Annotated in this window: 96 protein-coding genes, 4 tRNA genes and 1 pseudogene (1 of these 101 running past the window's edge); 47 read left to right on the top strand and 54 right to left on the bottom strand. The window is 42.8% G+C overall.

Annotation, left to right across the window (positions count from 1 at the left end; genetic code table 11):
* Nucleotides 1–205, bottom strand: the 5' portion of a protein-coding gene (locus NG55_RS14600; RefSeq protein WP_023270886.1) for a tRNA-binding protein. The gene continues 134 nt to the left of window position 1, outside the view; the window shows 205 of its 339 coding nt (coding positions 1–205); its start codon is at nucleotides 203–205; the stop codon falls past the left edge of the window.
* 244 nt (nucleotides 206–449) lie between these two features.
* Between NG55_RS14600 and NG55_RS20695 the strand changes: the two genes are divergently transcribed.
* Nucleotides 450–713 carry a DUF2798 domain-containing protein gene (locus tag NG55_RS20695; RefSeq protein WP_016660484.1) on the top strand — a complete coding sequence of 88 codons (264 nt, stop codon included), beginning with the start codon at nucleotides 450–452 and terminating at the stop codon, nucleotides 711–713.
* A gap of 56 nt (nucleotides 714–769) precedes the next feature.
* On the opposite strand, the gene NG55_RS14595 is transcribed toward NG55_RS20695, so the two are convergent.
* The 3 genes from NG55_RS14595 to gspF form a co-directional block, all read right to left on the bottom strand.
* A complete protein-coding gene (locus NG55_RS14595; RefSeq protein ID WP_023270887.1) occupies nucleotides 770–1,114 on the bottom strand; it encodes a hypothetical protein in 345 nt (114 codons plus the stop codon).
* A gap of 261 nt (nucleotides 1,115–1,375) precedes the next feature.
* Entirely contained in the window at nucleotides 1,376–1,918 is a 543-nt protein-coding gene (gene gspG / locus NG55_RS14590; RefSeq protein WP_032865799.1) for a type II secretion system major pseudopilin GspG, read from the bottom strand.
* Nucleotides 1,918–3,123 carry a type II secretion system inner membrane protein GspF gene (gspF, locus tag NG55_RS14585; protein ID WP_016542363.1) on the bottom strand — a complete coding sequence of 402 codons (1,206 nt, stop codon included), beginning with the start codon at nucleotides 3,121–3,123 and terminating at the stop codon, nucleotides 1,918–1,920. The genes gspG and gspF overlap by 1 nt, the downstream gene beginning before the upstream one ends.
* Nucleotides 3,124–3,282: 159 nt before the next feature.
* Here gspF and NG55_RS14580 point away from each other — a divergent pair, with 159 nt between their 5' ends.
* From NG55_RS14580 to NG55_RS14555, 6 genes are all read left to right on the top strand, one after another.
* The gene (locus tag NG55_RS14580; protein WP_407638713.1) at nucleotides 3,283–5,508 is read left to right on the top strand and encodes a primosomal protein N'; all 2,226 of its coding nucleotides are present in this window, start codon (nucleotides 3,283–3,285) and stop codon (nucleotides 5,506–5,508) included.
* 121 nt (nucleotides 5,509–5,629) lie between these two features.
* On the top strand, nucleotides 5,630–7,450 hold the full coding sequence (locus tag NG55_RS14575; protein WP_065343658.1) for a cation:proton antiporter domain-containing protein: 1,821 nt from the start codon (nucleotides 5,630–5,632) through the stop codon (nucleotides 7,448–7,450).
* 117 nt (nucleotides 7,451–7,567) lie between these two features.
* Nucleotides 7,568–8,443 carry an Hsp33 family molecular chaperone HslO gene (hslO, locus tag NG55_RS14570; protein ID WP_016542360.1) on the top strand — a complete coding sequence of 292 codons (876 nt, stop codon included), beginning with the start codon at nucleotides 7,568–7,570 and terminating at the stop codon, nucleotides 8,441–8,443.
* A 119-nt stretch (nucleotides 8,444–8,562) separates the two neighbouring features.
* Nucleotides 8,563–9,174 carry a LysE family translocator gene (locus NG55_RS14565; RefSeq protein WP_016542359.1) on the top strand — a complete coding sequence of 204 codons (612 nt, stop codon included), beginning with the start codon at nucleotides 8,563–8,565 and terminating at the stop codon, nucleotides 9,172–9,174.
* Between the two features lie 141 nt (nucleotides 9,175–9,315).
* Nucleotides 9,316–10,260: a DnaJ C-terminal domain-containing protein gene (locus NG55_RS14560; RefSeq protein ID WP_065343657.1), complete on the top strand. Its 945-nt coding sequence runs from the start codon at nucleotides 9,316–9,318 to the stop codon at nucleotides 10,258–10,260.
* A gap of 11 nt (nucleotides 10,261–10,271) precedes the next feature.
* Entirely contained in the window at nucleotides 10,272–10,598 is a 327-nt protein-coding gene (locus NG55_RS14555; RefSeq protein ID WP_004802375.1) for a chaperone modulator CbpM, read from the top strand.
* Between the two features lie 28 nt (nucleotides 10,599–10,626).
* On the opposite strand, the gene NG55_RS14550 is transcribed toward NG55_RS14555, so the two are convergent.
* The 4 genes from NG55_RS14550 to rpsO form a co-directional block, all read right to left on the bottom strand.
* Entirely contained in the window at nucleotides 10,627–11,850 is a 1,224-nt protein-coding gene (locus NG55_RS14550; RefSeq protein WP_065343656.1) for a magnesium transporter CorA family protein, read from the bottom strand.
* Nucleotides 11,851–11,990: 140 nt separating this feature from the next.
* Nucleotides 11,991–13,313, bottom strand: coding sequence for a dicarboxylate/amino acid:cation symporter (locus tag NG55_RS14545; RefSeq protein WP_004802372.1), 1,323 nt, complete (start codon nucleotides 13,311–13,313; stop codon nucleotides 11,991–11,993).
* Between the two features lie 260 nt (nucleotides 13,314–13,573).
* A complete protein-coding gene (gene pnp, locus NG55_RS14540; RefSeq protein WP_171257986.1) occupies nucleotides 13,574–15,661 on the bottom strand; it encodes a polyribonucleotide nucleotidyltransferase in 2,088 nt (695 codons plus the stop codon).
* A 255-nt stretch (nucleotides 15,662–15,916) separates the two neighbouring features.
* Entirely contained in the window at nucleotides 15,917–16,186 is a 270-nt protein-coding gene (gene rpsO / locus NG55_RS14535; RefSeq protein ID WP_004656162.1) for a 30S ribosomal protein S15, read from the bottom strand.
* Between the two features lie 240 nt (nucleotides 16,187–16,426).
* Here rpsO and NG55_RS14530 point away from each other — a divergent pair, with 240 nt between their 5' ends.
* Nucleotides 16,427–17,725, top strand: a complete 1,299-nt coding sequence (locus NG55_RS14530; protein ID WP_065343654.1) for a serine hydrolase domain-containing protein — start codon at nucleotides 16,427–16,429, stop codon at nucleotides 17,723–17,725.
* Nucleotides 17,726–18,423: 698 nt separating this feature from the next.
* Here the strand turns inward: NG55_RS14530 and recD are convergent.
* The 3 genes from recD to NG55_RS14515 form a co-directional block, all read right to left on the bottom strand.
* Nucleotides 18,424–20,175: an exodeoxyribonuclease V subunit alpha gene (gene recD, locus NG55_RS14525; protein ID WP_213029724.1), complete on the bottom strand. Its 1,752-nt coding sequence runs from the start codon at nucleotides 20,173–20,175 to the stop codon at nucleotides 18,424–18,426.
* A gap of 99 nt (nucleotides 20,176–20,274) precedes the next feature.
* Nucleotides 20,275–23,988, bottom strand: coding sequence for a UvrD-helicase domain-containing protein (locus NG55_RS14520; protein WP_065343652.1), 3,714 nt, complete (start codon nucleotides 23,986–23,988; stop codon nucleotides 20,275–20,277).
* Between the two features lie 3 nt (nucleotides 23,989–23,991).
* Nucleotides 23,992–27,660 carry an exodeoxyribonuclease V subunit gamma gene (locus NG55_RS14515; RefSeq protein WP_065343651.1) on the bottom strand — a complete coding sequence of 1,223 codons (3,669 nt, stop codon included), beginning with the start codon at nucleotides 27,658–27,660 and terminating at the stop codon, nucleotides 23,992–23,994.
* Nucleotides 27,661–27,843: 183 nt separating this feature from the next.
* On the opposite strand from NG55_RS14515, the gene NG55_RS14510 reads away from it, so the two are divergent.
* Both NG55_RS14510 and tcuC read left to right on the top strand, forming a co-directional pair.
* The gene (locus tag NG55_RS14510) at nucleotides 27,844–28,350 is read left to right on the top strand and encodes a hypothetical protein (protein WP_065343650.1); all 507 of its coding nucleotides are present in this window, start codon (nucleotides 27,844–27,846) and stop codon (nucleotides 28,348–28,350) included.
* 175 nt (nucleotides 28,351–28,525) lie between these two features.
* The gene (gene tcuC / locus NG55_RS14505) at nucleotides 28,526–29,818 is read left to right on the top strand and encodes an MFS transporter (RefSeq protein WP_065343649.1); all 1,293 of its coding nucleotides are present in this window, start codon (nucleotides 28,526–28,528) and stop codon (nucleotides 29,816–29,818) included.
* A 27-nt stretch (nucleotides 29,819–29,845) separates the two neighbouring features.
* Here the strand turns inward: tcuC and pap are convergent, their stop codons facing one another.
* Nucleotides 29,846–31,264 (bottom strand): polyphosphate:AMP phosphotransferase, encoded by a 1,419-nt coding sequence (pap, locus tag NG55_RS14500; protein ID WP_065343712.1) that lies wholly within the window; start codon nucleotides 31,262–31,264, stop codon nucleotides 29,846–29,848.
* Between the two features lie 210 nt (nucleotides 31,265–31,474).
* On the opposite strand from pap, the gene NG55_RS14495 reads away from it, so the two are divergent.
* The 17 genes from NG55_RS14495 to NG55_RS14415 all read left to right on the top strand — a co-directional run bounded on the left by NG55_RS14495 (nucleotide 31,475) and on the right by NG55_RS14415 (nucleotide 49,025).
* Nucleotides 31,475–32,182, top strand: a complete 708-nt coding sequence (locus NG55_RS14495) for a DUF8198 family protein (protein ID WP_016542346.1) — start codon at nucleotides 31,475–31,477, stop codon at nucleotides 32,180–32,182.
* A gap of 205 nt (nucleotides 32,183–32,387) precedes the next feature.
* Complete coding sequence (ubiE, locus tag NG55_RS14490; protein WP_065343648.1) at nucleotides 32,388–33,329, top strand: bifunctional demethylmenaquinone methyltransferase/2-methoxy-6-polyprenyl-1,4-benzoquinol methylase UbiE; 942 nt, start codon at nucleotides 32,388–32,390, stop codon at nucleotides 33,327–33,329.
* A gap of 10 nt (nucleotides 33,330–33,339) precedes the next feature.
* Nucleotides 33,340–34,020, top strand: coding sequence for a ubiquinone biosynthesis accessory factor UbiJ (locus tag NG55_RS14485; RefSeq protein ID WP_065343647.1), 681 nt, complete (start codon nucleotides 33,340–33,342; stop codon nucleotides 34,018–34,020).
* A 12-nt stretch (nucleotides 34,021–34,032) separates the two neighbouring features.
* Nucleotides 34,033–35,652 (top strand): ABC1 kinase family protein, encoded by a 1,620-nt coding sequence (locus NG55_RS14480; protein WP_016542343.1) that lies wholly within the window; start codon nucleotides 34,033–34,035, stop codon nucleotides 35,650–35,652.
* 237 nt (nucleotides 35,653–35,889) lie between these two features.
* Nucleotides 35,890–36,489 carry a cytochrome b gene (locus NG55_RS14475; protein ID WP_065343646.1) on the top strand — a complete coding sequence of 200 codons (600 nt, stop codon included), beginning with the start codon at nucleotides 35,890–35,892 and terminating at the stop codon, nucleotides 36,487–36,489.
* A 119-nt stretch (nucleotides 36,490–36,608) separates the two neighbouring features.
* The gene (locus NG55_RS14470; RefSeq protein WP_065343645.1) at nucleotides 36,609–37,925 is read left to right on the top strand and encodes an FAD-dependent oxidoreductase; all 1,317 of its coding nucleotides are present in this window, start codon (nucleotides 36,609–36,611) and stop codon (nucleotides 37,923–37,925) included.
* Between the two features lie 23 nt (nucleotides 37,926–37,948).
* Nucleotides 37,949–38,335, top strand: coding sequence for a VOC family protein (locus NG55_RS14465; protein WP_016542340.1), 387 nt, complete (start codon nucleotides 37,949–37,951; stop codon nucleotides 38,333–38,335).
* Between the two features lie 35 nt (nucleotides 38,336–38,370).
* Nucleotides 38,371–38,793, top strand: coding sequence for a hypothetical protein (locus NG55_RS14460; protein WP_065343644.1), 423 nt, complete (start codon nucleotides 38,371–38,373; stop codon nucleotides 38,791–38,793).
* A gap of 81 nt (nucleotides 38,794–38,874) precedes the next feature.
* Nucleotides 38,875–39,642 (top strand): bifunctional phosphoribosyl-AMP cyclohydrolase/phosphoribosyl-ATP diphosphatase HisIE, encoded by a 768-nt coding sequence (hisIE, locus tag NG55_RS14455; protein WP_065343643.1) that lies wholly within the window; start codon nucleotides 38,875–38,877, stop codon nucleotides 39,640–39,642.
* Between the two features lie 9 nt (nucleotides 39,643–39,651).
* Nucleotides 39,652–41,154 carry a UvrD-helicase domain-containing protein gene (locus NG55_RS14450; protein ID WP_016542337.1) on the top strand — a complete coding sequence of 501 codons (1,503 nt, stop codon included), beginning with the start codon at nucleotides 39,652–39,654 and terminating at the stop codon, nucleotides 41,152–41,154.
* A 24-nt stretch (nucleotides 41,155–41,178) separates the two neighbouring features.
* A complete protein-coding gene (locus NG55_RS14445) occupies nucleotides 41,179–42,561 on the top strand; it encodes an AAA family ATPase (protein WP_065343642.1) in 1,383 nt (460 codons plus the stop codon).
* 254 nt (nucleotides 42,562–42,815) lie between these two features.
* Nucleotides 42,816–45,668, top strand: a complete 2,853-nt coding sequence (locus NG55_RS14440) for a monovalent cation/H+ antiporter subunit A (RefSeq protein ID WP_065343641.1) — start codon at nucleotides 42,816–42,818, stop codon at nucleotides 45,666–45,668.
* On the top strand, nucleotides 45,661–46,029 hold the full coding sequence (locus tag NG55_RS14435; RefSeq protein WP_004656199.1) for a Na+/H+ antiporter subunit C: 369 nt from the start codon (nucleotides 45,661–45,663) through the stop codon (nucleotides 46,027–46,029). The genes NG55_RS14440 and NG55_RS14435 overlap by 8 nt, the downstream gene beginning before the upstream one ends.
* A complete protein-coding gene (locus tag NG55_RS14430) occupies nucleotides 46,029–47,840 on the top strand; it encodes a monovalent cation/H+ antiporter subunit D (RefSeq protein WP_065343640.1) in 1,812 nt (603 codons plus the stop codon). The genes NG55_RS14435 and NG55_RS14430 overlap by 1 nt, the downstream gene beginning before the upstream one ends.
* A complete protein-coding gene (locus NG55_RS14425; RefSeq protein WP_016542333.1) occupies nucleotides 47,840–48,367 on the top strand; it encodes a Na+/H+ antiporter subunit E in 528 nt (175 codons plus the stop codon). The genes NG55_RS14430 and NG55_RS14425 overlap by 1 nt, the downstream gene beginning before the upstream one ends.
* Nucleotides 48,364–48,639 carry a monovalent cation/H+ antiporter subunit F gene (locus NG55_RS14420; RefSeq protein ID WP_004656203.1) on the top strand — a complete coding sequence of 92 codons (276 nt, stop codon included), beginning with the start codon at nucleotides 48,364–48,366 and terminating at the stop codon, nucleotides 48,637–48,639. Before NG55_RS14425 ends, NG55_RS14420 begins: the two co-directional genes overlap by 4 nt.
* A gap of 11 nt (nucleotides 48,640–48,650) precedes the next feature.
* Nucleotides 48,651–49,025, top strand: a complete 375-nt coding sequence (locus NG55_RS14415) for a Na+/H+ antiporter subunit G (protein ID WP_004802326.1) — start codon at nucleotides 48,651–48,653, stop codon at nucleotides 49,023–49,025.
* A gap of 54 nt (nucleotides 49,026–49,079) precedes the next feature.
* Here the strand turns inward: NG55_RS14415 and NG55_RS14410 are convergent, their stop codons facing one another.
* From NG55_RS14410 to tpiA, 9 genes are all read right to left on the bottom strand, one after another.
* The gene (locus NG55_RS14410) at nucleotides 49,080–49,481 is read right to left on the bottom strand and encodes a ribosome-binding factor A (RefSeq protein ID WP_005240073.1); all 402 of its coding nucleotides are present in this window, start codon (nucleotides 49,479–49,481) and stop codon (nucleotides 49,080–49,082) included.
* Nucleotides 49,481–52,195 carry a translation initiation factor IF-2 gene (gene infB / locus NG55_RS14405; RefSeq protein ID WP_016542332.1) on the bottom strand — a complete coding sequence of 905 codons (2,715 nt, stop codon included), beginning with the start codon at nucleotides 52,193–52,195 and terminating at the stop codon, nucleotides 49,481–49,483. Before infB ends, NG55_RS14410 begins: the two co-directional genes overlap by 1 nt.
* Nucleotides 52,196–52,205: 10 nt before the next feature.
* Nucleotides 52,206–53,690, bottom strand: coding sequence for a transcription termination factor NusA (gene nusA, locus NG55_RS14400; RefSeq protein ID WP_065343639.1), 1,485 nt, complete (start codon nucleotides 53,688–53,690; stop codon nucleotides 52,206–52,208).
* A gap of 37 nt (nucleotides 53,691–53,727) precedes the next feature.
* Nucleotides 53,728–54,252 (bottom strand): ribosome maturation factor RimP, encoded by a 525-nt coding sequence (rimP, locus tag NG55_RS14395; RefSeq protein WP_005278551.1) that lies wholly within the window; start codon nucleotides 54,250–54,252, stop codon nucleotides 53,728–53,730.
* 199 nt (nucleotides 54,253–54,451) lie between these two features.
* Nucleotides 54,452–54,528: transfer RNA gene (locus tag NG55_RS14390), tRNA-Met, on the bottom strand.
* Nucleotides 54,529–54,616: 88 nt separating this feature from the next.
* Nucleotides 54,617–54,693, bottom strand: a tRNA-Met gene (locus NG55_RS14385).
* A gap of 45 nt (nucleotides 54,694–54,738) precedes the next feature.
* Nucleotides 54,739–54,823 (bottom strand) — tRNA-Leu (locus NG55_RS14380).
* A gap of 56 nt (nucleotides 54,824–54,879) precedes the next feature.
* Complete coding sequence (gene secG, locus NG55_RS14375) at nucleotides 54,880–55,209, bottom strand: preprotein translocase subunit SecG (RefSeq protein WP_004656213.1); 330 nt, start codon at nucleotides 55,207–55,209, stop codon at nucleotides 54,880–54,882.
* Nucleotides 55,210–55,221: 12 nt separating this feature from the next.
* On the bottom strand, nucleotides 55,222–56,013 hold the full coding sequence (gene tpiA / locus NG55_RS14370) for a triose-phosphate isomerase (protein WP_065343638.1): 792 nt from the start codon (nucleotides 56,011–56,013) through the stop codon (nucleotides 55,222–55,224).
* Between the two features lie 372 nt (nucleotides 56,014–56,385).
* Between tpiA and pilB the strand changes: the two genes are divergently transcribed.
* The 4 genes from pilB to coaE are packed head-to-tail and all read left to right on the top strand — an operon-like array spanning nucleotide 56,386 to nucleotide 60,832.
* Nucleotides 56,386–58,098 (top strand): type IV-A pilus assembly ATPase PilB, encoded by a 1,713-nt coding sequence (gene pilB / locus NG55_RS14365; RefSeq protein ID WP_016660492.1) that lies wholly within the window; start codon nucleotides 56,386–56,388, stop codon nucleotides 58,096–58,098.
* Nucleotides 58,099–58,122: 24 nt separating this feature from the next.
* Nucleotides 58,123–59,352, top strand: coding sequence for a type II secretion system F family protein (locus tag NG55_RS14360; protein ID WP_065343637.1), 1,230 nt, complete (start codon nucleotides 58,123–58,125; stop codon nucleotides 59,350–59,352).
* 12 nt (nucleotides 59,353–59,364) lie between these two features.
* Nucleotides 59,365–60,225, top strand: a complete 861-nt coding sequence (locus tag NG55_RS14355) for a prepilin peptidase (RefSeq protein WP_065343636.1) — start codon at nucleotides 59,365–59,367, stop codon at nucleotides 60,223–60,225.
* 1 nt (nucleotide 60,226) lies between these two features.
* Nucleotides 60,227–60,832 (top strand): dephospho-CoA kinase, encoded by a 606-nt coding sequence (coaE, locus tag NG55_RS14350; RefSeq protein WP_065343635.1) that lies wholly within the window; start codon nucleotides 60,227–60,229, stop codon nucleotides 60,830–60,832.
* Here coaE and NG55_RS14345 read toward each other — a convergent pair.
* The 3 genes from NG55_RS14345 to ppnP form a co-directional block, all read right to left on the bottom strand.
* The gene (locus tag NG55_RS14345) at nucleotides 60,829–61,740 is read right to left on the bottom strand and encodes a DMT family transporter (RefSeq protein ID WP_065343634.1); all 912 of its coding nucleotides are present in this window, start codon (nucleotides 61,738–61,740) and stop codon (nucleotides 60,829–60,831) included. The two genes, coaE and NG55_RS14345, sit on opposite strands and share 4 nt — an antisense overlap.
* 29 nt (nucleotides 61,741–61,769) lie before the next feature.
* Nucleotides 61,770–62,516: a 23S rRNA (guanosine(2251)-2'-O)-methyltransferase RlmB gene (rlmB, locus tag NG55_RS14340; protein WP_065343633.1), complete on the bottom strand. Its 747-nt coding sequence runs from the start codon at nucleotides 62,514–62,516 to the stop codon at nucleotides 61,770–61,772.
* Between the two features lie 196 nt (nucleotides 62,517–62,712).
* Nucleotides 62,713–63,039, bottom strand: coding sequence for a pyrimidine/purine nucleoside phosphorylase (gene ppnP, locus NG55_RS14335; RefSeq protein WP_004656225.1), 327 nt, complete (start codon nucleotides 63,037–63,039; stop codon nucleotides 62,713–62,715).
* Between the two features lie 603 nt (nucleotides 63,040–63,642).
* Between ppnP and recN the strand changes: the two genes are divergently transcribed.
* From recN to ruvX, 3 genes are all read left to right on the top strand, one after another.
* Nucleotides 63,643–65,301: a DNA repair protein RecN gene (gene recN, locus NG55_RS14325; RefSeq protein WP_023270910.1), complete on the top strand. Its 1,659-nt coding sequence runs from the start codon at nucleotides 63,643–63,645 to the stop codon at nucleotides 65,299–65,301.
* Between the two features lie 114 nt (nucleotides 65,302–65,415).
* On the top strand, nucleotides 65,416–65,970 hold the full coding sequence (locus tag NG55_RS14320; RefSeq protein ID WP_004656229.1) for a YqgE/AlgH family protein: 555 nt from the start codon (nucleotides 65,416–65,418) through the stop codon (nucleotides 65,968–65,970).
* The gene (gene ruvX, locus NG55_RS14315) at nucleotides 65,963–66,406 is read left to right on the top strand and encodes a Holliday junction resolvase RuvX (protein WP_023270911.1); all 444 of its coding nucleotides are present in this window, start codon (nucleotides 65,963–65,965) and stop codon (nucleotides 66,404–66,406) included. Before NG55_RS14320 ends, ruvX begins: the two co-directional genes overlap by 8 nt.
* Nucleotides 66,407–66,459: 53 nt before the next feature.
* Here the strand turns inward: ruvX and NG55_RS14310 are convergent, their stop codons facing one another.
* From NG55_RS14310 to NG55_RS14300, 3 genes are all read right to left on the bottom strand, one after another.
* Complete coding sequence (locus NG55_RS14310) at nucleotides 66,460–67,461, bottom strand: HlyD family secretion protein (RefSeq protein ID WP_016542322.1); 1,002 nt, start codon at nucleotides 67,459–67,461, stop codon at nucleotides 66,460–66,462.
* Nucleotides 67,462–67,526: 65 nt separating this feature from the next.
* Complete coding sequence (locus tag NG55_RS14305) at nucleotides 67,527–67,733, bottom strand: DUF1656 domain-containing protein (RefSeq protein ID WP_016542321.1); 207 nt, start codon at nucleotides 67,731–67,733, stop codon at nucleotides 67,527–67,529.
* Nucleotides 67,726–69,819 carry an FUSC family protein gene (locus NG55_RS14300; protein WP_023270912.1) on the bottom strand — a complete coding sequence of 698 codons (2,094 nt, stop codon included), beginning with the start codon at nucleotides 69,817–69,819 and terminating at the stop codon, nucleotides 67,726–67,728. Before NG55_RS14300 ends, NG55_RS14305 begins: the two co-directional genes overlap by 8 nt.
* 430 nt (nucleotides 69,820–70,249) lie before the next feature.
* Between NG55_RS14300 and NG55_RS14295 the strand changes: the two genes are divergently transcribed.
* The gene (locus NG55_RS14295) at nucleotides 70,250–71,029 is read left to right on the top strand and encodes an IclR family transcriptional regulator (RefSeq protein WP_065343631.1); all 780 of its coding nucleotides are present in this window, start codon (nucleotides 70,250–70,252) and stop codon (nucleotides 71,027–71,029) included.
* A gap of 209 nt (nucleotides 71,030–71,238) precedes the next feature.
* Here the strand turns inward: NG55_RS14295 and NG55_RS14290 are convergent, their stop codons facing one another.
* The 7 genes from NG55_RS14290 to NG55_RS14260 all read right to left on the bottom strand — a co-directional run bounded on the left by NG55_RS14290 (nucleotide 71,239) and on the right by NG55_RS14260 (nucleotide 79,341).
* Nucleotides 71,239–72,399 (bottom strand): hypothetical protein, encoded by a 1,161-nt coding sequence (locus tag NG55_RS14290; protein WP_065343630.1) that lies wholly within the window; start codon nucleotides 72,397–72,399, stop codon nucleotides 71,239–71,241.
* A gap of 119 nt (nucleotides 72,400–72,518) precedes the next feature.
* Nucleotides 72,519–73,106, bottom strand: a complete 588-nt coding sequence (gene pgsA, locus NG55_RS14285; RefSeq protein ID WP_010590272.1) for a CDP-diacylglycerol--glycerol-3-phosphate 3-phosphatidyltransferase — start codon at nucleotides 73,104–73,106, stop codon at nucleotides 72,519–72,521.
* Nucleotides 73,107–73,211: 105 nt separating this feature from the next.
* Complete coding sequence (locus tag NG55_RS14280) at nucleotides 73,212–74,009, bottom strand: thioesterase family protein (protein WP_065343629.1); 798 nt, start codon at nucleotides 74,007–74,009, stop codon at nucleotides 73,212–73,214.
* A 104-nt stretch (nucleotides 74,010–74,113) separates the two neighbouring features.
* The gene (gene uvrC, locus NG55_RS14275; RefSeq protein ID WP_081409009.1) at nucleotides 74,114–75,913 is read right to left on the bottom strand and encodes an excinuclease ABC subunit UvrC; all 1,800 of its coding nucleotides are present in this window, start codon (nucleotides 75,911–75,913) and stop codon (nucleotides 74,114–74,116) included.
* 70 nt (nucleotides 75,914–75,983) lie between these two features.
* Complete coding sequence (locus NG55_RS14270) at nucleotides 75,984–77,153, bottom strand: hypothetical protein (protein ID WP_228704189.1); 1,170 nt, start codon at nucleotides 77,151–77,153, stop codon at nucleotides 75,984–75,986.
* Nucleotides 77,154–77,203: 50 nt separating this feature from the next.
* Entirely contained in the window at nucleotides 77,204–78,118 is a 915-nt protein-coding gene (gene lpxO, locus NG55_RS14265; protein ID WP_016542314.1) for a lipid A hydroxylase LpxO, read from the bottom strand.
* 128 nt (nucleotides 78,119–78,246) lie between these two features.
* On the bottom strand, nucleotides 78,247–79,341 hold the full coding sequence (locus NG55_RS14260; RefSeq protein ID WP_065343626.1) for a hypothetical protein: 1,095 nt from the start codon (nucleotides 79,339–79,341) through the stop codon (nucleotides 78,247–78,249).
* 466 nt (nucleotides 79,342–79,807) lie between these two features.
* Here NG55_RS14260 and fadB point away from each other — a divergent pair, with 466 nt between their 5' ends.
* The 3 genes from fadB (at nucleotide 79,808) to NG55_RS14245 (ending at nucleotide 83,938) form a co-directional block, all read left to right on the top strand.
* Nucleotides 79,808–81,961 (top strand): fatty acid oxidation complex subunit alpha FadB, encoded by a 2,154-nt coding sequence (gene fadB, locus NG55_RS14255; protein WP_016542312.1) that lies wholly within the window; start codon nucleotides 79,808–79,810, stop codon nucleotides 81,959–81,961.
* A gap of 12 nt (nucleotides 81,962–81,973) precedes the next feature.
* Nucleotides 81,974–83,146 (top strand): acetyl-CoA C-acyltransferase FadA, encoded by a 1,173-nt coding sequence (gene fadA, locus NG55_RS14250; protein WP_004802276.1) that lies wholly within the window; start codon nucleotides 81,974–81,976, stop codon nucleotides 83,144–83,146.
* A 168-nt stretch (nucleotides 83,147–83,314) separates the two neighbouring features.
* The gene (locus tag NG55_RS14245) at nucleotides 83,315–83,938 is read left to right on the top strand and encodes a PH domain-containing protein (protein ID WP_004656254.1); all 624 of its coding nucleotides are present in this window, start codon (nucleotides 83,315–83,317) and stop codon (nucleotides 83,936–83,938) included.
* Nucleotides 83,939–84,001: 63 nt separating this feature from the next.
* On the opposite strand, the gene NG55_RS14240 is transcribed toward NG55_RS14245, so the two are convergent.
* Entirely contained in the window at nucleotides 84,002–84,496 is a 495-nt protein-coding gene (locus tag NG55_RS14240; RefSeq protein ID WP_016542311.1) for a hypothetical protein, read from the bottom strand.
* 243 nt (nucleotides 84,497–84,739) lie between these two features.
* Between NG55_RS14240 and NG55_RS14235 the strand changes: the two genes are divergently transcribed.
* Nucleotides 84,740–85,456 carry a YidX family protein gene (locus NG55_RS14235; protein ID WP_016542310.1) on the top strand — a complete coding sequence of 239 codons (717 nt, stop codon included), beginning with the start codon at nucleotides 84,740–84,742 and terminating at the stop codon, nucleotides 85,454–85,456.
* 86 nt (nucleotides 85,457–85,542) lie between these two features.
* Nucleotides 85,543–86,241: a YidX family protein gene (locus tag NG55_RS14230; protein WP_065343625.1), complete on the top strand. Its 699-nt coding sequence runs from the start codon at nucleotides 85,543–85,545 to the stop codon at nucleotides 86,239–86,241.
* A 41-nt stretch (nucleotides 86,242–86,282) separates the two neighbouring features.
* Here NG55_RS14230 and NG55_RS14225 read toward each other — a convergent pair whose 3' ends face one another.
* Both NG55_RS14225 and NG55_RS14220 read right to left on the bottom strand, forming a co-directional pair.
* Complete coding sequence (locus NG55_RS14225; protein WP_065343624.1) at nucleotides 86,283–88,088, bottom strand: ABC transporter ATP-binding protein; 1,806 nt, start codon at nucleotides 88,086–88,088, stop codon at nucleotides 86,283–86,285.
* A gap of 56 nt (nucleotides 88,089–88,144) precedes the next feature.
* Nucleotides 88,145–88,894, bottom strand: a complete 750-nt coding sequence (locus NG55_RS14220) for a hypothetical protein (RefSeq protein WP_065343623.1) — start codon at nucleotides 88,892–88,894, stop codon at nucleotides 88,145–88,147.
* 177 nt (nucleotides 88,895–89,071) lie between these two features.
* Between NG55_RS14220 and NG55_RS14215 the strand changes: the two genes are divergently transcribed.
* The 4 genes from NG55_RS14215 to NG55_RS14200 all read left to right on the top strand — a co-directional run bounded on the left by NG55_RS14215 (nucleotide 89,072) and on the right by NG55_RS14200 (nucleotide 94,115).
* A complete protein-coding gene (locus NG55_RS14215) occupies nucleotides 89,072–89,767 on the top strand; it encodes a DsbA family oxidoreductase (RefSeq protein ID WP_065343622.1) in 696 nt (231 codons plus the stop codon).
* Between the two features lie 567 nt (nucleotides 89,768–90,334).
* On the top strand, nucleotides 90,335–91,756 hold the full coding sequence (locus NG55_RS14210) for a hypothetical protein (RefSeq protein ID WP_065343621.1): 1,422 nt from the start codon (nucleotides 90,335–90,337) through the stop codon (nucleotides 91,754–91,756).
* Between the two features lie 208 nt (nucleotides 91,757–91,964).
* On the top strand, nucleotides 91,965–93,098 hold the full coding sequence (locus NG55_RS14205; RefSeq protein WP_065343620.1) for a hypothetical protein: 1,134 nt from the start codon (nucleotides 91,965–91,967) through the stop codon (nucleotides 93,096–93,098).
* A 132-nt stretch (nucleotides 93,099–93,230) separates the two neighbouring features.
* On the top strand, nucleotides 93,231–94,115 hold the full coding sequence (locus NG55_RS14200; RefSeq protein WP_065343619.1) for a selenocysteine synthase: 885 nt from the start codon (nucleotides 93,231–93,233) through the stop codon (nucleotides 94,113–94,115).
* A gap of 84 nt (nucleotides 94,116–94,199) precedes the next feature.
* Here NG55_RS14200 and htpG read toward each other — a convergent pair whose 3' ends face one another.
* From htpG to NG55_RS14175, 5 genes are all read right to left on the bottom strand, one after another.
* Nucleotides 94,200–96,119 (bottom strand): molecular chaperone HtpG, encoded by a 1,920-nt coding sequence (gene htpG / locus NG55_RS14195; protein ID WP_065343618.1) that lies wholly within the window; start codon nucleotides 96,117–96,119, stop codon nucleotides 94,200–94,202.
* Between the two features lie 113 nt (nucleotides 96,120–96,232).
* Nucleotides 96,233–96,583, bottom strand: a complete 351-nt coding sequence (locus NG55_RS14190; RefSeq protein WP_065343617.1) for a lysozyme inhibitor LprI family protein — start codon at nucleotides 96,581–96,583, stop codon at nucleotides 96,233–96,235.
* 136 nt (nucleotides 96,584–96,719) lie between these two features.
* Nucleotides 96,720–97,304, bottom strand: a complete 585-nt coding sequence (locus NG55_RS14185; RefSeq protein WP_016542300.1) for an OmpW/AlkL family protein — start codon at nucleotides 97,302–97,304, stop codon at nucleotides 96,720–96,722.
* Nucleotides 97,305–97,720: 416 nt separating this feature from the next.
* Nucleotides 97,721–99,142 carry a Na+/H+ antiporter family protein gene (locus tag NG55_RS14180; RefSeq protein WP_016542299.1) on the bottom strand — a complete coding sequence of 474 codons (1,422 nt, stop codon included), beginning with the start codon at nucleotides 99,140–99,142 and terminating at the stop codon, nucleotides 97,721–97,723.
* Between the two features lie 121 nt (nucleotides 99,143–99,263).
* Nucleotides 99,264–100,139 (bottom strand): alpha/beta fold hydrolase, encoded by an 876-nt coding sequence (locus NG55_RS14175; RefSeq protein ID WP_065343616.1) that lies wholly within the window; start codon nucleotides 100,137–100,139, stop codon nucleotides 99,264–99,266.
* Between the two features lie 113 nt (nucleotides 100,140–100,252).
* On the opposite strand from NG55_RS14175, the gene NG55_RS14170 reads away from it, so the two are divergent.
* Nucleotides 100,253–100,738 carry a DUF4442 domain-containing protein gene (locus tag NG55_RS14170; RefSeq protein ID WP_065343711.1) on the top strand — a complete coding sequence of 162 codons (486 nt, stop codon included), beginning with the start codon at nucleotides 100,253–100,255 and terminating at the stop codon, nucleotides 100,736–100,738.
* Between the two features lie 64 nt (nucleotides 100,739–100,802).
* Here the strand turns inward: NG55_RS14170 and NG55_RS14165 are convergent, their stop codons facing one another.
* Nucleotides 100,803–101,162, bottom strand: a complete 360-nt coding sequence (locus tag NG55_RS14165) for a hypothetical protein (protein WP_016542296.1) — start codon at nucleotides 101,160–101,162, stop codon at nucleotides 100,803–100,805.
* Between the two features lie 251 nt (nucleotides 101,163–101,413).
* Here NG55_RS14165 and NG55_RS21470 point away from each other — a divergent pair.
* Together NG55_RS21470 and NG55_RS14160 are read left to right on the top strand one after the other, a co-directional pair.
* Nucleotides 101,414–101,467, top strand: a pseudogene (locus NG55_RS21470) (lipoprotein); the annotation flags it as partial.
* A 57-nt stretch (nucleotides 101,468–101,524) separates the two neighbouring features.
* The gene (locus NG55_RS14160; RefSeq protein WP_228704188.1) at nucleotides 101,525–101,818 is read left to right on the top strand and encodes a hypothetical protein; all 294 of its coding nucleotides are present in this window, start codon (nucleotides 101,525–101,527) and stop codon (nucleotides 101,816–101,818) included.
* A 145-nt stretch (nucleotides 101,819–101,963) separates the two neighbouring features.
* On the opposite strand, the gene NG55_RS14155 is transcribed toward NG55_RS14160, so the two are convergent.
* The 11 genes from NG55_RS14155 to NG55_RS14105 all read right to left on the bottom strand — a co-directional run.
* Nucleotides 101,964–102,329, bottom strand: a complete 366-nt coding sequence (locus NG55_RS14155) for a hypothetical protein (RefSeq protein ID WP_016542295.1) — start codon at nucleotides 102,327–102,329, stop codon at nucleotides 101,964–101,966.
* A gap of 164 nt (nucleotides 102,330–102,493) precedes the next feature.
* Complete coding sequence (gene rpoC, locus NG55_RS14150; RefSeq protein WP_023270930.1) at nucleotides 102,494–106,687, bottom strand: DNA-directed RNA polymerase subunit beta'; 4,194 nt, start codon at nucleotides 106,685–106,687, stop codon at nucleotides 102,494–102,496.
* Nucleotides 106,688–106,827: 140 nt separating this feature from the next.
* Nucleotides 106,828–110,916 (bottom strand): DNA-directed RNA polymerase subunit beta, encoded by a 4,089-nt coding sequence (rpoB, locus tag NG55_RS14145; RefSeq protein WP_016660496.1) that lies wholly within the window; start codon nucleotides 110,914–110,916, stop codon nucleotides 106,828–106,830.
* A gap of 309 nt (nucleotides 110,917–111,225) precedes the next feature.
* Nucleotides 111,226–111,594 (bottom strand): 50S ribosomal protein L7/L12, encoded by a 369-nt coding sequence (gene rplL / locus NG55_RS14140; protein WP_004656287.1) that lies wholly within the window; start codon nucleotides 111,592–111,594, stop codon nucleotides 111,226–111,228.
* 42 nt (nucleotides 111,595–111,636) lie between these two features.
* Complete coding sequence (gene rplJ / locus NG55_RS14135; protein WP_016542291.1) at nucleotides 111,637–112,143, bottom strand: 50S ribosomal protein L10; 507 nt, start codon at nucleotides 112,141–112,143, stop codon at nucleotides 111,637–111,639.
* A 312-nt stretch (nucleotides 112,144–112,455) separates the two neighbouring features.
* Nucleotides 112,456–113,151, bottom strand: coding sequence for a 50S ribosomal protein L1 (gene rplA / locus NG55_RS14130; RefSeq protein ID WP_004656290.1), 696 nt, complete (start codon nucleotides 113,149–113,151; stop codon nucleotides 112,456–112,458).
* Between the two features lie 3 nt (nucleotides 113,152–113,154).
* Nucleotides 113,155–113,583: a 50S ribosomal protein L11 gene (gene rplK / locus NG55_RS14125; protein ID WP_004637639.1), complete on the bottom strand. Its 429-nt coding sequence runs from the start codon at nucleotides 113,581–113,583 to the stop codon at nucleotides 113,155–113,157.
* Between the two features lie 112 nt (nucleotides 113,584–113,695).
* Nucleotides 113,696–114,229 (bottom strand): transcription termination/antitermination protein NusG, encoded by a 534-nt coding sequence (nusG, locus tag NG55_RS14120; protein WP_004656291.1) that lies wholly within the window; start codon nucleotides 114,227–114,229, stop codon nucleotides 113,696–113,698.
* A 7-nt stretch (nucleotides 114,230–114,236) separates the two neighbouring features.
* Nucleotides 114,237–114,677 (bottom strand): preprotein translocase subunit SecE, encoded by a 441-nt coding sequence (gene secE, locus NG55_RS14115; protein WP_016542290.1) that lies wholly within the window; start codon nucleotides 114,675–114,677, stop codon nucleotides 114,237–114,239.
* A 76-nt stretch (nucleotides 114,678–114,753) separates the two neighbouring features.
* Nucleotides 114,754–114,829: transfer RNA gene (locus NG55_RS14110), tRNA-Trp, on the bottom strand.
* Nucleotides 114,830–114,883: 54 nt separating this feature from the next.
* Nucleotides 114,884–115,343: EF-Tu C-terminal domain-related protein (locus tag NG55_RS14105; protein ID WP_081408964.1), on the bottom strand; the 460-nt coding region annotated here is incomplete at its 5' end.

The raw sequence follows: 115,343 nt of genomic DNA, 5'->3' as shown, positions 1-115,343 counted from the left end.
CAGCAACCACCAGTTTTCCAAGCAAATCTTCAGGTTGATATAGCTTGGTAATTTGCGCACTGGATTTTCTGATCCCCAGTTCTTCACCAAAATCAACCTGCAAAATATAAGCGGGCTTTCGCGCTTGTTGAAACACTTCCGCTTGAATGATTCTACCCACACGTAATTCAACCTTAGTAAAATCATTCCATTCGATCTGTTGCATGCTTTTTCCTTTTTGCTCTTTTAAGCCCAGTTGCAGCATAGCGAATCTATCCAACTCAATAAATACGCTTATTTTTATTTTCTATTTAGCGACTTCATGCTAAATTAATTGTGCTGATTATAAAGCCGTAAACGTTTACGTCAATCAACGTGCCAACATATCTCCAACAAGGCTTGGAGCTATTTTATCTAGATATTTTCATCTTGGATAAGGCACTGGCGTTTGTTGGTTTACGGAGTCAAAAATGCAGAATTCAAAATCTTCTACTTTTAATTTTCAGAAAATTCCAAATCGTTACGCATCCATTGTTTTACCCTTCTTTTTATCCATTATTATGACTTTCATCGTGTCTTGTATAAGTACACTGAGAAGTATGGGTTTTGAGCAGTTCTCTTTCGCAACGTGGATGTCCGCGTGGGGAATTTCATGGCTAATTGCTTTCCCTGTGCTGCTCTTGGTCTTGCCTGTCGTGCGTAAGTTAACCCTGCTCTTGGTTCGACCAGTTTAACTGCAGACCATAAAAAACGTAGATCTTTGGTCTACGTTTATATTCACAATATAGGCTTAGAAATTAATCGACAATTGCACCGATAAATACGCCACCAGACTGGATAAAAACAGCATCGGGATATAGCGATAGGCTTTAAACACAAGCTGCTCATATTTAGAAATTAGCTCGTGGTTATTCCAGACACTGGTTTTTAAGGCACTAAGAAAACACAATACAAACCATGCACTCAACATACTCAATGCGAAAAAACCAATCATGATTTGGCTGCTTCCTTCCGAAGCTTGCCACAAACTTAATGCACCTTCACTAAAAGGCAATAAACTTAAGATGAGCAATACAGATTTAAGCATTGCCCAATGAAACTGATTCAGTTCATCCAACACAAAAAATGCTTTCATCTGATCTCCACATCTTATTTCAATGGTCTGAATTTATTATGCAAAGCTTTGATCTAAAGAAGAAGTCTATTTTTCTGCATAATTTCTTTTTCTTGTAACTATTAAATATGGGAATAATTCTTATTATAACTCTCACATATTCAATATTTTATTTATTTTATATTTTTCAAAATCTTAGTTCGTTATTTATAATTAAGAAACATTATCACTTCACTCTAGATTTATTTAATTCAAAAAGTGAAGTGATATTTTATTTCATCATTATGGCTGATAATAAATATCGGCATCATTGCCTTCGCCACCTTCTTTACCATCCGCACCAAACGAATATAAATCAAATGCACGACCTTCACGCCCTGGGATCACATACTGTAAATCATTTTCCCAACTGTCTTTTGGATAACCACCTTTGACATAACCACCCGGCAACCAGTTTTTCGCAGAAGCAGGTTGATTCACCAACGCATCCAAACCACCATCCTGCATCGATGGGTAACGACCATTATCTAGCTTATACTGATCCAACGCACCCGCAACACCTTTTAAAGTAATACTGGTGGTATCGACTTTGGCCTTTTCACCACGGCCCATCACATTCGGAACGATCAGTGCTGCCAAAACACCAAGAATTACAATAACAACCATCACCTCAATGAGTGTAAATCCTGAGGCACGATTCATTCGAGCAACGCTCGAACGTGCCGCAAGAGAAGAGGCTATGCTTCGAGTGCAAGGATTCAAGCTTTGTTCAACATTGTGCTTATTCATTGAGTTATTCATATTCATCTCTATCATGTCACTCATCAAATCATATTGTTCATATTAATAATTGGCAACATTACCGCAATCACAATCACCAATACAATTGCTGCCATAAAAATCAGCATCAAAGGTTCAAGTAAAGCCAGTAATGTGGAAATAAAGGTGGTCACCTCACGATCTTGCATGGTGGATGCACGATCCAACATACGATCTAGCTCGCCTGATGCTTCACCGCTTCGAATCATTTGTACCATCATTGGGGGGAAATAACCGCAACGCTCCAACTGTGTTGCCAAATTACCACCTTCTGTTACACGCTCCATCGCCACTTCAATGGCATCACGAATTACCCAGTTATTACTGACTTCCGCCCCAATTCGCAAGGCTTCAACCAAAGGTACGCCAGAACGGGTCAGAATCGACAAGGTGCTGGCAAAACGTGCCGCATTTATACCACGCGAAAGTTTACCAAATAGTGGCAATCTGAGCGTTAATCGGTCAAATGCATAATGTCCTGCCGTGGTTCTTAAAAAACGGGTAAACAAGATCACTGCGATAAAGGCCAGAATAAGCATGCCCAACCACGTATGTCGAATAAAGGCACTGGCTTTCATCAAAGCAACTGTAATCCAAGGCAAGGCTTCTTTGCTTTGTTCAAAGGTTTTGACAATTTCAGGCACGACGTAGGTCATCAGGCCCATCACAATCCCAAAAGACATCAGCATCAGTACAATCGGATAGATCATCGCGCCCTGCACTTTCTTCTGCATAGCAAAACGGTTCTCGGTGTAGTCGGACAGTTGATCTAGAATCAGATCAAGATGGCCTGAACGCTCACCCGCAGCAACAGTTGCAATATACAGTTCGGGAAATCGCCCTGACTGCTGCATACTTTTCGCCAGTGAGTGTCCTTCCAAAACCTTGGATCGTACGGCGATTAATAAGTTTTGGACATGTGATTTTTCACTTTGTTTACTCACTGCACGCAGTGCTTCTTCAAGTGGAATTCCCGCAGCGACCAAAACTGAAAGCTGACGGGTCATCAAAGCCAGATCATAGGCACTAAAGCTTTTTTTAAACCATGAACGCTGTTGTTGTTTGTCTTTTTGCTCAACCGCATCGACCGCAATCGGTGTCCATGCTTTATCACGTAACTGTTGGCGAATTTGGCGTGCGGAATCCCCTTCCAGCACACCTTTATGTTGCTTTCCAGAAGCATCAATAGCTGTAAATTGATAAGCAGGCATGGTTCTGTTCTAATTGTCCCAAAATAGTAGTCGTTAAGTTGCATCCGTGTATGGGATGAGGAACCTTGTTCCGCAAGAAATTCATCGACATATTGCACAGCACTTTAGCATAATTATATGACATACAGTCATGCCATTTTACACATGAATGAAGCCGATATGCCTAGCCAAAATTCTAACGCTATTCTCTACCGTATTCGAGTCGCGATACCCGTCTATGTGTATGACACCTTTGACTATACAGTCAGTGCTGAGCAATATGCACAGGCGCAAATCGGTGCACGCGTTGCGATTTCTTTTGGGCGGCAAAACCTCGTAGGAATCATTACTGAAAAAGTAGATCCTAGCGAAGCATTTACAGGCCAATTCAAACTTAAAGCGATTACTGAACTGCTCGATGAAGAAGCCATTCTAGATCAACAAGTTTTAACTTTGTTGACATGGTCTGCACAATATTACCAATTCCCGATTGGTGAGGTGATGCAAAGTGCCTTGCCCACCTTATTAAGACAAGGGCGTGCCTTGGATATCCTGTTTCATCTATGGAAGATCACTCCGCATGATGACCCCAATGCATTATTAAAACGTTCACAAAAACAATATGATGCTTATCAGGTTTTAAAGCTTCATCCACACGGTGCTACGGAGAATGTGCTCAATCTCAGTGGTGTAGAAACCTCAACTTTAAAGGCATTAGAAAAAAAGGGCTTGGTTGAATGCTGTCTAGAACCGCATGATTTCACCCCAACGCCTGTGCAACTGGCACAAGTCCCTTTGACGCCCAACGAAGATCAAAAGAAAGCAATTCAACAGATCCTCAAAGCACAGTATCACTATCAGGCATTTTTACTCGATGGTTTGACTGGCAGTGGCAAAACTGAAGTTTATTTGCAAGTCATGCATGAGGTGTTAAAACAAGGCAAACAAGTATTGGTACTGGTGCCTGAAATTGGTCTAACCCCGCAAACGGTCGCTCGTTTTAAGTCACGTTTTCATTGTGATGTGGCCTTACTGCACTCAGGCTTAAATGACTCAAAACGTTTACAGGCATGGCAACATGCACAAACGGGCAAAGCATCGATTATTATTGGTACACGCTCTGCAATCTATACCCCACTGCCGCATCTAGGCTTAATCATTCTAGATGAGGAACATGATCTCTCCTTTAAGCAGCAAGAAGGTTTTCGCTACCATACCCGCGATGTGGCTTTATATCGTGGTCATTTACAGAACTGTCCTGTCATTCTCGGCTCCGCCACCCCAAGTATTGACAGTTATCACTTGGTGGAATCGGGCAAATTACATCTGCTTGAGTTGAATCAGCGTGCAGGCGTCGCTGTACTGCCGAAAATGTATGTGGTGGATTTAAAAGTCGCAAAAAAGAAGCATGGTCTCAGCCAAACGCTCATCGAACAGATCAAACATACTTTAGAACGTAAAGAACAGGTGCTGATCTTTTTAAATCGACGCGGTTATGCGCCGATCCTGATGTGTGAAAGCTGTGGTTGGCAAGCCAACTGCCCACATTGCGATGCACATTTTACTTTGCATTCACAGCCCTACCATTATTTGCATTGTCATCATTGCGGCACCATCAATCGCCTGCCTGATCATTGTCCTGCCTGTCAGAAACAAAGCTTAAAAACCCTTGGAGCAGGAACAGCAAAACTTGAAGAACATTTACAAGAACTGTTCCCACATAATGAAGTGATTCGGGTCGATCGTGACAGTACCAGCCGAGTCGGTAGCTGGCAAAAGATCTATGATCGCATTCAGCAAAATAAGCCGAGCATTTTGTTGGGTACCCAAATGCTGGCCAAAGGTCATCATTTCCCGCATGTGACCCTCGTCGCGATTTTAGATATTGATGCTGGCTTACTCAGTGTTGACCCACGTGCGCCTGAGCGAACCGCACAGCTGATTGTGCAGGTCGCTGGCCGTGCTGGTCGTGGTGAGCATAAAGGCAGTGTTTATTTACAAAGTCTGCGCCCGGATCACCCGATGTTGACCACCCTGATTGAGCATGACTACCGCACTGTTGCCAAACAAATGCTGGCTGATCGTAAAGTTGCCCTGCTGCCACCTTATCGTTATGCAGTATTGGTTCGGGTTGAATCTAAAGATCGCGACTATAGCCAACAATTTTTAGCGGATATTGCCCAGCAATTGAGAGTGATGGCGGGCGATACCGTGGATATATGGGGTCCCATTCCTGCACCAATGGAACGTAAAGCAGGACGTTATCGTGCGCATATGGTGATTTTGTCGCCTGATCGCGCCAAACTGCATTTTTATTTACGTCAATGGTGGCAACAAGTGGTACATTTACCACGTCAGCATCTACTCAGACTTTCGATTGATGTTGATCCACAAGAGTTTAGTTAAAAGCTAAGCGTACACTGATTCAAATGACCAGTAGCATTTCCGAATATCATCTTTGCAGATCATATTTTTATAGGTGCTCATTTGAGTTAGTCTAGACAGAATAGAAAAATTGAGGCATTCAATGTCTTTACTGCTCCCGATTATTTTTTTACTGGCTGCGGCTTTAATTTTTGTTCCTTTGACAAAACGCTATGCCTCCACCACTGTTTTGGGTTATCTCATTGCAGGGCTTTTACTTGGTTCCAGTGTTTCTGGTTTGATTGAAGACCCGCACCTGATCCAGCAATTACTGCATGTTGGTATGATTGCGGTGATGTTCTTTATTGGGTTTGCTTTTCGCCCTCTACAACTCTGGGCAGAGCGCAGAGGCATCTTAAAAAATAGTGGTTTACAATACCTGGTCACCACTATCTTGCTGGTTGGAGCATGTTTCATCCTGTTTCATCAGCTGCTGATTAGTCTGATACTTGGATCTGCTTTAGCGCTCTCTGCGGTCATTCTCCCACAACAACTACTCCAACAAAAACAACAGCTCAATCATAAATTAGGGCAAGCATCGCTGGCGACTTTACAGTTTCAGGCTTTTATTGCCGTCATTCTGATTGCACTCTTTCCTTTACTCGAAGACACGGCCTCAACCCGTCATGGGATTGCTTATTTTGCTGCAATCATTGCCACTATTTCAGGCCTGTTCCTCGCCAGCCGTTATTTGGTTCGACCTGCATTCCGTTTTTTAGCGCATAAAAATAGTATTCATCTCATTCCTGCGCTCAGCTTATTGGTACTGCTTGTTGTGATCCTGATCATGGATATTCTCAATATTCATGTCTTGATTGCTGCATTTTTAGCAGGCTTGCTACTCGCAGAAACCGAATTTAAAACTGAAGTTGAACGTATTCTCGACCCTTTTAAAGATGCAGCAACAGGCTTATTTTTTCTGGCGATTGGCTTGGGCCTTTCATTGGCACCTTTAACTCAAACACCACTGCTGATTCTGGCTTCAATCTTTGCTTTGATCTTGATCAAGGCCGCTGTGATTGGCGCGATCAGCTATTACCAACAACGCCATGCCAAACTCAGTACTCGCTTTGCAATCACCTTGGCACAAAGTGGTGAATTTAGTTTTATTCTACTCAAGCTGGCAGAAAGCGAAAATTTAATCGGCAAAGACTTATTAGAACCAGCCTTTCTCATTATATTCGGGTCGATGCTTTTCACTCCGCTCCTATACGAACTATTTGATCGAAAAATTTTGCCCATGCTACAAAAGAGTAAAATCGCGGTGGTTGATGCCGATGTTCCACAACACCCAATTCTCATCATTGGATTTGGTCGTTTTGGACAAGTCATCGCACGCGCTTTACATGCACAGGGTAAACACTTTAATGTGATCGATAGCAACCAACCTGATGCTGATTTTATTGAACAATACGGGCATCGTTTTATTGATGCCGATGTGACTCAAGTCGAAAACCTACGTGCTGCAGGCATCGAATACTGTAAATTACTGATCGTTGCGATTGATGATGTTGAAGACAGTATGAATCTGGCGCGACACCTGCGTTTAAACTACCCAGATTTAGCGCTTTTAGTCCGCGCTCGTGACCGTCACCATGCCCATTTACTGCATGGTTTAGGCATTGCACAGATTTGGCGTGAAACTTATGCTTCATCGTTAAATATGGCACAGCAGGCCTTGATTGAAACGGGTCTTTCCAGCGATGAAGCAAAAATGCAGATAACGCAATTCGAACAGGAAGATCAACGACTGCTGATACAGCAACACTGGACACACGATCAACAAGACATGATTGAAAGCTATCCAAATGCTATAGCCGAACTAGAGTATTTATTTGCACATACAAAAACTTTGCATATAGATCGTGTGAGCAATGATCAAAACACACAAAGTGATGCAAATTCACCCAATGAAGCATCTTGAGTTTTAGCAAACTGACACCATTATTGACTGCATACATGCACCTTTTTATAAAGCCCGAAGTGCTTTTCAAAGCAAGCTATTGCTTTGTTTCCCCCTAGAGGGGTACTGGAGAAAAATATGTCTGATTTACGCCAACGCTTTTTTATCGAAGACTGTCCTGTTCGCGGTGAAGTGGTTCATTTGGAAGAAGCGCTTCAAACCATTTTGGCGCAACGTGAATATATGCCTGCGGTACAAAGCCTCTTGGGTGAAATGCTCAGTGCAACGGCCTTACTTGCCAGCACCCTCAAGATTCATGGCCGTATTAGCTTACAGATTCAAGCGACCGGTACCTTCAAATGGGCCATGGCCGAATGCAACCATTTAGGTGAAGTTCGTGCCTTGGCTGATTACGAAGAAGATCCTCGTTTTGTCGAAGGTACAGACAGCCGTACTGTGCTTGCTGCGCTTAGCAATCCAGTATTGTTCATCAATATTGAGCCTGAACACGGCGAACGCTATCAGGGGATCGTACCGCTTGATCAACCCACCTTGGCCGGTTGCTTGACCCAATACTACGATTTATCGGCACAGATTCCGACACATATCGTTCTGGCAACCAATCAGCAACGTTCAGGTGGTTTATTGATTCAGCTCCTTCCTCGTAACGATGAAGAAGAGCAAAAAATGGTAGACGAAGATCTATGGCCTCGTTTGACCATGTTGACTGAAACCTTAAAACCAGAAGAACTGACAGATCTTTCAGCCAATGAAATTCTTTATCGTTTGTATAACGAAGAAGAAGTGCGTTTACCTGAAGTTGAACAATTAAAGTTTGGCTGTACCTGCTCTAAAGAACGCTGTGCCAATGCCTTGATTCAAATCGGTGTGACTGCAGTTCATGAAACATTGGAAGCTCAAAACCCAATCCAGATGGATTGTCAGTTCTGTAATACCCGTTATGAATTTACCGCAGAAGAAGCCTTAGGTTTGTTCGGTGAACATTTAAGTTAATTGACCAAATGTTAAAAAATAAAAAAAGACGGGCTTCCGTCTTTTTTTATTTTGTATTAAGGTCTATGCGATAAAACAATGCTCAAATCTCCCAATAACATAGACTCTAACTTTGCCTTATGAATTACTTCGAATATTTGCTGTTTATCATCAGTGTGGTTGTGCTGATTGCGACCCCTGGTCCTGTGATGATTTTGGTGGCCAGTGCTGGCCTTAAGGGTGGCTATAAAAAGGCACTAGAGACGATTTTTGGAACCAACTTCGCCTCTTTAATCCTGATTTTTATTTCCGTACTCATTCTCAAAGGTTTTCTTACTATTGATGAGAATTACCTAAAAGCCATTCGGGTATTGGGCTGTCTCTATATTGCCTATCTGGGCTATAGCATCATTAAAGAAGTGCTTCAGGCACCACATCCAACCGCCATTCAAACCGTATCTGCACAAAGCGGTGGCTTTAAAAAAGGCTTTCTGGTGGGAATTTCCAATCCGAAAGATATTATCTTCTTTTCGGCATTTTTCCCGCAGTTTATTCATATCTCACCGAACATCAATTTCAGTTTAAGCCTACTGACAGTGACTTGGATTATTTTGGACTTCCTCACGCTGTCTTTGGTCTATCTATTCTTCCGCAGTCTCTCTCAAAGCAGCATCTATCCGAAGATTCTAGGCCTGTGTGGTGTCCTGCTGGTCTTGATTGCATTCTATGGTCTGGTTGATACTTTTCTCTAGTCAATCACCGCAATACCAGTCTAAATTCTTTATCCACTGTGCTTGAAGCGCAGCGGAACAAGTCTTATACAATCGAATCCATTGAAATCTCTTGGATTCGTTTCATAATGAAAGAAACACATTATTATCTTTATTAAAATCATGGCAAAAAATTATTATGAAGAGCTCGGTGTTTCAAGAGACGCCACAGCAGATGAAATCAAAAAAGCCTATCGGAAACTGGCACGTAAATACCATCCTGACATTAGCAAAGAAACTGATGCTGAAGCTAAAATGCAGGCGATTAACGTCGCCTACGACACTTTGAGTGACAGTACTAAAAAAGCAGAATATGACCAAATGCTGGATCATCCTCAGGGCTTTTCTAATGCGGGCCAAGGCCAGCATAGTGGTTTTGACGGTTCACAGTTCTATCGTCAAAGCTCAGGTGATGGCGCTGACTTTAGTGGCTTTGAAGACTTATTTGGTCGCTTTGGCTCAGGCTTTGGTGGCGGGCAACAACGCTCTCAACGTCAGCAACGCAGTTATCGTGGTGAAGACCAGCACGCCAGTATTCAGGTCGATGTAGACATTGCCTACCATGGCGCAACTCAACAGATCACCTTACAAATTCCGACTTATAACGTCTATGGCGAACCTGAGGTACAACGGAAAACCTTAGAGGTTAAAATTCCCAAAGGCATGAAAGAAGGTCAACAAATCCGCCTCAATGGTCAAGGCCAAAGTGGTGTTAACGGCGGAGAAAATGGTGATCTGTATATTGAGATTCAATATAAAGATACTGACCGTCTTCGAGTCGAAGGTGCTGATGTGTATCAGACTATTGATGTCAGCCCTTGGGAAGCTGGTTTGGGCCAAAGCATCGAACTAAGTACTCCTGCTGGGCAGCTCAAAGTTAACTTACCGAAAAATGCCAAGAATGGGCAACAGTTACGCTTAAAAGACAAAGGCATTCCCAACAAAACTGCCGGGCAGTTATACCTGATTATTAATATTGTTTTACCGCCAGCGCACAGTGAGCAAGAGCAACAGGCCTACCAACAATTTGCCGATGCCTTTGCTGCATTCAAACCCCGTGCCTCATAAGGAGTAAGATCATGACAACCATTCAATACAAAGAAATTCAATATGACGGTCATAGCCAAGTTGAAATCATTGATGAACAATTGGCACTTGATCTTGAGCACTTCGCCGAAGCATGTGGTCAAAGTACCGATTGGGTACTCAAGCTGATTGATTATGATATTTTGCAAATTTCTGTTGAACCACAAAGCTATCAGTTTATTGGTGAAGATGTCAGCCGAGCCAGACGGGCCTATCGTCTGCAACGCGACTTTGATGCCAGTCTGTCTGCCGTCGCAGTGATGTTGGATTTAATCGATGAAGTGCAACAGCTGCGTAAACAGCTCAAACATTTTCATTAATGCCGCCCTGCAAATGACCAAGTCCATCCTATTTTAGCTTGGTCATTTTCTCCACTTCTTTCAACGTTTGCTTAATCGGTTCGTAGTCCAGAAACCACAACAAATTAAAATTACGTTGTCGATGTTGCTGAGCCAGTAAATCAATCACACTACGCTCTCCTCGTCCCACCAAATGTTGACGATAAAAATAATACAGTAGCATGACTGTACTCATCAGCATCACCCCAAGCATGATCCAGAAGCCAACCGGTGATTTCAACCCTGGAATAAACTCAAAGTTCATCCCATAGACCCCAGTCAGCAAGGTCAGTGGTGCAAAGATGGCGGTAATAATTGCCAAGATGCGCATGTTTTCATTGGTTTGGTTGGCAATCGCAGAGAAGTGTAAATCGATGGCCGATTGAATCGCATTTCTTAAACGTAGCGTATGCTTTTGCACCCGTTCTACATGACTCATTAAATCGTTCAGGCGTACCAACAGAATATCTTGTGCTTTATGCTTATGCTCACCCACCACATGATGGTAATTATCGACCAGCTCGTCTCTGAACTCCTGTAAGGTCTCGATTTGCTCCTCGCAAAGATTTTCGATTTGCTGAAAGGCCATATCTTCATGAAACAATTGGTGCCACTGCTTAAAACGACGATTACCCTGTAACAGTTGTTGTTGCCAATACTCGACCCGACGGGTCAAGGGTGTACGTAAATTCAGATAACCATCAATCATGCTATTCAATAGGCGTAAGCATAAATCTGCGGGAGTACTGGCTAATTTACGTGGTTTATTCTGCTCTGCAATTGGTCGCCCCATAATGGTCTGAATGCGTTGAATATAACTCTCTACTGCCTGATTGCCCTGCTCTCTCACACTCACCAAAACCGTAGGCGTTAAGATAAAACTCATGGGTGTGGTCGCTAAACCAAAAACACTTTCATGTGATTCTAAAGTACTCTCATTTGCCAAAATCTGGTCGTCTGGGCTAATCAGTTTGCGGAACACCAACAGGTCATATTCCTCGACGGTATCAAATGCACAAGGATGCTCAATATTCAGTAGATCCCGCAAATGGAATTCATTCAGTACCAATCCCGTATGCTCATAAATATTCTTCTGCCAAGCCTCGGTATGATTCACCAGATCTTGTCTAAGACTATCGACCCATAAAAATTCAAGCGTATGTTCTGGTTGTTGTTCCGCACTGATAAAAATCGTATTTTCACTGTTATGACGATAAAAATAATAAAGTTGCATAGGACAATAGAGATTAGAATGGCGATAGAAATGCTGCCATGAAGCCAGATAAAAAGCTACGGCTATTACAGGACTGAAACGACATCCAATAAAAAAGCCTCACATGCACAGCATGGAGGCTTTTCCGAATATTAGGAAGATTACACTTCTTTCTTCTCAACCACACCATATTTAAGGGCTTGGTCAAGTTGCTCTTTATCCAAGGCATTGTCCCATTTTGCCACCACGATTGTGGCACAAGCATTACCGACTAAGTTGGTTAATGCACGGCATTCTGACATGAAACGGTCAATACCAAGGATCAATGCCATACCCGCCACTGGAATTGCAGGAACAACGGACAGGGTTGCAGCCAAGGTAATAAAGCCTGCACCAGTAATCCCTGCTGCACCCTTAGAGCTCAACATCGCCACCAATAGAATGGTGATTTGTTGAGTGAGGGTTAACTCAATATTACAAGCTTGGGCAATAAACAATGCCGCCAAAGTCATATAAATATTGGTACCATCCAAATTAAATGAATAACCGGTTGGAATCACTAAACCCACCACCGACTTTTCGCAGCCCGCTTTTTCCATCTTCGCCATCAATGACGGTAATGCCGCTTCTGATGAACTTGTTCCGAGGACTAACCAAAGTTCGTCTTTAATATAACGAATCAGGTCAATGATCGAGAAGCCGTTATAACGTGCCACTGCGCCCAGAATAATAATCACGAACAGCAAAGCAGTAATGTAGAAGGTCGCAATCAACAACATCAAATTACCGATTGAGCTAATCCCATAAGCACCAATGGTAAAGGCCATGGCACCAAATGCACCAATCGGCGCAAACTTCATCAACATACCCACCAAGGTGAATACTGGCGTGGTGAGCTGCTGTAGAAAATCAGTGACTGGACGACCTAAATCACCTGATTTTGCCAATGCCAAACCAAACAATACCGCAACAAACAGAACTTGAAGAATTTGGCCGGATACAAATGGACTGACCAAAGTATCTGGAATGATATTCATCAAGAAGCCGGTAATGGTCGACTCATGTGCTTTGGCAGCATATTCATCAACTTTGGTACTGTGCAAGCTACTTGGATCAATATTCAAACCGTGACCTGGCTCAATCACATTTCCGACAATCAAACCCACGATCAAAGCTAGAGTGGAGAAGGTCAAGAAATAGATCATGGCCTTCGCGGTCACCCGACCTACGCTGCCGAGGTTTTTCATTCCCGCAATCCCTGTCACAACGGTCAGGAAAATCACGGGAGCAATAATCATTTTAACTAATTTAATGAAGGCTTCGCCCAGTGGCTTTAAGCTTTCACCCAATTCTGGGAAGAAATGACCTAACAATATCCCCGCGACAATGGCGAAGATCACTTGCACATAAAGAATCTGATAAAACTTTGGTTTCTTGGGAGGCTGTTGGTCATCTTGACCTGTGGCGACATGATCGACAAGCATGTGCGATATTCCTTCATATTGGGATGAACAAATAGACTTCCGACTGTCTATCTAAAACCACATAAACGCAGGCAGGCACGGAAATTTGGGGAATTCTACGTTAATTGTGAGGCGCACAATTAAAGCATTAGACTAATGTCTAATATCAAGAAATTTTATGTTTATAGTTTCAGTTTTTTATGTTCTTAACAATCATTCACTTAATAAAAAAGCGCATTGTTAAAACAATGCGCTTTTTTTAAGCAAAATGCTTGCTAGCATTAAGCTTGTTCAATGTCTTTCATTGTCAACTTGATACGACCACGGTTGTCGACATCAGCAACTTGTACTTTAACGTCCTGACCTTCTTTTAATACGTCAGTCACATTCGCAATACGCTCATTTGAGATTTGTGAAATGTGAAGCAAACCATCAGTACCTGGCATGATATTGACGAATGCACCAAATTCAACGATACGAATAACTTTACCCGCATAGATGGTACCTGGCTCAACTTCTGCAGTAAGCGCTTGGATTTTCGCAATCGCAGCTTTCGCAGCTGCTTTAGTTTCACCAAACACGCGTACAGTACCGTTATCTTCGATATCAATCGCTGCTTTAGTTTCTTCCGTAATCGCACGGATGGTCGCACCACCTTTACCAATCACGTCACGGATCTTGTCAGGGTTGATGTTGATTACTTCGAAGGTTGGCGCATGTGCATTGATTTCTGAACGTGCACGTGAAATGACTTTGTTCATTTCATTCAGGATGTGCATACGACCAGCAAATGCTTGGTTTAATGCAACTTCCATGATCTCTTCAGTGATCCCTTCGATCTTGATGTCCATTTGAAGTGCAGTAATACCGTTGGCAGAACCCGCAACTTTAAAGTCCATATCGCCCAAGTGATCTTCATCACCCAAGATGTCAGAAAGAACTGCGAAACGCTCGCCTTCTTTAACCAAGCCCATTGCGATACCCGCAACTGGTGCTTTCAATGGTACACCAGCATCCATCAGTGACAATGAAGCGCCACATACAGAAGCCATAGAAGATGAACCATTAGATTCAGTGATATCAGATACGATACGGATCACGTACGGGAAGCGGTCAGCTGCAGGAAGAACTGCTTGAACACCACGACGAGCCAAACGACCATGACCGATTTCACGACGTTTAGGACCTGATTCACGACCCGTTTCACCAACAGAGTAAGCTGGGAAGTTGTAGTGCAACATGAAGTTGTCAGTTTTTGTACCCGCTAAAGTATCAACCATTAACGCATCACGGGTATTACCCAAAGTGGTTGTCACTAAGGCTTGAGTTTCACCACGTGTGAATAATGCAGAACCGTGTGCACGATCTAATACACCAACTTGTACGTCGATACCACGTACAGTTTTAGTATCACGGCCATCAATACGTGGCTTACCTGACAAAATGTTGTCACGTACAGTACGGTATTTAAGGTCTTCAAATAATTCGTTGACTTCATCCGCAATACCCGTTTCGTCATTTTCAGGAACGAACTGAGCAACGGCTTCTGCATAAAGTGCATCAAGTGCCGCATAGCGGTCTTGTTTAACTGCAATGGTATATGCTTCAGAAATTTTCGCTTCAAAAGCTGTTTTTAATTGCTCAAGCAATGCTTCGTTTTTGCTTGGTGCAACCCAAGTCGATTCAACCGCACCTGCCGCTGCAGCAAATTCTTTGATCGCTTGAATTGCAATTTGCATTTCGTCATGACCAAAAAGAACCGCGCCCAACATTTGGTCTTCTGAAAGCTCTTTTGCTTCAGATTCAACCATCAATACTGCTGATTCAGTACCTGCAACCACAAGGTCTAGGTCAGACTGAGCCAGTTGTTCAAAATTCGGGTTAAGAACGTATTCGCCGTTGATTAAACCAACACGTGCGCCACCGATTGGACCACGGAAAGGTGTACCCGCAATCGACAATGCTGCTGAAGTACCCAACATTGCAGCGATATCTGCATCCATCGTCTTATCCGAAGAAACAACAGTCGCTGTCACTTGGATTTCGTTGAAATAACCTTCTGGGAACAATGGACGGATTGGACGGTCAATAAGACGTGAAATCAACGTTTCAGCTTCAGACGCACGGCCTTCACGCTTGCCATAACCACCAGGGATACGACCAGCTGCATATTGTTTTTCTTGATAGTTAACAGTTAACGGGAAAAAGTCTTGACCCGCTTTAGCTTTAGGCTGAGCCACAACCGCAACGAGAACAGTCACGCCACCCATGGTAACTAAAACTGTATTTGCTTGACGTGCAACACGACCCGTTTCTAAAACAACTTGGTGTTGACCAAATTGGAATTCTTTACGAACGATATTAAACATTGACATGTATTATATTTTCCTAGTTTTATTCTAGTGAGACCCCTAAGGTTTGGCATTCAGACTACAACTGCTGTGTAGATAAATGACAAAGCTTAGAAGCCATCGCACTAGATCAAAATTTTAAATAAATTTAAACACAAAGAAGGAGCGAACAAGCGCCCCTTCTAAAGTCATCTAAGATAAATTAGATGAAACTCTCTTTTCAGCGATAAAGCATAGCAACATGCGAAATAGCGAAAACAAAGTAAAATCGAATTAACGACGTAAACCTAATGCGCCGATCAAAGCAACATAACGACCGTGATCTTTACCGTTTAAGTAGTCAAGTAATTTACGACGTTGGTTAACCATACGGATCAAACCACGACGGCTGTGATGGTCGTGTTTGTGTTCTTTAAAGTGACCTTGCAAATCATTGATTTGAGCAGTCAATAAAGCAACTTGTACTTCAGGTGAACCAGTGTCGTTTTCAGCACGAGCAAATTTAGCGATGATCTCTGCGCGATCAGTGTTAGTTAAAGCCATTCGATTTCTCCGAGATGCTTACAAAAATAAAATGATAATGATCAGTTGAAACCAACCGACTGCCGTGCATCACTACAGCAAGGCGCTTATTTTAAGTGATCTATCGCTATATTGCAAAATTGTTTTATATCCGCTGGCAATTCGGCAGCTGACAGCGCTGTACAAAATAGGCACACTAGCCTGATTCTGTTTTCAATTTATGACAGAGAAGAAAGAAAACGAAAATATTGCGAGGGAATCGTGAAAATTTTATCAACCAATACCTGTTATGTGCCGCATGACCTCAGTCAAGTCATTCGCAGCAAAGATGAAGTCTCAGCTGAATTTGGGGGCATGACCGAAAGACAGATTCAAAAGATATGGAACAGTGTTGAAAGTCTATATAAAACGGGGAATTATCCACTCATTAGCTTATGCCTACGTCGTCAGGGGCAGATTCTTCTCAACCGCAGTATTGGCTATGCGCAAGGTAACTCCCCAGATGGCCTAGCCACCGATGCCAAGATTGGGACACCAGATACTCCTGTCTGCCTGTTCTCTGCTTCCAAAATGGTCACGGCGATGTTGATTCATCTGCTGGATGAACGTGGTGAGCTCAACTTACTTGATCCGATTAGTTATTACATTCCTGAATACGGCGTGAATGGTAAACGTCGGGCGACCATTTTCCATCTGCTCTCCCATCGTGGTGGTATTCCACGTATCGACACTGAAGTCACACCAGAACTTCTATTTAACCAAGATGATATTTTAAAACTGCTCTGTGCCGCCAAACCAGTTTCTCCTTCAGGGACTCATCTTGCCTATCATGCGGTGACCGCAGGTTATATTCTGGGCGAAATTGTGCAACGGGTAACAGGGCAAAGCGTTCGTGAGTTCTTGGCTGAAAATATTGAAAAACCAATGGGCTTGGATTATTTCAACTATGGTTTAAAACCTGAATATCGTGCCGATGTTGCCTTGAACTATGCGACGGGGATTCATCCAAGTTTAGGCACAGATCATTATCTCAATCATGTACTGGGTGGCGGTCTACAGCTTGCAGTGGATGTCACCAATGATAGCCGCTTTATGGACACCATTTGCCCCGCTGGCAATATCTATACCAGTGCTGAGCAGGCAGGGCGGTTTTTTGAAATGCTGCTCAGTGGTGGTGAGTATCAGGGCAAACAAATTATGAGTCCTCAAACGGTATTCCGCTCCACCCTGCCCACTTCTGGGATTAGCTTAGACCGAACCTTATTGGCACCGATGCGTTATGCATTGGGTCCAATGCTTGGTAGCAACCCTGTGGGTCTATTTGGTCCAATGACCGGACAGGCTTTTGGCCATATTGGCTTCTCTAATATTCTGTGTTGGGCTGATCCAGAGCGGGATATTAGTGTATCGCTATTGACGACTGGAAAATCCGTGGTGGGAACGCACTTGCCTGCACTGGCAAAAACGCTGTACCAGATCTCCACAAATTGTCCGAAAATTGCGAAGAATCAACGCCGTTCGCTGTTTGCAACAGATCGTACTGAAGCTGATCTGGTTTAAGCATCAGCCACTAGAAGTCCGCGCACAAAAAAGCCCAAGTTAAACTTGGGCTTTTGCGCTTAGATTTATCATTGTTCTTTTTTGTTGTTTTTTATTCTTTTTTCTTACACCATTCAAACCCTCTGAATGCTCATCACCCATCCTTTTCTTTATTATTTTTTAACACATATTCGCTTTCTCTATACCGACTATTCTGTCAGAATCAATTGTGGAGAGAAATAGCATTTCTCTTATCTCTATGTAAGAAAAAACGTACAAGTCTGTATAACATTTAACTTAATAATAACAAAAAATTGTCAGACAAGAAGATTTCTATTTCTTCCTTTTATTTGAAGATATAAATGAAGTAAAAGAATGCAGATTTGTTAAAACGTGAATTTTCACCTATTTTCAAAAACCCTAAATATGGTATGGATTATGTTGATTTTATAGTGAATTTTGCGGTAAAAATAAAAAAGCCCTGTAGTCTCTCCCAAAACTACAAGGCTTAGCGGCTGTAAGTTTCCTCTTTTATCACTTACTTCACTGTAAGTTCGCTGTCTTACGACGTTATTATTATATTTTTGCGATTTACCTAGCTTTCCATGCTAGGCTCTTTGTGTGTACATAATCTCAAAAACCTTGCGCTTGCTCTAGCGACAATATCTCGAATCCTTGTAAGCTTTTACTTACAAAATGGTGAATTCTGAAGAATAAGTTCACAATCTGTTCAAATTGATCTTTTGCACTAAACCACTGCGTCGAACAGTCCGTATCGTTAAGGCCTGCTGTAATGCTGGTGCGTCAGCCAAAATACTCACCACTTTTTTAGCACGGGTGACTGCGGTATAAATCAATTCCTGACTCAACAGCTTCTCGGCATGCGCATCTAAAACAATCGCGGTATGGGTAAATTCCGAACCTTGTGATTTATGAATGGTTAAAGCAAAGGCGGTTTGCATACTGCGTGGCAGTCGGTGCGCTGCAATCCATTTATTTAAGCTCGGGAAAAAGACTTCGAATTGCTGTGACTGGGTGCGATGTTTAAAACAGATCCCGATATCACCATTAGAAATCCCAAGCTGATAGTCATTATAGGTCATCATTACAGGACGTCCGATATACCAATCTCCGACAGCGATTTGTTTGAGTTGCTGATTGAGCCAATGCCCCGCATAACGATTCAGTTGCTCGATTCCCAACGGCCCATGTCGAACTGCCGTTAAGATTCGATAATCATCAAAGGCTTGAATCACGTTCTGGATGTGCTCAGTAGGTTCATCTGCCTGTATATAACGTTTTAAAGCCTTGATATAGGCGTGAAATCCTGCCATTAACTGATGTTGATAAGGCTCAATATCAACCTGCTGCTGCTTGGGTAAATATTCCAGCTGAATCAGGTCTGGCATATCCTTGCTCAAGGAAATCGCTTGCAAAGGTGCAGCCTGAACAATTTCCGTCTCTAGTTTTGATAAGACTAAATCGGGATTACTTACGCCTTGCTGTGCCTGAATAAACCGTGCGAATTGACCAATCTTGGCTTCACCAGAGAAACGACGGCTGGTCTGTAGCTGGACTCGATTTTCAGCCAATGCCTGTACTTGCTGTAAATCAGCCAAAACCGAGCCGACATCAACCGAAGCCAACTGATTGGCATCACCGAGCAAAATAAGTCGGCATTGATCTGGGACAGCTTCAAATAACAGGGTTGCCAAATTCAAATCCAGCATTGAGGCTTCATCCACCACAATCACGTCATAGGGTAGAGGCTGTTTGGGATGAAAGCGTGGTATTTGTCGATTGCCCATACCCAGTAGACGATGCAAGGTCTGCGTGGTTTGATTGCGCAACTCATCAGTGACGAGCCCTGATTGTAATAATTTTGGATCATTAAAAGAGTTTTGTAATGCTTCCTGCATACGCTGTGCGGCTTTGCCTGTCGGTGCGGCCATGGCAATACGAATATCGGGAATGGTTTGGTTGAGGGCTGCAATAATACGCGCCAAGGTATAGGTTTTCCCTGTCCCTGGCCCGCCGGTAATAATGCTCAGGCCTTGTTGCAACACCATTTTCAATGCAGTCTGCTGGTGTTCATCACTGAGCAAGTCTTGATAATGTTCGGCATCAACAACCTGAATCGTTTGTCGCTTTAATCGACAAATCTGTTGTGCAAGGCGTTGCTCTAGATGCCAATATCGGTATAATGCCAAGCCCTGCTGATCATAGACACATGGGGCAACCTGCGTGCTCGCGATTTCACTGGAAACAGCCAAATCCGCCAATGCCGCAATCTGACTTGGCTCAACCTCAATACAACTGTCGCCTTGTAAACTGGCTTCAACCAATTGTTGTAATAGTTGTGCAGCGCTAACTGCTTGAGCAGATTGAGAAAATGGTGCTTGTGAGAGATAGTCACTCCACATATTTAACCACGTCATTTGCGTTGACTGATCATCAACTTGTTTGTCCACAGAGTTATCCTCAAACTTACCCACACGCTTGTCCACAAGGTTATAAACAGAGTTATTCACAAGCTAAGCTTTTGTTTAATTTAAAATCACACACTTTATCTACACCATTTTTCCAGCTTTATCCTCAGAAAAATATCCAAGTATTGCATCCAGACGTAAGATAAACTCATCCTCAGGCTTCCAGTAGAAACAGCCTTGCTGCGCCTGCCCATTCATGCCGCGTAAATACAGATAAGATGCACCACCCAAATGCTGCTGCATCTCATAATCCTGCAATTTCACCGACAGATAACGATGTAGCGCCACCAGATATAACGCCGCTTGTAACCAATAACTCGACAACGACATACTTTCTGCAATCTGAGTAGCCTGATAATCCAGTTGCTCTGCCCCTAAATAATTACTCTTATAATCGGCAATATGGTAACGCTGACCATCGAAGTAGACCAAGTCAATGGAGCCATTCAAGTAACGGGCAGATTTCGCTTCAAGTAACTCAGGCATTTCGATACTATATTCCTCAAATAGCTGCTGTACACGCTGCATCGCCAGCACTCGATCCGATAAAGCCAGATAGAATGGACATTCCGACAAGTATTGTCCTGCAGCTAATTGTTTTAATTGAAAGCCCTGATTGAGTGGCGTGTGTAATACTTCATTGAGCCAATCAGCAATCCATTGATACAGTTGCTGCTCGCTATTTTCTTGTTCAGGAAAATGCAGTTGATACTGTTGCAACAGCTCTAACCATAAGCCTTGATAGGTATTTTTAAAACGACGGCGAATGTCTTCTACCCAGGTTTGGGGTTGCTGAAAATCAATCTGCTCAAAAATCTCATGTAGGAAATTACCAGCCAAAGTCCCTTTCGGGAAATATTGTTTAATCCAAGCGATTGGCTGAGCCGTGGCGATTTTTTCCGTTTCAGCAAAATTTAATTCATCTTCTGCTTGCTCAAAATTGGTATCGATATTGGCCAAACGATCCGCCCGAGTGGCCTTATGCTTTAGATGCTGTGCCAAATAACTAAAGCTAGTTTTTCCGCGTGCATAAAAACGTTGTGTCGGCAACGCTTGAGCCGACAGTGCAATTTGTTGTTGGCTTTGCTGCATCTGTAGGGCTTGTGGTCGCTCTAAGATGAGCGCAGCATCGGTACTATAGGGATGTTGAAAGTGATCGCCTTGATTCTTCCAAAAAGCTAAACCTGAAAATTTATTTTTATCGCCTTTTTCTGGTTCAAATACCGCATAGACCCGATGGCTGGCACGTGTCAGCGCCACATACCACAACCGGTTTTGTTCTGCTAAAGCACGTTGCTGATGTTGATCCAGCTCAATCTGCTGTAAAAAGTTTTTATCCGCCACTGCCACGACACGTTGAGTACGCGTCTGACCTGTCTCGGGCAACTGGATTTCAGTGGTAGAAAAATTCAGTGTTTTCTGCACTTCAGCAAAGGCCTTATTCGCCCCCAGTAAAAATACGATTTTAAACTCCAAGCCCTTGGACTGATGAATGGTCATCAGTTGCACGCCCGCTTCACTGGATAGCTTGTGTTCAAGCTCCCAATCGCGATCACTTGGTGAATTTAATTGTTTTAAATACCAGTGATACAGGTTTTGCATCCCTTGTACATGTTCACTGTGCTGGCTCAAGAGATCAGTGAGGTGGCGTAGATTCACCACGGCACGTTCATTATCTTTACTTTGTGTTGCCACCAGTTGTTGCCAAAGACCAAACTGATTTAGGCAACGCTGCCATGCCGATAAAAAGCCCTGATTCAGCCACATTTCGCGTATGTCATCAAACTGCTGAATATAAGCACTCAAACCTTCTGCACTTTGTTCTAAGGCCAATAATCGAGCAAGATCAAAGCCAAATAAACGGCTGAGCAAAGCTCGTTTGAGCTTGGCTTCATCATAAGGATGAAGCAACGCCGTGAGCAGAGCTCCCACATCCTGTGCAATGCTGGAATCAAACACACTGCGTTTCGAAGGTCGGTTGACCCGAATCCCCATACGTTCCAATACATATTGCACTTCATCCAGTTGGCGATGGCTACGTGAAAGAATGGCAATATCATCTTCATCAATCGCAGTCGGAACATCACCCTCTAAGTACAATTGCTTTAAATAGGCTTGGTTGAGTAAGTGCTGAATCTGCCACGCCACCTGTGTGGCCTGTTCATTGCCTTCTTGCAAATGCAACCAACGTAAAGGCATTGGATTGGGTTGGGCATTTTCAATCAATGCGGGGTGTGGACGTGAACCCGCTTGAATCGGGTCATAGCTGACCTGCTCACCAAAATCGATCTGGCGCTGAAACAGCAGATCCACCACTTCCACCAGCTCTTTCACCGAACGGTGGTTATGAATCAACTTATACTCACGCCCCTGTTTGGCCATAATATCCTGATAGGCATTCAGGAAGGTCAGCATATCTCCACCACGGAAACCATAAATCGCCTGCTTACGGTCGCCGACCATGATCATGCAACCTTTTTGATAACGCTGTGGATGACGCCAGATACTGGCCAACATATCATCTTGGTCTTGGTTGGTATCCTGAAACTCATCGACCAGAATCAATGGGTAGCGTGACTGTACAAATACCGCGAAAGATTGTCCTTGCTCGCCTTTTAAAGCTTCAGACAAGGTCTTGATTTGTTGAGCAAAGGTAGTCTCGCCCTTTTGTTGCAACACTTGCGGTAGGCGTTTTTTTACTTCCACACAGAGGTAAGCTTTTAAATAGACCTGTAATTGCTCAAATTCTTGCTGAGTCTGTTGCACAGCTTGAAACAGCTTTTGCAGCTGCAACACACATGGATGTTGATAGAAGCCTTCGGCAATTTCAGCAGGACATTTCTTAAAAATTTTTTGTGCTTCGAGTTTGTCTAAAAACTTAAATACCGCATCTCGTGCATCGGCAAAGTAGCTATCAAAGATCTGTATATTCTCAGGACTGTTGAGTGCAGTTAATAATGGTGGCAAGGATGCTGTAAACAGTTTATGAAAGGCGTTGTTGCGGAAAGAAGCACCATTAATATGCCCATAATAGGCACCCTCTAACTGGAAGTATTCCGCCAAGCTGCTCAAGTCAATCTGCTGTGCTTGCTGTTGCCACTGCTGCAACTGAGCTAAGTCAATCTCTGGCATAGCAGGCAGTTTAAATTGTGCCGAACTAAAATTCAGCGAACTTTCGACCATCCCAACAAAATGATCGACACTTTTTAGCCCGCCCACACTATACAGCGCATTGATCACTTGCTGGGGTTGGGTCTGAATCCATTCCCGCAACACATCATGAATCAATTGACGGGTATAGCTTTTGGCATCTTCAGTGATTTCAGCACGTTCGATTTTGCCACTCTCAAAGGCAAACTCACGCAATAGCTTTTGGCTAAAACTGTCCAAGGTTCCAACAAACAATTCATCCAATTGATCGATGACCAATTTGAGCCGTTCACAGGCATAGGCAATCCGCGGTGCAAAGTTTTGTAAGACCTGTTGTTTTAATGGATCAGACTCTTGTAATGCCTTGGCCTGAATATCTTGTTCCAATACATCACGAAAAGGTTCTAGGTACGCCAGTATTTCAACCAGACGTAGACGGATACGCGTTTTAAGTTCTGCGGCTGCAGCACGGGTAAAGGTGGTGGCAATCACCTGATTAGGCAGGTATTTTTCTAAAAAAATCCGTACCATCAAACTGGATAGCGTATAGGTTTTACCTGTCCCCGCTGAGGCTTCAATCAGATGCAAGCCTTCAAATTGAATATCGCCAATCGGCTGATAAGACACTGGATACTTTGAGTTCATGTCTTACGCCACCCGTAAAAATTCAAAAATCGGTTGATACAACACATAGGAATAATGATCACAGGCATATTGCAATAAAGCGGTTGCATCTTGCTCTTGCAGAATGAACTGCCAATCGCGGTGCAATTTACAGGCTTCATTCTGAGTCATATCAAAACCCGAGAAATCCCCCGTATCATTCCAGTCCTTCAATACTTGCTTTTGACTCTCTTCAGTTAAAACCTGAGTTGAATCCAGCTCAATCCACTCATATTGTTTGCCTTTTTCCAAAGGCTTTAACACTAAGGCAGCAGGCAAGACCACAGGCTGCTGCTGTGCATCGCGCCAAAGCTTTAACCATGCATTTAAATAATGCTGTGCCTGTTGTGAACTTAAGCCTTCACAAATCACCGTCTGATCGCTAAACACCACAATTCGGCGCTTCGCTGTGGCAGTGTCACTCTTGATTAGCGCCAGCCAAAGCAGATATTCCAGCCAGACTTTGGCAAAGCGCTTGGCACGTGCACTGGATGCATCCAAACTGACCCAATCTTGGCTCAGTTGTTTCGGGGTCACACAGGCGATTTGTAATTGTTTCGAGACGCGCCAAACCCGTTGCGTGGTTTCAGTCGGTGCTGGGGCATATTGCTGCAAGCGCTCCAACAAGCGTTGCTGCTCTAAGCGACTTTGCTGCCAAGCACTGTGCTGAACTTTGCCAACGGGCAACTGATCTTGCAACAGACTTGGAGAGAACTGCTCATCCTGCTGCTGTAAAAAATGCCGAATGGCATATTTACCGAGACCATCGAGTAATAATGGTTCAGCTTGATCAAGCAACGTTTGTGCAGTTAAATTTTCCACACCTAAGGTCTTTAAATACAGCCGCGCAGGGAAACTGATATCCTGAATCCATTGCTGACTCTCCAAAATAATCATTTCATTTTGTTCAACGGGATAGGCAGTATTGGCCCACGCCTGCCGCTCACCTTTGACTTGCTGAATCTGTGACGCGACCTTAAACCATTGGTCTTGAAAGCGTACAGGTCGATCCGAAACAAAGCCGAGTGGATCGAACGGTTGTAGACGATGTAAATGATACAATGGATAAAGCTGTACAGGGACTTGTAATGCCTCCAATCCAGCCAAGTCCGCTTCGGATAAAGGAAGACTGTCTTCAAATGAAGTCCCCCCTTCTGGGAGAGATTTAGAGGGCGCTGGTTTGACAATCAAAGCCAAATGATCACGGAAGCCCTGCAACACACTGGATGGCTCTCTGACTTCGCCATCATTGAGATCAAAGCCATTATAAAACAGCCAAACCTGTTCTTGTGCCAACAACACGGCATCTAAAAATGCGCCTTGATCGTCTTCCAAACGAGAACGATCACCCAATTGCTGACGCAGTGCATCCATCAAATCAAACGGAATATGACTGTCCCGATTTGGAAATTTGCCTGTATCCAAGTTCAGCAACACAATCAGCCGATAAGGAATCGGGCGAATCTGTCCAATCTGACTAAAGGTAATTTGCCCAGTCGGCTCCACTTGTGCGGACTGACTTTCTAAAGCACGTTGAATTTCTTCGATGATATAAGGCAATGGCAAAGAAATTTGGCGCAACTGGGTTTCAGCATCTTCGTAGTAGCTGGCCAAAGTCAGCATCCGCTCTTGTTTCTGAATAATTTCACGAATTGCTTTCAAAGCCACCACATCAGCTTGTTCAAACTCCTGTACATCCGCTTTGATTCGCTGTAGCCAAAACTCGACCGGCAAACGTTGGCCTTGTTCATGTGCCAGCAACCAATCACGTCGTAGCGCTAAATCGCGATAGATCTGAATCACAATCCCAATCAGTTCAAAATCACTTGGCTGTACCAAGGCATAACTGAGCATCTCCTGCACCATCACATGGGCGGGTACTGCAATCCCCAAAGCCAAACGATCCAAGGCAAATTTAAAGCTATAACGATAGTCTTGATCATCATCACTGAGCGTTTGTTTTAAATGCTCAGCATCCAAACCACGTTTAAAGCCAGCATCGTCGAGTAAATTCAGAATCCGTTGTGCCTGCGTATAATCCAGCCCATAACGTTGTTGCGTCGCAGACAGATTGAGCCAATCAGCAAAGTCATCCTGCGTAAAACGACCTTGTGTCAATTGCAAGCGTCCAAGTACAGCACGCCATGCATTTAACGCATCTAGCTGCGCCACCCCTGCAATTTTTACAGGCAAGAACACCTCATGCTCATGGGCCAGCGCAGGAAAAACACTACGAATCAACGGCTCAAGTTCAGCTAGGTTCGGAGTCAAAATCAGCACATCACTCGGACGACGTGGACTGCTATCTGCTTGAGACAGCCAATGCAGTAACTGTTCTTTTAAGACTTCGAGTTGCCGCACACTAGAGTGGCAAACATGGATCTGAATGGATTCATCCTCAGGTGCAAGTTCATATTGCTGGGGCTGAGGTTCTGCCAAATAGAAAATGTCCGACTGAATTTTACCGAGTAACGTTTCAGGGAAATAATCCTCAAACGCATCCACCCATTTACCCTCTTCTCCTGTCGCCAGTTGCGACAACAGCGAAAAGTGGTCCCGCGCTTGCTTACCCAAGCGGGTCAGTAAGGGATGTCGAGATTCTCGATTTAAGGCATTAAAACCCAGACTAAAACTGTCAAAGAATGCGGCAATGTCTGCATCACTGGCATGGGGATGTTTGGCGATATAGCGCTCTTTCACGCCGAGGTCATAACGCTTTTTCCAGAGTGGATCGACACTGTCGGCCCAATATTCCTGCGATGGGTTATAGTGCAGAATCACCACATCTAGATACTGTCCCAAACGACGTAAAAATTGCAGTTGGCTCGGTGGTAAATCTAGAATCGTAAATACAATCACCTGATTCGGCAGTAGTGCCAAAGCTCGAGATCGTGTCTGCTGATTATCTAGAAGCTGCCAGAAATCAGCATCAATGCTTTGTATTTCAACAAAATCATCGTGAAAATAGTGTTGCCACAACCAACGCTGCCATGCTTCCAACTGTTCAGTTTGCTGTAAGCTAAAGGCTGAAGTTTGTTGATCCGTATGCGCAATCAGTTGTTCGATATTTAAGGCTTTATTCTGTCCCCAAGTCGATAGCCAATTCCCCGCACAAGTACAATTGCTTTGGCAGCCGCGTTGACAATGACCGCGATAAATCATGTAGTTATTAAACAGTTGTGAAACCTGTTCCGCCACCCAATACAACATACTTTGTTTTTTAAGTTGTTTTTCCGTACCTTGCTGCAACTGATCGGCACTGGCATAAATCCGTTGCACAATCGAATATAAAGGGTGCTCTTGTGCAAGGCTATTCTGTTCAGATTGAATAAAAGGCTGTAAGGCTTGATGAATACGCCACTTTAAAATCAAACGCGGAATATTGGCTTTACGCACTTGTTCTTTATTGTCTAATACTTGTTGGTAGGCATACCACTGAAAACCACGGATGCGCTGATGAAATTGATAGTTGGCGGTCATGCCTTGTTGTTCAGCAATTTTTTGTGTGAGCCATTGTTCTTGGGCAGGACTGGGAACAATAAAATGCTGGGTTTTAAACACCTGAAAGGGTGTCGTACTCGGTTGGGTAATTGATGCCATCACACCTTGTAATAACACTTCAAGGCGTTGACTTTGAATAACATGAATCCCCATGCGTTAATATAACCTCATCACAAAACGATCATTTAGTTGCACAAAATCGTACATATTCATCACTATACAACTTCAAATCACTATGTCACGCTAAACACACAAGGAAATAAAAAAATTGTTTTGAAATTCACCATTGCATGCGATTGAATGTACTATCAAGGAATAGACTTTAGGTATAACTTTATGAAAATTGAAAAAATTCCTGATTCGATTGATCCAAGTTTAAACTTGGATCAGATCCGTGAAGAGTGTCTGGAACTCGCCAAAAAGCGAGCCTATTGGTCAGCGGGTGCAGCGATTGTACCAATTCCATTTTTTGATGTTGTAGTGGACTTGGGTATGCTGACACAAGTGATTCCCTACATTAATGCACGTTTTGGTCTCGCCCCTGAGCATATCAGTGTCTATGATCCTGAAACCAAAAAAATTCATTGGGACGAGTTACGTAAACGTGGCTTTGAGTTCTCGGGTTTTGTGGTGGCACGTACCGCAATGAAAGCCTCTTTTAATGGCTTTTTCACGAAAATTGCCACCAAGCAAGTAACCAAGTTTATCCCCTTGGGCGGACAAATTGTCGCAGCCAGCCTTGGTTATTTCATGATGCGTAAAATCACTGAAGCACATGTGCAAGATTGCTATAACCTTGCCAAACGTATTCAGCAAAAAAGTCGCAGTACCATTGTGGCTTGATACAATTTAGACCGCCTCTGCACATCACTGTAAGATGTTGGTGTTTACAGTGATGTAACAGATCAATAAAAAAACCACACAAACACGTTAATATTCACTTAATTTTTTAAGTTTCAATCAAGATTGTATTTTTAATCTCCACATCTCGATGATAAATAGATGATGGAGCGTCGTTGTGCAAACTAGCCAATCTCCTTCTCGGGTCCGTTCAATTTTTAACGTGACCAGCGGGAACTTCCTTGAACAATACGACTTCTTTCTGTTCGGACTCTATGCACAAGCCATAGGTGAAACCTTTTTCCATTCAGACAGCAGCTATGCCGCACTGATGAAAACCTTCCTCGTATTTGCTGTCAGTTTTCTGATGCGGCCAATCGGTGCCTTGGTACTTGGGCCTTATGTCGATCGCATCGGTCGTCGTCGTGGTCTGATGGTAACCCTGAGCATTATGGCCTTCGGTTCATTAATTATTGCCTTCACGCCCAGTTATGCCAGTATTGGATTTGCCGCAACCGTGCTGATTTTCGTGGGTCGTTTGGCCCAAGGCTTTTCCGCAGGAGTTGAGCTGGGCGGTGTATCTGTTTATTTAGCTGAAATTGCAGAGCCACATAACCGTGGTTTTATTACCAGTTGGCAATCGGCCAGTCAGCAAGTTGCCGTCATTTTTGCAGCCGTATTGGGTTATATCGTCAGTGTAGTGTTTACCAAAGCTCAAGTTGATGCTTGGGCATGGCGGATTCCATTTTTTATCGGCTGTGCCATCATTCCCTTTATTTTCTGGTTGCGTAAATCACTGGCTGAAACAGAAGCCTTCGCCTCACGCAAAGAACATCCAACCACACGACAGATTCTGACCACCTTAGCAGCAAACTGGAAAATTGTATTGGCTGGCGTATGTATGGTTGCCACCACCACGACCATGTTTTACTTCATTACAGTGTATACCCCAACCTATGGCAAAGAGGTTCTAAATTTAAGCCGTAGCGAAAGTTTAATTGCCACCATTATGGTCGGGCTGAGCAACTTTATTTTGTTACCGATTGGTGGGCATCTCTCGGATAAATTTGGACGTAAACCGCTATTGATCGCCACGACTGTATTGATTTTTATCAGTGCTTATCCACTGCTCACATGGCTGACCCATACCATTAGCCTATCCCATATGTTGATGGTGTTATTGTGGTTCTCACTGCTCTATAGCTTCTATAATGGTGCTTTGGTGGTTTCGCTGGCCGAAATGATGCCAAGTTCAGTACGAATTGCAGGATTCTCGGTTGCCTATAGCTTCGCCACCTCTATTTTTGGTGGGCTGACCCCAATGATTGCCACTTTCTTGGTACAAACATCAGGCAATAAAAGTATGCCCGCCTTCTGGCTGATGTTTGCCGCCATCACCAGCTTCATTGCCATCTTAATTGTTTTCCGCCAACAGCGTAGTACAGCACCACAATTGGCAAATAACACTTAATACATATGACCAGCAATTGAAGGCGGATTAATCCGCCTTCAATTGTTTTAAAATCGCTTTTAAGACTTCAATTCGTGCTGAATATTTATCATCCGTTGCAATCACATACCACGGTGCATAATCGGTATCTGTGCGTTTAAACATATCCGCAGCAGCATTGAGATAATCACCCCATTTATCACGGTTACGCCAATCTTCTTCAGTAATCTTAAAACGCTTATGTGGCGTTTGTTCCCGTGCTTTAAAACGTAGCGCTTGTTCATCCTTGCTAATTGCCAACCAAATTTTCACAATCACAGTTTGGCTATCAATCAGATTTTCTTCAAAACGATTGATTTCGCTATACGCACGTTGCCATTCAACCGTTGAAGCAAAACCTTCAATCCGCTCAACCAGCACTCGACCATACCAAGTCCGATCAAAAATGGTAATCTTGCCACCATCATTGAGCTTGCTCCAGAAACGCCACAAATAAGGACGGCGTAATTCATAACGCTCAGGTGCTGCAATGGTATGAATCTCATACTCTCTTGGGTCAAGTTTTTTCACGATGCGCTTAATCGCGCCACCTTTACCCGCCGCATCCATGCCTTCAAAGGCGATCACCACTTTACGCTCATCATAGCGTAAGGTATCGGCCACTTTCTTGGTCAGCTTACTTAACTCATCCTTATAGTCTTGCTTTTCTAGGCTGGCTTTCTCTGGTTCAAGCAGCGCTTGAGGTATTTTGGCCTGCTGCCATTTCTGTGTAACTTTGGTTTGATGCTCAGGTAGCTCTTGCAATGTCTGTAATAGATATTGTGCAAAACATTGATCACGGTGTTTTTCATCTTCGCCATCCACAATATACCAGTCGTCGGTAAAACGTTGGCTCAAGCCTTGCAAGGTATCGTACTGTTTTTTATTTCGCCAATCTAAACCATGTAACTTATGCCAACGCTGCTCAGAGGCATCAATCTGATCCAAACGCTTTTGCAACGATTTCCAAGATAAATCAAACCAGACTTTAACAATATGAACATGGTTATTTTGCAGATCATGTTCAAATGCGCGCATCTGCTCCACATAAGCATCAAACAGGTTTTCATCCAAAGGTTTGGACACATGCATCGCGGTGGTTAACAGATCGCTATACCAGTTGCCAAACATCACCACAATTTGCCCTTCTGCAGGAATAAAACGGGTATAGGACTGCCAGAAAGTTTGATTATTACAGAGCAGTTGCGGAGCATCCGCCTTGACCCTTAAATAACGGGGGTCTAACCACTCACGTAACTGTTTAACCGCTTCGCCCTTGCCTGCCAGTTCAATCCCACTGACCAGCACCAATACACTTTTGGCGTTTTTCTTATCGCGACTTTGTTTTAATGCATATTGTGCTTCAATCAGTTCTAATGAAAGCTCATTTTCATCTCGTAATTCAAATATGGGTTGTTGTTTACTCATTTGCTGCTCTAAGTGGCTCATTCTTTATATTAAAATCAGTATAGTCAAAACTGCTTTCATCGCAGAAAAACCCGTGTACAATTTCTGTAGATCGCTTGAGCGATACAGTCATAGTGACCAATTATTATCCATTTAGAGTTTATGCTGTCATGGTTCTCCGTTATGATGCAGCCTATGCTTTTATGATTTTATTTTTCTTTGAGTTCGAACATGTCAAAACTCGCGGCCTTTGATCAGCTTTTATTACAATATCAAACTTTGAGTTACCATCAGAATCCAGCGATTGCACAGCGCTTGCATGAAGTACAAGCATGGATGAAACAACGTATTGCACAAACCCATGCTGAGTTTTTTGCGCAACCTAACAATCAGCTGATGGCCGCATATTTCTTAAATCGCTTATATGGTGGCCCAGATTTTGATGCGATGGCACAACAAATTGAACGTCTGCTGAAATATGCGCACAAAGCGGAAAGTCTGCTTCCAGAAAATGCGATTAAGACAGGAACAAAATCCGTCAGCCTAGCAGTCTTAGCCACTCAATTGGATGAACAGGTCGCGATTCAACTGCTAGAAGACTATCCACTCGAAACACCGCTAACCGATGAGATTATGCGTCAAACCCTGATCAAGCTTGATCAAGGCGATGCACGTTATGAACAGTTACAACTGCTAGATGAGTTAGGCCTAACGCTCGACAAATATATGCGTTCTACCATGATGTTTGCTGCTTTTAAAATGTGTAAAGGGATTGCACATAAATATCAATTCGAACAAATGTATCAATTTATTCAAGAAGGCTTTGCGGCAATGAAGCCAATGAAATCTGCGGCTACCTTTATTCAAACCTTTACCGAAAAAGAGCGGGAAATTATTGAAAAGGTCCATGCTGGCCATCCCGATCCTTTCCGCAACTAAGACAACTGTAAATTCCTGAGTGACTTTCAAGCCACTCAGGGCTATATATTTTTGCAATTCAGCACATCGATTAAAAACACTTTTGAGAAAGTGACTTTCTGTATATTATTCATAACAATTGCAGGCGAAAGCCTGTTAAAAAATACAAAATCTGTCATCATGCTTGCTGATTCGTGCCGCTAGAGCGAAAGTTTAGGAGAAAACTATGTCTAACGAAAACCAACAGCCTACCCCAGACGTTGAGCAAAACCCAAGTTCAGACAAAGTCAGCCCTTTCCTTAGCTCACCGCTTCCGCAAGGCGCGCCTCAAGGTCAACAACAATCATTACAACAGGGCCACGCTTCTGCTCCAACAGGCGCGATTCCAAAATACAACCTGCCTCGTGGTGCCAATACAGGTAACGTGGGCGAAACCACTCACTTCGGCTATCAAACCGTCAGCAGTGATGATAAAGCACAGAAAGTTGCAGAAGTGTTCCACTCGGTTGCCAGCAAATACGACATCATGAATGACTTGATGTCATTTGGTATTCACCGTCTCTGGAAACGTTTTGCGATCAATATGTCAGGCGTTCGTCGTGGTCAACATGTACTTGATATTGCAGGTGGTACAGGTGACCTTGCTAAAGTATTTAGCCGTGAAGTCGGTCCTCAAGGACATGTGGTTCTTTCAGACATCAACGAATCTATGTTGAATGTCGGTCGTGATCGTCTGATTGATGCAGGCTGCACCAATGTCGATTTCGTGTTGGCCAATGCTGAAACCTTAGAGCCATTTGCTGATAATAGTTTTGACTTAGTCACCATCAGTTTTGGTTTACGTAATGTGACCGATAAAGATGCGGCACTCCAAGCGATGTATCGTGTGCTTAAGCCAGGCGGTCGTTTACTGATTCTTGAATTTTCTAAGCCAGTATTTGAGCCATTCTCAAAACTATATGACCTTTATTCATTCACGGCATTGCCGATCATGGGTAAATTGGTTGCCAATGATTCGGAAAGCTATAAATATCTTGCTGAATCGATTCGTATGCATCCAGACCAACGTACCCTCAAAGGTATGATGGAAAATGCGGGCTTCCAAAGCTGTGATTACCACAACTTAACCGGTGGTATTGTGGCCATTCACCGTGGATTCAAACTTTAAGGCTTAAGATATGTGGTCGATTTTAGCACTCGGTGCAGTCGAACGTATCATTCATCATGTGATTGATTTGGATGCGATTACTCGCATTCAGCTCAATCAATTACAGGGTCAATTATTACGTGTTGTGATCGACAGCCCACAACTCTCAGTTGATGTGTTTTTTGATGAAAATAGAGTTCGTCTCGAACCAACCGTGACTGGACAAAGTCAAAGCCCTTCTCTCTTTGAACAGCGCCCATTTGATTCCCAAACTAAAATCACGGATGCAACCGCAACACTCCATGTTGAAAATGGCGTTGAGCTGGTTAAATTATTGCTCAGTGACATGGATCAGATTGGGAATATCCCACTGCAAGGTGACTATCATTTATTGCAAGATATTCAAAGAATTATGCAACAAGCTGAGCCTGATCTAGCAGCGCATTTATCGCCTTGGATTGGCCCACAGCTGGCACATGAGCTTGGCAAAATTCAGCTTGCGCCAACGCAACTGAAACGTTCACTACAAAGCCATTTATTTTTTGTTGAAGATGCCTTAAAAGAAGATAGCGGTTTATTTGCCCCGCGTTGGCAAATGGATGATCTCAATCGAGAGACGCGTCAACTCAACCAAGAAGTAGACCGTTTGGAAGCCAAGCTTCAACAGTTACAGGCTCAACTCGCCCCATCAGCACAATCCACACAAGACTAGGTAAGACTTTATATGATTCCGCATGTTACACGGTTACTCGAACTCTGGCGTATTGCAGCACACTATCGCCTTGACACCTTGTTCCCTGCGGAAGAACTACCAGTAAAAGCACGCCATGCATTGAATATCATTAAAATGCATCCTGCGGCTTGGTCAAGTCGTGAGAAGAAAAATCCGCTAAAGCTGAAAGAAGCTTTAGAGGATATGGGACCGTTAGCGATTAAGCTGGGACAATTACTGTCTACACGTCGTGACTTGATTCCACCAGAAGTCTTAACACAACTGGTGTTACTGCAAGATCGCGTCAAACCCTATGACACCCAACTTGCAAAACAGCGCATTCAGGAATCATTAAAAGCAGATGTAGCAACCCTATTTTCTCGTTTTGATGAGCAACCACTTGCCGCGGCTTCAATTGCCCAAGTACATACCGCCGCTTTGCATGATGGCCGTGAAGTGGTGGTAAAAGTCACTCGTCCCGATATTCGCAGTCAAATTTTGCAAGATTTTGAAATCTTGGCGTGGCTAGGGGATTGGCTAGAGAATCGTTTAGAAGCAGCGCGTGCATTACACCTGACTGAAATTATTCAAGACTATCGTCAAATCATTTTAAATGAACTTGATCTCAGCCTAGAAGCGGATAATACCCGCCGTATGCGCCATTACTTTACGGGTTCAAGCATGATGTATGTGCCTGAAGTCTATATGGACAGTAAAGATGTGATGGTGGCTGAGCGTATTACTGGGGTCCCTATTTCTGATACGGCCACTTTTGATCGTTTAGGTATGGATCGTGCGGATCTGGCTGAAAAGGGTTTAACCATCTTCTTCACCCAAGTGTTCCGTGACAACTTCTTCCATGCCGATATGCATCCAGGCAATGTCTTTGTCGAGACCATTAATCCAAGCAATCCACGCTTTATTGCCTTGGACTGCGCCATCATGGGTGAATTGTCTAAGCATGACCAAATGACAGTTGCACGTATGCTGCTTGCGGTAATGAACAGCAACTTTATGCAACTGATTCAGATTGTGCATCAAGCCGGCTGGATTCCACCGGGCACAGATCAAGATGCTCTATCCCGTGAAATGCGCCGTACTGTTGGCCCGATGGTTTCCAAACCAATGGATCAACTTGATTTCGCAGGCATTTTGATTCAAGTGATGGATATTGCCCGTCGCTTCCATTTGGAAATTCCACCGCAACTCATGTTGTTGCTCAAAACACTGGTACATGTGGAAGGCCTCGGTACCGATCTTTATCCGCAACTGGATATCTGGAAACTGGCAAAACCGATTCTAACCGAATGGGTCAAAGCCAATATGAATCCCGTCAAGAACGTCAAAGAACTAGGACAACAAATTCCTGACTTATTACTTGGTGCTCAAGATATTCCAAGCCTATTGATTGATAGCTTAAATGGCTTAAAAAATCAATCGGCTTGGCACGACAAACAGTTACGTGAAATTCAACAAATGCGTTTGCAAATGCAACAACAACAGCGTCGTAGCTGGATGTTTGGTAGCACGATGCTGATTTTGTTGACCATTGCGATTATTAGCCCATGGTTTATCTCAGTCATTCTGATTGTGCTGAGTAGTTTGATTGCATTGTGGCGTATCGCCAAATAAGCCCCTACACACAGCAAAGGCCGTATTCATCGATACGGCCTTTGCTTTTATGCAACTGAAAATTTTAACTTTAAATACTCAGACACATTCTGGAATCTCAACCAATACATACATTTTAGGCAAGACTTACCTCTACATCAGGCCATCTTTCCACAAAGACTTTTCATCCTTGCATAGATAGACGATCATCGGCTCGATATTAAGGTGCATCAACACAGATTTTAAAGGAAGAGAAGCGTGAGTTTAAAAAATAGCATCCATAACTATGGCTCGATTGCAAAATGGCTACATTGGACAACCGCCTTACTTTTTCTACTCGCCTATTGCAGCGTTTATTATCGCCAATGGTTTACCGAAAAAGGCACACCTGAGAACTGGACAGCTTTACAACTTCATCTTTCCGTCGGGATTAGCATTGCCGTGATGATTAGCCTGCGCATTATCTGGCGTTTGAGCAATCCACAGCCGCGATTAGAACCTGCCAGCCCCTTAGCAAACTTTGCGGCACATGCAGGACATTTTGCCCTGTATGCCATCATGATCATTGCCCCGCTCACAGGCTACTTAGGCACAGGCGTCAATACTGAGTTTTTGTTCTTGTTTGAAATTCCAAAATTTGAACATACTGCCCTGTTCCAGAGCTGGGTAGCACAAGGTATGGGGCTAAGTTTTGAACAGTTCGAGAAACCGATTGATTTCATTCATAAGCAGATTCTTGGAAAATGGCTGATCTGGATCCTGATTTTAGGGCATGCAGGTGCGGCACTGTATCATCACCATATTAAAAAAGATCGGACTCTAATCAAGATGACCACGGGTAAAGATGAATTGAAATAATCCGATCTGCGTTGGATTATCATGGGCCTTATCGCAGGATAAATTTCATTTAAAAAAATCCCTGAGATCAGTTAAGATCAGAGCTGACTGATCTTATAAACGCCTTAAAAGAACAAAGAATGAAAACACCTCATTTCGCCATTGTTGGCGCTGGCACAGCAGGATTAGCAACTGCAATCCTGCTTGCACGTGCAGGCAAGCGTGTCACTATTTTTGAACAAGCAGATCAACTCTCCCCTGTCGGTGCAGGTCTGTTGTTACAGCCTGCCGGCTTAGCCGTATTTGAACATCTCGGTGTACTTGAACATGCTTTAAAGTTGGGTGCCAAAGTCACAGGATTAGAAGGTCAACTTCCCAATAAACGTCTACTGGTGAATAGTCACTATCATCAAGCAGGCAGCAATCTCTATGGCCTCGGTATTCATCGGGCCACCTTATGCCATGTGCTCGTTCAAAAACTGGCTGAATATGCCAATCAAGTGACATGGCGGATGGGTCATAGTATTGAACGCATTCAAGAACAGCAAAATGAAGTTCGGCTCTTTGGTACTGATCAACAACACAAGTTTGATGCAAGTTTCGATGCCGTTTTGATTGCCAATGGCGCGCGCAGTCAACTCCGCCCTCAAGCATGGGTGAAAGTCGATCAGGCTTATCCATGGGGTGCGGCATGGAGTATTGTGCCTGAATGTCCAACACTCGATCCTGAAATTTTGCATCAGTTTTATGATCGTTCCAAAATCATGATGGGTGTGTTGCCTACGGGTGCTATACCGACAGCACCTCAGCAACGGCTGTCGAGTGTGTTCTGGAGCTTACCAAGCTCACAACTACAATCATTCTTAAAAGATGAATCAGCAACACAGCAATGGTTAAAGCAAGTGTCAGATCGCTGGCCTGATGTGGCAGAATGGCTCAAACAACTGTTGTCGAATCAACAACATCAACCACAATGGTTATCTGCGCAATATCGGGATGTGGTGATGTCTCAGTTTGGACAAGGACGAATCGGGGTGATCGGTGATGCTGCTCATGCCATGAGTCCACAGTTGGGACAAGGGGCCAATATGGCCTTGTTGGATGCTTGGGCCTTTTCACAGTCAGTGCAAATCGCACAAAAAAACCAGCAGATTGACTGGATCATGTTATGGCAACATTATCATCAACAGCGTCGTTCTTCGACTCAGTTCTATCAGTTCCTCAGTCGTTTACTCACACCACTGTATCAATCCAATCACTGGTGGGCGGGTGGTATACGTGACCTGACCTTTCCATGGATGTATCAAATTCCCTATTTCCGTAAAGAAATGGCAATCACTATTTCAGGTCTAAAAACAGGTCTGTTTCAGCAACTTGATTATCAACAGGTGGCGCAATATGCTGAAAAAGATCATACATTTGATAGCAAAGCGAAATCTTTACCTGAATATGAATAATATTAAAAAGAGCTACATTAAATATGAAAATTCGTCATTTAGATCATTTGGTGTTAACTGTCGCCGATATTGAAATCACCTGTCGGTTTTATCAATCGGCCCTAAATTTTGAAGTGATTACTTTTGCTGAAAACCGTAAAGCGCTGCAATTTGGCACTCAAAAAATTAACCTGCATCAAGTCGGTAAAGAGTTTGAACCCAAAGCTCTACAGCCAACAGCGGGTTCAGCAGATTTATGTTTTATTGCCGAAACCCCATTAGATCAGGTTATTGCCCATCTTCAAACGCAGAACATTGACATCGTTGAAGGTCCAATCGAAAGAACAGGCGCAATGGGTAAAATTTTATCGGTCTATTTACGGGACCCTGATCAAAACTTGATTGAAATTTCGAACTATCTCGATACTTAAAAATATAAATTCATCAATAAAAATAAGGTTAAAACATGAAATTTAGTTTTCTAAGGGCTTTATATCGACAGAATAAAGGCAAGGCGATTCGAAAAGGATGCTGGTTCTTACTCCCTAGCCTAGTTAACCTGTTTTGTTTTCTAAATTTTCACCATCATTTTATTGATTGGCAAGTCAATCCCAAATCAACAATAGGAAGATTGATTATTAGTCCTCAATTTCCATGGATGATCTTATGGGATAGTCTCCCTTTCTTATTGCTGTTATTGATTCATCAAAAATATTTAGCTCGCAGTTTAAATATTTGGGTCTCTATCACTGCTATCTATTTCCTGATTGATGCGTGGTATTGGTCAAGTTATTCTAGTGGGACACTACTCATCGTTGCTTGGGCATTGCCCTTTTTAAAAATAGAAAATACCAATTTGATCGGAACGTATATTCAACCCAACCCCTAAATCATTTTTTACCCAACAAGCATAGCCAACCCATGTCACAAACGCTACACTAACGGCTTTCCACTCAATGGATTTTCACTCATGTCAAACTGGTTAGATGAAGTTAAATTTGATTCCAATGGTCTTGTTCCTGCCATTGCACAACATCATCAAACTGGTCGAGTGTTAATGGTTGCGTGGATGAATCGTGAGGCTTTACAACTGACGGCTGAAAAAAATCAGGCCGTGTATTACTCACGCTCGCGTCAAAAACTCTGGCATAAAGGCGAAGAGTCAGGGCATTTTCAAACTGTGCACGAAATTCGTCTCGATTGCGATGCCGACGTGATTATTTTGCAGATTGAACAACATGGTGGCATTGCCTGCCATACGGGACGCGAGTCTTGCTTCTACCGCAAACTCACTCCACAAGGTTGGGAAATTGTTGATGCCCAACTGAAAGATCCAACCGCTATTTATGGTGCATCTGCCAAAGTTGAAGCACACGATCATGGCCAAACGGAGCAAGTGGATGTGCTGGACTATTTAGGCCGTTTAATGCAACAGCGTAAGACTGCGGAAGCGGATAGCTCTTATATTGCCAGCCTGTATAAAAAAGGCATCAATAAAATTTTAGAAAAAGTCGGCGAAGAAAGTGTCGAAACTATCATCGCTGCGAAAGATTATGCCGTGCTTGCTTCACTGGAAAATAAACACGACCTGATTTATGAAGTGGCTGATCTATGGTTCCACAGCATTGTAATGTTGGGTTATTTCGATCTTGACCCGCAAGTGGTGCTCGATGAGCTCGCTCGTCGCCAAGGTTTATCGGGTTTAGTTGAAAAAGCCAACCGTAGTCAAGAAGCGTAATCAGAGCCTGTGTCAAATATAGAAAAACCCAAAGCCACCTATGAGCAAGCCATTGCCATAGACAATGCTCGTCTCGGTCAATCCTTTAAAGTGATTGCCTATGCTGGCACAGGTAAAACCACAACCTTGCAAATGATCAGTGATGCCATGCCAGAACGGCGGGGTATGTACTTGGCATTTAACAAAGCGATTGCTGCCGAAGCTCAGAACAAGTTTCATGGCAATGTGAACTGTCGTACCTTTCACTCACTCGCTTTTCGCAGTGCGCCACGTGGCGTAACCGATAAATTACGTTTACCGCGTCTTAGCCCCAGCTTTATTGCCAAAGAATATCGACTAGAACCGATTACACTCCGTCGTCTCATGGGCGGGCGTTATGAAAAATATGTGTTGATGCCAAGTCGCTTGGCCAGTCTGGTTGCCAATGCAGTCAGCTATTTCTGTTCAACCAGTTCACAATACCCAGCCCCTCGTCATATTCAGGCACCCAGTTGGTTGCATCTAGACGATATTGAATCCTTACAACAACATCTCTACCCTGCGGTAGAACGACGTTGGCTAGAGTCGATTGATCCGAATCATCAAGCGGGTATCGGCCATGATATTTACCTTAAACTTTGGGCCTTATCTGAACCGAATATCCCTGCCGACTATGTACTATTTGATGAGGCGCAAGATGCCGATCCATTGATGCTGGGTATTTTATTGCGTCAAAAAAGTACCCAAGTGATTTATGTCGGTGATGCACATCAGCAAATTTATGCATGGCGTGGTGCCATCAATGCCATGCAGCAAATGCCACTGCCTGAAAGTCGCTTAACCACCTCTTTCCGTTTTGGTGAAGCGATTGCCGATGTTGCCAACAGTTTACTCGGTGCATTGAATGAAACGGTGCCTCTGCTGGGTAATCCAAACCAAAAATCCAGCGTGGTCAACAAACCGCATACCAAAATGCGCGATGCAATCCTATGTCGAACCAATGCACGTGCGATGGAGTTACTGCTCTCTGGTTTAGTGCATGGCGATAAGGTCAGTCTGCAAGCCGATCACCAAAAACTCAGCCGCTTTGTCGATGCCGCCAGTTTACTCAAACAAGGCAAACGCATTACCGATGTGCCAGAACTGGCTTGGTTTAACTCTTGGCATGATGTCCATGAATATTGTGAAACCAATGATGGTAGTGACATCAAACCCTTGGTCAAACTAGTTGATGATCATGGTACCGATCCTTTGAAAAAAGCACTGGCGAAAATCACCCCGATTGAACACGCAGATTATGTGATTTCAACCGCGCATAAAGCCAAAGGTCTGGAATGGAATCGGGTGCATATCGAAGATGATTACCAATTTAAAATAAATGGGCTAGAACATAAAATTACAGATGAAGAGCTAAGATTACTTTACGTGGCCTGCACGCGTGCTAAAGTAAGTTTAAATATTCACCATTTATATGACTTAATACAACAATTAAAACGGTGCGCTCCCTCAAGTCTTCGTCAGTCCGCAGGTTAAAGCGCTCTTGATTGAGGTCAGCTCATGCAACTTGAATCGGTTCAATTCAAACACATTGGCATGTTTCGGGATTTAAATCTCAAATTTGATCCCGAACAACGCCCCATCACCTTGATCCTTGGCGACCAAGCCACAGGCAAAAGCAGCATTTTAAAAAATATCTACCAGAGCCTGACTTGGTTTTCTGCACGCTATAAAGATATTCGTACTGCAGGCGTGGTGATTGCCGATCAAGATATTATGCTGAATCGCCTGCAAGCCAAAATTCAAATTCAAGTCCGTATGAGTAATGAACTTGCAGGGACACTCACCGAAAGTAGCTCCGCTCAGCAGACCGACACCCAAAGTTGCGCATGGAAGCTTTATAAAACATTTAATAGTCAAGGGGTTGGTATTAGCCAAGTGGAGACCCAACAACTCGATCAAATGGTGACCCTATATCAAAAGACGGGGCTACAAGACCCATTATTCGGCTTGCCTTTGATCGCCTACTATCCTGCTGAACGCTTCGTGCAAGACGTCAATTTACAAAGCAAAAATACCCCTGGAACCCTGCAAGAAATCTCGGCCTACGATTTGACCGCCATCCCCTATACCACCTTTACGCGTTTTTTTGAGTGGCTACGCGAGATTAGCGATGTCGAAAATGCACATTCAGCACATATCGTTAGGCGCCTAATGGGCAACGATTTTAATCAGCAAAATCAATCTGAAATATTGCAAGAATTACAACAAGAACTGATTAATCATCCAAAGCAACTCTCTGCACCCAATCTTTATGCCTTGAAAAACAGCTTGCACACGGTTTTTCCTGAATTAAGTGATCTTTATATTCAATATGTGCCAAAACTACAATTGATGGTGCGCTATCACGATCAGTTGATTCCTTTTCAACAGCTGTCCGCCTCACTCAAAACTTGGATAGCACTGGTTGGGGATGTTAGCCGTCGGCTTTGCTTACTGAATCAACACTGTTTTAATCCTTGCTTAGAAGGTGAAGGGATTTTGATGATTGATCACATTGACCATCAACTCGATCAAAATAACTGTGCAGAAATTCTGGAACGCTTACATCAGGCTTTCCCATGTCTACAAATTATCGTCACAGGCAATCGAGATGCCTTGCTTGAGCATGCCTTACATTACCAATGTTTAAAACTCGACCAAACTGGGGTGTATCAACTTAATCTAGAAGCATCACAACAACAACTTTCAAACTTATATCACGGACTTAGCCAGACCGAAACAGCGCCCACTGTTCAAACCCAAACCTTACTACAAGCCGATTCATTGACCAGCAAAGTCGATGATTTGTTCCAGCAAATTCAAGACTTAAACGAGCAAGAAAAGAGCAATTTACTCAACCTACTTAAAATAGATGATACACCACAAGAAACACCGCTATAAAGCCGTATCAAAAAACAGAAATTGAAATGTTTTCAATCAAATGATGTTGTTTGTTTCATGTAATAACATCAGATTTTTGCTGCTATTTTATAGTAAAATAAATCGCATTTTTTATTTTCAAGTTGTGCAATACAACTTGCTGCCTCCGTTAACTTGATTGGGCTTCAAGATTTAAAGTTTTTGGTATTCTCTTTGAGTGCCTGTAAGTCTTGAAAGAAAATTCACCCCTTAGGTCTTCGACCTAAATCATCGACATGGATACCAGTGTGCTACCGATTATTATCTTATTACCGCTCATACTCGGCACCACCCTTGTCTCACAATTACAGCGTATTTCGCGTGGCGTGACGGCACTTGGGGCGATTGGCATCAGCCTTAGTTGTTTTATTTTACTTTTAACTCAGGCAGAAACGGTTCTTCAGGGTAATACCCTGCAACAAAGCTGGGACTGGCTTCCACAGCTTGGAATTAATCTGAGTTTTCGCCTAGATGCATTAGGTTTATTGTTTGGTCTGCTGATTAGCGGTATCGGCACGCTGATTTATATTTATGCCTATTACTATCTCAGTCCTAAAAATTCTCTCAGTAAACTCTACCAGCTGTTGATGCTGTTTATGGCCGCCATGCTGGGAATTTCACTCTCAAACAACCTGATTATCTTATTGGTGTTCTGGGAGCTGACCAGTATTTCCTCTTTCCTATTGGTAGGTTACTGGAGCCAATACGAGGCAGCGCAACGTGGCGCCCGTATGGCTCTCACCATCACAGGCATGGGTGGTTTAGCCATGCTCGGTGGCTTTGTACTGATTGGACAGATCACCGGTACCTATCAGATTGATGAATTAGTGTTGATGAAGGATACCATTCAGCAACATGCGCTATTTGTTCCAGCATTATTGCTGATCTTGTTAGGTGCATTTACCAAAAGTGCCCAGTTCCCCTTCCATTTTTGGTTACCGAATGCGATGGCAGCGCCGACCCCTGTGTCCGCCTACCTACATTCGGCAACGATGGTCAAAGCAGGGATTTTCTTGTTGGCGCGTTTAGCTCCTATTTTTATTGGCGCTGCGCTGTATCACAATATCGTGACTTTTGTCGGTCTATTCACTCTGTGTATGGCCGCAGGTTTTGCAATTTTCAAAGAAGACCTGAAAGGGCTTTTGGCTTATTCAACCATTAGTCATTTGGGCTTAATCGTATGTTTACTCGGTATTGGCTCGCCATTGGCGGTGGCTGCCGCAATTTTCCACATCATCAACCATGCCACCTTTAAAGCGGCATTGTTCATGATTGCAGGGATTATTGACCATGAAACTGGCACACGCGATTTACGCAAGCTCAGTGGTATTTGGCAACTGCTTCCATTTACGGGTACTCTCACCATGATCACTGCTGCCTCAATGGCGGGTGTACCATTGACCAATGGCTTTATCTCGAAAGAAATGTTCTTTACTGAGTTATTGGCTAACCTATCGGGTCCCGTGATGGTGATTTCAGCCATCGTCGCAACACTAGCTGGTATTTTCGCAGTCAGTTATTCAATTCGCCTCGTTCATGGGGTGTTCTTTGACGGCCCAGTTGGTAAACATGTACCCAATAAAGATGCGCACGAACCGCATTTAGGCATGCGCCTACCTGCCATTATTTTAGCTACCTTATGTATTTTAGTGGGTATCCTCCCTGCTCTACTGGCAGGAACAATGGTCAACAGTGTTACTCGTGCAAGTTTGGCACAGCCTGAATTCGAAGGCGTTCATCTCGCGATTTGGCATGGTATCAATGCCCCTTTGATCATGAGTCTAATTGCTTTAATTGGTGGATCGATCTTCTACTTTACCCTAGCAAAAGAGGGACGTATTCGTAAAATCGACCTCGATCCTTATCTTGGAAAATTCCAAGGCAAGATCCTGTTTGATCTGTTCTTGAAACATTTATTACTCACCAGTCGCAAGATTAAACAGAAGACCGAAAATGGTTCTTTGCAAAGCTATATCCTCTGGATTGTGTTATTCAGCATTGTGATGGTGGGCTTACCCCTGTTCAACCAAGGCTTAACCACAGGCACACGTGAACTCACGCATGCACCGTGGGTGGCCATTGTACTCTGGCTGACCTTGTTCTCTGGGTGCTGGATGATGCTGTGGTTCCACCATGAACGTATCAAAGCCGTCTTGATCAGTGGTGCAGTTGGTCTCGTCGTCACCATGGTGTTTGTTACGCTCTCAGCACCTGACTTGGCATTGACTCAGATTACAGTTGATGTCGTCACCACTGTTTTACTCTTGATGAGTTTGTCTTTACTTCCACAACTCACACCTTACGAATCAAGCCGTTCACGTCGCTGGCGAGATGCCAGCCTAGCCATCGCAGGTGGTTTAGGCATAGGTTGGATTGCTTGGTTGCTGTTAACCCGTGATCACAATTCAATTTCATGGTTCTTTATGCAACAGGCGATTCCACTGGGCGGTGGTTCAAACGTCGTCAATGTGATCTTGGTTGACTTCCGTGGTTTCGATACCTTCGGTGAAATTACCGTACTCGGCATTGCCGCGATTGGTGCGCTGTGTCTGATGGATGGTATGCGTGCACATGGAACCACCATGACCCAAGGCTTAACTTACCGCTTTAACCCTTCCCCACTGATGTTCCGTATCACGGCGTCATGGATCTTGCCTCTGGCATTGGTGGTCAGTGTCTACATCTTCATGCGTGGACATAACCTTCCGGGCGGTGGCTTTATCGCAGGTTTGATCACCTCAATGGCACTGATTATTCAGTACATCGTATTGGGTCAAGACCAAACCGAACAAATGATCAAAGCCAAATCAGGTCGTCTCTATGAATTATGGATTGGGGCAGGTTTAACCATTGCTGGTCTCACCGGTATTCTCGCATGGCTCTGGGCTCGTCCCTTCCTCACCAGTGCACATATCTATGTAGAAGCACCATTGCTTGGAAAAATGCATCTTGCCTCTGCAGTCGCATTTGATACAGGGGTCTACATTACCGTTGTGGGTGCTGCCATGTTGTTGATCTCCGTACTCGGAGACTCGCGTCACTCTAGTATGGCTGGTCCAATCCCAGGTGGAGATAATCAAAATGATTAGTATTGAATTTTTACTCGCGTCAGGGATTGGCTTACTTACGGCAACAGGCATTTATTTGATTCTGCGAGCCAGAACATTTCCAGTGGTCCTTGGTTTAGCCATGATTGGCTATGCCGTGAACTTGTTCCTGTTTGCCATGGGTCGCCTGCAAATCAATGCACCTGCGGTGTTGACTCAGGCCACCAAAGTGACCGACCCACTCCCTCAAGCACTGGTCTTAACCGCAATTGTGATTGGTTTTGCCACCACTGCCTTTATCGTGCAACTTGCCTTACGCAGTCGTTATGAATCTGGTACAGACCATGTCGACTCGAAAGAAGAACCCACCTTGACTTATGACCCACGTGAGGATGAGCCATAATGTTTGATTTTTACAGTTTCTGGCACGCTCACGCTCCAATTATCAGCATCTTAATTCCAGCATTCACCAGTTTTATTCTGGTGTTATTGGGCAATCCAGGTTCAGGTTCTTTAAAGCAAGATTGGCGTCAACCTTGGCGTCGCGGGATTAGTATTGCTTCGGCAGTTTTGGGCTTAATCACGGCAATCAGTTATCTGAGTATCGCTAACACAGGCCAAATTACGGTTTATCAGCTCAGTGAATGGTCGGCGCCATTTGGGATTGTGTTAGTCCTTGATCGCCTCTCCGCTTTTATGTTGGTCCTGACCTATATTCTTGCAGTACCTGTGATTTGGTATGCCAGTGAGAACTGGGATACGCGTGGGCGTTATTTCCATACCATGGTGCATTTCCTACTCATGGGAATCACCGGTGCATTCCTGACAGGCGACTTATTCAACTTATTCGTCTTCTTCGAAATCCTGTTGATGGCTTCCTATGTACTGTTATTACACGGTCAAGGTCGTCCACGTTTCCAGCTTGGCGTGCATTACGTCACCATTAACTTGCTGGCCTCTGCCCTGTTCCTGATTGGTCTAGGCATGATTTACGGCAGTGTCGGTAGCTTGAATATGGCTGATGTTGGCCGTCTAGTATCAAGCTTAGATGGCGATCAGCACAAGCTTGCCGTTGCCGGTGGACTCCTGCTGTTTGTGGTGTTTGGTATTAAAGCCGCGATGTTGCCTGTTGGCTTCTGGTTGCCGAAGACCTATGCGGTTGCAAGCACACCTGTCGCTGCAATTTTCACCATTATGACCAAAGTGGGTATTTATGCCATTTTACGTGTGAATGGGACTGTGTTTGATGATGCCATGGCTCAAAGCATTTTCAAGAACTGCTTATTGATCATTGGTCTAATCACCTCTTTCTATGGCGTGATTGGTGCAATTGGCGCTGAACGCTTGCGCCGTTTCGTTGGCTTTATGGTGTTGTCATCGATTGGTACTTTGCTAATTTCGATTGCTATGTTCAATACACAGGCATGGGCCGCAGCACTATATTATTTAGTTCACAGTACCTTGATCGCAGCAGCTTTCTATTTGTTCTGTGGCTGGATGACCTCGCAACGTGGCGCGTTTAAAGATCATTTAAAAGTTGCACCACGAATCAAACAGGAAAAGGCGGCTGCTTTTACTTACTTTACCATCGCCTTGATGATGGCAGGTTTACCCCCATTCAGCGGATTTTTGGGTAAAGTCTTCATCTTGCAAGCCACTGCTGAGACACCTTATCAAGGCTGGATCATCGCAGTGATTCTGATTGTGAGCTTGCTCAGCATCATTGCCATGACACGCGTTGGCTTTATTTTGTTCTGGCGTGCAACCCCACCGGAAGAAGATCAGAAAGAAGCGGCTTATGCTGAGTATCAAGCTCTGCCTGAGCTTGCGCCGAAGCGTAATGATACTGCGATCTATATTTTACTTGGCGTATTAATGCTTTATGTGGTTTGCGCGGCGCCGATTCAGAACTACACGCTTGCAACAGCACAGCAAATTCAGAATCACGCGCTTTATAACCAGACTATTTTGAAACATGATGCACAAGGTCGCCCGATCAGCGTACAGCCTTATGATCCAAGCTATTTACCTGAAACCAAATATGGCGGTGAAGTTGAAGATCCGAATGCCTTGCTGATTCCAGATATTATTTCCAAGCCAACCCTACAAGGCGAACATATTTCTGAATATAAGCAGCGTCAAATTGCGGAGCAAGTCCTCGAAGCGCCGACCATTCCAAATAACACACAGTTAAAGCCAATGGAGGATCACTGATGCAAAAATTATCTTTGCTTGAGCGTTGGTTCCCACATCCATTTGTGTCGGTGCTGATTTTCTTGAGCTGGCTAATGCTGGCACATAGTCTGGATCTGACTGACATTTTAATGGCACTGATTTTAGCTGTCGCAATTGCTCGTTTAGTGAGTCCATTTATTGCAAGAACGCCGCATATTCATTGGCTTCCTGCGATTAAACTGGTGTTTGTGGTACTTTGGGATATTGTCATTTCCAACTTCCGTGTTGCCAAAATGGTACTTGGTCCTATGGATCAATTACATCCTAAATGGTATCGGGTTCCGTTGGAAACTGAGCACGAGCAAGTGAATACTTTACTCGCGATGATTATCACCACCACACCAGGTACGGTTTCAGCTGGAATCGATCAGGAACGTGGAGATATTCTGGTACATGCACTCAGCTCAGACAATACCGAACTGGATATTCAAGACATTAAAAACCGCTATGAAAGGCCTTTAATCGAAATCTTTGATGTCAAGATTACAGAAGGAGCAAATAAATGACCATTTTGCCTTATGCATTGGGTATTGGTTTAATTGCCATTACCATCTCTATGTTTCTGTGCTTGATTCGCTTGATTGCAGGCCCTTCAGTGATTGATCGACTCTTGGCACTCGATACTTTATTCTTAAATGCCACCTGTCTGATCGTGGTCTTAGGTATTTATTGGGTCAGCACCAATCTATTCGAAGGTGCACTCTTGGTTGCAATGCTCGGCTTTGTTTCTACTGCCGCGCTTGCTCGTTACTTCACTACAGGTCATGTAATTGATTAAGGAGCTATACCATGCAACTGATTCTTGAGATTGTGGTTTCATTTTTTGTGGTGTTTGGTGCGTTCTTCATGCTGATCGGTTCGATTGGCATGATCCGTCTCCCTGACTTATTTATGCGCCTGCATGCACCCACCAAATCAAGTACCTTGGGCCTCGGTAGCTTTCTGATCGCAGCTATGATTTTTGCTGCGATGCATGGTCGTTTTGGTTTTGCTGAATTACTGATTACCTTGTTTGCCTTTATCACTGCGCCTGTATCAGCAAATTTGATGGCACAAGCAGCCATTCATTTACGCTTACGCTCAACCAGTGGTGATGTACCAGAAGCACTCAATCGTCCATTGCCTTGGCAACGTTATCGTCGCCATCCATTGAAGAAAGATTAACTCTTTTATTCAAAGCATAAAAAAGCCACCCGAAGGTGGCTTTTTTATATGCATTTACTTTTGTTCATCTTGCTCTTGTTCAGGTAAATCCTTCACAGCTTCAGCAATCAGACCAAACATATAATTACCGTAGGCATTGGTTTTGTCATAGTGGAAGCGTAAACGAGGCGTCACGCGAGTTTTAATACGACGACTCAACTCATGGCGCAAGAAGCCAGATGCTTTATTCAATACATCTAAAGTTTCTTTGTTCGCAGCTTCACTTTGATCATCACCAAGTTCACGCCCCATTACTGTGACATAAACTTCGGCATAACCCATATCAGCACTGACTTTCACGGCTGAGATGGTCACCAGACCACCCAGACGTGGATCTTTAAGCTCCTGACGGATAAGCTCAGACAACTCACGTTGTACTGAATCCGCCATGCGCTTTAAGCGTTGGCTACCCGCCATTAAAGACTCCGTTTAATCAATTGAACATCATACACTTCGATCTTATCTTGTGCTTTGATGTCTTTATAGCCTTTGACTGCAAGACCACATTCCATACCGGCGCGAACTTCTTCAACCACTTCTTTATAGCGACGAAGAGATTCAAGCTCGCCTTGGAACACAACCACGTCATCACGTAATACGCGAATTGGTTTGTTACGGTGTAATACACCTTCAAGCACCATACAGCCTGCTGCTGCACCAAACTTGCTTGAGTGGAACACTTCACGCACTTCCGCAACACCCAAGATGGTTTCACGGTGTTCAGGTGCAAGCTTACCGCTCATTGCCGCTTTAACATCATCAATCAATTGATAAATGATGCTGTAGTAACGAATATCGATACTATCTTGGTCTGCTTTTTGACGTGCAGTATTGTCTGCACGTACGTTGAAGCCTAACAATACTGCTTCTGATGATTCAGCTAAAGTCACATCTGACTCAGTGATCGCACCGACACCAGAACCAATTACACGGACTTTAACTTCATCAGTTGCAAGCTCATCAAGTGCAACATGTAACGCTTCTAAAGTACCGCGTACGTCAGTTTTGAGTACCACGTTTACTGTAGGAACATCTTTCTTGCCCATTGATGCCATGATGTTTTCAAGACGCATCGAGCTTGCACGCTCAAGACGCTTTTGACGTTCGCGATCTGCACGAGCATCAGCAACTTCACGCGCTTTCTTCTCATCATTCACAACAAGAACTTCGTCACCCGCCATTGGCGCTTCTGGTAAACCTAAGATTTCAACTGGAATTGATGGACCAGCAGAAGTAATACGTTGACCATTTTCATCCGACATCGCACGAACACGACCATAAGATGAACCCGCAAGAACCAAGTCACCAATGTTCAAGGTACCGTTTTGTACCAGAATCGAAGTCACCGCACCACGACCTTTGTCGACACGTGCTTCAATGACCACACCTTGCGCCGCGCCTTCTGCTGAAGCTTTAAGCTCCATCAATTCAGCTTGGATCAAGATCAAATCTAGTAAACCGTCAATACCTGCACCAGAGTGTGCTGATACTTTGGCAATTGGCACATCACCGCCCCACTCTTCAGGTACGATCCCTTTCGTGGTCAATTCATTTAAGACACGGTCTACATCAGCCGACTCTTTGTCCATCTTGTTGATGGCAACAATGATTGGCGTACCCGCAGCACGTGCATGGTCAATTGCTTCTGCAGTTTGTGGCATTACACCATCATCAGCCGCAACAACAAGGACCACGATATCAGTCGCTTTTGCACCACGTGCACGCATAGAGGTAAACGCTGCGTGTCCCGGTGTATCTAGGAAAGTAATAATTCCTTTCTCAGTTTCAACGTGATAAGCACCGATATGCTGGGTAATACCACCCGCTTCACCCGCAGCCACTTTAGAGCGACGGATACGATCCAGTAATGACGTTTTACCATGGTCAACGTGACCCATGATCGTTACCACTGGTGGACGAGTGGTTTGCTCACCACGTGCTTCTTCAGCAGCAACCAATAAGTTATCTTCTGCTTGCGTATCTGAAACTAAAACAGGGTTATGACCAAGCTCTTCAACCACAAGGACTGCAGTATCTTGATCAATGGCTTGGTTCTGAGTTACAAGCTCACCCATTTTCATCAGGGTCTTGATTACTTCACGAACTTTAACTGCCATTTTTTGTGCAAGATCAGCAACAATGATTTTCTCACCGATCTCAACATCATAAATTTGCTTTTTAACTGGTTTTTCAAAACCATGTTTATTTGCTTGGCTGGTTTTTAAGCCGCGCTTATGGTGGCTTTTGCTGAAGCTTTGTTCTGCTTGTGCATCACCACCACGACCGCCTTTCTTACCAGCGCGTGGGTTTGCTGTTGCACCACCACGTTTGATTTCACGGTCTTCCTTATTAAAGGAATCTTCATACGCTTGGCCAACAAGACCTGCGGCTAAAGGTGAATCATCAATCACACGAATGGTTGTCGTCGCATCATCACTTGAATATTTTGATGCCATTTTACGCATTTGTTCAAGTGTACGTTGCTGTGCTTCTTCAGCCGCCTTACGACGTACTGCTTCTTCAGTCGCTTTCAACTGAGCAGTTTGCTCTTCACGTGCGCGTTTTTGTTCTGGTGTTTCTGTTGGACGAATAACTGGGGCTTTAATCACCTTATCGCTATTACGCTTTTTCACCACAACTGCTGCTTTTGCAGGTGCTTGACCTGAACTATCAGAAGTATGCGCAGCACGCATCGCTTCTAAAGTTGCATTGGCTTTTTGTTCAGCGCTGTGACGAGCTTTTTGATCTGCTTCATCACGTACTTTTTGTTCAGCACGGACTTTTGCATCAGCTTCTACACGCGCTTTTGCTTCTGCAGCAAGTAACTCTGGATTTGGCTTAGCAAAAACTTGTTTCTTGCGAACTTCAACATTAATGCTTTTCGCTTTACCTGAAGTACTTGTTACTTTAGCAGTACTCGTTGTTTTACGTTTCAACGCAATCTTTCCTGTGTTACCACTTTCCTGACCATGTACTTTTTTCAAGTGATTGACCAAAGTATCTTGCTGTTCAGTGGTAATAATGTCATCTGCTTTACGCTGTGGTAGACCTGCTTCGCGAACCTGCTCTAGGAGTTTCTCTACAGGACGTTCTACGCTGAGCGCTAACTCTTGAATCGACTTGTCCGTCATCTATTATCTCCTAGTTAAACCATGATTCACGTGCTTTCATGATTAACTGACCCGCTTTGTCATGACCTAAACCGTCGATATCAGAAATATCATCAGTTGCTTGGTCTGCCAAATCATCAACAGTAACCACACCACGCGCCGCCAATGCATACGCAATCTCAGTCGTCATACCTTCCATACCGAGAAGTTCTGCACTTGGCTCTTGAATATTTTCTTGCTGTTTCAATGCATCTGTTAAAGCAGCTTCTTTCGCACGACTTTGAAGCAATTCAACTAAATCTGCCTCAAGCTCGATTTCGTCAAATGTTTCAGCTGGTACATATGCAATCTCTTCTAACGAAGTGAAGCCCATTTCGACTAAAGCCATTGCCAAGTCTTCTTCAATATCAAGACGTGTAATAAACATGTCTAAATACTGTTGCGCTTCATTTTGCTGACGAGCACGATACTCTTCTTCTAACATCATGTCGAGTTTATAACCCGTCAATTCCGATGCTAAACGAACATTTTGTCCTTGCGAACCAATCGCACGTGCTAACTGATCATTGGTTGCGAAGATGATATCGGCACTGCGTGCATCTTCATCTAAAACAATCCCTGATACATCAGCTGGCTCTAATGCGCTTGCAATATATTGTGCTGGATCATCAGACCACACCACAACATCAATACGCTCACCGTTTAACTCTTGTTGTACCGCTTGGATACGTGTACCACGCATACCAATACATGCACCCACAGGGTCAATACGATGGTCATTGGTTTTCACTGCAATTTTAGCACGAACACCTGGTTGACGAGCAGCTGCTTTAATTTCGATGATTTCTTCAGAAATTTCTGGAATTTCTTTTTTCATCAATGCAATTAACATCTCAGGACGCGCACGGGACAATAATAATTGTGCACCACGACCTTCACGGTTGACGCTATACAAGATTGCATTGATACGCTGTTTAGGGCGTAAAATTTCTTTATGAATGGTTTCTTCACGCGCTAAATACGCTTCAGCGTTGTCGCCGAGATCAATGATAAAGCCATCTTTAGTTTGCTTTTTCACTTCACCGTAAATCAACTCACCCACTTTAGATTCATAAGCATCAGCCACTAATGCGCGCTCAGCTTCACGAATCTTTTGTACGATGACTTGTTTTGCGATTTGTGCAGCGATACGACCGAATTCAATCGACTCGACTTCCAACTCACGCACATCACCAATTGACCATTGTGATGGATCTACATCAGAAATTGCGTCTTGGCATGCTGGCATTTCATGATCTTCATCCGCCACCACAGTCCACTGACGGAAGGTACGGTAATCACCTGTTTTACGATCAATCTCAACACGAAGTTGAGCTTCTTCTGAACGTGTGCCTTCGTAAAACTTTTTCTTCGTTGCCGCAACCAGTGCTTGCTCTAACGCTTGGAAGATCGCTTCACGACTAACACCTTTTTCATTACTAACCGTTTCTGCAACGGTAAGAATTTCGCGGCCCATAAGTCACCTACCGATTTCTTATAAAATTAAGTTAATATTAGTCTTGATAGATTAAATTTGCTTTATCAATATTATTACTATCAATTTCAAGCACATGATTACCTTCAACTTCGACCTGAATCAGTTCGTTTTCTAAGTCTACAGACAGTAATTTGGCTTGGAATTTACGACGGTTCTCGACAGCAGCAATTAATCGTAAAGCCACTTGATGCCCAATGTAGGCAGGCAGTTGGTTCAATTGGAAAAATGGACGATCCCAACCCGGCGAAGACACTTCCAAAGCATATTCACCTGAAATTGGATCATGAACATCAAGCATTGCACCCACCTGTTGTGTCACAAGAACACAATCTTGAACGCCAATACCACGCCCGAGTTCAACTTCACCATCTTCATTTAAGACAGGTTCAGCATTCTCATCTATCGCTTTATCAATATAAATACGTAATAGAGAACGTTTACCTTGTGGCAGGAATTCAATCCCCCACAGATCTACACCACACGCAGCTACTGCTGGGGCGATTAGATCATGCAATGCTTGAGATTTATTTGATAATTTCATTTACTCTCGTCGCTCTTATACGAGCCAATCAATCTTAACCGTATAGTGAAGCACGACTATTTGACCAATTGATGTCGAACAACTACACGATAGCTAAACAACCAATAAAAAAGGGCGTAAATCGCCCCTATGTTACACAGAAAAGCAATGCCCACTGTGCAAAAAGGCCCACCTTATTGTGAGCCTCTTTTTAGAAACTTGGTAGCGGGAGCTGGATTTGAACCAACGACCTTCGGGTTATGAGCCCGACGAGCTACCAGACTGCTCCATCCCGCATCAACGTGCAAAAATTATATACAAATATGAAAAAAAGTCAATTTAAGCTTTCATCAAATTTGCTTGATTAAGTTGCACCTTAATCAAATGGTAGCGGGAGCTGGATTTGAACCAACGACCTTCGGGTTATGAGCCCGACGAGCTACCAGACTGCTCCATCCCGCATCAACACAAACACTGCATACACCGAACTTAACTGGTTATTAAGTTTGGTGCGGAAGGGGGGACTTGAACCCCCACGCCCGAAAGCACTACCACCTCAAGGTAGCGTGTCTACCAATTCCACCACCACCGCAGTTTGTGGGACGCATTCTAGTCCTTAAAGTACAAAAAGGAAAGAACTAATTCAACTTATTCAGTTGTTTTTGGTGCGTTTGATGAAGTTTCAGGCGATGTTGCTGGTGCGGATGTGGTTGTTTGAACAGTTTTCAAACTATATGCATCTGTCGTTTGCTTTTTGGCAAAAACAGCCAAAGTCAAACTGGTGACAAAAAACAATGCAGTAAAAATCGCAGTTAAACGAGTCAAAAAGTTACCCGCACCCGAAGCACCAAATACGGTTGCAGCACCGCCACCACCAAATGATGCGCCGGCTTCTGCACCTTTACCTTGTTGTACCAAAACCAAAGCAATAATTAAGATTGCCAAAATAATGTGTACAACGAGTATAAAACTATACATCTCAATTCCTCGTTATTTGCTTTGTGCAAATGCTTTTGCGATTTGGTAAAACGATTGCGCATTTAAAGATGCTCCACCGACCAAAGCGCCATTAATATCTGGACATGCCGCTAATTCAACTGCATTTTCAGCTTTTACGCTACCCCCATAGAGAATAGCCATATTTGCACCAAATGCTGTAATCTGTTTTAAACCTTCACGAATTTTTGCATGCATCGCTTGAGCATCAGCTGGTGAAGCCGTCTTACCTGTTCCAATTGCCCAAATCGGCTCATAGGCGATCACAATATTTTGCCATTGTTCAGCCTTGACCACGGCTGCAATATCGCAAATTTGTTGTAATACTACTTGCTCTGCTGCACCCTGCTCACGCTGCTCTAAACTCTCACCTACGCAATAAATAATCTTGAGGCCAGCACTTAAAGCATTTTGTAATTTCGCTTTTAAGATTTCGACATTGTCACCGAATAACTCACGGCGCTCAGAATGTCCAATTAAAACAAACTCAATGCCACTGTCTTTCAACAATTCAGCGCTCACCTCACCCGTATAGGCACCAGTACCTGCGACACGTGAAACATCTTGAGCAACGGTGTAAATCGTTCTCGCTGCATCTTTAAATTGTGTCTGAATGCCGCTTAACGCGATTGCAGTCGGCGCAACTCCAATATGACATTGCTCTGCTGCAATATTTTCCTGTTGTAATAACTGTTTAAATTCTTCTACTAATTGGAAAGCATTCGCATGCATTGGATTCATTTTCCAATTGCCAACAACCCAAGGAGTAATGCTCGAGTTCGACATACTTCGCCCGCCTACTGTTAATTTCTCAAAAATGCTGCATATTTTACACGGATTTTTATAAAATTCAGTTTTTTCTTTTACTGAGCTATAAATGACCCAAAAATCATCATGATCCGTAAAAGTCTCTTTGCTGCCTTGATGCTATGATGGTGCTTCACATTCAAATTAAAAGGTAGTTTCAACTGAATTTATTTGATTCTTTGCAGGATTTATTTCAATCAAAGAAAATTAATTGACAAAAAACTCGATCAGTTCAAAGTTTTAGCTAGGAACCAAGGCAAAAACAACACTTTCTGTAGTAGTATTTTTGCATAACAAAAGTATAATTTTTAGAATACATATTATAAACATTTATTGTCATAAGGCGGACAGATGTCAGGATTACATACGTCTCCAAAGTTTTCGGGGTTTATTCGACGGTTAGTTGAAGATGGACACATGTCCACGACAATCATGCAGACCGCAATTGATGCAGCTAAAAAGTCACAACAAGATATCGTTGCACATTTGATTGAACAGCATCGCTTATCTCCTCTGACCATTGCGGAAACCATCGCCATCGAATTCGGTGAACCACTTTTCGATCTGGCCGTATATGATACTGCTCTACTGCCTCGTGATCTGGCGGATAACAAACTCATTCAGAAACACAAAGTTGCGCCACTGCTACAACGTGGGCAAATTCTATATGTTGCGACCAGTAATCCCACTAATATCGAAGCATTGGATGCGATTCGCTTCAATACCAAACTGAATATTGAACCGATTATTGTTGAACACACTAAACTTGAAAAACTGATTGAACAACAGTTTGGCGATTCTGGCAGTTTTGATTTTGGAGAAAGTGAAGACTTTGATCTTGACATTGATGTGAGTCAAGATCCAAGCAACGAAGAGGATGAGGCACCACAAGGTGATGAGTCTCCAATTGTCAAATATATTAACAAACTATTGATTGATGCGATCCGTATGGGGGCATCTGACTTGCATTTTGAACCTTACGAAAAAATGTATCGGGTGCGTTACCGTGTTGATGGTGTACTCCGTCAAATTGCCAATCCGCCTTTACAAATGGCCACTCGCCTCGCCTCGCGTTTAAAAGTCATGTCACAAATGGACATTTCTGAAAAACGAATGCCTCAGGATGGACGGATTAAACTCAAACTCTCCAAAACTAAGGCGATTGATTTCCGTGTCAACTCTCTGCCAACATTATTTGGTGAAAAGTTAGTACTGCGTATTCTCGATCCATCAAGTGCCATGTTAGGGATTGAAGCACTCGGTTACGAAGATGAGCAAAAAGCCTTATTCATGGATGCGTTGGATAAACCACAAGGCATGTTACTGATTACAGGCCCAACAGGTTCAGGTAAAACCGTGTCTCTGTATACTGGTTTAAACATCCTCAACACTGAAGATACCAACATTTCTACAGCCGAAGACCCTGTCGAAATTAACTTAGAAGGGATTAATCAGGTCAACGTCAATCCCAAAACAGGACTCACCTTCTCTGCCGCACTGAAAGCGTTCTTACGCCAAGATCCTGATGTGATTATGGTCGGGGAGATTCGTGATCTGGAGACTGCTGAAATTGCCATTAAAGCTGCACAGACAGGTCATATGGTGATGTCAACACTACATACCAACAGTGCACCTGAGACACTGACTCGTTTACGTAATATGGGCGTGCCCTCTTTCAATATCGCAACCTCCGTCAATTTGGTGATTGCACAACGTTTGGCACGTCGCCTCTGCGGTCAATGCAAAGAAGAGATTGAGATCCCTAAGCAAAGCTTGCTGGAACTTGGGTTTACCGAACAAGATTTAAATGACCCTGAATTCAAAATTTTTCAACCTGTCGGTTGTGCGGAATGCCGTGAAGGCTATAAAGGTCGTGTGGGGATTTACGAAGTCATGAAGGTTACACCAGAGATTTCCAAACTCATTATGGAAGATGGCAATGCCTTACAAATTGCAGCAGCATCAGAACAAGCAGGATTTAATAATCTACGTCGTTCGGGTTTGAAAAAAGTCATGCAGGGAATTACCTCTTTGCAAGAAGTCAACCGAGTAACAAGTGAATAAAATCAATAAAAAGGATTAATAATCATGGCAGCTAAAAAAGCGCAAATGATGCCAACTTTTGCTTATGAAGGGGTCGACCGGAAAGGGGCAAAAATTAAAGGGGAATTACCAGCACGTAATATGGCTTTGGCTAAAGTTACCCTGCGTAAACAAGGCGTAACCATCAAGAACATACGAGAAAAGCGTAAAAATATTCTTGAAGGTTTGATGAAGAAAAAAGTCACCACACTGGATATCACCATCTTCACCCGCCAATTAGCGACCATGATGAAAGCAGGCGTACCTTTGGTTCAAGGTTTTGAAATTGTGGCTGAAGGACTTGAAAACCCATCCATGCGTGAAGTGGTACTGGGCATTAAAGGCGAAGTCGAAGGGGGGAATACCTTTGCAGGCGCACTCAAAAAATATCCACAATATTTTGACAACCTATTTTGCTCTTTAGTTGAATCTGGTGAACAGTCTGGTGCACTTGAAACCATGCTTGATCGTGTTGCAATTTATAAAGAAAAGAGCGAATTATTAAAGCAAAAAATTAAAAAGGCCATGAAATACCCCATCTCAGTGATCGTAGTCGCAGTTATTGTGACGATTATTTTGATGGTGAAAGTGGTTCCTGTCTTCCAAGATCTATTTAGCTCTTTTGGTGCAGACCTACCTGCATTTACCAAGATGGTGGTCAATATGTCGAAGTGGATGCAAGAATACTGGTTTATTCTGATTATTGTAATTGGTGCGATCATCGCTGCCTTTCTCGAAGCAAAAAAACGCAGCAAAAAATTTCGTGATTTATTAGACAGGATAGCACTCAAATCACCTATTTTCGGAGATTTGGTCTACAAAGCGATTATTGCCCGTTATAGTCGCACCCTAGCCACAACCTTTGCGGCTGGTGTTCCGCTGATTGATGCGCTGGAATCAACGGCTGGAGCAACCAATAACGTTATTTATGAAGAAGCTGTGATGAAAATTCGTGAAGATGTCGCAACAGGGCAACAACTACAATTTGCGATGCGGGTTTCAAACCGCTTCCCCTCTATGGCAATTCAGATGGTGGCGATTGGCGAGGAATCTGGTGCTTTAGATAGTATGCTGGATAAAGTCGCAACGCATTATGAAAATGAAGTGGATAATGCGGTCGATGGCTTAACCTCGATGATGGAACCTTTAATTATGGCGATTCTTGGTGTACTGGTCGGTGGTCTGGTCATTGCCATGTATTTACCAATCTTCCAAATGGGCTCAGTTGTCGGATAATCTGGTGTTTTGATGCAATCTTTTCTCTCTTATTTTATTGAAAACCCAACTGCACTTTATCTTGCAGTTGGGCTTTTTAGTTTATGTATTGGCAGCTTTCTGAATGTTGTCATTTTTCGCACGCCTCGGATGATGGAACAGGAATGGCAACAAGAATGCCAAATGCTACTCCATCCTGAACAGCCGATTATTGATCAGGCTAAACTCAGCCTAAGCCAACCAGCCTCAACCTGCCCGAAATGTAATTCAAGCATTCGCTGGTATCAAAATATTCCAGTACTCAGTTGGTTAGCTCTTCGTGGCAAATGTGGGACTTGCCAGAATCCAATCAGTATCCGTTATCCACTGATTGAATTACTCACCATGTTCTGCTCACTGGTTGTGGTTGCTGTATTCGGTCCAACGCTTCAAATGCTATTTGGTCTGTTACTCACATGGATGCTGATTACCCTCACCTTTATTGATTTTGATACCCAACTACTGCCTGATCGCTTTACACTGCCTTTGGCGGCTTTAGGTTTGGGAATAAATAGCTATGCGATCTATACGACAGCTAGTGCTGCGATTTGGGGTTATTTAATCGGTTTTCTATGCTTGTGGATTGTGTATTACATTTTCAAACTGATCACAGGCAAAGAAGGGATGGGCTATGGTGACTTCAAACTCCTTGCGGCCTTAGGCGCTTGGATGGGGCCCCTCATGCTACCATTAATTGTGTTACTCTCTTCTGTAGTGGGTGCAATCATTGGTATTATTTTGATAAAAGCGCGCGGTGAAAATCAGCCTTTTGCATTTGGTCCATATATCGCCATTGCAGGCTGGATTGCCTTTTTATGGGGTGATCAAATTATGAAAGTGTATCTAGGTGGTTAATATGCGTTTTATCTTGGGAATTACAGGTGGTATTGGAAGTGGTAAATCTGCTGCGACCCAATGGTTTGAGTCCCAAGGTATTACCGTGGTCGATGCTGATGTAGTAGCGCGAGAAGTGGTTGAACCTGGCCAACCCGCGTTGAAGTCGATCCAAGAGGCTTTTGGTGACTGGGTATTATTAGCCGATGGCAACCTTGATCGCCGTGCCCTGCGTGAACATATCTTCCAATTTCCAGAAGCACGCCAACGTTTAGAAAAAATTACCCACCCTGCCATCCGTCAGTCGATTGTTCAGCAACTACAACAAGCTGAAAGCCCATATGTGATCTTGGTTTCGCCCCTACTGTTTGAAACCAATCAGCATGAACTGGTTCAACATACCTTACTGGTCGATGCTGATGAGCAAACACAACTAGAACGTGCCAGCCAACGTGATGGGCAAAGCGAAGCGCAGATCCGAAAAATTATTGCAGCACAAATGTCTCGCGCTCAAAAACAGCAATTAGCCAATGATATTGTACTGAATGATGGTCTGTTAGAACATTTGCACCAGCAGCTCAAACCGCTGCATTTCAGCTACTTACAACGTGCAGAACACAGCGCTTAACCTTGTTTCTGTTTTTCTAATTGTACGCTCAAGCTGTCTTTACGTAGCCATCGCCATGGCTGCAAAGCACCAACTCCCATCCCAATCAAACCACAAACTATTGCAGCATTGAGTGGCTCATTTAATAAAGGGACTGCTACCACTGCGGCAATAAACGGTGCCAAGGTCACAATACTCCCCGTCTTAAATGCCCCTAAACGCTCAATCGCTGCCACATAGCTTAAAGTAGCCACGATCACCACCAAGATGCCATGAAAAAGCCCTTGAATCAGCAGATGGATCGGTGCAGCATCTTGAAAATGCTTGGGAATAAATAAAAGATAAATCGGTAAATAAATGATTGCAGACCAAATCACCACGCCAGCGGTTGCATGCCACGCAGATAGCTTCCACTGCTTCAACAGGACCGTGAAAATCCCCCACCATATCGCACTGATAAAAAGCAGTAGATCTCCAACACCCAATGCCGAAGCTTGCTGATGCAACATCAAATAGCTCATCAGCATCAAAGCCGCCATCATGATCAATAGACTGAACCAAGTGTGTTTATCAAAAGGCTGTCTAAATAATAAATAGGCCGCTACAGCAGTACACAAAGGTATACAGCCATTGAGAAAAATAGCAGCGTGTGCCGCAGGTGCATGTAAAAAGGCAGTATAGACCGTCAAACAGTAAACCAGACCACCGATCAGCGCCAAAATCATAGGCCGTGGATGCCATAAGAAGGCAAAATCTTTTTTATAAATCAAGACAGGTAATAAAATCAAAGAAGCGATCGCAAAGCGCATCGCCACCAGATCCCAGACACTGACATGCCAATGTGCATTGAGACGGGAAAAAATGGTAAATCCACCCCAAATACACATGGTTATAAAGACAAAAAAATAGCCTTGCGTACGCGCCGTCATTTTAAATCATATGAACCGTGAGGATTAGATTATACACCACGCTGACGACAAGCTTCATACAATGCCATGCCTGTTGCCACACTGACATTCAAGCTTTGTAAATCACCTGACATTGGAATATAAACAGTATGATCACATTGTGACTGGGTAATCGGCCTTAAACCGGTATCTTCTGCGCCCATCACAATCACCACAGGCCCATTGAAATCACACTGATGAATCGGCAAAGCCTTCTCATCCAACATCGTCCCAATGACACGGGTATGGGTGCTGTCTTTTAAATGCGCAAGTGTTCGAGCAAGATTGGTCACCTGAATAAATTTGACTTTTTCAGCGCCACCAGCAGCCACCTTACGTGCGGTCGGGGTTAAACTCGCAGAACGATCACGCGGTACAATCACTGCTTGAACGCCCATCGCAGCCGCAGTACGAATACATGCACCCAAATTATGCGGGTCTGTCACTTGATCGAGGGCCAACAACAATGCATCTGGAGATTGCTGCATCAACTCATCTAGATCTTTTTCATTGAGAGTCGGATGTGGGCGCACAGCAGCGACGACACCTTGATGAAAAGGTAGGCCTGCAAGCTTCTCTAAGCTGTCACGACTGGCTTTTTGAACACTAATCCCAAACGGTTCAGCCAACTGCAAAATTTTCTGCAAACGCTGATCATCACGTCCTTTCAAGGTAAATAAAGTCAAAACGCGTTCAGGCTCTAACTCCAACAATGACTCTACTGAATGAACGCCATAATAATATTCAGGTTTTGCCATGAACGACCTCTTGCTGTATTCCCTCAGATATAAAGAAGGAGAATTAGGGGGATTTTAAAAAATAAAAATCCTGCAAAGGAACTTTACAGGTGAGGAGCTGTTATAGCTCCGCAAGGGAATTTAATAAAAAATCCTGCAAAATGACTTTTACAGGATTTCCATTAAATCTAGTGTACTCGATTTGGACCAGAATAGGTTAGCCTTCTAAATGGCAGACATAATCTAGGACTTCATCTGCTTCAATATGAAAGGTACTATTTCCAGGCACATAGAAAGATTGACCCGCACGGAATAATTCACTTTCAGTGCTATCTGCAATTTTGACGCGACATTCACCAGAAATAATTTCCATACGCTCTGGAACATGTGTTTCGAAAGTTAAAGGCTGTTCAGTAGGTAAAATAACCCCTAAAGTCTTTTTTGTACCATCTTCAAATTGTACTGTATGGCTAATACATGCCCCACCAAAATACACATTCGATTTCTTAATGACCGTTACATGATCAAATTGCACTGAACTCATGCGTACTCTCCAAATAATGCCGCATTTATATTAGGTTATGCTGGACGTAGTTTAATTGTGCCGTGACAACTAATCAATCCATTTTCTAGGCTAAACATAGCAATTTTCATACCTGAGCCCAGATTAACAAAGCAACGCTTTGTCTGGGCGCAAGACGAACAGCTTTGCTGTGAGTAAAGGAGCAACCCAACGCTTTGTCTGGGCGCAAGTCGAGCAGCTATGCTGTGAGTGGCGAGGAAAAGCAAAGTGAAACTTTGCCTGGGCGCAAGTCGAGCAGCTATGCTGTGAGTGGCGAGGAAAAGCAAAGTGAAACTTTGCCTGAGCGCAAGACCTTGCGCCATATATGGCTCATATGCTGCGAGTTACGAGGATTAACAAAGCATAAGAAGCATCGCTTCGTAAGGTTCGGGCGCAAGACCTTACCTAAGTACTACACCAACCGTTTTCTATTCACGATCAAGAAATACAAAGCGAAATGTTCTCTGAAGCTTACAAACTATCAGCAATTCCTCAGTAAATCAGGAAAATCCTGTATTCCGCTCTTGTCGTCACTTTAAAACTTCTCTATCTTTAAGCAAAAGATTCCGTGCATTGGATGCGTTTATGCTCACCCATTTAACTTTAATTAATTTTGCACTCGCTGACCATTTGGCTTTAGATATTGAACAAGGCTTCAATGTACTGACTGGTGAAACTGGCGCGGGCAAATCATTATTGTTAGATGCGCTTTCTGCCTGCTTAGGTGAACGAACCGATACCAATTATGTGCGTTATGGTGCAGATAAAGCCGATGTCACCGCCGTGTTTAGTTATCAAACCGAAAGTGCTGAAGCGCACTGGCTGACTGAACATGAACTGGATGATGATTCCGGTGAAATCCATTTAAGACGTGTGATTTTTGCGACAGGTCGCAGTAAGGCATGGATTAATGGCCGCCCAAGCAGCTTGGCCGAACTCAAAGAAATTGGCCGCTTACTGGTTCAACTGTATAGTCAACACAGTCAGCAACAATTACTCGAACCGCCTTATCCAAAACATTGGCTTGATCGTTATCATAATTTTGCCGAACCTTCGCAAGCAGTACGCGATGCTTATAGCACATGGCAACGAAATATTCGCCAACATCAAGCCGCCCTGGATGCACAGGCGACACGCATTCAAAAAATACAACGCTTAGAGTCTCAAATAGAAGAGCTTGAAGAGGTTGTTCAAACTGATTATCGCGAAACAGAACAAGAATTTGATCGTCTCAGTCATCATGAACATATCATGCAAGACTGTAGTTATAGTCTAAATGTCTTGGATGAAGCCGAGCAAAATATCACTCAAGAAGTTGCCTCAATCATTCGTCGCCTAGAATCTCATGCAGGTCGTAGCGAACAACTCGCCAACATTTATAATTCATTGTTAAATGCGCAAAGTGAGATTGATGATGCAACTGCAAGTTTGCGTCAATTTATTGATCGTCAAAGCTTTGATCCTGAACGGATGGAACAACTGAATGCCACCCTCGAAGTGTTCCATCGTCTAGCGCGTAAACATCGCACCCAACCTGAATTACTCAAGCAAGACTATGAAACTTGGCAGCAGGAATTAGAACAACTGCATCAGTTGGAAGATCCCGAAACCTTAGCTGAGCAAGTTGAAGTTTCCTATCAGGCCTTTTTACAAGCAGCACAACACTTGGATGACATCCGTCGTGCCGCCGCAATACCTTTGGCAAAACAACTGACCGAGCAAGTCAAACCACTGGCCCTCCCTGAAGCACATTTTGAGTTTAAATTTGAACCACAGGAACCCAATGCCGAAGGACTGAGTTTTATTCAGCTATTATTTACCGCCAATAAAGGCATTCCACCGCAGCCCCTGGCACGCGTTGCCTCGGGTGGTGAGTTATCCCGTATTGCGCTGGTAATGCAAGTGATGAATGCCGAGAAAACTGAATCTGAAGTTTTGGTGTTCGATGAAATTGATGTCGGCATCAGTGGTGGCACTGCTGAAGTGGTAGGCCGATTACTGGCCGATCTGGCTCAACATGTGCAACTGCTCTGTATTACCCACCAAGCCCAAGTTGCAGGACAATCAGACCAACATTTATTGGTCAAAAAACAGCAGACCGATCCTGCCAGCAGTACCATCATCGAACTGGATGAAGAACAACGCATTTTAGAATTAGCACGTATGTCTGGTGGGGTCGAAATTAGTGAAACGACTTTGCAGCATGCTCGGCAACTACGTCAGCTTAAGTTCCAAACGGCCTAATTAAAGCGATAAAATTTCAGAAAAAGATTGGCGAAATCCGATTAACTCTTGTATGTTGATAAAAAGAACCTATCTAACTAGATCAGCACAATATATTGATGGAGAATCGCCTAGGTGACGAAACAATACTTAACTCACCGTTGTCTCATCGCTCCACCAGACATGGCAGATGACTTTTTTGCCAATACAGTCATCTATATTGCTCGCCATGACGAAGATGGTGCTCAAGGTATTATTATCAACCGACCTTCAGATTTACAAATCAAAGAATTACTCAATGATTTAGAAATTGATGCCGACAATGTCCACCCCCATGCAGTGTTGCAAGGTGGTCCATTACGTCCAGAAGCAGGCTTTGTACTACATACAGGTCAACCGACTTGGCATTCATCCATTGCAGTCGGTGAAAATGTCTGTATCACCACCAGTAAAGATATCTTGGATGCAATTGCGCATAACGAAGGTGTCGGACGTTATCAAATCGCCTTGGGCTATGCCAGTTGGAGCAAGAACCAACTCGAAGAAGAGATTGCACGTGGTGATTGGCTGATCTGTGAATCAGATATGGATTTGATTTTTAATCTGCCTTATCACGATCGTTGGGATGCTGCTTACAAAAAGATTGGGGTTGACCGGACTTGGTTTGCTTCTGAGATTGGCCATGCCTGATATGCAAAACGCTCAATCGATTATGGCTTTTGATTTTGGCACCCAAAAAATGGGGATGGCTATCGGCCAATCCAGTATTGAAAGTAGTACGCCCCTGCCATTATTCCCGATGAAAGACGGTATTCCAGACTGGGATAAATTATTAAAGATTGTCAAAGAATGGCAACCGAATCTATTTATTGTGGGTTTACCGCTGAATATGGATGATAGTGAATCTGAGCTCTCTGCTCGGGCAAGAAAATTCGCCCGTCGTTTACGTCATCAAACCAATATTGAAACCTGGATGGTGGATGAACGTTTGACTACACGTGAAGCCAGAGAAGAACTCGAGTCTTATCAAAGTAAAGGACAGGCAAAACGCTTATCGGCAGATAGCTTTGCAGCAGGATTATTAATTCAGAGTTGGTATCGTGATCCTGCAGGGATTACACCTTAACTCAATCTCATGACAATTTTTCAACATTGCGGCATCCGTGCCGCCTAGTAGCATCATTTTTCAATAATTCTTACGGTAGCCGTACGTCCAGAAACAAAGGCCAATGGATTTTGCGGTTGCTCATCCAGTACAATTTTCACAGGCACACGTTGCGCCAAACGCACCCAACTAAAGGTTGGATTCACATTGGCCAATAGATTCGAGCTCCCAGAACGCTCACGATCTTCAATCCCCGTTGCGATACCTTGTACATGGCCTCGAATGCGCTGTTTATCTCCCATCAACTGGACAGTTGCTGCATCACCGACATGAATACGGTTCAGTTTAGTTTCTTCAAAATAACCCACCACATAGAGCTGATGACGGTCTAATAAAGCAGCAACCGCTTGCCCCACCTTCACATAATTACCCACCCGCAAATCAAAATTCGATAAAGTTCCATCCGCAGGTGCAACCACTTCAGAACGATTCAAATTTAACTCAGCCAAATGCAGATTACTGGTCGCTACATCAATTAAAGCTTGCTGTTGTTGAATGGCGGCATTGGCTTGCTCAATACTGGCGGTGAGCTGCTCACGCTCAGCAACAGCTTGATCACGGGTCGCAAAGACTTGATCTTGCTCTTGCTTAGAAATTGCACCATCCATCAGACTGGCATAACGCGCTGCATTTTTCTCAGCCAACTTCATATTGGCTTCAGTTTTCACCAAACTCGCTTTTGAACCTGCCAAATTGGCATGCGCTTGTGCCAAACCGGCTTTGGCTTTAGCAAGATCAGATTTGGCTTGCTCAACATCCAAGGCTTGACGCGCGACATCAATCTTGAACAACACCTGCCCTTTCTTCACAGTTTGGTTGTCTTGCACCAAGACCTCTGTCACCAAACCATTGACATCGGAAGCGACCTGAATCACATCGCCACGGATGCGTCCATCGCGTGTCCATGGTGCAGCATTGTAGTAATTCCATAAATGCACAATGGTATAAACGGCAATCAAAACCGCAACCAGCAATACCATAGGACGTATGACTTTTCGCACATCAAATGCATTCATGTTTATGACCTCGACCACATTTCTTTACATTATTAAATTTCAGCATCAGCATCTTGCCCTAGACCTCAGCCCCATAGCCAAACAAAGAGGCAATGCACCAGCAACATCAGTCCCAAGTAAAAACACAGGTTAAAAATGCTGGGTAGCGCAATCCAGCCTTTGATGACTAAGCGATCAATCAAGGGACTGAGCAACTTAAACAGCACATAGGCAATAATGGCTTGTACCAGAAGGATTGGGATATAAATCCCATACAGATTCATTTCACCCATGAGATACCCCTAAACCAGATCTATTTGCATCTATCTCTTGTATAGAGATATGCCCAATGCTTTCACAAATATTATTCAGTGAAATGCACAACCGCTGCCGTAACTGCACATCTTCAATCTGTTGGGAGATGTCTTGCAAAGCTTTAATTTGTTGCACAATTTGTGTTGGAAAATGATGAATGGACAGTTGCTTTTCCTGCGCCTGAAAATAGGCTGCAAGCTGTTGCTGTAACTGTCCCAATTCATGTTGTAGTTGCTGTAATTGCGGTAATTTCTGACTAATTTCCTGTAAACGAACCAAATCAACAATTGAACTACTTTCAACCAATGCATTTTGAATCGCTGTTTTTACTTCAGGGTTCTGCACCATCTTGGTATTTAACACCCCGACACGGTCCAACATACTACGTAAGTGAATTTTAAAATCACTGCCATAAGACAAATGTAAGGCTTGGCGCATCGCCTGATAATGCAAAGCGAGGATTCGGGTTGCACTGGTATCAGGTGAAACCGCACGCACCAAATCAATCACAATCAATGACACCAATACGCCCAAGACCATCGCAAAAGAACTGTCCAGATAAGAAACTGCATCCATGGTATATTTGTTATGCAGATTTAAACCCATCATGGTATTAATCCCCAATACCATCCCCACTGGCATCAACATTTGATTGGCCATCATGGTGACTGCAACCAGAAAGACAGGAAATAACACCAAGGCCAATTGCCAGAAATGCGTCACATGCGGAAAGATCCCGAAAGCATAGATAAAAACCAGACCTGCCGAGACAATACTGCCCCAGATAAAAATACGTAATACAGGTACTGGATTATCCAAAGCCGTTAAGATACAGGCGGTAATTGCTCCCATTTGCGCCATCATAAAGCCGGCTTTCCAGCCCGAAAGAATCCAAGCCGCGGTCACAATAAAGGTAATTAACACGGCACTGATTCCACCACGAACAGCGATACCATGATCCCGATGCAAACTCGGATATTTAGTGGTGATTGCGGTAATTTCAGTTGGAATCTCTTTGTTGCCTTGCTGAATTTGCTGCCAAATCAATTTCACCGCCAACATATTGGCAATAAAATGACGAACATCCATCTTCAAAGCACCCAATACAATTTGTTGTTCGGCTGTGGCTTGCGCAATCAGCTCAGCAAAATCTTCTTCAAATCTTAGAGGCAAGCTTTGCAAATCGCTGGGTTGAACAATGCGCTCTTGCTTTAAAAAAGCCAAGGTATCTTGACGGATGCGATTTAAATGCGGCCGAAGATTACTAAGTTGCATTTGTTCCAATTGTTTCACCCGTTGCGATAAGGCCACCAGATTGGCCACCACCAACGACACCTGATGCAGCATTTCCTGCAAGGTTTTGGTCATGCCCTTGAGCTCGCCTTTCTCATAAGCCAAATGCACTGCCAAGGCATGAATATCTGCCGTATCACGGGTAATCACAGACAAAATCTGAGTATAGTTTTCAGGACTATCTTGAACGGTAATCAACTTTTCAAAGGTACTTTCCAGATCATTCAAGGTTTTATTAACCCGTTGTTTGATCATTGCCCCAACATGCACAGGAAAGAAGGTTGCGGAAACCACAGCAGTTGAAATTACACCCACAGAAATCTCAAGCACACGGGCCAAAGCAATATCAAAAATATTATAGGTATCGATATAGGTAATGGCGTTGTAAACGATCATCGCGGTGGAATAACCCGCCAACATAAAGACATAGCTCCTTGCGGTACGATCTAGCAATGAGACATATAAAGCAAAACCTACCCATAAAGATAAAATAATGGTAAATAACCACGGTGTATTAATAAAATGAGGGGTCAACAACAAAGCAATGATTGCCCCTGCTACCGTTCCCACCAAGCGATAGACACATTTTGAAGACACCATACCCGAATAAGGGCTGGCAATAATCAATACGGTACCAATCGACCACATCGGATTAATCAAATCCAATTCAAACGAAATAAACAGTGCCAGCATACCTGCTACAAATGTTTTGCACGCAAAGATCAGGTCAAGTCGACTCGGTCTAAAAGCCAACAACTGTTTAAATAGCATGAGTAGGTCTCAGTTCAGCATCAGTTTAATCACGCATGCCATCACTAAAAAAGTGACAAGCTGTCCAGACTGATTTGAAAGCATTCAAATCAGGGCAAGTACGATGAGTGAAACTGGATATAAGGAGTGATCTGCAATACTTCATATTTTTAGGTGTTTTCTCCTAAAAATAATTATCCACATAAGACATTGCGTAGCTTATTTTTTCAAAATCGAGTAAATTAGTCAACATAAATTATCACCATTTGATAATTTTTCAATTTTATCTAAAATAATCGCTATAAAATTTATCATTTTTCTCAGTATTCATCCTAAACGATTGATCTTGGATGATCAGATTTAAAAGTACATACACGACCTTTCGCTTTTCTGTTATAAAGCAATAAAAGTTCGGTTTTCACGTTATTTTGTAAGGAGTAGGCGTCCCATCATGGCCATTTCGAGTTTTGGTAAAATTCTTACTGTGCTGGATTTATTTTCAGTTTCACGTCCGATTATCAATGTCGATATCATTTGTGATGAGCTGGCGCTATCCAAACCTACCGCCTATCGTTATCTCAAAGAACTGGTTTCGACGGACATCTTAAAACGGATTAGTGGCACATCGGGCGACTATACGCTTGGCTCTAAAATTGCGGTTTTAGATTATATTTCCCATAGCACTGACCCCCTGATTCAAATCAGCATCCCCTTTATGCGCGATATCGTGGAACGCACTGAACTGTGCTGCTTATTAACCTATTTAAATCATGATTATTGTATCGACCTACATCATGAGACCTTTAAAGATGCTGAATTACTCTCTTTTGGTCGAGGTTGCCCACGACCTGTTTATGTCGGTGCTTCACCTAAAATTGTCATTGCACACTTAAGCAAGCAGCGTATTCAAGCCTATTATCAGCAGTTTTCAAAAGAATTGGCACAAGTCGGATTTGCACAAACGCAGGATGAATTCATCCAACAGATGCGCAAAATCAAAAAACAAGGATTCTACTTATCACAAGGTGAAATCGACCCTCAACTTTGCAGTTTGTCTGTACCGATCCGCTTCTCCAACAAAGAAGCGCCAATTGCGCTCACATTAGTGGCATCAAAGAATCGTTTTGACTTCATCAACATTCAAAAATTAATTGAAATCTTGCAAAATAATGCGACTCAAATTGAACATAAATTTGCAACACTGTCTGAAAGCCAAGGCAACCCGATTTGAGAATATTAAAAAACATTTACATTTTACACGGTTGTAAATATCAATAAATTCTCATATGATGATTATGTTCTTCAGCATACTCTCCCAAAAGAGCATGACTTTCCTCAGAGAACTAAGCTCATCGTTGTATGGGCTTTTTTCTTGTCTGGTCATTCATCAAACAATAAAAAAAGCCCTCTAAATAGAAGGCTTTTACAGTTAAAACTATATCAACACATGATTTTTTGGATTAGCTTGGCTTCTACTAACATTTGCTCAGTCTGATCAGCAGCGATAGACACCAAGTGCTTTCCATTCGAATAAAGAACTGAACCCTCAGTATTCAACGCATAGCCCAGCACCCCCCGCTTGAGTACTTGTTGCTCGCCCGTCTGTGAACATTGAATCAGTTCCCAACTCCGCGGAATGACACCTGCAAATTTTTCCCCGGCACTTTGATTCTGCTGCAAGGTCTTTTGCGCCTTAATTAAGTTGCCTTCCACAAAAAGTTCTTCTTCAGACTTTTGTCTCGACTTCGCAGGATTACTGCCAGAGGTTGATTTCAATGATTCGCCTGTATAACGTTGTGTAAAGAAATCCAACCAACCAAACACGGCGCGAATAATTTTAAAGGGTGCTAATACGATATCTTTGAGTGAGTTGCCATTTGCATACTTATTTTTATAGGGTCGTTTAAGAAAATATAACTGCCCAGTACCGTCCATTTGTGGTTTGTAGAAATCATAGGCAGGATCAGAAAATAGTGTTTCAAGTTCGCCGGTTTTCAGATTTAAACGACAAATTTCTTTCGGGCCAATGCTAATTCCCCCTTGTTGGTCATAAGCAAAGCCACAGCTATCATAATAAATAAGATCTGGGTTTTGTGGATCAAAACATGGATGCTGATCCTGACAATCGCCTTCTGTAATATATTGAATCCGATTGGAATCCAAGCCTAATACACATAGATGTTGCTCAAAAGCATAGCCTTGACTGGCAGATAAAATCAGCCTTTTATGCTGTGCATCATAATCCATGTGATGAATAATGAACTCGTTATTTCTTAATACCAACGCTTCAGGTTGCTGCGGATCTAAGAGCGATTTGATGTAAATCGCACAACCATCCTGCAATTGCGCGGCATAAATCAGATGTTGTTCATCCATCAATACTGCATCAACAGGATAAACATGCGCCAACTCATCTTGCTCACTATGATTCGCAACGCCCATGAATTGTGCCCCCGTACCCGAGGTTTTCCATTGCTTGCGTTGCTTGATCTCTTGTAAGTTTTTCTTGTACTGGCTCACTGCATGACAGTCAACTGTTTGAACTTTTTGGTCGTGCAATTGATGTAAGGCTTGATCTGATAAATACAATATTGATGACATTGATGTGTGTTCCCAACTTATCGTTTTAAGCACTCACACTGCTCAATCGGCCATTGTGAGTGCTGTTATTTTCTAATCTTTTTATTTAAATTTGAATAAAATATATGATGACTGAAATTCTAAGGCTGTTTCAAATAAGGCCACGCAGCTTTCATATAAATAAACATCGACCAAAGCGTTAGTATCACGGCCGCATACAGCAAAGCATAAGCCCAGATTTCTAGCGGTTTCCAGTTCAATAAGAACACGCTGATCGCAATCATTTGAAAAGCGGTTTTATATTTGCCAACGGTTGACACCGCAACACTGGTACGCGCACCTAATTCGGCCATCCACTCACGAAGTGCAGAAACTGTAATTTCACGCGAAATAATCACAATCGCGGCAAAGGCCATTGAAATGGTCGGTTGCCATTGCACCAATACAATTAATGCAGCTGCAACCATTAATTTATCTGCCACTGGATCTAGAAACCGTCCAAAAGCAGAGGTTTGATTCAATGTTCTTGCCAAATAGCCATCGAACCAATCGGTCACTGCTGCAAGTACAAAAATTGCAGTCAGCACCATATGGCGCATCATTCCCCCATGATGCTCAGCAATTCCAATCGCTGGCGGCCAATATGCAATCGCCAAAAATACTGGAATGAGGGCTATACGTGCCAAAGTTAAAATATTTGGAATGTTCAGGATTTGCCCTGTACTCATAAACACCGCCATGTTGTTCGCATCAAATATGCATGTCGCACAAAGGATGTGCCGAGATTGTATCCACGTGTAGGCAACTTTATACGAAATGTATCGCAGTGTCGACTAGGCAAAAACAGCAACTGTCTGTCTAAGCACCGCAATTAAACGGTTTTCAGCACCCCACACATAGGCATATTCGGTTGAATAGCCATGTTCTGCATATTCAGTCACCACTTTATATTTCAACCAATTCTGAATTTGACCCGTAATCGGTTGCAAATAGGTAATTTGCCAAGTCAATGAGCTGGCTGGTGCAGGGGTCTTAAACATCGGCAATACCCCAGGTGGCCAGACATCCATCAAGGCAAATAGGTCAGCCAATTGCATCTCACGATTTGAATGCAGATTTGGCGCAAAACGGCCCCAGCCCCCAAAGTCTGGCACTTTACTGCCCGCCATTGGATAACTTCCTTCGGCCCAACATAGTTCAAAATGCTGCAAACATTCAGGCATTAACCCTTCAAGGTAAAAGGTCTTATCCAATTGCTCAGGGCTTGGATAATCTGGCACTTGTGGCAAGTTTTGCACATGAATACGGGAATCTCGCTGCGTGCCAAAACTGGCAATTAAGATACTTTGAACAGCATCATCCTGCCAAAGTCGGACTTCCAGCGTCGTGACAGATTTTCCTTCCCTCAATACCTCAGCACTCAGTCGCGCTTGGCCTTGCTGTACTGGGCCAACAAAAGTGACGTTACAGCTTAACAGTTGCTTTGCTGCATCTTGTACCACACTGAGTGCTTTCTGAATCAGCAATCCTGCAATCAAACCACCAAATACGGTACGGCCCTGTAACCAACCGGATGGAATATCAATCCATTCTTGTTGTTCAACCTGTTGATAGAGCGGAAGCAAGGCCATCATTTTTCCTTCATCATCGAAACACACTATCTTTGAACGTTTTTAACCATTTGTGAATGATCGTTTACACGGCAATATCGGGAAGATTATGTCAATCGGTCAAATTATTCATGCAAAATTTTATAAATGGTTCTGGCCAGAACCTCACCCAGCCCCGGAACCAAGGTCAGCTCATTTTCCGATGCCTTTAATACCCCTTGTATACCGCCAAAATGGGTCAATAAATCACGACGGCGTTTCGGCCCCAAGCCTGGAATAGCTTCCAGAACCGAACTACTACGGCGTTTATCACGCTTGGCACGATGTTTGGTAATGGCAAAACGATGTGCCTCATCACGAACCTGCTGAATCAAATGTAAGGCTTTATGATCTTCTGGCAATTGAATCTTAGTGCCATCGGTAAAATGCAGTGTCTCTAGTCCAGGTTTACGTCCTTCCCCTTTAGATACCCCAATCATAAAGGCATCCAGTTCAAGTTCCTGCATTACTTCCATCGCCATATGCAGTTGTCCTTTGCCACCATCAATCAGCAATAAATCTGGCAATATATTCTTTTTATAGCGGCGGATGAGTGCTTGACGCATCGCAGCATAGTCATCCCCCCCAGTAATATCCTGAATCGCAAATTGGCGATAATCACGCTTTCTTGCCCCGCCCTGATCAAACACGACACAGGATGCAATTGGCGCTTCGCCCATGGTATGACTAATATCAAAGCATTCAATCCGATCAACTGGACGTCCTACCACCTGTTCAAGTTGATGGAAACGTTCATTCAGTTCTAGATGATTACTGAGTTTGCCTTTAATTGCGTGTTGCACATTCATCTGCGCCAGCTCTAACCATTCAGCACGGGTCTCTCGTACTTTGTGTTTAATCTGTACTTTTTTATTAAAGGTCTGCTGCAAGCCATCTTCTAACTGCTGCCGATCTGGTACATCAACATTGACAATGAGTTCTGTCGGTACTTCATCTGCCACTTGGAAATAAAAATTGGCCATGAAATCACTAAGCATTTGCCCCAAATCATCGCCCAACATATCTGGGAAATAGCTTTTTCCTCCCAGCATCCGTCCATTACGCACATACATAATCTGGACGCAGGTCACCCCTGCTTGGTAGGCAATTGCCAGAATATCTGCCTCACCTTTGATTTTAAACACCGCTTGCTGAGCCTGTACTTCACGTAATAAGCCAAGCCGATCGCGATAAAACACCGCCTTCTCGAATTCCAGTGCTTCTGCTGCCTGCTCCATTTTCCCGATCAGCTCTTGATTCAGCTCTTTGGTATCGCCTTGCAAAAAACGAATGGAGTTATCGACATCTTCTTTATAGTCGGCTGGGCTAATCAATCCCACACAAGGTGCTGTACAACGTTTAATTTGGTATTGCAAACAAGGACGTTTACGCTGTGAAAAATAGCTGTTTTCGCATTGGCGTACATTAAACAGTTTCTGTAACACCAATAACGTATCCCGCGCGCTATAAGCACTTGGGTAAGGCCCAAAAAATTTACCAATTTGATGCTTGCCTTTGCCCCGTCCACTGGCAATCCGTGGATAAGGCTTGTCTGATGAGACAAAAATATAAACGTAGGATTTATCATCCCGCAACATAATGTTATAAGGCGGGCGATGCAGCTTAATCAGGTTTTGCTCAAGTAATAAAGCTTCGGTTTCGGAACGCACCACCAAGCTTTCAATATCATAAATACGGGCAACTAAGGCCTGTGTCTTCGGATGCTCAATGGTTTTTACAAAATAGCTCGACACACGACTCTTTAGATTTTTGGCTTTACCGACATACAATAACTCCCCATCTTTACCCAGCATTTTATAAACGCCAGGTAACTGAGTCATATGCGCCAGTATTTTTTCAATGTGTTCTCGAGCGTTTGGGTTCACAAGTCGACTTTAATCATAAGTAATATCTGGATGATGTTGGCAAACCCATCGCTTTTCAAGTGTTCATCCGTCAATTTTCATACTGAAAGGGAGAGACTAGCCATTGCATTAGTTTCTGCTTGTCTGCTCTTTTCTTTAGACCACTGATTTTTACACTTTCCCAATCAAACTGATAATCTTGTTTCAGTGTTTTCAACCATTCTGGAAAGCCAAATATCCCATATTCAGAAAAAGCAGGCATTTCTAATTCATTCTGATAAGAATCACTAAAATGGTGTTGCGAATAACTTTGATTTAATGGGCTTACAAATAATTTTACATGCCAGTTAAACGCACTATCATCTTGTAGCTCCAGAAAAACATAGCCATGATCGTATTTAAGGTCAATCCAAATACTGACACCCCAATCCTTTAAGGGTAAATCCAGCCCAAGTTTCGTTTTCCAAATAAAAGTTTCGCTTGCCCGCCGTTTCACATTTTCCAATTCGATCAGTTGCTGTACATATGGAAAGGCATCAGCAGTGAAAATATCATCACCATATTGTTGCAGCATTTTTTCGCAGTATAAACAAAGAATTCTAAAGTTATCAGGCCCGAAGACAGCATAATCACCGTGTAAAAATTTTTCTAGAAAAATAGCTTGATACTGTGGGTTAAACAAAGCCAATAATGCCATTGCACGAATTTTCAAACCCAGTACCAACTGATTGTCTTCACAATAGAAATCGTACTGGCTCATATGTTCTAAGCATTGCAAGGCGTACTCGGCGAATCCTTGTTGTTGTTTAAAAAAGTCCATTTTTTTTAAATGACCACGGATAGAGGTATAGCTCTCTATACGGGTATACAGTTTTCTGAGTTTTTCATATTGCTCAAACGAGTGGCCTTGAGCAAAAGGATTAAATTGATCGAATCCGTAAAGAAATAAAGGCTCTCTCACATCGTATACATTCAATACCGACCCGAAATCGCTTAAATATTGCCGATAGGCTTCAATAAAAATCGAATAATTTTGAGCTTTTAATTTCATCGAACATTTGAGGTGTAGAACAACGCTATATAACTGAATCAATTCTTCTTGATTCAAAATCTTATCGGCTTTTACCGAAAGTTCCGCAAAACGTTGCCAATGCTGGCTATAAAAATCTTTTAATGGCTGATCATCTTGATTGCAACGCGGGTATAGTGCATCGCTGATAAAATATTGTAAAAACTGTAAGTCACTTAATTGTTGCATCATTCTTCCTTATTATAAAAAAACGCCCTTTCGGGCGTTGATCTTATTCAAACTTAAAAAACATACGGACGCACAAAAATCAGGAAAAATAGCCCAAGCATGATGAACCATTTCAAGAAGTAATACAGTGAACGGTTCGATTTCTTCAACGCTTTGGCTTTAATCCGAATCTGGTAAATATAACCAAAGGCTTTATTCAAACCACCTGTTTGGTCACCCGCTTCATTGGGTGAACTCGCAGCCGTCATTACACTTTTACCAAACCAGTGATTAAATTTCTCCATAAAACGTGTTTTTAATGGGCGCTCTACATCTGCGAAGAAAATAATACGGTTTTGGTCAGTCGTGTTTTCAGCATAGTGAATATAGGTTTCATCAAACACCACACTTTCACCATCACGCCAAGAATAACGCTCGCCATCGACATCAATAAAACAACGATCATCATTTGGTGTAATTAAACCTAAGTGATAACGCAAAGAACCTGCATAAGGGTCACGGTGGCGAACCAAACGACTATCTGGCGCAAGTTCAGTAAACATGGCCGCTTTAATCGTTGGCAAGGTCTTTAACAATGCGGTTGTTTTTGGACAAAGTTCAGCTGCTGATGGATGTGCTGAGTCGTACCATTTCAGATAGAATCGCTTCCAACCTGTTTTAAAGAATGAGTTAAAGCCCAAGTCATCATAGCTGCTAGATGCTTTAATGCCACCTTTCTCGTACAGCGCTTTGGCTTCATCACGAATCATTTCCCAATTTTCATCCAGAACTTTTAAGTCCTGAAAATGCTGGGTGTCGATATACGGCTGATTCGGCACTCTAGAAAACATGTACATCAAAAAGTTAATGGGTGCAAGAATCGTCGAATGGTCAAAAAACTGACGATAAAACGAATGCTTTACCTTCCCACGGCGCTGAATATACAAAGCCGAAATGATAAAAATCGCTAATATGATCCACTTAATCATAGACTATTGCTTTAGCTTAAAAAAAAACACCGCTATTTTAACACCGTATTTATTGATTCAAACAATAATTGCATAATTTAAATAGATCAACAGGTATGCGATCCACCTCATACCTGTCTTAATAGAATTTATTTTTTAACTTTACTTAAAACGCTATCTATGGATTTTGCTGCTTCTGCATTGTAATAATTACATTGGTTATGCATTTTTGCATCCACTGAAGCCATGAATTGATCTTCTTTCGCTTTTCCTAAAGGAATAACAACACTCTTGAACCACTCGGTCTCCCTAAATTGTTTTTTCAGGTCTTCTACAAATTCATCAGTCGTCCATTCTGGTTTTTGAGGAAACGCTTGGTATACTTTACTCTGATATTCAAGCGCAAAATGATAATATTCAGGTGCTGATGGATCATCATTGCGGTTTAAAAGCGAACCTATTTTAATTCCACCCCATACTTCTACATCTGGTACTGCTTGAGTAGTCCTATTTGCATTCAACTCTTGGTTAGCCCAGTCTTGTAAGACTCTAGCATCTGGAACTTCAAATGAAGCATTGGGCCCAAATTCAAAGAAAAATTTATTAGAGCTAAACGCTTGTGTCTGTATGCACTTTGCCCCTTTCGGGAATCTATCCAACGTTTTCACCAATTGATCAGAAATAGCGTCTAAATCAGGAGTACCCAGCTCATTATTTACTTCAAACTCGTACATAGAGATCAGTGCTGGAGCAAACTGATCAACAATCCGTAATCCTTGAAGGTCAATTTCTTTCACCTTCTGAGTATATTTTAAATCTTTAAAGCCAGCTTGATTATATGGCGAAGTTACCCATGTAGTTGGGGTCATTGAATGGATAAAACTATCGCGAATCCCTCGATCAGCGTTATAAGTTTGCTCTGTTTCAGGAATATATAAGCCATTCTCTTCAGTTATATAATGATTATAAAAGATCGGGGCTTTGGTTTTTTCAAGCAAAATCCCATTTTGAATCTTCCATTCAGACTTATCAGAATCTAATGATTCTTGATCATAATCAATATTAATTGAATAACTAAATAATTTAGCTTCCCCATTCGAAAAAAGCTCAGGCTTAACTTCGTTTGGATTAGTGGATGAATTATTACTATTAGAGTTCGAGCCATTGTTAGACGAAGACCCCCCTCCACATGCACTCAACATAAAAGGAAGGATTGCCAAAACTATAAATTTATTTTTTAACATAATATTACTTTCTTGAACATTTTTATAACACAAAGCTTATCTTAGAATAAAAAAAAGACAAGCCTTTCTGTCTAATACTTAAAAATTGTCCTAAATTATTTAATAAATATTTTTTCTCTGTTATTCAGTCTCACAAAATTAGAGTTGGAAACCTTGTTGTACCAATTTGATAAAGAATCAGCATTCGCCTCTAAAAAGCTATTAACTATCAGGCAATAAGTAACTCATCAGAAATTGCAGACCCAAGCACCACAAACCCCACATTAAACACATATTTTTCATATAGATAAGACTAAAAAAATTATTTACAAACAATTGATGACCCTAGCGTCACGGCTTGATACAACTTGTTATGTCCTTTTTGGATATAGTTATCGTAAGATTAGCGAAGCATTTTTTGTGTGCTTAAGCGCACACACGCTTTATGACATCAACTCAGAATCCTCCACAACAAGGGAGATCAGGCATGATCCACGCTGGCAATGCCATTACCGTCCAAATGCTTGCGGACGGAATTGCAGAATTCCGCTTTGACTTACAAGGTGAGTCGGTTAATAAGTTTAACCGTGCAACCATCGAAGACTTCCAAGCAGCGATTGCTGCAGTGAAAGCCAATAACGATATTAAAGGCTTAGTTGTTACCTCTGGCAAATCAACTTTCATCGTTGGTGCTGATATCACTGAATTTGGCGATAACTTCGCTGCGGGTGAGCAAGCGATTGTTGATTGGCTTATGCCTGTACATGATGTCTTCAACAGCTTTGAAGATTTAGATCTACCTAAAGTTGCTGCTATCAATGGTACAGCGCTTGGTGGTGGTTTTGAAATGTGCTTGGTATGTGACTATCGTGTGATGTCAGAGCAAGCACAAGTGGGCTTACCAGAAATCAAACTCGGGATCTATCCTGGTTTCGGTGGTAGCGTGCGTTTAAGCCGTTTAATCGGTATCGACAATGCCGTTGAATGGATGGCTATGGCGAACCCGAAAAAACCTGCTGCTGCATTGAAAGATGGTGCGGTAGATGCGGTTGTTGCTGCTGACAAATTACAAGAAGCTGCGGTTGATCTCGTTAAACAAGCGATTGCTGGCCGTTTAAACTGGAAAGCAAAACGCCAAGAAAAATTAGACGCAATCAAATTGAACCCACTTGAACAAATGATGGCGTTCAATACGGCAAAAGGTGCGGTTCTTGCAAAAGCAAATCCTGCACAATACCCTGCTCCAAAGCTATTGCTTGATTCTTTACAAGCAGGCGCAAGCTTAACCCGTGATGATGCATTAAAAGCTGAAGCACAAGGTTTTGCTAAAGCAGCAATTACACCACAAGCAGGTGCATTGATTGGTTTATTCATCAATGACCAAGTGGTGAAGAAAACTGCGAAAAAATATGAGAAAGGTGCTCATCCAGTGAACCAAGCCGCTGTTCTAGGCGCGGGTATCATGGGTGGTGGTATTGCTTACCAAGCGGCAAGCAAAGGCACACCAATCATCATGAAAGACATTGGTAACCCACAACTTGCATTGGGTATGGCAGAAGCGAATGGCTTACTGACCAAGCAAGTTGAACGCAAGAAAATGAAACCTGCACAAATGGGTGAAACACTGGCTCGCATCCGTCCAACTTTAAGCTATGACGAGTTTAAAGAGGTGGATATCGTGATCGAAGCGGTGACTGAAAATCCAAAAGTTAAAGAAATCGTACTCGCTGATACTGAAAAGCATGTTCGTGAAAACACGATCATTGCATCTAACACATCGACGATTTCAATCACTCGTTTAGCGAAAGCATTACAACGTCCTGAAAACTTCGTTGGTATGCACTTCTTTAACCCAGTACACATGATGCCATTGGTTGAAGTGATTCGTGGTGAGAAGACTTCTGAAGAAGCAATCGCAACAACTGTGGTACTTGCTCAAAAAATGGGTAAAACACCAATCGTTGTTAACGACTGCCCAGGTTTCTTGGTTAACCGTGTATTGTTCCCTTACTTTGGTGCATTTGACCTGCTTGTAAAAGACGGTGCAGATTTCCAACAAGTGGACAATGTGATGGCGAAATTCGGCTGGCCGATGGGCCCTGCATACCTGATCGATGTTGTTGGTATCGATACAGGTGTTCATGGCGCAGAAGTGATGGCAGAAGGTTTCCCTGACCGTATGAAGCCAGATTACAAAGGTTCGATCGAAGCGATGTATGAAGCAAAACGTCTTGGTCAAAAGAATGACGTTGGTTTCTACAAATACGTGTTAGACAAGAAAGGTAAGAAAGCGAAAACTGTTGATCCAACAGCATACGAAATCATTGCACCATTCGTAACTGGCGAAAAACGCGAGTTTGATAGCCAAGAAATCATTGACCGTATGATGCTTGCTTTCTGTAACGAAACTGTTCGTTGCTTAGAAGACAAGATCGTAGCAACTGCTTCTGAAGCAGATATGGCGATGATCATGGGTGTAGGTTTCCCTCCATTCCGTGGTGGTCCATGCCGTTACATCGACCAAACAGGTGTTGCTGAATACGTTGCACTTTGCGACAAATATGCACACTTAGGTAAGGCTTATGAAGCGCCACAAATGTTGCGTGACATGGCTGCTAACAACACAAAATTCTACGGTTAAGGAGCGACGTGAATGGCTACTTTAAATCCACGTGACGTTGTGATTGTTGATGGCGTTCGTTCTGCCATGGGCAAATCACGTAACGGTATGTTCCGCAATGTACGTGCCGACAGTTTATCTGCTGAATTAGTTCGTGCACTTGTTGCTCGTAACCAGTTTGATACCAACGAAGTTGAAGATGTAATCTGGGGTTGTGTCAACCAAACTTTAGAGCAAGGGATGAACATTGCTCGTAACATTGGTTTATTGGCTGACATTCCAAAAACTGCTGGCGGTCAAACAGTCAACCGTCTTTGTGGTTCTTCAATGCAAGCAATCCACACGGCTGCTGCACAGATTGCAACCAACCAAGGTGATGTATTCATCATTGGTGGTGTAGAGCATATGGGCCACGTCGGTATGATGCACGGCATCGACCTCAACCCAGAAGCGTCTAAACACTATGCCAAAGCATCGAACATGATGGGCTTAACCGCTGAAATGTTAGGTCGTATGAATGGCATCTCTCGTGAAGAACAAGATGCGTTTGGTGTTGAATCTCACCGTCGTGCTTGGGCTGCAACTCAAGAAGGTCGTTTCAAAAACGAAATCGTGGGTGTTGAAGGTCATGATGCTAATGGCTTCAAAATCCTTTGCGACATCGACGAAGTCATTCGTGCTGATGCCAACCTTGAAGCATTCAAAGCATTGAAACCAGTGTTTGATCCAAAAGGTGGTTCAGTCACAGCAGCAACTTCTTCTGCACTTTCTGACGGCGCATCTGCAATGTTGCTGATGTCTGCTGAACGTGCTCAAGCATTGGGTTTAAAACCACGTGCTGTGATTCGTTCAATGGCAATTGCAGGTTGTGATGCTGCAATCATGGGTTATGGTCCAGTACCTGCAACTCAAAAAGCGCTTAAACGTGCGGGTTTAACGATGGCGGATATCCAGACTATCGAATTAAACGAAGCATTTGCTGCTCAAGGCTTATCAGTGATGAAAGGCCTAGGCGTTTATGACAAGCAAGACATCATCAACTTGAATGGTGGCGCGATTGCATTGGGTCACCCATTGGGCTGTTCTGGTGCGCGTATCACAACAACTTTGTTGAACGTGATGGAACAACAAGATACACAAATCGGTCTTGCGACCATGTGTATCGGTCTTGGTCAAGGTATCGCGACCATTATCGAACGTGTTTAATCGACACTGAGATAAAAAGAAAATCCCCGTGCTAAGCGGGGATTTTTTTATGTGATAGAAATTCGTTTCATCGTTGTATCAAATTCTTAAAATACAAATGCCCACTGTAGACAGAACAATACACGGCAAATTATGATCGCAGTTCCAACAAATAATAAGGTTCTAACAATGTTTAAAAATATGGCAGCCGATCTAATGGGAACCAGTGATATCGGTAAGATTATTGAACCTCAAGATTATGATAAAACTGATATTGATGACTATATTTTCCATGAAGACAATGAAAAAATCTTCTTCTTAATCAAAGCAAAAACAGATGAATACTGCTTTACCAACACGGCATTTATCCACCTTGATGGTACCAGTGCAGTGAGTAAGAAAAGAACCCTAAATCGTTATCCTTATAAACACTACCAAATTAGCCGCGTACTGCTTGAAACCGCCGGAACCATTGATCGCGATGTCGAAATCAAATTCCAATTGGGTGGTGCGGCTTATTCAATTGATATTGAGAAAGCACAAATCGAAAAAGTACGCGACTTATATAAAGCCTTGTTTAGTATTGGCGAAGCATGTAAAGAAATCGAGCGCCAATACACCACATTGGTTCAAACCCAGCAAGCCGTAAATGGTATGTTCTCGCTGCGTGAACTGCCAGAGCAGGTATTATTGAATTTACCAGATATTATTTCGCAGACTACTCTTCAGGTTGAGAACAAATTTACCGAGCGACGTAAACAAATTGAAGACTATGATTTTTCGGCTATTTTTGAACGCTATCTGAAGCAATAATAAAAAATCCCCGCACATTGCGGGGATTTTTAATTTCATTCAGGATCAGCAATTTATCGGCTATCAAAAACCTCTTAAGCCGTCTTGAAATTGTTGACGCAATCTCAAAATATCATCCACATTGATTTTAATCGTGCCATTTCGAATCCCTTCAGCACTATTACGATTAAGATTCAGTGGTTCTAACATTTTAAATAGACCATTGGTCGGATCAGAAGATTGAAAACCCGAAGCAACGGCGAGAATATATTGCTGTAATATCGGTGAAAATTGAGATAAATCGGGCGGTGCTGCCATTGGCTGATAGTCAACAACCGTTCTCATCTCAGGAATACCCGCATTCTGCATATCATTATGAACTTTATAAACATAATGTTGCAATGACTGACGAACCTGCTTGTCTTCTTGAAAGGGCACAAATCCCACTTCTTCACGAAGTTCAGATTCTGCCATGACACGAATAGTCGGCAAAGAGGTCACTTCATCATTTGCCTGAACCACAGGGATGCCCATAAAAGCCAATACAGTGATCAGGGCGGATCGTTTTAGAAAATTCATCGTTTGCTCCAAACATCCCTCATCCATAAGAAGATAATGAGTTAAATAAAAGCAGTTATCTAATAGGCTACAACAAAGTGTGATTTGATTCAGTAGAGGTCAGATAAACGGTCAAGATCATCCAAATCTGGATTGAGCCCGTCGAATATTTTACCAGTCAGACAAATTTAAGCATGTAGTTCATATTCCCTAGATTTTTGTTTATAGTCGTTTTTCTTGTCCAACCAGTTCCTAAAAGAAAGAATGAATTTTAAAATATTGAATCATAAAATTTTTGTTTGCTGTTTATTATCTGGATTAGTTCTTACAGGCTGTTCAAGTAATCGAGTCATTGGTGAAACCACACGGGATTTATTCACTAAATATGAATCTGGTCATCAATGGACAACATTAATCGAAGATGATGTGATTGCCTTTGGTAAACCCGCTATTGCCTTGCCCAATGAGCCGACGGATAGCATTATCATTGCAGGGAAACAATATAGCTATGTGATTCACAAAGGGGGAGCCGAATTTGTGCAATTGCTTAACCAGCTTAATCCTCAGTATATTCAGATCAGTCGTGATTTAGATTTTATTGCACCCGCGCCCGATAGCAATCGTTTTAGAGGCCAATTTAGATTTACGTATGCGCCACCAAATGGAAATCTCAGTGAAAAAGAGCAAGCACTATTTAAGCAATATGGGATTGCTCCCTGTAACTGTATTGACACGCAAAAACCGCATAGCTTTGAACTCGGCCTTGAAGGTACTGTGTATCCTGCAGTGAGTAACCTTAGATCACTACAGCCACTCTCCAAGCCTTACCGAGTTAAAATTCAATATCTTGACTATAAAAGTGCTAAAGTTCAGTTATCGACTAAAGAAAAACTGGCTCATTTACCGCTGCTTCCCTTTACTTTAACGCTAGATGCAATTGTCTTGCCTTCTAAAGTTCTGGGTATTATTTATCAGCCTTAACAGGATCAATCCTCAGCCTAGAATAATGACACGACAAATCAAACCAAAGACACAGATCTGAGCTTTAAAATGACAGGAGTACACGGATGTTAACACCACCGATTAAAACCCTCATCAGCCTATGCGCAATCACGGTACTCGCAACAGGTTGTGCCACCTCAACCCTGATCAAGAAAGACAATCGTAGTTATACGCGAACCACAAAAGTCACCTTGGTTGAAGACAACGTGGTGGCTTTTGGCCGACCTGCGCCAAATGCTACAAACTTACCTAAAGACAGCATCGTGATTGCAGGCCAACAAAAAAGTTATATTCTCACTCAGGGCGGGACTCAGTTCGTTACGCTGATCAGTAAGCTTGATCCTAAAAATATTCAAATCACCCGTGATCTTAATTTCTATTCAGAAAAAAATGATGGTCATTTTTCAGGTACTTTGCCACTTTCCTATGTGAAACTCAAAGAAGACTTGAGCAAGAAAGACCTAGAATTCTTTATTGAAAATGGTGCCAAAGAATGTTCTACATCAAGTGATGAACGTATGCGAGCACAACGCTTCTGTTTTGATATCAAGCTGGCAGGTGTGGTCTATCCTGCGGCGAATAATCTCAGCTCGTTAAAGGCGTTAAGCAAAGCCTATCAAGTCACCATTTATACTCAGAAAGAGGAAAGCTATAAATCCAAATCAGGCTTAAATCCTCTCGAAAAACTGGTGCTGCTACCGTTTGCAGTCGCGATTGATGTGGTGAGCCTCCCCTTCCAAGCCGCAGATAAGATATTTGATTAATCCTGAGTTAAAACCATTTCAAATCGCATGATGAAGAGTAGCTAACTATGAGTTTCCTCTTCATCATCCCCCTCAAAAGTCTTGGAAATTTTTTCAATATTGAGACTCTTGGCCATCGCATCAAAAATATTTTTATATACACCTTGTTGCTGATAAAGCTGATGGTGCTCACCATGTTCTACGATCCTGCCATCCTGCATCACATAGGTATAATCGGCATCAATAATCTGTGACAAGCTATGTGAAATGATAATCACCGTCCGCCCCTGCTTAATCTCATCCAGACTGTGCTTGATCTGCTCAGTTGCAATCGCATCCAGACTTGCCGTTGGCTCATCCAGAAAAATAATTGGTGGATTTTTCAGGAACATGCGAGCAATCGCAATACGCTGTTGCTGTCCGCCTGACAATAGTAGCGCATCGGATTGATAGGCCAATGGTAATTTGAGAATCTGCTCATGAATCGAGGCTTTCTTTGCAGCCAGGATGATTTCATCCTGTGTCGCATCCATCTTGCCATAACGGATATTTTCCTCAATCGTACCCTGAAAAATATGATTCTTTTGCAGAACTAAACCAATATGATCACGTAGATATTGGGTATCAATTTCCGTTAACGAAGACCCATTCAGCAGAATCTCACCGGTCTGTGGTAAATAGAATTTGTCCAGCAGACTGATCAAAGTCGATTTACCCGCACCTGACAAGCCCACCAACGCCGTGATTTTATTAGGTTGTATGGTGAGATTGATATCTTTCAGCGCATGAAAACCATTGGGATAGAAAAAGTTCACCTGTTTTAATTCAAACTTACCGGTCAGAGGTTGTGGTTTCAGTTGGCCTGAGGTTTCTATTTCATCATCAGCCTCTAAAATTTTGAAAAAGCTTTCTGCATAAATCATCGCATCATTCACTTCATCATAGATACGATGTAAGGAGCGAATCGGTGCTGAGACATTATTAAATAACAGAATATGAAACATGATCATGCCAATGCTCATATCACCGACCAGAACAAAATAAGCTGTTAAAATGATAATAAATACGACGCCGATCTGTTCAATAAAGGTTTTTAAGCCATCAAACAGAAAACTGAGTTGGCGCGTCCGCATCTGGTCATCGGTCAGTTGTTTTTGTAAGGTCAGTTGTTTTTCTGCCTCTATTTGCTCACGGTTAAATGACTTAATCACCGTGATCGACTGAATAATACTTAAGGTGCCCTGACTTTTACGCTCTCGACCATCACGTAAATTACGTCGTGTGCCGCTGAGTTTTTGTGCTTGTTTAAAGGTAATCCAGAAATAAATCGGTACAATACTCAGCGCCACCAAGCCAATCCAGAAATTGGCATAGAACATCAGACACAGGGCAATGATGGCGCTGCTAAACAAAGGGAAAATATCAATAAAGAAGATTTGCACCAGTCGGGTAATCGAACCAATGCCTCGATCAATCCGAGTCTGTAACTTTCCTGCTTGGTTATCATCTTGGGTAAAGAAGGCCAGACGGTATTGTAGAAACTTCACAATGATCGACTGCGCCACATCCTGTGAAATCAAAATCCGCAATTTTTCGCCAAAAAACTTTTGTCCAAACTGAAGAAAAATATTCAGTACTTCTTTACTCAATAAAATCACGCTGATGGTGAGCAGAATATGCCAGCCGGCATTTAAGCCCTGCCCTGATTCAACCACGGCATTGATTTGATCGACTGCATATTGCAAGGTCAGCGCATTGACTTGTGCGGTTAATGCGCCAATCAAGGTCAGCAGCAAAGTCACTGCAACCAGCCACTTATAGGGGAGTACAAATGGTTTTACTTTATGAAACAGCTGCCATAAATTCATATGCTTCGATATCTACCTGTTCTTGTATTTCATGCATGTTGAAGGATCGCTCTTGATTACAGTTCCTCTTCTAAAGCCTCAGCATTATTTTGTTTAATCTTCTCCATTTTGGTATTCAGCTTTAATACATCTTGATAAAGGGCGTTGAATTTCTTCACTTGAGCCGTCTCGCGGAACAAAATCATTTTGTCTTTTCTTTGCCACTGATATTTCTTCAGCATATCGAACATGGCTTGTGCCTTTTCAATGATTTGCTGCTCAATCGGAAAAATATCATGAGCCTTATCCGCTTTTAGATTATGTTCTAATTTTGCTTGTAGCGAGCTTCTCATTTCATTATGAATCGCCAAACTTTTTGCCTGCTGCATAGCATTGGCCTGAATGTGTTGCCGTGCTTGCTCATATTCGGCTGATGCTTTACGCACCTCTACAAACATCTGCTCAGTATCCTTATAGTTCTGCTTGCGGTCCTGATCCAAACGCGCAACATCTAAAAAAGTATCCCAATTGGCAGCTTTGAGTTCACGTAAATAACGATTACGCGCTTCTACATTTTGCATCCAATAGCTCAATAAAAACTCGGACATCAACTTATAATCACCAGCCAAACGATCATCATGGATATCCAGTTGCACTGGAGTCGACCAGTCTTGTGCTTGATCATAAAGTTCACGCATTTTTTCAGACATGACCACCTCAAACATCTGCTGATTATTGATGGCACGCTGTTTCAAGGTATGCTGATAAAAGAAAAAAGAACCAATACAAAGCACCACAACTGTCACAAAGATTAAAAAACGGCGCATAGAGCCTCCAAATTTCATTATATTTTTTTATGTTCTGAACTCAGTTTAATCGATAAAACACATGCAGTTATAGCCCTTTTTATTTCACTTCTCGTAACGGAGCATTACATTTTCATCGCTTTAAATTGATCGTGTTCGCCCCTATTATCTGTTTAACGAGAATTGAAGAGATCCACCATGCGTGTAGATATTTGGTCAGATGTGGTCTGTCCGTTTTGTTATATCGGTAAAAAACGTCTTGAACATGTGGCTGAAGAAGCAGGTATTGAACTGGAAATTCACTGGCATAGTTTCGAACTAGACCCAGATGCGCCAGCCAAACATGAGACTTCAAACACCGAACGACTCGCAAAGAAATATGGTCGTAGCTATGTCGAGATGGAAGACATGGAGCGCAATGTAGCAGCCATGGCGGCAACGGAAGGCATCGATTTCCAATGGCAAAAAGCCAACTCAGGCAATAGTTTTAATGCACATCGTATTATTCATCTTGCCCAGAGCAAAGGTTTGGGCAATGAAGCAGAAGAAGCTTTCTTCCATGCTTATATGACCGAAGGTCTTGCCATTGGTGAGCGTGAAGTGGTTGAAGAAATTGCCTCTCGCATTGGCTTAGACAATGCCGAAGTTGAATATGTACTGGACTCGGACGAATTGGCTGATTTTGTGCGCCATGATGAGCAAATCGCCCATGAACAACTGAAAGTAACGGGTGTTCCCTTCTTTGTCTTTGAGCAAAAGCTGGCGCTTTCAGGTGCACAACCACGTGAAGTTTTCTTGCAAGCCTTACAGCAAGCACAAAGCTCATCAAATGCCGAAATTGAGCAAACCGATGCTGCTCAATGTAATGATGATCAATGCGAAATTAAACCTTAAGCCAGGTTAATCCTAAGACCGCTTTCATCTGTATATGGAAGCGTTTTTTTTAATCTTTAAATTTGTATATTCCCCTTTGGTTTCAGTCTTTTATCTTTAAAAAAATACCGTTTATCGCTGTTAATGATGATTTCAATCGTATTGGTTTTTTATTTGCTGAGCTTTTCACCAGCAGATATGTGAAAGTGATCACAATTCATTCAAAAATTTATAGATGATTTTTTATCTAATGATCTATTAATCCGATTCATTCTTTTAAAATGTTTTTATTTTCAAAGACAAACCGAGATATATATCTCGATTTAGAATACTTAAATGAGATTTTTTACTAACTTGACCACTATAGATTTTGCCTCTTTTTCTTCTATAATCGTCATAAAGTGACAATCTTTTGTGATCAAAATACCTCGTATAAATGCAGTGTATGCAGCGCAAAACAGTAACAGTCACATGGATAAAACAGCATACTTTATCGACTATAACTGATTACAACGTGTGAGAACTGCTGCCACTTTTTCGGATTCATGATTTAAAACAGGCTCTCGCCTATCTCTAAGGAAACAATTGATGGACGTATTAGAGAAAGCACTCTTGGTTGATGAGCTTAAAACGCTTGTTGACGGGCTGAATGATGACAAAACATCACTTTTTGAAATTGCCAAATCAAAACAACGTATCAAAGATATTTGCGCATCTTGCGACGATCCGACCTTTCAAGATCAATTGATGCCATTTAAAGAATTTATTTTGAATGAAGAGTTTTCTGCCACAGACTTAGCCGACTATGGTTATGCCATGACCTACCGCGGCACCTATAATTTTATGGGCCGTGTCGAAAATGCCTTGTTTGCTTCAGCCGATATGGGCTGGGCTGCATTACGTCAGGGCCAGCATTGGCAGGTCTGGGTGATTCGCCCTGCGCTCTCCTTCCTAAAAAGCCCTTGGTTCAGTTCATCACAAGATGCATTGCGCTGGTTACAAAAGCATGCTCAGGATTATGTGAAAACTGATGATGTGCTACACAACCTGATTCCAGTTTTAGAGCCTATTCAGGCAGAAGATACTGAGAAAAATTCGAGCTTAGACAGCCGATCAATCATACAGCAACAGACTGCTAACTTTCAGTCGCAGCTAGATGCCATTATTCAAGAAAAAATTCAGCCCGCGACAGTAACAACTGCATCTCAGGCCACTCCGCGTGTAAAACCTGGTTTTAGACAAAACCTGAGTCCTGCTGCAAATCTCAACAAGGCCAAACCCTTGGCTTTGAATGATTTTAGTTTAGATGGTCTGCTCTGTCGCTTGGAACGGATCGATGCACGAACCTTTCCATCCCTATATCGAGTCGATCTACACGACGAGATTGATCAAAATATTAAAATTGATTGGCTCTATCTCAAAGCCGAGAACGAAGCACAACCCCTGTGGGGATCAGCACAGATTTTTATTGCTGAGCAACTCTATGCCCAAGGTCAATTTTCCCATTATGTGGTGCTGGTTGGAACACATAGCGTTGAATATGCGACCACCATTTTACAAGCCTACACCGATCAGCGTCATACCCGAACCAGTTCCATTCATCAAACCAGCTGGAATAACTTTAAGCAACACTATCACCTACATGAGCACTTGTTTAATGAATGTATCATGAATGGCACCTTAGTCTGGCAGCGGGATCAACGTGTCTATCCCTACATCCCCGCATCGTTTATCAACACCCAGAAATTTATTGCCTTTGATGAGACCTCTGCGACCTTTTTTACGCCTGTCATTTTACTCAGAGAACGTCAGAAAATCCGTGTCATTCATGGCCTTGAACGGGTCAAGCTATCCAGTGAAGATCAAGCCTATCCCTATCTATTACTCGACCGCACCGATGGATATACTTGGCAACTAATTCGACAAGTGATCAGCCGTTTACCACAACCAATTTCTGTGCACGATCTATATCAGGCTTTAGAAAACAGCGCCGCGCCTGAGTCCATATAACAACCCGAAAAAGTAAATTTTCTGGACACTTTAACTCAAGGACGAGTGATTTGCTCCCGATCAATCTGCTGCATAACAGATAACGCTAAACCCTTATGATCACTCTATTTTTTTTACACAGTTAAATTGCTGCTTTTTGTTTCTGATGCTTGATTTTATTCCCCTAATCATCAAAAGTTAACATAAGAACAATATATAAGTCTTTATTATGAATAATTTACAGCAAATGGTGCCATCGCGTATCTTTTTTGCTTTGCTAACGTTGTCAATTGGCTCTTTAAGTGTTGCAAATGCAGAAACCAATGCCCAAAATCAGCAAACAAAAAATGTACCAAACTCAACAGCAGCAAATAACACTGAAAATGCCTTAGACTATATTCCACGTTGGGTCGATGCTGCACCCACGATCTTTCCTGGGCAATCTGACCAATCTAATGTGCCACCCACCACCGAAACTGAAAACAAAACTTGGGCGGATAAAAAGCAGCGCAGTATTCGTGAGTGGGCTGACCGAACTTCAATCAAAATTGATGACTGGTTTGGTGATGTTGATCCAGACAAACCAGCCTCTGCCACCATTCGGGTCATGCTGGATAATTCCTGGAATGAATATGATAACTTCAAGGTTAAACCTCGTATTCGCGGTAAAATTAAACTACCCACGTTAGAAAGAAAAGTCAGTGTGGTGTTTGGTGACGACTCCCTTGATGATGAGTTTAAGAACAACGTCGCCAATACCAATAATCAACCCAATCAAGACCCCGATAAAAAATTCGACTCCAAACAAACCCGCGACAGTAACGGCTCTTTGGCCTTACGTTGGTCAGACTTTTCTAAAAAACTCCCTTTCGAGACTGATGCTGACTTAGGTATTCGTTCAGGCAGTGATATTTATGCCCGCTTAAGAGCAGAAAAACATTGGGACTTGCGTAATGACTTCCGCTTTAATGCAGAACAAATCTATCGCTATGGCAGCAAAAGTGAAAATTATTTAAGAACCAATTTAGAATTGATTCATGCACGCCCGAATCAACCTTTTTTATCAAACCAATTCAGCCTGACCTATGCCGATAAGCAGGATGATGATCTATGGTGGGATAACCGTCTTTTCCGCCAACATCAGTTCTTTGCCCATAACAACTTCAACTATGGTATTTATACGGGTGGCTACTATAACAATAACCAACTGCGCTTAAATAACTGGGGGCCCTTCGTGTCGTGGCGGCAACCTCTGTGGCGTGAATGGTTCTATGTACAAGGTGATCTTAGCTATCTTAATGATCATCGCGAAAACCGTGATCATTTCATCAGTACTTTTGTTCGGTTAGAAACCTTATTCTAGTGCTAAATGGATGCACAAAATGCCCAATCAAAATCTAGATTGGGCATTTTTATTTTAAAAATGAAGTACAGTAAATAAATGCTTAAGCTAAAACTGTTAAACTAATTTTCTTTTATTTTTCTTCGCTTTAACATGGATCAACGATACGCTGCACTTGTGTATTTATTGATTGTAGGTCATCTCTGTCTAGGTGAGCTACTCAGTCCTTTTTTCCCTATGTTCTTGCCTTTAAACAGGCATTTGGTACGTACGCCAGTGCAATTCTCCAATCCACATCTTCTACAACGACAGGGGGCAAAAATAAGGGCTTGTAATCTTCCATTAGAAACATCTATTGATCCACGCAGTGATATAGAACTGAGTCAGGAGTTAATGGCTGTTTTTGGTGATGATTCCCTGTGGCAACGTGCCCAACTCACACAAACAAGCCAAAAACTAGGCAAAATCACGAAGCAACACTCACATAAACACCTCAGCATGCCCAACCCTGTTAGCGCCAGTTGGAGCACCATCTCAAGTTGGTTACCCTTTAACAATGATCTGGACTTAGGTTCTAACTCCAATACCGACATCTATGTGCAGTTCCTTGCCAAGAAGCAATGGAACCTACATTCAGGACTGGATCTCGATACGGCACAAATCTTTCGTTATGGTTCCACCAGTAAGAATTATGCAGAAACCAATTTCAATTTAACCCAGAAATTTCAACAACAAGCGCTGTTCTCGACCCAATTCAACCTGTCTAAGACCCAAGATGAAGACTACACTTGGCGTAATCGTACCTTCCAGAAATTGCATTTACTCTCCAAAGACAATCTCAGCTATGGCATCATCAGTGAGGGTGATTATGAAAATAAAGAACTTCGGGTGAATCAATGGGGGCCCTATTTCTCCTGGAAACGTCCGATTTGGCGTAATTGGTTATATATGCAAAACGATCTGAATTATTTAAATATTCCTGCAGATAAACAGGACAATCATTTCAGCTATCAAATGAGCTTTGAAGCTCACTTCTGATGAAAATAACCACACAACTGTGGATAAGTTTTAAGTTATCCATAAAAAAACCTCTGCCGAAGCAGAGGCTTTTGATCAAAGCACTTATTTCAATAACAAACTATTAATTCGTTTTACATAGGCCGCAGGATCTTCAGGTAAGCCACCTTCTGCAATCACTGCTTGATCAAAGATCACATTGGCCAAATCATCGAACTGCGCTGAGTTCTCTAATTTTTTCACCAAAGGATGCTCTGGGTTAATTTCCAAAGTGGGCTTAATTTCAGGTACTGCCTGACCTGCCTGTTTCAACATACGAATCAGTTGTGGCGAAAGTTCCCCTTCGCTGGTCACTAAACATGCAGGAGAATCCACCAAGCGCGTAGTCACACGCACTTCTTTGGTTTTATCTTTTAACGATGTGCTTAAACGATCAACCACTGGTTTAAACTGTTCTGCGGCTTGTTCTAAAGCTTTTTTCTCTTCTGCATCTTGCAGATCACCTAGGTCAACTGCACCTTTAGACACATTCTGCAGCGGCGTTCCATCGAACTCAAATACAAAGTTCATGGCCCACTCATCCACACGGTCTGCCATGAGCAGGACTTCAATGCCTTTTTTCTTGAATACTTCAAGTTGTGGCGAGTTTTTCGCAGCACTTAAACTATCTGCAGTCACATAATAAATGGCTTTCTGGCCTTCTTTCATGCGTGCTTTATAGTCCGCAAAAGAAGTACTGATCTCATCATTATTTGAAGTCGCATAGCGTAATAATTTGAGAATACGTTCACGGTTACCTGTGTCTTCACCTAATCCTTCTTTAAGGACTGAACCAAATTCAGTATAGAAGGTTTTGAATTTTTCTTGGTCCTTCTCATCGTCCGATTTGGCCAAGCCATCAATTAAAGTCAATACACGGCGTGCATTACCTTCACGAATAGTTTTTACATCACGGCTTTCTTGGAGTAACTCACGACTGACATTCAACGGCAAATCAGCACTGTCTACTACGCCTTGAACAAAACGTAAATAGTTTGGAATCAGGTTATCTGCTTCATCCAAGATAAATACACGTTTCACATACAGCTTAATACCCGCCTTAGCTTCACGGGTAAATAGATCCTGTTTGGCCTGACTTGGGATATACAACAACTGCGTATATTCGGTACTGCCTTCTACGCGGTTATGCGCCCAAGCCAAAGGCTCAGCAAAGTCATGACTCAGATTTTTATAGAATTCGATGTATTGCTCATCGGTGATTTCGTTCTTGCTGCGTGTCCATAATGCACTCGCAGAGTTAATCGCTTCCCACTCATCGGTCTTGACCATTTGACCGCCTTTAGGTTCTTCACCTTCAGCGACCTCCTCCTCTTGCCATACTTCTTTTTGCATTTCGATTGGCAAGCTGATGTGGTCAGAATACTTATTGATGATTTGTTTAACTTTCCACGACTCTAAATAATCCAGTGCATCATCACGTAAATGCAAAATGATATCTGTACCACGGGTGGCTTTATCAATGCTTTGCACTTCGAACTCGCCTGTTCCACCACTAATCCAGCGTACACCCTCTGCTGCGTCCAAACCTGCACGGCGTGATTCCACCGTAATTTTGTCAGCAACAATAAAACCTGAATAGAAACCCACACCAAACTGACCAATCAACTGGGCATCTGATTTTTGGTCACCTGTCAGTTTAGACATAAAGTCTTTGGTACCTGATTTTGCAATGGTCCCTAAGTTATCAATGGCTTCTTGCTGGCTCAGACCTATCCCGTTATCAGAAATGGTTAAGGTTTTATGGTCTTTATCTAAAGTGACGCGGACACGTAAGTCTGGATCATTTTCATAATATTCAGGGTGATTAATCCCTTCAAAACGTAGCTTATCGCAAGCATCCGATGCATTTGAAATCAATTCACGTAAGAAAATTTCAGGATTTGAATATAGCGAGTGCGTCACTAAATGTAATAACTGAGCAACTTCTGCTTGGAAACTATAATTCTGGGTCACTTGTTCACTCATAAATCACTCCTTATCTGTGCTTATCTCTTTGGAATGATTTATGAATGGTGCATATCTTGAAATTTTCAATCCTTGGGATTTATTTTTCAGTTAAAAATCGCACAAAAAAACAATTAGAACGGTCCTTGACTCAAAACTCGAGTTTGTAAAAGCTGATCGAGTTGCTGTTGTCTCTGTGCATAAGCACGACGAAGACATGGGGTATTGGCGCCACAAGAATTACGCTGTTTCAACCACTGGAACTGCTGGTCCTTTTCTGCATCACGGCCACCCATCGGCAGAGCACGCAAAATAATTTGATAGGTGGTCGCGAGTTTAACATCGGCATCATTTAAGCCACGGTCATTACAAATCTGTTGCTCCGCCTTTAATTTTGCTGCCTTACAAGAGTAACTCGCTGCATGCACTTGAGATAGAAACAGCACGGGCATAGCTATGAGGATCAAGGCGACTAATTTTTTCATTATCAATGGCTCACTTTTATTCGTGATGATGTCTCAGCATACAAAACTCTCTGTGTAGCCGCTGTATCTGTTTTATATGGGAATTGCAAAAATAAAAAAGCCCCACAGGGTGAGGCTTTTTCAGTAGAGCTTCGGCTTAGAACTTGTAGCTATAACCTAAAGTATAGACCACTGGATTGAGATCTAAATCGAATTTAGTCCCATCCACCAATGTCACTTCTGGGCTAATGTCTGCATAACGGACATCAACATAAACACCCCAGTTTTTAGCATCCGCAGGCTGGAAGTTAAAGCCCAACTGACCTGCAAAACCAAAGTCTTCTTTCACATCTTTCGCTACACCTTTTTCATGCCAAGGAATGAAGGCAGTACCACCGATACCGATATAAGGGGTAAAACGTGTTGAATTTTTAAAGTTATATTTCGCGGTAATGGTCGGTGGCAAATGACGAACACTCGCAACTGACTCACCATTTAATAGCACATCATGTTTCACTGGTGTCGCCAATAAAATTTCAGCTGAGAATGGTGTTTCACCAAAGAAATATTCAACTGAAGGTGTAAATGCAAACTCATCATCGCCTTTGACCGTTGCTCCTGGAGCCAACGTTGTATCTGCAGTTGGATTAATGACACTCGCACCCACTTTAACTTGAAAGCCCCCTGCAAATGCAGTTGAAGACAACCCCAATAATGCAACAACCAATACTTTCTTTAACATTAAATTAACCTCTTTAACAATTTATGTTCTTGTTCAACATAATAAACACGGGTTTTTACATTATGCAATACTTATTAATTCCGACCTTTTAAATCTATTTTGTAATACCTTGAATATTAATAATATATAATTGTTAAAATATGTAATATTTATAAATTCAGACTATTTTAGTCTACTTAAATTACTATAAAACCTAGTATTTTTATCGGATTATCTATATTTAAGAACTCACTTAAAGTTTTTAAAAAAATTAAATTAAGCTGAATTTAAAAATATCATCACATAAAACTTAATATTAAAACCATATTATAAAATTAGATTAAAAAAGAGACAAAAAATGTCATTTAATGATATTTTTTATATTTTAACTCCCAAAAAATAATCAAAAAAAAATGGCTCTTAATGAGCCATTTTTATTATAAAATCATCGCTGCAATCCAGCCAAAAATAAGTAGCGGGATATTAAAATGTATAAAGGTCGGCACAACGGTATCCCAAATGTGATCATGTTGACCATCCACCCCCAAACCAGCCGTAGGTCCCAAGGTAGAATCCGAAGCTGGTGAACCAGCATCCCCTAGCGCCGCCGCAGTTCCGATGAGTGCAATCGTAGCTAAAGGAGAGAAACCAAATTGTACGCATAAAGGGACGTAAATTACAGCCAGTACAGGCACACTTGAGAATGATGAACCAATCCCAATCGTGACAAATAAGCCGATAAATAACATTAGAAATGCTGCAAGCGCATGGTTATCGCCAATGATATGCACCACGCCATTGACCAGATGGGTAATATCACCGGTATGCGTCATCACTGAGGCAAAACCTGCGGCAGAGATCATGATAAAGCCCACCAGAGCCATCATGCGCATACCTTGTACAAATACATCATCGGCATCTTGCCATTTAAAGATCCCTGATGCAGATAACACCGCAAAACCGACCAAACCACCGAGAATCATTGAACCCGAGTACAACTGCGCTACCAAGGTTAATGCAATCGCAAGTACTGCCATAAACATGGTTTTCTTCGAGATATACGGAACATTCTCTGCTTCTTGTTTCAGTTCTTCAGCATCGCTTTTCAAGTCATATTCTGCTTGTGAAGTGACTTTCAGTGGCTTGTCCAGATCAATCGTTTTGACTGGCGTAATCGAACGATCTACATAAATACGTGGCTTACGATAGCTAATAAATACGGCCACCAACGTACCAATCACCATCCCCAAGACAGGAATCGCCATGCCCAGTGGCATCATGCCGCGTTCCACATGCAAACCATAGGCTGCACCAATTTTGTTGATATTACCCATCAAAATCTGTTCAAGGAAGATCGCACCAAAGCCAACTGGCAGGAAAATATAGGTTCCCACCAAGCCGAGGGTCATGACACAGGCTGCCGCACGTCGATCTAGCTTTAAATGGTTCATGACTTTCAATAAAGGTGGAACCAGAACAGGAATAAAGGCAATATGCACGGGAATCAGGTTTTGAGAGAAAATGGCAGCAATCAGTAAAATGGTTAATAACAGATATTTCACCTTTTTTTGCTGATTTTTACCGGCTTCCATCCCCAACAAACCAATCAGTTTATGTGCAAGCAAATCAGGTAAACCAGACTTAGACAAGGCTAATGCAAAAGCACCTAATACCGCATAGGCCAGTGCCACTTCAGCACCATCCCCCAAGCCAGCATTAAATGCCTCTACCGTTTGAGAAAGACTTAAACCAGCGACCAAGCCCCCAATAATGGCGGAAATCACCAAAGTGAGAACAACAGAAACGCGTGCCAGTGATAGGATAAACATCACGGCAATCGCAATTACGACAGCATTCATGAATAAATTCAGGAGCAATAAAAAGGCGACATTCTAGCAGATTCATTATAACCTAGCTGAAAATATCGCCGAATTGTGCCGCATCTCAAGTGATTTTTAGCTTAATAAATCCACTAAAGCCTTAAGCAGCCTGACGTTGTACGAACTGACGGATCAGTTCAGCAATTTTTTCTGGCTGACTCAATACTGCCCAATGGTTGGCATCGAGTTCAACATATTCAAATTTTTCTACCCATTTTGGCATCGATTCAGTAATGTACTCTGGACTGACAAAAGCATCGCGTTTTAACACAATTGCCTGTACAGGGCATTGTGCATAACGTTGACGTGGTTGAGTCAATGACGGAATAAAATTGGCACGATACAGGTTAATCCCATATTTACCATCCGCCACAATATTGGCATTCAATGGCAAATCTTTCTTCTTCTCTAAACCACTTAAAATCTTGCCCCATTTTTCAGGACTAAAGAACGTCCATACCGTTGGTGCAACAAGCGGTAAATGGAATGCACCGATATACCAAGATTTGGTCAGCATCTTCAATACATTGCTTGGAGCCGATTTAAATTTTTCACGTAAATACAAAGATGCATGGTCTAAGCATGGTCCTGAAATAGTGGTATAAGACAATAAACGGCCTTTTAACTTAGGCTCAGTTGCAGATTCCCACGACTGCAAAGACCCCCAATCATGGGCTGCCATATGGAAATTACGGTTAGGTAAAACTTGATCCACCACTTCTTGCAAGTCTAATGATAAACGCGGCAAGCGGTAATCCTTAATACGCTTAGGAATCGAAGAAAGTCCTGCTCCGCGCACATCATAAGTCACCACGTAATAATCATTGACCAGTTTTTCAATGATCGGCTCCCAGACTTCCTGATTATCTGGATAGCCATGGACTAAAACCAAAGGCGTTTTCTGCTCATCTCCCCATGTTTTGACACACAGTGTTTGCTGATCCGATGTTGTGACTGTTTTGACTTGTGCTTGCATAATTTTTTCCCATTTTGTTTTCTATCGACTGTTCATAAAACAGCCATTGCCAGCGATGCAATAAAAATGATACTTATGAAGTATGAATAGAGTTGCAAGAAAAAAAATTGACCATGAAAGACTTTTTCAAAAAAATTCGCACCATTCCTGCGATTTCCAAATTTATGCTGAATCACTATTCCCCTTATCGTGGTGCAGGAATCACAATTGAAACCATCGATCTGGATGATTATTACATTCGTGTCAAAATGCCCCTGACTCGACGTAATCGTAATTTGGTGGGAACGCATTTTGGCGGTAGCCTATATTCAATGGTTGATCCCTTTTATATGCTGATTTTGATCCATCATTTGGGGCATAAATATATTGTTTGGGACAAAAGTGCCACGATTAACTTTCTTTCCCCTGGTCGTAACACCGTTTATGCCGAGATCAGGCTGAATGCGGATGAAATCACTGAAATTAAAAAACTGGCAGAAAATCATGAACCAGTTTTAAGACATTACAGCTTGAATATTGTGGATGATGCAGGAACGCGCATCGCTGAAGTTGAAAAGGTACTGTATATCCGTCGCAAAAAACCTAAAGCCAGTTCTTAAAAACTTATTTCAATAAAAATGCCTGCAATCAATTACAGGCATTCTTGAATCAGATCTTAAGAAATTATCGTTTCTTCTCTTGAATGGCTGCACCAGCACCACCGCCAATTGCACCACCGATTGCAGCGCCTGAGTCACCACCAAAGATGGCTTTCCCGACAACTGAGCCAATACCTGCACCCACTGCGCTGCTTGTGGTTGAACTACTATTTCCACCTTTAGCATTGGCACCGACACCAGCACCTGCTGCTGCACCAACACCAGCACCGAGGCCACCACCGACATGGTTACCAACACCACCGCCCACAGCACCACCCAGTGCTGCGGCACCGATACGTTGATCAGATGCACTCATATTTTGACAGCCCGTAAACATCACTGCCGATAACAGCAAAGTGGAAACTAAACCGATTGTTTTTTTCATGACTATACTCACTACTCTTATGTTCTAACAAAAGCATAGTCTTCTTTTATGCGGAATTTGATCACATTGTGTTATCACAATGTCCTAATCGATTGATATTTTGTAAAGGGTATTTTTTTAGGGTAACAACATAAAAAAGTAATAAGGAATTCTAGAATTTCCCATTTAGATAAATCTTCATGATTTCTTTGTTTATTTTTCTCATAAGCAGTCTGTTAATATTTTTAGTCACGATAAACCAAGGATAATTTATGAAAAAGATAATTTTTCTTTTTGTATTTATCTCATTTCTGTCGGGCTGTGCCGGTTCTCCAGTTGGAAACCTTATAACAAATCAACGTAATGAAACAATGCGAGATCGCATGCAATCATGGGTAGGTGCATCATCTGATGAGCTGATTACCTCATGGGGACCACCCTCTAATCAATCCAAATTATCGAATGGGTCTCATCTTATCGTCTATGAATCCTCATGGGATACGTATAGGAAAGGCGGCACTTACAGCTTCTATACCAATTATTGTGTACAAAAGTTTTTAATAGAGCGGAATATCGTAAGTAAATGGGGATTATCGGGTGGATGTAAACGTTATCCAAAAAATCCTAAGCTACTCCCTACGACTACGGCGATACCAGAACCAACTTTAGCTGAATAAAAATCGTCATTTATAAGTTTAGCAATAAAGCTTTTCTCAGCGGTATTTTTTACTGAGAAAAGCCCATTTATATAATGAGATGATACAGATACTAATCATCAGATAGCGTCCCTGACTTTAGTTTTGAATCAAACTCATAAGCAGCTTAGTACTTGCCTTTTTTCTCGCCATAAGCGGAACCAGCACTACCACCCAGCGCGCCACCTACTGCAGCACCTGAGTCTCCACCCAATACGGCACCACCAATCACCGCACCTAAACCAGCACCGATTGCACTGTTTCTGGTATTTTTACTATTCGAGCCTTTGGCATTCGCAGCAACACCAGCACCAAGTGCAGCACCTAGACCTGCACCTAAATTACCGCCGACATGCTTACCGACAGCACCACCTGCACCACCACCAATCGCAGCAGCACCAATACGCTTACTTTCTGGACTCGCATTTTGGCAACCGACAAATAGCGTGCTAGACATTAAAGCAACACCTGCAACCATCATCATTTTTTTCATTAGAACTCTTCCTCTCCTAAGATGTGCATAGGATAGTATTGTTTAATGAACTGTTTACTTTGATTAAGTAATCAAATACTGAAGCTCTAATGTGTTTTTGTAACAACTGCTTCATTTTTCCACAAAAAAAGGCACCCGAAGGTGCCTTTTCTATTCGCTAGAACTTAGAACTGGTCTGAGTTCAACGCTTGACTAAATGCTTGGTCAACTTCACTGAAATCGTTATGAAGTTCAAATTCAGCAGCTTCTGCTTCTTGGCGACGACGCTCCAAGTGGTAAGCAAGACCTGTACCGGCTGGGATCAAGCGACCTACAACAACGTTTTCTTTCAAGCCACGTAAATCATCTTCTTTACCTGTTACAGCCGCTTCAGTTAACACACGTGTGGTTTCCTGGAACGATGCCGCAGAGATGAACGAGTCAGTAGAAAGCGATGCTTTGGTAATACCCATCAATTGACGTTCAAACTTCGCAGGGAACTTGTTCTGAGCCAAGACAGCTTGGTTCTCTTGAACAACGCGGATGTAATCCACTTGCTCACCTTTGATGAAGCTTGTGTCACCGCCATCAGTGATATCAACTTTACGCAACATTTGACGTACAACAACTTCAATGTGCTTATCGTTGATTTTTACACCTTGGAGACGGTAAACGTCTTGAACTTCGTTCACGATATAGTTAGTTAACGCAACTTCGCCTTTCAAACGTAAGATGTCATGTGGGTTTTGTGGACCATCAGAAATCGTCTCACCACGGTTCACATGCTCACCTTCGAACACGTTGATTTGACGCCATTTTGGAATCAATTCTTCGTAAATCTCAGAACCGTCATCTGGACTGATCACTAAACGGTTCTTACCTTTGGTCTCTTTACCAAAGCTAACAACACCTGATACTTCTGCAAGAATCGCATGTTCTTTCGGCTTACGTGCTTCGAACAAGTCAGCTACACGCGGAAGACCACCGGTAATATCACGAGTACGTGAAGTTTCTTGTGGTACACGACCAATGACGTCACCCACACCAATCGTTTCGCCATCACGGACTGTCACAATTGTGTTTTGTGGCAAGAAGTAGAACTGTTCGCCGCCATCGGTTGTATCCAACACGATTGCAGGACGTAAATCTTTACCAGAAGCAGGACGCGCTGTTACAGGCAAGATTTCAACAGTGGTCATACCTGTTGCATCATCAGTTTTTGATGTTGCAGTTACGCCATCAGCGATCTGACTGAAACGCGCTTTACCAGCAACTTCTGTAACCAATGGATGTGTATGTGGATCCCAAGTCGCTACGATACCGCCAGCTTCTACAGCTTCACCATCTTTCAACAAGATGCTTGCACCATAAGGAAGTTTATAACGCTCACGCTCACGACCTAAGTCATCCGCAATACCAATTTCACCAGAACGTGAAACAGACACCAAGTGACCTTTAGCATGTTGTACAGTTTTCACGTTGTGGAAACGTACAGTACCTTTGTTACGGACTTGAACACTGTTTGCAGCAGACGTTCGGCTCGCAGCACCACCGACGTGGAAGGTACGCATTGTTAACTGTGTACCTGGTTCACCAATTGACTGTGCAGCCATTACACCAACAGATTCACCTGGGTTCACCAAGTGACCGCGTGCAAGGTCACGACCGTAACAACGCGCACACACACCGAATGTAGATTCACATGCGATAACTGAACGTACTTTAACTTCATCGACACCCGCTTCTTCAAGCTGAGCAGCGATTTTCTCGTCAATTAAGGTACCACGTGGAAGAACCACTTCATCATCAGATGCACGACGTACATCTTCAGCAGTTACACGACCCAATACGCGATCGCGTAATGGTTCGATTACGTCACCACCTTGAATGAATGGAGTCATCACCAAGCCGCCAGCTGTACCACAGTCAGATTCAGTAATGACTAAATCTTGTGCTACGTCTACAAGACGACGTGTCAAGTAACCCGAGTTCGCAGTTTTCAATGCGGTATCGGCCAAACCTTTACGCGCACCGTGTGTCGAGATGAAGTACTGAAGTACCGTCAAACCTTCACGGAAGTTCGCTTTAATTGGGGTCTCAATGATCGAGCCATCCGGCTTCGCCATCAAACCACGCATACCCGCAAGCTGACGAATCTGCGCCGCACTACCACGGGCACCCGAGTCAGACATCATGTAAATCGAGTTGAATGATTTCTGCTTCTCGTCTTCACCTTGTTTGTTTTTCACAAGGGTATAAGACAAGTTGTCCATCATCGCTTTCGCAACTTGGTCGTTGGTACGCGCCCAAATATCGACAACTTTGTTATAACGTTCGCCCGCAGTTACGAAACCTTGCTCAAACTGTTGTTCGATTTCACGAACTTCGGTTTCAGCTTTATCGATAATCGTATGCTTAGTTGGTGGAATCAACATGTCTTCCATACCAACAGATACACCTGAACGCGTCGCTTGACGGAAGCCCAAATACATCAATTGGTCAGCGAAGATAACCGTATCTTTCAAACCAAGTTTACGGTAGCAAGAGTTGATTAACTTCGAGATGTTTTTCTTGGTCATCTCAAGGTTGATCGATTCAAAGCTTAAACCTTGTGGAACAACTTCCCACAACAAGCAGCGACCTGGTGTTGTATCAACAATAATGGTTTGCTTTTCGCGTTGACCATTTTCATCAATCACTGTTTGGTGTACACGTACTTTCACGCGTGCATGAATTGCAACTTTACCCGTTGCTAAAGCACGGTTAACTTCGTGAGTATCTGCAAACACCATGCCTTCACCTTTGGCATTTACCGCATCACGCGTGATGTAGTAAAGACCCAAGACCACGTCCTGAGAAGGAACGATGATTGGCTCACCGTTTGCAGGTGACAAGATGTTGTTGGTCGACATCATCAACGCACGCGCTTCAAGCTGTGCTTCCAATGTCAATGGAACGTGTACCGCCATTTGGTCACCATCGAAGTCGGCGTTAAACGCAGCACAGACGAGTGGGTGAAGACGGATCGCCTTACCTTCGATCAGAATAGGTTCAAATGCTTGAAGACCTAGACGGTGAAGTGTTGGCGCACGGTTCAACATCACTGGATGTTGACGAATCACAGAAGCAAGAACGTCCCAAACTTCCGGCGTCTCGCGCTCAACCATTTTCTTCGCAGCTTTAATGGTTGTTGCTTGGCCAGAGGCTTGTAGTTTCGCGAAAATGAATGGCTTGAACAATTCAAGTGCCATTTTCTTCGGAAGACCACATTGGTGAAGACGTAAAGTAGGACCAACGGTAATAACCGAACGACCAGAATAGTCAACACGCTTACCGAGCAAGTTTTGACGGAAACGACCTTGTTTACCTTTGATCATATCTGCCAAAGATTTCAATGGACGTTTGTTCGAACCTGTAATCGCACGACCACGACGACCGTTATCAAGCAACGCATCAACAGACTCTTGTAACATACGTTTTTCGTTACGTACGATGATGTCTGGCGCAGCAAGGTCAAGAAGACGCTTCAAACGGTTGTTACGGTTGATCACACGACGGTATAAATCGTTCAAGTCTGAAGTCGCGAAACGACCACCTTCAAGTGGTACAAGCGGACGTAAGTCTGGTGGAAGTACTGGCAGTACATTCATCACCATCCATTCAGGCTTGTTGTTCGAATCTTTGAAAGCTTCCATCAATTTCAAACGCTTAGACGCTTTTTTAAGTTTCGTCTCAGAGGTTGTTTGTGGAATTTCTTCACGTAAACGTGCAATCTCGGCTTCAAGATCGATATCTTTTAATAAATCCTGAACTGCTTCTGCACCCATTTTTGCAGTGAATTCATCACCGTGTTCTTCAAGCGCATTGTAGTATTCTTCGTCTGTTAAAAGCTGATACTTTTCAAACGGAGTCATACCAGGATCAGTAACAACATAAGATTCGAAATACAATACGCGCTCGATATCACGTAATGTCATATCAAGAAGTAAACCGATACGGCTCGGTAATGATTTCAAGAACCAGATGTGTGCAACTGGAGACGCAAGCTCGATGTGACCCATACGTTCACGACGAACTTTCGCAGTTGTTACTTCAACGCCACATTTTTCACAAATGACGCCTTTGTATTTCATACGCTTGTATTTACCACACAAGCATTCGTAATCTTTTACTGGACCAAAGATTTTGGCACAGAACAAACCGTCACGTTCAGGTTTAAAAGTACGGTAGTTAATGGTTTCAGGCTTTTTAACTTCACCGTGAGACCATGACTTAATCATCTCTGGTGACGCAAGACCAATACGGATACGGTCAAATTCAATAGGTGCATGACCTTCTGAATCCGTTTTCTTACGCATGATATCGAGCAAGTCTTTCAATTTTTTTCTCCGTGTGTCGAGGAGCTAAGCTCACCCGACTGGGTCACAAATATTGTTTTTACTGAAATTTGGGAATCTCGAATCCCCCTTTCAAGGGGGACCTCCCCCCTCTTTCTCAAAGAGGGGTTGGAGGAGATTTTTTAGTCACCATTTTTCAGTTCAATGTTGATACCTAAAGAACGGATCTCTTTGGTCAATACGTTGAACGATTCAGGCATACCCGGATCCATATAATGGTTACCATCTACAATGTTCTTATAGATGCGTGTACGGCCTTCGACGTCATCCGACTTCACAGTAAGCATTTCTTGGAGAGTATATGCTGCACCGTATGCTTCAAGTGCCCATACTTCCATCTCACCGAAACGCTGACCACCGAATTGTGCTTTACCACCAAGCGGCTGTTGAGTCACAAGTGAGTAAGAACCCGTTGAACGCGCATGCATCTTGTCATCAACCAAGTGGTTCAATTTGAGCATGTACATGTAACCTACAGTTACAGGACGGTCAAACTGTTCACCTGTACGTCCGTCAAACAATACTGTTTGACCCGTACGTGAGATGTCAGCAAGTTCAAGCAAGTCTTTGATCTGGCTTTCTTCAGCGCCATCAAATACAGGTGTTGCCAATGGAACACCAGCACGTAAGTTGCCTGAAAGTGCCAAGATTTCTGCGTCAGTCAAGCTATCAAGCTCTTCCTGCTCACCACCAACCTTGTTATAAATCTTGTCTAAGAAGTCACGTAGTTCTAACACTGTACGCTGTTCTTTCAACATTTTTTCGAGTTTGTCACCCAGACCTTTGGCCGCCATACCCAAGTGAGTCTCAAGAATCTGACCCACGTTCATACGTGACGGTACACCCAATGGGTTCAATACGATGTCGACTGGTACACCATTGGCATCATGCGGCATGTCTTCAACTGGTAAGATGTTAGATACAACACCCTTGTTACCGTGACGACCCGCCATCTTATCACCAGGCTGGATACGACGTTTAACAGCAAGGTAAACCTTAACAACTTTCAATACGCCCGTTGTTAATTCATCACCTGTAGAAAGTTTGCGTTTCTTCTCAGCAAACTTCTCGTCAATCTCGTAGCTCTTCTCTTTCAAGAATACTTGAATTTGAGTTAAACGCTCTGCGATTGCTTCATCAGTCGGTTGGATTTCTAGTAAATCAACCAGCTCTAAACCGGACAATACATCTTCAGAAAGCTTATCGCCACGTTTGGTTGAACCACCACCGTTAGACTCTTGACCTTTCAACAAACGAACAATACGTTCACGTGCTGCTTCTTCGAAGATTTTGTATTCTTCTTTCAAGTCTTTACGGTATGCATCCAGCTGAGCTTTCTCAATTGCTTGAGCACGTTCATCTTTTTCCAAACCATCACGAGTGAAGACTTGAACGTCAATCACCGTACCTTTAGTACCAGACGGAACACGTAAAGACGAGTCTTTTACGTCAGCCGCTTTTTCACCAAAGATTGCGCGAAGTAATTTTTCTTCAGGTGTTAACTGAGTTTCACCTTTAGGCGTTACCTTACCAACAAGGATGTCACCTGCAGTCACTTCAGCACCGATATAAACAATACCTGACTCATCCAATTTAGACAGTGCAGCTTCACCTACGTTAGGAATATCGGCAGTAATTTCTTCTGCGCCTAACTTGGTATCACGCGCTACACATGACAATTCTTGAATGTGAATCGACGTTAAACGGTCTTCTTGAAGAACACGTTCAGAAAGTAAGATCGAGTCTTCGTAGTTATAACCGTTCCATGTCATGAACGCGACGCGCATGTTTTGACCTAGCGCAAGTTCACCCATGTCAGTCGATGGACCATCAGCCAAGATATCACCACGAGCAACTTTGTCGCCCAAGTTCACGATGACATTTTGGTTAATACATGTATTTTGGTTTGAACGTGTATATTTGATCAGGTTATAGATATCTACACCTGCTTCACCCGCGATCATTTCATCTTCGTTGACACGAATCACGATACGAGATGCATCTACATATTCAATCGCACCACCACGGTCAGCGATCACACATACACCTGAGTCACGTGCTACGTTTGCTTCCATACCCGTACCAACAAGCGGCTTGTCAGCACGTAAGGTAGGAACAGCCTGACGTTGCATGTTTGAACCCATCAATGCACGGTTCGCATCATCGTGTTCAAGGAATGGAATCAATGACGCTGCGACAGATACAACCTGTTGCGCAGAAACATCCATATGGGTTACGCGCTCAGGCGACATACGAACGAAGTCACCTTGATGACGTACAGAAACCATTTCTTCAGTTAACGTACCATCTTTATCCACTGCAGAATCGGCCTGTGCAATGACAGTACCTACTTCTTCAATTGCAGATAAGTATTCAACTTCATCAGTTACACGACCATCAACAACTTTACGGTATGGTGTTTCCAAGAAACCGAAGTCATTCGCTTTTGCATAGACAGAAAGCGAGTTGATCAAACCAATGTTTGGACCTTCAGGCGTTTCAATTGGACAAACACGACCATAGTGAGTTTGATGTACGTCACGTACTTCGAAGCCTGCGCGTTCACGTGTCAAACCACCAGGACCAAGCGCAGATACACGACGTTTGTGTGTAATCTCAGACAATGGATTGTTTTGGTCCATGAACTGAGACAACTGGCTTGAACCAAAGAATTCTTTGATTGCAGCAGCAACTGGTTTTGCGTTGATTAAATCTTGTGGAGACAAGTTATCAGTTTCTGCTTGGCTTAAACGCTCTTTAACAGCACGTTCAACACGAACTAAACCAACACGGAATTGGTTTTCAGTCATTTCACCAACAGAACGTACACGACGGTTACCCAAGTGATCGATATCGTCGACTTCACCTTTACCGTTACGGATTTCAACCAATGTACGCAGTACATCGATGATATCTTCGTGCGACAAAATACCTTCAACTTCGCGTGACTTCTGATCCGTACCCACTTCGTAAGGACGACCCAAACGACGGTTGAACTTCATACGACCTACTGGAGAAAGGTCATAGCGCTCAGAAGAGAAGAACAAGTTGTTGAATAAGTTTTCAGCAGCTTCTTTTGTTGGCGGCTCGCCTGGACGCATTACTTTATAGATTTCAACAAGCGCTTCTTCACGGCCTGTAGTTGTATCTGCACGTAATGTATCTGCAACGAAAGAACCACGGTCAATGTCGTTAGTGAATAGGATGTTAAATTGTTTAACACCACCTTCTGCCAACTTCACCAAAGTTTCATGGCTAAGCACGGTATTTGCAGGAATCACATCACCGCTTTTTAGAGTGATATCTTCAGCTGTAATACGCTCATATAAATATTCATCAGGTACAGAAAGCTTCGCTAAGTTCGCAGCTTCCATTTGACGTACGTGACGTGCATTAATACGTTTACCTTGTTCAACGATCGCTTTACCATCGTTGTCCAAGATATCAAATTGCGCCATTTCACCACGTAAGCGGTCTGGAACGAGGTCAATCTGATAGCTACCCATATCAAGATATACAGGTACTTTTTCGTAGAACAAATTCAAGATTTGTTCATTGCTGTAATTCAAGGCACGTAGAACTACCGTTGCAAGCAACTTACGACGACGGTCAATACGTACAAAGACTAAATCTTTGGCATCAAATTCAAAATCTAACCATGAACCACGGTAAGGGATAATACGTGCTGAATACAACACTTTACCGCTTGAGTGGGTTTTACCCTTGTCATGGTCAAAGAATACGCCTGGTGAACGGTGTAATTGAGATACGATTACACGCTCAGTACCGTTAATAACGAAAGTACCGTTATCGGTCATGAGTGGCATTTCACCCATGTAGACTTCTTGTTCACGAACGTCTTTAATTGATTTCGTTTCACGATCTTTAATGATCAAACGAATTTTTACGCGCATTGGTGCTGCATAAGTTGAACCACGTAAAATACATTCACGTACGTCGAACTCAGGCTTACCAAGGCTATACTCAACAAATTCTAAAGCAGCATTGCCAGAATAACTTTCAATAGGAAAAACTGAACGAAATGCGGCTTGGAGACCGATATCTTCGCGATTTTTTGGAGTTTTACCGCCTTGTAAGAATGTACGGTACGAATCGACCTGAATCGAAAGTAAGTACGGTGCTTCCATTACGTGGGGCAATTTACCAAAATTCTTACGGATCCGTTTCTTTTCGGTATATGAGTATGCCATCTGGAGTCCTCGGAAAGTAAACTAAACCCGCCTGCAGAACGGGTCTAGAAGGAATGACGCAGGCCGATATGGCCACCACTGTTTACAAATGCTGCAATTTTTAGTGGTATTAAAACGCTTAACAATATTTTTATAAGCAAAAAAATATTGGTAAGCGTTTGATTTTGTGTTGTTTGTTTAAATAACGCGCATTTCACACACGAAACTAACAAAAAACGAGCCGATTATTGTAACGCAAAAAGGCTGATGACCCAAGAGCCATCAGCCATTTTTTGGAGCCGATTTTGAAAAAACCGACTCCCTACAGAATTACTTAAGTGTAACTGTAGCACCAGCTTCTTCAAGCTTCTTCTTAAGTTCTTCGCCTTCTTCTTTAGAAACGCCTTCTTTAAGAACTGCAGGAGCGCCTTCAACAAGATCTTTAGCTTCTTTAAGACCAAGGCCAGTAGCTTCACGAACTGCTTTAATTACAGCAACTTTGTTAGCACCGAAAGAAGTCAACTCTACGTTGAATTCAGTTTGTTCTTCAGCAGCAGCAGCAGCGCCTGGAGCAGCAGCTACAGCAACAGCAGCAGCAGATACGTTAAATTTCTCTTCGAAAGCAGAGATTAATTCAACAAGTTCAAGAACAGTTTTTTCAGCAACTGCGTTTAAGATTTCTTCGTTTGTTAAAGCCATGAGAATAACTCCAAATGGATATTGAATGGTGTGAAAGTAGGATTAAGCCGCTTCTGACTCGTTTTTCTCTTTGAGTGCCGTAATAAGGCGACCCAATTTCGAAATAGGAGCTTGAAGGACAGAGGCAAGCATCGTAAGCGCTTTTTCTTGGTTCGGAAGATTTGCAATTACACTAACTTCAGCACCTTGATAAACTTTGCCATCAAATGCAGCAGCTTTTAATTCAAAAGCTTTGTTAGCTTTCGCAAATTCTTCGAACAAGCGTGCAGCTGCACCCATGTCATCTTCAGAAGTTGAGAAACCGAGAATGGTTGGGCCAACAAGGTCGTCATTCAAGATATCAAATTGAGTACCTTCAAATGAACGCTTAGCTAAAGTATTACGCACGATACGTGTTGTAACACCTAGCTTACGAGCTTCAACACGAAGTTGTGTTAATTGCTCTACGCTTGAACCTTGATAGTTAGCCACAACAACAGAAAATGCTTTAGAAGCAACTTCGCTTACTTCAGCAACAATCTGTTTTTTGTCTTCGATAAGAAGAGCCATTGTAAAACCTCCTAACGGTGATTTATGCACCCAGATGGATGCACTCCCAATTCGTAAACCCTTTCAGGCTTACACGCGGAGGAGGAATAAATCACACCACCGCGTCTACTCAGACTGGATGATTAAGAAAAATATTCGAAAATATTTCTCGCCTGAGGTCTTTGACGCTGATAAATATTCATTTATCAATTCAAAGTTTGCCTAAAAACCCCTTCTCCCTCAGGGAGAAGGTAGGGATGAGGGTATAAAACCTCTCCCCAACCCTCTCCTATAAAGAGAGGGAGCTTTTCAGGGCTTTAAAATTCTTGCAAATTACTTAGAAACGTTGCTTACGTCAACGATCAAACCAGGACCCATAGTTGAGCTCAAAGTGATCTTTTTAACGTATACACCTTTAGAAGTTGCAGGCTTTAACTTTTTCAAGTCTGCAATTAAAGTTTCAACGTTTTGACGTACAGCTTCTTCGCTAAAGCCAAGTTGGCCGATCGCAGCGTGGATGATACCCGCTTTGTCTACACGGTAACGTGCTTGACCAGATTTAGCATTCTTAACCGCGTTAGCAACATCAGGAGTTACTGTACCCACTTTAGGGTTTGGCATTAAGCCACGTGGACCAAGAATCGTACCTAACTTACCAACAACGCGCATTGCATCAGGAGCAGCAATCACTACGTCGAAATCAAGGTTTCCACCTTGAATGCTTTCAGCAAGGTCATCAAAACCAACGATATCAGCACCAGCTGCTTTCGCAGCTTCTGCAGCAGCACCTTGAGCAAATACTGCAACACGTACAGTTTTACCAGTACCTGCAGGTAAAGTTGTAGCACCACGAACAACCTGATCAGATTTACGTGGATCTACGCCAAGGTTTACAGCGATATCTAAAGATTCTTTGAACTTCGCAGCTGGAAGGCTGTTAAGAACTTGTACTGCTTCTTCCAAAGTGTAAACTTTGTTTGCTTCTACAGCAGCAGCAATGGCTTTTTGACGTTTAGTTAACTTTGCCATGTCTTATAGCTCCACTTCCAAGCCCATAGAACGTGCAGAACCAGCAATGGTACGTACACGAGCGTCTAAATCAGCACCAGTTAAGTCTGGTTCTTTAGTAGTCGCGATTTCTTCTAATTGAGCACGAGTCAACTTACCAACTTTAGTTTTGTTAGGTACAGAAGAACCCTTTTGAATACCAGCAGCTTTCTTAAGAAGAATAGATGCAGGTGGAGTTTTCATGATGAAAGTGAACGACTTATCGTTGTACACAGTGATCACGACAGGAATTGGCAAACCAACTTCAAGTTTTTGTGTAGCAGCATTGAATTCTTTACAGAATGCCATGATGTTTACACCACGTTGACCTAAAGCAGGACCAATTGGTGGAGATGGATTTGCTTTACCAGCTGGAACTTGCAGCTTGATATAGCCGTCAATCTTCTTAGCCATTGAAAATTACCTCTGGGTACAGACGCCGTTAGGCTCCCCAAAAAATTAAACAACACCGAAGTGTTAGAACAACAATGCCCGATCAGATCGGGCGCTTATCAACCTACGCAGATTAAATCGTTTTTTCGACTTGGCGAAACTCGAGTTCAACCTGAGTTGGTCGATTAAATACATTAATCGTCAACGTTAAACGTGACTTATCGTATTGAACTTCCTCCACGACCCCTTTAAAGTCAGTGAACGGACCATCAATAACGAGCAATTCTTCACCAGGTTCAAACATCGTCTTAGGACGCGGTGCTTCACCTGTATTACGTACACGCGCAAGAATCGCATCAGCTTCACGTTGTGAGATTGGCGCTGGTTTTTCTGGTGTACCACCAATAAAACCAAGAACCTTTGGACACTCTTTAACAATGTGCCAAGTATCATCATTCATTTCCATTTCGACTAATACATAGCCAGGAAAGAATTTACGTTCAGACTTACGTTTCTTACCATCCTTCATTTCCACTACTTCTTCAGTAGGGACGAGGACTTCACCAAAACTATCAGCAACAGTGCTGCGCTGGATTCGGTCATTAAGTGAACGCATCACTTGTTTTTCAAAACCTGAATAGGCATGAATAATATACCAACGTTTCATCGCACTCTTACCCGATAATTAACTTAATAAACCAACCTAACCCGTAGTCAAAACACCATAAAACCAATGATGCAATGAGTACAACCAAAAGTACTTGCCACGATGTCGTGATCGTCTCTTGTTTTGTTGGCCAGGTCACTCGACGCAGTTCAATTCGCGCATCTTGCAACAAACGCACAAAGCCTTTGCCTTGATGGGTGGCGTATAATAAACCTAAAGCGACGACGACACAAGCCAAAATTACCCCAACGCGCACCCAAATATCATTTGCAGGTGCCCAATAGGCCGGTAAATGCTGATTTACCAATGCGGCGCCGATCAATAAAACGATAGCAATCAACCACAAGACAATATCAAGCGGAGAGCCAGAGTTTACAACTTCAGCGGCATTATTTCTTTGAGGGATTGGCGCGTCGCTTAATGCGTCACGCGATTTATCATTCGACATTTTTTTACTCGTCGTAGAATTCGCGACTTATTATATGACAACTCAGCCAGAATTAAGCTTTTTTATAAAAAAAAAGTGGCAGGCCAGGAGGGACTCGAACCCCCAACATTCGGTTTTGGAGACCGACGCTCTACCAATTGAACTACTAGCCTATTATGCAAATCGAAAGCCGAAGCTTCCGATTTGAGTGTAACACAGTCTTGGGCTTATGCAGTTACTTTAGCAACAACACCAGCACCTACAGTACGACCACCTTCACGGATCGCAAAACGTAGACCTGGGTCCATTGCGATCGGGTGGATTAACTCTACTGACATCTCAACGTTGTCACCAGGCATTACCATTTCTACGCCATCTTGTAATTTGATCGCGCCAGTTACGTCAGTTGTACGGAAGTAGAACTGTGGACGGTAACCGTTAAGGAATGGAGTATGACGACCACCCTCTTCTTTAGAAAGTACGTATACTTCTGCGTCGAATTTAGTGTGCGGCTTGATTGTACCTGGCTTAGCAAGTACTTGACCACGTTGTACGTCTTCACGCTTAGTACCACGAAGTAAGATACCACAGTTCTCGCCTGCACGACCTTCGTCAAGAAGTTTACGGAACATCTCAACGCCAGTTACAGTTGTCTTAACCGTATCTTTGATACCTACGATTTCAACT

Origin of the sequence: Acinetobacter gyllenbergii, from assembly GCF_001682515.1 — a bacterium.
GTDB lineage: Bacteria > Pseudomonadota > Gammaproteobacteria > Pseudomonadales > Moraxellaceae > Acinetobacter > Acinetobacter gyllenbergii.
This window is presented reverse-complemented; position numbering and strand designations above follow the sequence as displayed.

What these genes read in the sequence shown, in the direction of transcription:
- NG55_RS14190 (WP_065343617.1), bottom strand. Translation starts at nt 96,583, where the DNA reads ATGAAAAAATTAGTCGCCTTGATCCTCATAGCTATGCCCGTGCTGTTT.
- NG55_RS14470 (WP_065343645.1), top strand. Translation starts at nt 36,609, where the DNA reads ATGAAAACACCTCATTTCGCCATTGTTGGCGCTGGCACAGCAGGATTA.
- NG55_RS14460 (WP_065343644.1), top strand. Translation starts at nt 38,371, where the DNA reads ATGAAATTTAGTTTTCTAAGGGCTTTATATCGACAGAATAAAGGCAAG.
- NG55_RS14360 (WP_065343637.1), top strand. Translation starts at nt 58,123, where the DNA reads ATGGCAGCTAAAAAAGCGCAAATGATGCCAACTTTTGCTTATGAAGGG.
- rplK (WP_004637639.1), bottom strand. Translation starts at nt 113,583, where the DNA reads ATGGCTAAGAAGATTGACGGCTATATCAAGCTGCAAGTTCCAGCTGGT.
- secE (WP_016542290.1), bottom strand. Translation starts at nt 114,677, where the DNA reads ATGTCGAATGATAAATCGCGTGACGCATTAAGCGACGCGCCAATCCCT.
- NG55_RS14410 (WP_005240073.1), bottom strand. Translation starts at nt 49,481, where the DNA reads ATGGCGGGTAGCCAACGCTTAAAGCGCATGGCGGATTCAGTACAACGT.
- NG55_RS14205 (WP_065343620.1), top strand. Translation starts at nt 91,965, where the DNA reads ATGAATAATTTACAGCAAATGGTGCCATCGCGTATCTTTTTTGCTTTG.
- NG55_RS14485 (WP_065343647.1), top strand. Translation starts at nt 33,340, where the DNA reads ATGTGGTCGATTTTAGCACTCGGTGCAGTCGAACGTATCATTCATCAT.
- NG55_RS14550 (WP_065343656.1), bottom strand. Translation starts at nt 11,850, where the DNA reads ATGCAACTTTATTATTTTTATCGTCATAACAGTGAAAATACGATTTTT.
- NG55_RS14200 (WP_065343619.1), top strand. Translation starts at nt 93,231, where the DNA reads ATGGATCAACGATACGCTGCACTTGTGTATTTATTGATTGTAGGTCAT.
- fadA (WP_004802276.1), top strand. Translation starts at nt 81,974, where the DNA reads ATGGCTACTTTAAATCCACGTGACGTTGTGATTGTTGATGGCGTTCGT.
- gspG (WP_032865799.1), bottom strand. Translation starts at nt 1,918, where the DNA reads ATGAGTGACATGATAGAGATGAATATGAATAACTCAATGAATAAGCAC.
- NG55_RS14580 (WP_407638713.1), top strand. Translation starts at nt 3,283, where the DNA reads ATGCCTAGCCAAAATTCTAACGCTATTCTCTACCGTATTCGAGTCGCG.
- NG55_RS14180 (WP_016542299.1), bottom strand. Translation starts at nt 99,142, where the DNA reads ATGAATGCTGTCGTAATTGCGATTGCCGTGATGTTTATCCTATCACTG.
- NG55_RS14215 (WP_065343622.1), top strand. Translation starts at nt 89,072, where the DNA reads ATGCGTGTAGATATTTGGTCAGATGTGGTCTGTCCGTTTTGTTATATC.
- NG55_RS14565 (WP_016542359.1), top strand. Translation starts at nt 8,563, where the DNA reads ATGAATTACTTCGAATATTTGCTGTTTATCATCAGTGTGGTTGTGCTG.
- NG55_RS14300 (WP_023270912.1), bottom strand. Translation starts at nt 69,819, where the DNA reads ATGCTATTTAAACAGTTGTTGGCTTTTAGACCGAGTCGACTTGACCTG.
- NG55_RS14560 (WP_065343657.1), top strand. Translation starts at nt 9,316, where the DNA reads ATGGCAAAAAATTATTATGAAGAGCTCGGTGTTTCAAGAGACGCCACA.
- NG55_RS14435 (WP_004656199.1), top strand. Translation starts at nt 45,661, where the DNA reads ATGATTAGTATTGAATTTTTACTCGCGTCAGGGATTGGCTTACTTACG.
- NG55_RS14305 (WP_016542321.1), bottom strand. Translation starts at nt 67,733, where the DNA reads ATGGGTGAAATGAATCTGTATGGGATTTATATCCCAATCCTTCTGGTA.
- NG55_RS14420 (WP_004656203.1), top strand. Translation starts at nt 48,364, where the DNA reads ATGACCATTTTGCCTTATGCATTGGGTATTGGTTTAATTGCCATTACC.
- nusA (WP_065343639.1), bottom strand. Translation starts at nt 53,690, where the DNA reads ATGGGCCGCGAAATTCTTACCGTTGCAGAAACGGTTAGTAATGAAAAA.
- NG55_RS14510 (WP_065343650.1), top strand. Translation starts at nt 27,844, where the DNA reads ATGAAAATTGAAAAAATTCCTGATTCGATTGATCCAAGTTTAAACTTG.
- pgsA (WP_010590272.1), bottom strand. Translation starts at nt 73,106, where the DNA reads ATGAGTACAGGGCAAATCCTGAACATTCCAAATATTTTAACTTTGGCA.
- NG55_RS14345 (WP_065343634.1), bottom strand. Translation starts at nt 61,740, where the DNA reads ATGACGGCGCGTACGCAAGGCTATTTTTTTGTCTTTATAACCATGTGT.
- lpxO (WP_016542314.1), bottom strand. Translation starts at nt 78,118, where the DNA reads ATGATTAAGTGGATCATATTAGCGATTTTTATCATTTCGGCTTTGTAT.
- rpoB (WP_016660496.1), bottom strand. Translation starts at nt 110,916, where the DNA reads ATGGCATACTCATATACCGAAAAGAAACGGATCCGTAAGAATTTTGGT.
- NG55_RS14425 (WP_016542333.1), top strand. Translation starts at nt 47,840, where the DNA reads ATGCAAAAATTATCTTTGCTTGAGCGTTGGTTCCCACATCCATTTGTG.
- NG55_RS14595 (WP_023270887.1), bottom strand. Translation starts at nt 1,114, where the DNA reads ATGAAAGCATTTTTTGTGTTGGATGAACTGAATCAGTTTCATTGGGCA.
- NG55_RS14290 (WP_065343630.1), bottom strand. Translation starts at nt 72,399, where the DNA reads ATGTCATCAATATTGTATTTATCAGATCAAGCCTTACATCAATTGCAC.
- NG55_RS14220 (WP_065343623.1), bottom strand. Translation starts at nt 88,894, where the DNA reads ATGCGCCGTTTTTTAATCTTTGTGACAGTTGTGGTGCTTTGTATTGGT.
- ubiE (WP_065343648.1), top strand. Translation starts at nt 32,388, where the DNA reads ATGTCTAACGAAAACCAACAGCCTACCCCAGACGTTGAGCAAAACCCA.
- rimP (WP_005278551.1), bottom strand. Translation starts at nt 54,252, where the DNA reads ATGAAATTATCAAATAAATCTCAAGCATTGCATGATCTAATCGCCCCA.
- NG55_RS14520 (WP_065343652.1), bottom strand. Translation starts at nt 23,988, where the DNA reads ATGAACTCAAAGTATCCAGTGTCTTATCAGCCGATTGGCGATATTCAA.
- NG55_RS14575 (WP_065343658.1), top strand. Translation starts at nt 5,630, where the DNA reads ATGTCTTTACTGCTCCCGATTATTTTTTTACTGGCTGCGGCTTTAATT.
- NG55_RS14245 (WP_004656254.1), top strand. Translation starts at nt 83,315, where the DNA reads ATGTTTAAAAATATGGCAGCCGATCTAATGGGAACCAGTGATATCGGT.
- ppnP (WP_004656225.1), bottom strand. Translation starts at nt 63,039, where the DNA reads ATGAGTTCAGTGCAATTTGATCATGTAACGGTCATTAAGAAATCGAAT.
- recN (WP_023270910.1), top strand. Translation starts at nt 63,643, where the DNA reads ATGCTCACCCATTTAACTTTAATTAATTTTGCACTCGCTGACCATTTG.
- rlmB (WP_065343633.1), bottom strand. Translation starts at nt 62,516, where the DNA reads ATGGCAAAACCTGAATATTATTATGGCGTTCATTCAGTAGAGTCATTG.
- secG (WP_004656213.1), bottom strand. Translation starts at nt 55,209, where the DNA reads ATGTATAGTTTTATACTCGTTGTACACATTATTTTGGCAATCTTAATT.
- NG55_RS14240 (WP_016542311.1), bottom strand. Translation starts at nt 84,496, where the DNA reads ATGAATTTTCTAAAACGATCCGCCCTGATCACTGTATTGGCTTTTATG.
- NG55_RS14260 (WP_065343626.1), bottom strand. Translation starts at nt 79,341, where the DNA reads ATGTTAAAAAATAAATTTATAGTTTTGGCAATCCTTCCTTTTATGTTG.
- NG55_RS14295 (WP_065343631.1), top strand. Translation starts at nt 70,250, where the DNA reads ATGGCCATTTCGAGTTTTGGTAAAATTCTTACTGTGCTGGATTTATTT.
- NG55_RS20695 (WP_016660484.1), top strand. Translation starts at nt 450, where the DNA reads ATGCAGAATTCAAAATCTTCTACTTTTAATTTTCAGAAAATTCCAAAT.
- fadB (WP_016542312.1), top strand. Translation starts at nt 79,808, where the DNA reads ATGATCCACGCTGGCAATGCCATTACCGTCCAAATGCTTGCGGACGGA.
- NG55_RS14445 (WP_065343642.1), top strand. Translation starts at nt 41,179, where the DNA reads ATGCAACTTGAATCGGTTCAATTCAAACACATTGGCATGTTTCGGGAT.
- gspF (WP_016542363.1), bottom strand. Translation starts at nt 3,123, where the DNA reads ATGCCTGCTTATCAATTTACAGCTATTGATGCTTCTGGAAAGCAACAT.
- NG55_RS14440 (WP_065343641.1), top strand. Translation starts at nt 42,816, where the DNA reads ATGGATACCAGTGTGCTACCGATTATTATCTTATTACCGCTCATACTC.
- NG55_RS14175 (WP_065343616.1), bottom strand. Translation starts at nt 100,139, where the DNA reads ATGCAAGCACAAGTCAAAACAGTCACAACATCGGATCAGCAAACACTG.
- NG55_RS14230 (WP_065343625.1), top strand. Translation starts at nt 85,543, where the DNA reads ATGTTAACACCACCGATTAAAACCCTCATCAGCCTATGCGCAATCACG.
- infB (WP_016542332.1), bottom strand. Translation starts at nt 52,195, where the DNA reads ATGACGGACAAGTCGATTCAAGAGTTAGCGCTCAGCGTAGAACGTCCT.
- tpiA (WP_065343638.1), bottom strand. Translation starts at nt 56,013, where the DNA reads ATGTCGAACTCGAGCATTACTCCTTGGGTTGTTGGCAATTGGAAAATG.
- htpG (WP_065343618.1), bottom strand. Translation starts at nt 96,119, where the DNA reads ATGAGTGAACAAGTGACCCAGAATTATAGTTTCCAAGCAGAAGTTGCT.
- rplJ (WP_016542291.1), bottom strand. Translation starts at nt 112,143, where the DNA reads ATGGCTCTTCTTATCGAAGACAAAAAACAGATTGTTGCTGAAGTAAGC.
- NG55_RS14430 (WP_065343640.1), top strand. Translation starts at nt 46,029, where the DNA reads ATGTTTGATTTTTACAGTTTCTGGCACGCTCACGCTCCAATTATCAGC.
- pnp (WP_171257986.1), bottom strand. Translation starts at nt 15,661, where the DNA reads ATGTTTAATATCGTTCGTAAAGAATTCCAATTTGGTCAACACCAAGTT.
- NG55_RS14270 (WP_228704189.1), bottom strand. Translation starts at nt 77,153, where the DNA reads ATGATGCAACAATTAAGTGACTTACAGTTTTTACAATATTTTATCAGC.
- NG55_RS14495 (WP_016542346.1), top strand. Translation starts at nt 31,475, where the DNA reads ATGTCAAAACTCGCGGCCTTTGATCAGCTTTTATTACAATATCAAACT.
- rpsO (WP_004656162.1), bottom strand. Translation starts at nt 16,186, where the DNA reads ATGGCTTTAACTAACACTGATCGCGCAGAGATCATCGCTAAATTTGCT.
- rplA (WP_004656290.1), bottom strand. Translation starts at nt 113,151, where the DNA reads ATGGCAAAGTTAACTAAACGTCAAAAAGCCATTGCTGCTGCTGTAGAA.
- NG55_RS14185 (WP_016542300.1), bottom strand. Translation starts at nt 97,304, where the DNA reads ATGTTAAAGAAAGTATTGGTTGTTGCATTATTGGGGTTGTCTTCAACT.
- hisIE (WP_065343643.1), top strand. Translation starts at nt 38,875, where the DNA reads ATGTCAAACTGGTTAGATGAAGTTAAATTTGATTCCAATGGTCTTGTT.
- coaE (WP_065343635.1), top strand. Translation starts at nt 60,227, where the DNA reads ATGCGTTTTATCTTGGGAATTACAGGTGGTATTGGAAGTGGTAAATCT.
- NG55_RS14165 (WP_016542296.1), bottom strand. Translation starts at nt 101,162, where the DNA reads ATGAAAAAAACAATCGGTTTAGTTTCCACTTTGCTGTTATCGGCAGTG.
- NG55_RS14170 (WP_065343711.1), top strand. Translation starts at nt 100,253, where the DNA reads ATGAAAGACTTTTTCAAAAAAATTCGCACCATTCCTGCGATTTCCAAA.
- NG55_RS14545 (WP_004802372.1), bottom strand. Translation starts at nt 13,313, where the DNA reads ATGCTTGTCGATCATGTCGCCACAGGTCAAGATGACCAACAGCCTCCC.
- NG55_RS14555 (WP_004802375.1), top strand. Translation starts at nt 10,272, where the DNA reads ATGACAACCATTCAATACAAAGAAATTCAATATGACGGTCATAGCCAA.
- NG55_RS14225 (WP_065343624.1), bottom strand. Translation starts at nt 88,088, where the DNA reads ATGAATTTATGGCAGCTGTTTCATAAAGTAAAACCATTTGTACTCCCC.
- hslO (WP_016542360.1), top strand. Translation starts at nt 7,568, where the DNA reads ATGTCTGATTTACGCCAACGCTTTTTTATCGAAGACTGTCCTGTTCGC.
- NG55_RS14210 (WP_065343621.1), top strand. Translation starts at nt 90,335, where the DNA reads ATGGACGTATTAGAGAAAGCACTCTTGGTTGATGAGCTTAAAACGCTT.
- pap (WP_065343712.1), bottom strand. Translation starts at nt 31,264, where the DNA reads ATGAGTAAACAACAACCCATATTTGAATTACGAGATGAAAATGAGCTT.
- pilB (WP_016660492.1), top strand. Translation starts at nt 56,386, where the DNA reads ATGTCAGGATTACATACGTCTCCAAAGTTTTCGGGGTTTATTCGACGG.
- NG55_RS14155 (WP_016542295.1), bottom strand. Translation starts at nt 102,329, where the DNA reads ATGAAAAAAATGATGATGGTTGCAGGTGTTGCTTTAATGTCTAGCACG.
- nusG (WP_004656291.1), bottom strand. Translation starts at nt 114,229, where the DNA reads ATGAAACGTTGGTATATTATTCATGCCTATTCAGGTTTTGAAAAACAA.
- NG55_RS14235 (WP_016542310.1), top strand. Translation starts at nt 84,740, where the DNA reads ATGAATTTTAAAATATTGAATCATAAAATTTTTGTTTGCTGTTTATTA.
- NG55_RS14280 (WP_065343629.1), bottom strand. Translation starts at nt 74,009, where the DNA reads ATGGCCTTGCTTCCGCTCTATCAACAGGTTGAACAACAAGAATGGATT.
- NG55_RS14465 (WP_016542340.1), top strand. Translation starts at nt 37,949, where the DNA reads ATGAAAATTCGTCATTTAGATCATTTGGTGTTAACTGTCGCCGATATT.
- NG55_RS14355 (WP_065343636.1), top strand. Translation starts at nt 59,365, where the DNA reads ATGCAATCTTTTCTCTCTTATTTTATTGAAAACCCAACTGCACTTTAT.
- NG55_RS14515 (WP_065343651.1), bottom strand. Translation starts at nt 27,660, where the DNA reads ATGGGGATTCATGTTATTCAAAGTCAACGCCTTGAAGTGTTATTACAA.
- NG55_RS14480 (WP_016542343.1), top strand. Translation starts at nt 34,033, where the DNA reads ATGATTCCGCATGTTACACGGTTACTCGAACTCTGGCGTATTGCAGCA.
- NG55_RS14415 (WP_004802326.1), top strand. Translation starts at nt 48,651, where the DNA reads ATGCAACTGATTCTTGAGATTGTGGTTTCATTTTTTGTGGTGTTTGGT.
- NG55_RS14310 (WP_016542322.1), bottom strand. Translation starts at nt 67,461, where the DNA reads ATGAATGCATTTGATGTGCGAAAAGTCATACGTCCTATGGTATTGCTG.
- ruvX (WP_023270911.1), top strand. Translation starts at nt 65,963, where the DNA reads ATGCCTGATATGCAAAACGCTCAATCGATTATGGCTTTTGATTTTGGC.
- rplL (WP_004656287.1), bottom strand. Translation starts at nt 111,594, where the DNA reads ATGGCTTTAACAAACGAAGAAATCTTAAACGCAGTTGCTGAAAAAACT.
- NG55_RS14160 (WP_228704188.1), top strand. Translation starts at nt 101,525, where the DNA reads ATGCAATCATGGGTAGGTGCATCATCTGATGAGCTGATTACCTCATGG.